Genomic DNA, 115,343 nt, shown 5'->3' on the forward strand with positions numbered 1-115,343 from the left:
GGTATGCAAAAGGAAAATTATGCGGATACACTGATTTCGCGATTGCATAAGGAATTGGATCAGGTTATGGTGTTGCCGGGAGCAGCCAAACAGATGCTGGATATTGAGCCCGTATTTTGGGCTGACGTATTTGAGGATCGGGAAGAGGCGCTGTTTCAGCAGCTTGTCAGCTCTCAGGGATTGAACTATCAAGTGTTGCGTCGATTTGTTATACATTATCTGGCTGATGCCGTCGCGTATCAACCTGTGGAAAATCAAGGGCATAACTATGATGCGGTACATTATACGCTGAATCGGGCGATGCACGCACTTGCACAACGAAATGGGCCAGAAGCTCCACTCTGTATCATTGCACATAGTTTGGGAGCTGTGATTGCAAGTAATTTCTTCTATGATCTGCAATATCCGTCTAGTCGCACGCCCTCCATCGTGGATGTTACTTCCGCATTGGAACGGGGAGATACCTTAACGAGCTTTTATTCCTTTGGAACGACATTGCCATTATGGAGCTTACGGTATCATGATTTTAGCCGGCCGATTCAGGTACCTTCACCGTTGGCAGGGCAGTACTTTCCTGGGCTTGAAGGGGAATGGATTAACTTTTATGATCGGGATGATATTCTGGGTTACCCACTGCGACCTATTGATCCGGCCTATGAGGCAGCGGTCAACGAAGACGTGGAAATTAACTCTGGCGGTGTAATTGGGAGCTGGAATCCGTTGAGTCATGGTGGATATTTCTCGAATGGAACCATGAATCGGAGAATTGCACAGGGTTTGGCTCGAACCTGGACGTGGGTGAATCGTGGATCACGTTAAATGTCAGATATGGAGGGAGGATAATAATTATGGAATGCAGGACAGGCTGTGCCGCATGCTGTATCGCGATTTCTATCTCATCGCCGATACCCGGGATGGCTGACGGCAAGCCCGCAGGTGTGCGCTGTGTACAACTGACGAAGGACAATCGCTGCGGAATCTTTGGTCAGAAAGAGCGCCCCGATGTATGCAGAGGATTACAGGCTTCGGAAGAGATGTGTGGCAGCACAGATCAGGAGGCGTTTGAACGATTGAGCTGGCTGGAACAGGAAACTGCCCCGAGTTCAGCGTGACAGAGTTGTTTTGAGGGAAAAGGATAATTATACTTAATATGGAAGGGGTTTGAGAAAAGAAAGGGGTATGGGATGAATGGGACTTGCCAAACGGTTTGTAATGGTCGTTGTGAATATGATTGGAGAACTGTGGATGGGATTCTACAGGCGAAACTCAGACTTCTATGACAAGCAGACTTCAGAGTCAAAAAGCAAACTTGGCTATTATGCATTTATTATTGGGGCGGCCGCTGTAACTGTGGGCATTGTGAGTTGGATGTATAGTCGGGTTTATTCATAAAATGAGCAAACAAATAAAAGAGAGTATCCGCAGTCTGGAAATCAGTCGGATACTCTCTTTGGTGTGTCCACTTCCTATTTACTTGACCGAAGAATGGTGCTCGCCCCTTTTTTCCTCAACATATGCATGAGAATCATCTTAAGGAGCGAAGAGACGATAAAGAATATAAATAAGATGCGAAACAACTGATATCCGGACACCACCGATAGGTTGGCATTGACTTCATGGGCCATGATGCTCATCTGATCCATTCCGCCAGGTACCATGCTCAACAATGATGTAGCGGCCGAGAGAGAGAACATCCTCATTAATATATAGCTCAAGCCAAGCCAACCTGCAATGAGGAGAACACTGCTTGATCCTTGGACGGGGATTGGCTCATTACGAAGCAGGACAGGGAGCTGATTCATCCACTGTCCTATTGAATGGTTATCATTTATCTGTTCGCGGCAAGAACACGGGCAGATGGCTTCGGTTCTTTGAACATCATATAGTACATCAGCGATGAAATCACGTATAAACTGCCTGTAATGCTGAACGTGATCGCGTAACCCCAGTACGTGCCATAAGTGGTTACCAGGTAGGATTGAACGGGTCCCATCGTAGCCCATCCGATCATAAAGGCAGTCTGCATCAGTGAATTGGCGATTCCACGGCGTTTGTCCGATACTCTGTCCACCAGAATGGCGGATTGAATCGGATTAGCTGCATTCATCAGCGCTTGTCTAAATAAGAAACTCACTGATGCGATGAGCAGCAGATTCGTAAAGCCAGTCAGCAGCAGGAAGGGCAGTGACATGATCTGGAAGATGACGACAGCTCGAACACTTCCCACCTTGGCCGCAAGTGTAGGTCCAATCAGCATCGATACAATGGTCATGATCTGACCCAATGAAATGAGCAGACTCATGGCACTTAAGGATACCGAAAAACGGTTGGTGAAATACAGATTCAAATAAGGCACAACCAGTCCTGAACCAAAACCGATTAATAATTGGGTTATGACAAATTGACCGATCAAACGGGAATCTTTCTTTTGGCTAAGGGTATCGTTCTTGCTGCTTTGTTCTGCGGAATGAGCGACATCCTGTTTGCCATCCGTTGCAGATGTTGCAGATTCAGTGACAGGTTGCGCCGGAGTATCCGCTTGTGGTGCCTTCTTATCCTCGGATACAAACAACATCGGAATAAACGCAACCAGTGTAGCTGCCCCACCTACGAACAATACCGTTTGCAAACCAGTGACTTTGGCAAGGCCAGCCGTATGAAGCAGGTCTGCAAATATGCCACCACCCAAGCTGCCAAGTACCTGAGAAGCTAGTACGAGGCAGGAGTAATAGCTGAACATCTTCAGTCGTTGACTTTTCTTCACATTCTCAGCGAGGAAGGGAATGGCCAGTACCTGAAATACGCCAGCGAAAAGTCCTGAAAATACAGCAAACCAGATCAGTCCGCTGGCAGAATAATCGAAGGAACGGCCAATCAGAAATATTCCGCTGAACAAGGCGCCGGTAATCAGCAGCCGCTTACGGCTGAAGAAATCGCCGCATAGTCCGATGGGAACAAACATAATCGCTGTCGCAAGTGATTGAATACTTACAATCTGGCCGTTCATTGTATCATTGTAGCCGAGACCCTGAATGTACAGATTGTACAAGACAGAGAACATGCCATTTCCGATCTGATACAAGATGCTTGCCAGAAAAAACAATTGAATATTGCGGGACCAGCCCCGAATTTCAGCATGAATCTGTTGTAGAAGTCTCAAGTGGTTTCCCCCAGTCTGCCTGTGCAGTGATTTTAGTTTAACAGGAATGGGGGATTTGCGGAAGAATTGACCACTGTTTATTTTGCAGTAGGGGATTCCAGCACTCGGGCAATCACGAATCCATCGTAGCCTTTAGTGCCTACAGTTTGCAGTGCGGTAGCTTCAAGACGTGGATTATCTGCAATTAATTTCAGGAATGACTGAACGCCCTGAACTCTGTTGTCCGTACTGTTTGCATTGATAACTTCACCGTCCCTGACGATGTTGTCACCAATAATCAGACTTCCCGGACGAGCCAGACGCAGCGCCCATCGCAAATAGTCGGGATTACTCGGTTTGTCAGCATCGATGAAGATGAAATCAAAGGGTTCTCTGTACTCTTCCTGAACGTCGGGAAGAGTAGTCAGGGCAGGACCTACTCGAAGATCAACCTTGTGCATAAGTCCTGCACGCGTGATGTTGGTTCGTGCCATCTCTGCATGGCGTGGATCTGCTTCCAGTGTGACGATACGTCCGTTTTCGGGAAGGGCTCTAGCCATCCAGATCGTACTGTATCCGCCAAGCGTCCCGATTTCCAGCACACGAGTTGCGCCTTGTATTTGAAGCAGGAGTTGAAGTAATTTCCCTTGATTAGGTGCTACATCATGAGCGGGCAAGCCGGCTTCCGCATTGGTAAGTAGTGCCTGCTCCAGCAGGAGATCCGAGGGGATTAATAAGGTGTTCAAATAGTTGTCGACTTGACTCCAGGTTTGCTGTTGAGTAGAACCATTCACATTGTTCATCGTTACATGTTCCTTTCCGATTGCATGTATTGGATTTCATACTTCAACTATAAAGGGAAGAAATGCATAAATAAAATATATATTATGTATGTTAATATAACTTTAGATTATATACTTCAAGTGAAGAAGGTGTTGCGGTTGAATTTGCACGGATTACGATTGTTTCATGCCATCGTGAGATATGGAGGAGTCACGCGTGCGGCGGAAGAACTCAACATTAGCCAGCCAGCGGTATCCTCTCAGGTGAAGAAGTTTGAGCGGGAATTGGGCATTCAACTATTTGCTTCGGAGGGGAGAAGACTGGTTCTTACCGATGCGGGAATGCAATTAACAGGCTACGCGGAACGTCTGTTCATGCTGGAGCAGGATGTAGAGAACTTTGTGCAGGATTTTCGTGCAGGCAAGAAAGGGCTGATTCGCCTTACCGCAACCTATTTGCCCTCGAATTTTCTGCTGCCGGGCTGGATTGCCCGTTTCAAGCAAATGCACGAGGATGTGGAGCTGGTTGTGAGCACAACCAATACTCGGATGGCTTTTGACCAACTGCTGCGTTATGAGGCCGAGATTGCGGTTTATGGTGGAAGTGGCATTACACATTCAGGTGTTCATTGGGACGAATTGTTTGAAGATGAAATGTGGTTTGTGGTACATCCCGATCATCCCTATGCGGGAAAGGAAATTGAGCTTCGGGAGATGGTGGCAGAGCCTTTCATTATGCGTGAAGAAGGCAGCGCTACACGGGAGCGTCTGGTCTCTCTCTGCACAACAAATAACCTGGCCGCTCCCCGCATTGCGCTTCAGTTCAATGGGTTGAACGAAACGATTAGTGCGGTGAAGGCAGGTTATGGAGCCAACTTTATTTCTTCTCTGGTCGTAAAGGAAGATGTACAACAGGGCAGGTTGGCACGTGTATTCGTTCGAGGTGTACAGTTGAAAAACACCGTAGCCGTCTGTACACGAGCAGGGGAAGTGTTATCTCCTGCTGCACAGCATCTGGTTGAACTCATCAGACAAGAAGCATCATTAATGAAATGAATAGTTCAATAATGGCATGAGAGCTAACGTTAAATGTCATCCGTCGACGTTGCTTTGGTCGTTCCTCTGGAGTATAACCGTGCGTACAGGGTGACTCCTCCAACGATCAGAACAGGTATCCAGAATGCCATCATGGGTACGTGGTGGAACAACATCGCAGCTAGAATAACGCCGCCCAAATAGATCACAACGGCACCTGCGCGAAGGTATGCATCTGCTGATAGCGCTTTGACCAGCGAGCGGATATTGGCGTGTCGCAGTCGCTGAAGGATGCTTACCGCATCCTCAACCACGGCGGCCAGATTATTGGTAAGCACGGTCGTTGAGATACCGGCAATCCCAATGCGGCGTGCCGCAGTCGTTTGCATCCCCATGGCGGTGGCCAGCATAGCAATCAGCAAATAGGATACTTGTTCCGAATAAGGACTGATCATAGCGATGGCAAAGAGCAGAAGCAATATACTTTCTACAGTGAACACAGCTGTGACCCTGGAAGACCAGCCATTTTTCGTCTGCACATGTCCGATCATGTATGCCGCAATGGCATTACCAGCAATAAAACCAATGAGGGCAAGGAGTGCACGCAGCACAACCAATTCCTGAGCACGGGCAATCGCGATCCCCAGCAGCACAATATTACCCGTCATATTGGCTGTAAGCACATGCCCTAGTCCCAGGTATCCGATCACATCAACCATTCCAGCAGACATGCATAACAGCAGCATTGCGTACTTTTGGAGGGTATTTTGATTCATAATCATCCGTCCTTTCAAAAAAACGTAACCCCTCCAGTATACATCCACAACGCATGATCCTTCAAAATGAAGTTTATGATGAAGCCCAATTTCCCATAGCAGCAAACTTGTTTAAATCATGCCTACTCTGCAGCTAAGGTGCTGCAAGCCAGTCAAACATATTGTTCACTGCCGCCTCATGCATCCTCTCCTGAAAACGATGATCCTGTCCCCCATAAGCGTGAAATGTAACGTTGGCACCTCTACGTTTCAGCCAATGATACATCCGGGTTCCATGACTGTAATTCACCTGCGTATCAGACGTGCCATGCATGATCAGCACAGGACAATGGAGTTTGTGTGCCTTCGACAAGGGAGAACGGGCGAGATAAGCTTCCGGAACTGAACGTGGCGAACCGCCAAGCACCCTTTTCAAAGTACGTCTCAAGTCGGTTCGTTCATGATAGGTACGTTCCACATCGGCGACACCGCTCCAAAGCACCAGTTTATGTACCTGCTGAGGTCCTTCATTGTAGGTTGTTGCTGTATGTACGGCATTAATGGCTCCACGCGAAAATCCCATCATTGAAATTCGTTTCGTATCGGCAAAGGGCCACTCTTGCACAAGTCGGTAAGCGGCGTGTACATCTTCGACATCTCGTCCGCCATACTCGTCACGTCCTTCGCCACCTTCGTTACCACGATATGATGGAGCGAACACGATATAACCTTTATGGACAAATTGCTCCAGCCAAGCGGTATTTACCCCACCATAGTTGCCCAACCCACCGCGGCAATAGATCAGAACCGGCCAACGTGCATCAATACCGTCCATGGTGTGTTGTTCTACAGGAGGGTAGCGGCTTGCGAGCTGTTGCATTTGCATGGATTCTTGCGTTACGGTGAAGCCTTGGAAGGCAGGGCTGCTATGAGTGTTTTCTAACGGCGAGAAGGCGGGTAAGAAGCAGCCGTCAGGCAGGCATAAATAGCCTTTTACCCGAAGGGCATCGGACGAATACGTCACATGATAGAGCAGGGGGATCGACCTCTTTCTTCGGAAATGGCGTGCCAATTGACCATGATTCTTCTTTAGGATGCGCCTAAACGAGGTTCCCATACCTTTCCTCCAGCAACAGCCGTTTGGTGCGAGAAATTCGTTTATTGGCTCCATATGATTTATAATGGTTCAGGAGACATGTGAATTGACCTCTGTCCTCGTATTTATAAAACTAACTTTAGTGTGCACGAAGAAAGGAAGAAAACCATGATGAACGCTCCACATCCGATTGATCAATTCAAGAAATTTAAATATGAAATTACGAGATTTATGATGATTTATAAATTTGCTTTGGATCAAATGGAGACCAAAATCGAGGTGCTGAAGGAAGAATTTCAGTCCCTGCATGATTACAGCCCGATCGAACATACGAAATCCAGATTAAAGTCACCTGAGAGCATCATGAACAAGATGTTCCGCAAAAATCACGAGTTAACCTTTGAAAGCATCAAGGAAAATATTAAGGATATCGCGGGTGTGCGAATTACCTGCTCCTTTATCTCCGATATCTACCGGATAAAGGATATGCTGTGCAATCAAAGTGACCTGCGTGTGCTGGAAGTGAAAGATTATATCCAGAATCCGAAGCCAAACGGTTACCAGAGCCTTCATCTACTGGTTGAGGTGCCTGTTTACATGTCTAATGGACAAGAGCGGGCGTGTGTGGAAATCCAGATTCGTACGATTGCGATGGATTTCTGGGCGAGCCTGGAGCATAAAATCTTTTATAAATACAATAAAGATGTTCCCGAGCGTTTAACGAAAGAACTCAAAAGTGCAGCAGACTCTGCCAACGCACTGGATCAACAAATGGAGAGACTGCACCGGGAGATTCAGGAGATCAAGGACGCCGAGAATGAGCGGGATGAAGAAGAACTACGCCGTATTATCATTAACAATCAACAGTTCACGCTACCTTCCAACCTGCTCAAGCTGTTAGGAAACGGGGAACAATAAGGAAACGTGAACTACCGCAGGGAAAGGAATATGTTATTCATATGAAAAGTACACCAGCTTCATTAAGCACCAATTCTACATCCCGTGTACGTATGGCATTGATTCTGGGGACACTGTCGGCCTTTGGGCCGCTGTCCCTGGATATGTATTTGCCAGCACTGCCTACACTGGCCGATGAATTCCAGTCATCCACTTCTTATGCCCAGCTCAGTCTAACGGCATGTATGGTCGGACTGGCCGCAGGGCAGCTGCTGGCTGGACCTCTAAGTGATGTACGTGGTCGTCGTGCGCCGCTTATTGCAGGTCTTATTCTCTATACGATCGCCTCCATACTCTGTCTGGTCAGCCCAACGATGGGCTCTTTTGTTGTGCTGCGTTTCATTCAGGGTGCAGCGGGAGCTGCGGGAATTGTCATCTCGCGTGCAGTGGTGAGGGATGTGTATTCCGGGCCGGAGCTAACACGTTTCTTCTCACTCTTAATGCTGATTAATGGGGTCGCACCCATTGCTGCACCAATTATCGGCGGGCAATTGCTTGCGTATACGTCGTGGCGTGGCGTATTTATTTTGCTGAGTATCATCGGGATTTTGACTTTAGTTGCTGTTGTGGATGGTCTTGGAGAGACACTGCCTGCAGAGCGACGATCTAGCGGAGGACTGAAGCAGACGCTGATTACATTCCGCAAAATTGCAGGGGATCGCCTGTTCATGGGATATGCTTTAACCCAAGGGTTTGTATCTGCTGGTATGTTTGCCTACATATCGGGTTCGCCGTTCGTGCTTCAAAAAATATATGGCATTTCCCCGCAAATGTTCAGTATCTGCTTCGCCATTAACGGTCTGGGCATCATATTGGCAAGTCAGATTGCCGGAAGACTTGCGGGTAAAGTATCTGAAACTCGTCTGTTAATCGCAGGACTGATAACTGCTGCTCTGGGAGGAACATCGCTGCTCATCGCCATTCTAGCAGGAGGTAATCTGATTTCGGTCCTGATCCCGTTATTTCTCGTGGTATCCAGTGTGGGGCTGGTTAATACGGCTTCCTTCTCACTGGCGATGGCTAATCAAGAGAAATCAGCAGGCAGTGCATCAGCACTTATTGGGGTTATGACGTTCCTATTTGGTGGTATTGTCGCTCCGCTTGTAGGTCTTGGAGGAGAAGGCACAGCTGTGCCAATGGGCATTGTAATCGCTTGTGCGGATCTTGGTGCATTGCTGATTTACGTTGTTATGGTAGGCAAGAACGGTAAACGTCAGGGTGAAAAACGCCTGGCGTGAAATGTATTGCATTGTTGCTGTGATTAGATAAATGCTTGCTGATAATAAGAAATAATGTAGCCATAAAAAAGCGCTCCAATTGGAAGGTTCTGTCCTCCAACTGGGGCGCTTGTTCTATGTGTGAACGTGATCTAGCAGAGAGCAAACAAAATCTGTGTATTGAGCAGGATACCTGGAGTCAGGAACGGATAGAAGTAACCAATGACAAAACCGAACAGATTGGTGGATGGCCACATTAAGTAAACGTCATTGTATGTGAATACGAGAGACCAGCGGTTATAACAGAAATTTTGCAGTACACGTTGCTCAGGATCACGAGGCGTAGCTACTCCTGATTGAGCAAATTGCACAGCCTGGGTCAGATTCTGTGGTTGTTGCTGGATAAATAGCGGTAGAAGACCAGGGCTGCTTTTGATCAGGTTATACAGAAAAACCATCTCAGCCGGGGGCTGACCTACTGGGCGTGGATAAGCGCTTAGAAGGGTAGGCAGATTACCTTGTGATAGCTGAGCGGGCACACCCGGTGCCGCACCAGGTACGCCTCCAGGAAAGTAAGGAGGTTGACCGCCACTACCTCCGCCGGGAATGAATGGGGGATAGGAACCTGGTGATCCCGGAAAACCTGGCACAGGCTGACCTCCTGGAGCTCCTCCTGGGAATAGCGGGGGCAATTGAAACGAACGATCCTCATCATATCCTGAATAGGTGTTATAAACGTAATCCATGTAAGAACATCCTTCCTGTCATCGTATTCTTGAATTAGCTTATGGCGGCATCCGCCTAAATGTGAATTGTTCGAATGAAGGGCTTTCGATCTTAAAAGGCAAAAGCTGCATTGACAACTTCGTTGATAACAATTATCATTGTCAATGGAATTGGACAAAAGTACATACCAGTATTATATGCATGAATAATGTATAAACGTCTAAGTCTGTCATAACAACTCATTCCATTGAGGTGTTCATATTGAAAGGGGATAGTCACTTGTTTAAGAAAAATAAAAAAATGGTCATGCTTCTGATCACTGTAATGGTCATGTCCATCTGGCTGGCAGCATGCGGATCGAAGCCAGCAGACAACGGTACAGCAGCAGGAGAGAACAATACAGCAACGGAGACAGAGACACAGACAGAAGCTCCGACAGAACGTACATTGACAGATGCAATGGGTCACGAAGTGAAAATCCCTGCAAATCCGGAGCGTATCATCGCTTCGTATCTGGAAGATAATCTGGTTACACTTGGCGTTAAGCCAGTTGCCCAATGGTCCGTAGCCAACGGAATCCAGGAGTATCTGCAAAAAGATCTGGACGGCATTCCAACGATTGCCTTCGATCTTCCTTTCGAAGCGGTAACAAGCTTCAACCCGGATCTGATTATCATCGGTTCCGAAAGTGTGGTTGAAGGCGAGAAATACGCACAATACAGCAAGATCGCGCCTACTTATGTACTTGGCGACGAGGTCAACAGCGACTGGCGCAAAGCGCTGCTGAAAATCGGCGAAATTCTGAATAAAGGCGATGAAGCACAAAAAGCGCTGGATGATTACGAAGTGAAAGCCACAGAAATCAAGGAAAAAATCAATACCGTTACAGGTGGAACGAAATCGGCAGCGGCCATTTGGTTGGTTAGCGGCAAATTCTTCATCGTAAGTGACAATGTATCCAGTGGTGAAGTGATGTACAAGGAACTGGGTCTTGCTGAGCCTGAAGTTGTGAAAGAAATCTCTGCTAATGCGACAGGTAACTGGTCTTCCATCTCGCTGGAAAAATTGGCGGAAATGGATGTAGACTATTTGTTCTTTGTGAATAGTGATGAAGGTACCGGTTCAGAAGCACTGAAAGATGCGGTATGGCAAAGCATCCCGGCAGTGAAAAATGGTAACTTATTCGAATTTACCCGTTCGAGCAGCTGGTTGTATAGTGGAGTTCAAGCGAACCTTCAAATTATGGAAGACATTCAGAACAGTATTGTAAAATAATAGATATCAAATACGAATCCGAATGTGTATACTCCTTGGTGCGATGAGCACCAGGGAGTTTTTTGTGATTTCAACATTTTACGATATATAATTACTAATGAAGTGAAGCTCGTCAGTATCGTTTTACAATTACGGAAGGGGATAGCTAATGATGCATACTTTGGATCCGCGAGAATTGACGGGAAGAGATAACTATAAACTGATGAGTGGTTCGGTGGTACCGCGCCCAATCGCATTTGTGACAACACTTTCTCATGATGGTAGCGTCATTAATGCAGCGCCCTTTAGTTTTTTTAATATAGTCAGCTCTGACCCGCCGATATTATCCATATCCATCGGTCGCAAGGATGGCGTTATGAAAGATACGGCTCGCAATGTGCTTTCCTTGCAAGAACTGGTAGTACATATCTGTGATGAATCGATTGCTCTTGACATGAACGAGACTGCTGCCATGCTGGAGCCCCACGAAAGTGAGCTGGAACGGACAAATCTAACGACTGTACCAAGTACGGTGGTCTCCGTACCAGCAATACAGGAAGCACTCATTCGGATGGAGTGTAAGTTGTATCAGCATATACTGATATCGAACGATGAGGGAAAACCTGTGAGTGATTTGCTTCTGGTTCGCATTGTACAATACCATTTCAGTGAGAACGTGTATGATCCTGCCACCAAATATATATTGATGGATCAGCTGAAACCGATTAGCAGACTGGCTGGAAATGACTATGCCAAACTTGGCGATAGATTTACGGTGGTAAGGCCGGAGTAGCAGCGGAGCAGGCTGAACGATCTATTGAAGAATGGGTCCGGATAAGATAATAATAATCGTCGTTTAATAAGGCGGACAACATGTGCGGAATTCGCATATGTTGTCCGCCTTTGCTTGTTTCGTGAACATAAAGGGGGCAAGCCCTGAATAGACTTGTACTATATCCTGCACATGTGACAAGAACCCATTTATATATAAGGAGGTTGGAGCCGATGAACCAACTTGATGGAACCGTAGCCGCAAGTATCATAGGAATTGGAACGGCATTGCCTATTCACCGCATTGAGCAAAAGGATGTGTCTGCTCGGCTCGCACAAGCGCTGGAGCATGAACCGGATTCCAGACGATGGGCCAAGCGAATATTCAACCAGTGCGGTGTCGAGACGCGTTATTCATGTGAGCCGAACCTGCTGGAGCCAGTAGAGTCTTGCCGTTATCTGCCCTTTACCCAGGCGGAGAACGTTCCGACCACAGCCGAACGTATGGCCAAATATAAGGAAGCAGCCGTTCCGCTTGGAATCCAGGCAGCGCGTCAGGCACTCGAGGATGCCATCGTTTCGACTTCAGAGATTACACATCTCATTACCGTCAGTTGCACAGGGCAATTCCTGCCCGGTCTCGATGTTCGGCTGATTCAGCAGCTTGAACTATCGCCGCGTATTAACCGGATTCCGCTTGTGTTCCAGGGATGCGCCGCTGGTCTGAAAGCTGTACAGTTGGCAAATTCAATTGTGACGAGTGAGAAAGACGCTACAGTTCTTATCGTATGTGTGGAGCTGTGCACCCTTCATTTTCAGCCTTCCGCTAAGCGGGATGACCTGTTCGCAGCGTCCTTCTTCGGTGATGGCGCATCTGCCTGTGTTGTGGGCCTGTCCGGAACAGGACGCAAAGAACTGTTCAGATTGGGTAGCGGGCATTCCGTGTTGCTGCCAGACTGTTCGGAAGAGATGATCTGGGAAGTGGGCAATACCGGCTTCGATCTGTATCTCTCGCCACAGATTCCGAAGCTGCTGGGTTTACATCTTGGTCCAGAGGTTGAACGATTACTGAACGGCAGCGATCTACCAGAAATCTGGGCGATCCACCCCGGAGGCAGAGGTATTGTGGATGCGGTGCAGAAGCTGTACCAGCTGTCAGATGAACAGGTCGCTTACAGCCGAAACATTTTACGGGATTATGGAAATCTATCCTCTGTGACGATTTTGTTTGTTTTACAAGCCATCCGCGATGATTATCGTAAAAATGAAGAAGCTTCCAGCGGAATAGCACTTGCATTTGGACCGGGTTTAACAGCCGAATTGCTTCCTTTTACTTATGTTCCTGCATCCGTTGAAGAAAGAGAAACAGTGAATCAAGGCGCAATTTAAAAGAATCGGAATTACCAATCTGATAGCAGAGGAGCTTGGGTATGGGTTATCGCAGCCTTGCTGTCCTCATTAGCCGATATCCGCGGTTCATCATTCTCTGCTGGGTGTTTGTCATCGGGATGTCAGCCATCTGGGCATGGAAATTGCCTGGTATTGTTCAGGATCATGGATTGAACTTGAACCAGGGAGATGCTCATGCTGTAGAGCTTATTCTGGAGAAAGAGTTCCATGTTCCTGCTGATCCGGTTATTCTTCTATTTGAAAAAAAGACAGGCACTACCCCCGTCGAATTCCGGGGCTGGATTAAAAATCGTCTGCAACAGGTGAGTACACTGTCAAGTGTAACGTCCATAATCTCTCCGCTTGAATCACGTGGAAGCCGGATGCTGCGGGGGGATGTGGCCTATGCTTTGCTGGCGTTTGATGTACCGCCTCACAAGATGGGTCCGCCGCTTGAACAGCTGCGTTCCGTGCTTACAACAGACGGTACGGGAACGATCCAAATAACAGGGAAATCCGTTGTACAGCAGGATGTAAATCGTCTCAGTTTTCGCGATTTGGAACGGGCAGAGATTGTGGGATTGCCGCTTGCCTTCGTCATTTTGTGTTTTGCATTCAGAGGTCTTTATGCAGCGCTAATTGCAGTCATTATGGGAGTGTCCGGCGTCATAACGGCAATGGGAGTTACATCCCTAATGGGTTACCATCTGGCGCTCTCCAACTTTGTGATCAATGTTATTCCGATGGTGGGAATGGCGCTCAGCATAGACTTTGCTCTGATAATTCTCAGCAGATACCGTGAGGAACTCCAGCGAGGTCAGAATAGCGAAGAAACAGGTTCGAGGGCCGAGGAAGTTCTCCAGAGAATGCTGCGAACAGCAGGCAGAGCCGTATTCTTTTCTGCTGCTTGTGTGCTGTTAGGGCTGCTCGGTCTGCTCTGGATTAGACTGCCGATGTTTCTGAGTGTATCCCTGGGAGCCATTGTCGTGCTCGTCATATCGGTCCTGCTGAATATAACACTGCTGCCAGCCATTCTATCCCTCTATTCTGTGCGAATCTTTAGACAACATTCCGGGCATTCCATCTCTTCAAAGCAGGGCCAGCATCAACAATCATTGCCTTCACGTTCGATCTGGTCATTCTGGTCAGGCATCATTATGAAACGGCCGGTTCGGATGGCCTTGCTTGGAACGGGTGCGCTGCTTCTCTTTGTTCTACCGGTTGCCCGGTTAGAGATCGCCATTCCGGATGCTTCTTCCTTGCCTGGCAGAATGGAGTCTCGTCAAGCGACTGAGCAGATCCAGAGTATTTTTGGACAAAAGAATGTATCTGCTGTAGAGATTGTAATTGGTGGAACGGGAGAGCCGTTGACCACATTTCATTGGCGAATGGCGTTGAGTAAAATGCAAGAGCTTCAGCAGGATTCGAATGTGGTGGCTGTTGAGTCCGCGTGGGGGATCATGCTGCCGGACAAGCTCTCAGGCCAATCTCAATCTTATATTCAATCTCAAATGAACATTTTATCATCATCTTTGCGTGAGGCACTGAAAGAAACCACATCTCAGCCGCCTGCATGGCTGCGTTCATATGTGTCCGACTACTCTATTCGTATTGTGGCTACCATTCACGGAGCACCGGGTTCCGATGAGGCTGCATCCTGGCTCGAACAGATGAGGGCCAAGGACAGCGCTAACTCCATTCCCTTCATACCTCTGCGTTATGGGGGAGAAGCAGTCATGCAACATGAAATCATGCAAGAAGTTTCAGGTCAACTGCCCAAAGTGCTGGTGTTTGTTGTGGTATCGAATTATCTCGTATTACTCGCAGCATTCCGGTCACTGCTCATTCCAATCAAAGCCATTCTGATGAATCTGCTCAGCTTGGCTGCTTCATTCGGCGTGCTCGTACTGGTCTTTAATCAGGGCCATTTTGGCATGGAGCCATCTGCCATTGCCATTATGATTCCCGTGTTCATTGCTGGGCTTGTCTTTGGTATTTCGATGGACTATGGCGTATTCATGCTGACCCGCATCCAGGAGGTATACAGACGAACAGGGGATAGTGATCTGGCCGTACAGCAAGGACTGGCTTCAACCGGACGTCTGATTACATCGGCGGCGGCGATTCTACTGGCAGTGACTGTGCCTTTTGCGTTTGCTGACGTGGCGGGTGTCAAACAGCTGGGAATCGGAATTACAGCGGCGGTGTTCATTGATGTAACCATTATCCGCCTGGTGCTGGTACCTGCACTTATGAAACTGATGGGCAGATGGAACTGGTGGCTACCAGGGCACAGGGAATAAAAGGCCGGATTAAGAAGGATGTTCTCGGAGCCTGAAGATCAGGTATGCGAGGATATCCTTTTTTTCATCAAAATAGTGTGAATTCAGCCCAAAACAGGCAATAATGTTCAATTCACCGACTGTACCGTGATTTATAATAGACTGGACAAGTCCAACATATATTTTCTTACATACGTCTATCATTTGAATCCACAGGAGGGATGAACGGTAATGTCGGATATTGAATCTTATCTGCAAAAACAAACAAGCCCGCGTGGACGCTCCGCGTACCAGACGGGTCAATCTCTTGAGCAATGGCGCAGCCAGTTGCGAGCACGGATTATAGATCGGCTGGGCGGCTTCCCATCCGTGGTGGCGGAGCTGAATCCCGTATTGCTCGAACGCACCTCATGTGATGGCTACATTCGTGAGCGGGTTGAGATTACGACCTACGCAGGGTTGCGCATGCCTATCTATATGCTGATACCGAATTTAGTAAGCGTTACCAAAGAATCACGCCCCGCCATTATAGCCTGCCATGGACACGGGTATGGTAGCCGGGAGATCTCCGGCTTGGAACCCGACGGTTCACCGCGTAAAGGAGAGCCTGGCTTGCATAAAGACTTCGCCGTCGCCCTTGTACAGCGTGGATATGTGGTTGCCGCTCCTGAATTGCTTGGATTTGGTGACCGAAGGCTGGAGGAGGATCGGGATGCACCACCCGGCGCTAGCTCCTGTACCAAAATTGCCGCCCATCTGCTCATGACTGGGCAGACCCTGGCCGGGCACCGAATCTATGAAACGATGCGTGTGATGGATTACGTAACCACCCGCCCTGAAGCTGATCCAGTGCGGATCGGCAGCATGGGCATCTCGGGTGGTGGACTCGTGACAGCATTCACTGCTGCATTGGATGAACGGTGCCGTGCGGCTGTGGTGAGCGGTTACGCTAGTACTTTCCAGGGCAGCATATTGGACAGAAATCATTGCCTCGACAATTATATTCCAGGAATTCTGCGGGAAGCAGAGCTGCCGGATATCATAGGTCTGATCGCACCCAGGCCGCTATTTATTGAAGCTGGAAGTGAAGATCAGGTATTTCCGCTGCCAACAGCAAAAGAAGCCTATGCACGTTTGACAGAGATCTATGAACAGGCGGGAGCACAGAAATGGCTCGATGCAGACTTTTTTACAGGAGGCCATGAGATCAGCGGAGCGAAAGCCTATGACTGGCTTGATAACGTTCTGTAAGGCAATCATACAAATGAACCTTTGAGAGGAGAGTTTAGTTATGAAATGGTCAAAATCCGTGCAGTATTTGCTCTGTCTTACCCTGTTTACTAGTCTGATTGGAGGTGCTCTGGCAGCTAATGGCGGACAGATCGCCCAAGCTGCGGCGAATGAGTACAAATTTGATTTTGGTGCTGGTGCAGTTGAGAATGGTTACACTGGTGTATCAGCAACGGAGGCCTACAATTCAGCAAAAGGTTATGGATTCAATACACCTGCTAATATGCGTAATGTATCTGCATCTGGAACGGGCGTTGCAAGTGATGCCGTTCAGTTTGTCACCTTTGGCACGAAGAGTACGAATACGTTTAATGTGGATCTGTCCAATGGTCTCTATGAGGTCAAAGTGGTCCTGGGTAATACTGCAAGATCGAGTGTGGCGGCAGAAGGTGTATACCAGATCATTAATATGACGGGGAATGGGGCGACCGATCAATTTCAAATTCCGGTGACGGATGGACAGTTAAATCTACTGGTAACAGAAGGGAAGGAAGGCACGGCATTTACACTCAGCGCACTTGAAATCCGGAAAATATCGAATCAGACGGTGACGAACCGTACGATCTATATTGGTGGCGATTCGACGGTCTGCAATTACTATCCACTCAGCAGCAGTGTACAGGGTGGCTGGGGGCAGCTTTTTCCTTCCTACGTGAATACCAGTACATTTCAAGTTCGCAATATGGCCTCTAGTGGTCAATTTGCAAGAGGTTTCCGCGATGATGGACAGATGGAAGCAATTTTGAAGTATATTAAGCCAGGAGACTACTTTATTTTGCAATTAGGGATTAACGATACCAATGCCAAGAACAATACAACCGAAGCAGAGTTCAAGGAGATCATGCGTGACATGGTCCGTCAGGTCAAAAATAAAGGAGCCACCGTCATTCTATCGACACCTCAGGGTCGGGCAACTGATTTCAATTCAGCCAATGTGCATACTGCGGAGAATCGCTGGTACAATGCATCTACACGTGCACTGGCTCAGGAAGAGGGCGTGACGCTTGTAGAACTGAACAAACTCAGTTCGGCTTATTTCACTTCCATTGGACCGGCTGCAACACTGGCCTTGTATATGACAGGAGACACGCTGCATCCGAATCGTGATGGTGCTGCTCAGCTTGCACGAATCGTTGCTGCTGATCTGAGAAGACAGGGATTGAATGGATTTTGATCCGGTTAAAATATAGCTTCGTCCCGCTGCTCCTCGAACATAGATTGGACTTAACTGAATCGTATAGCCAAAAATCCCCCCGGGACAGCCAAGTAATATACGGCATGTCCCGGGGGGATTTGATTGTAAACCAAGTTACTATTCCATCATATCCTTGGCCTCGTGGTTGACCTTTTTACCTTTTAAAAGTGGCTCAAGTTCATCCTGTACACTCTGTTCCCATAGGGGTACGTCTGTGCGATAGGCAGCCCGTCCGTTCAGATGTCCGGCTACCGGTGCTGTGATAAATACAAACACAATGCCAAGCAATACCCGAGCACTGATATAGTTATCGAAATACCAGAAGAAGAGAAACGTTCCGCTCAGTACACAAAGTACACCGAGTGTAGTACTTTTGGTGGCGGCATGTGCCCGTAAATAGACATCTGGCAGTCGGATCAGTCCGAATGCACTAAATGCGCTCAGTAATGCTCCCAGCAAGACAATGAGCCCAATGACAATTCCGGCGGTTCCATCAACGATCTCCTTCATTTTTGAATACCGCCCCCCGTTCAATATATCGTGCAAATGCAACTGTGCTTAGAAAAGCGAGTATGCCAATCAACAGAATAATATCCAGATAAGCTTGGGTATGCAGCATCATGGATAGAACAGCCACGATGGCAATGACGTTAATACCGATCGTATCCAGTGCCGTAATCCGGTCGGCCATGGATGGTCCCCGTAGCACCCGGTACAGACAACCCAGGATTGCGAGGGAGAGAATAAGCAAGGATATGAACAACATTGAGGATAACATTATCGTGTCACCTCCATAATGGCTTTTTCGAACGTATTTTTGATATCATCACTCATTTTCTGTTCGTCTTTGATATCCAGCGCGTGTATAAATAATTTGCGTTGATTCCCTGAAATTTCAAGTGGGAGGGAGCCTGGCGTCAGTGAGATGAGCAGACACAGGAGTGTAACTTCCCAGTCAGAGGACAGCTGTGTCTGATAGGTAAATATGCCGGGCCGAATATCAAGCTTCGGCTTCACGATCTGGCGAATAACTTCAATACTGGCCCGTACCAGTTCCTTGAACAGCAGGGCAATCAGCTTGATGATCGCCCAGACACGAACAATATAGAAGCGTTGCGGAAAGAAACGTCGCATACTCCCAATCAGCAGTAGACCCAGCAGGTAACCCGTGAGAAAGCCAACCCCATTCCACGCATTATTCAGAAACATCCATACAAAGCCAATGATCAAATTAAGTACAATCTGAAAGGCCATACGCATCTACTCCTTCAAGACTGCATCAATATAAACATTGGGATGCAGCAGAATGTCGCCTGCGCGGGAGGTCAGTTGGAACATGCCCTCAGCCCCCACACCCATTGCGATTATGAACACAAACAAAATTCCGGCAGGGATGAGCAGGCCGTTCACGGCGTAAGGTCTTCTCACTGCGCCTGCCGGCGGTTCACCCCAGAACGCCTGGATGAAGATGCGAAGAACCGAATACAACATCAGCAGGCTGGAAAGGACGGCAATGCCTGTCAGTCCGTAGAGACCTGCCTGCAACCCGCCTTCAAATAACAACAATTTCCCAGGAAATCCACTGAACGGAGGAATACCTGCCAGCGCAAGTGCACTGATGAAGAACATCCAACCAAGCAGTGGGTAGCGGTGGATCAGCCCGCCCATATTGTCGAGTTTGGAGGTGCCTGCGACCGCGATCAGAGCGCCTCCGAGCAGGAATAGCAGTGTTTTGATGAGCATATCATGCAGCATGTAGAAGAGTAGACCTTCCAGTGCAGGACGGCTGGCAGCAGCCATCCCGAAGGCTACAAATCCCACCCCTGCGATCACGTTGTAGATCAGTATTTTATTGACGTCACGATAGGAAATCGCCCCGATTACTCCGAGTACCATGGTCGCTCCAGCCATCCAGCCGATAAGGGCATGGAAGAAATCCGGATCATGATAGAAAATCAGTGTGAATGTTCGCACAATGGCGTACAGGCCAACTTTGGTCAGCAAACCGGCGAATAGGGCGGTGACCACTGCCGGAGGGGCTGCGTAAGAGCCGGATAACCAGAAGAACAGGAACAGTCCAGCCTTGATACTGAATACGATCAGGAACAGGACAGCGATCAGGGTAATGACTCCACTCTGTCCAACTTCGGCGATCCGATTGGACAAGTCGGCCATGTTTAATGTGCCTGTAATAGAGTAAAGAAAACCAATAGAGGCAACAAATAGTGCAGAAGAGACAATGTTAATCAAGACATACTTGATCGTTTCTCGTAGTTGTCTTTCCGTACCTCCCAATACGATTAGTGCATAAGAAGAGATGAGCATCAGTTCAAAGCAGACAAACAGGTTAAACAGGTCTCCGGTAAGAAAGGAACCGTTCACGCCTGCAATCAGGAAATGAAAGAACGGGTAAAAATGATGTTCTTCCCGTTCCTTATTCACACTGCGGAAGGCATAGAGCAGACACGCCAGTGCAATAATCGAAGCGGCCACGACAAGCAAGGCCGATACCATATCTGCAACAAGTACAATACCGTAGGGTGGTTCCCAGCCTCCCATATTGAGCGTCTGTATGCCGGACTGTGTCACTTGGGTAATCAGGACAGTTGAAGCGGCTGCGGTCAGCAAAAGGCCAATAACACTCACAAACCGCTGGATGTTTACCCGCCGGAAGAATAGAAGGGCTATAACCCCTGTAATCAGTGGCAGTAGAATGGGCAGAACAACGAGATTATTCATAAGGACGCCCCCTTACTTCTTCCATATCGTCTGTTTTCAGCTTCAGATAGGAACGATAGGAAAGTACAAAGAAAAAGGCGGTAAGTCCGAAATTAATAACAATGGATGTCAATATCAGCGCTTGGGGAAGTGGATCAACGTAGCGTTCAGCCTGCTCCCCAAGCAGCGGTGGTGCTCCAGTTTTGAGGCGGGACATCGTAATCAGCAGTAGATGCACCCCGTGAGTGAGTATGGACATGCCAAGCACGATCCGGAGCAGGCTCCGCGATAAGATTAAAAAGACGGCGACTGCAAACAAAATGCCAACGGCCACACACATCAATATTTCCATATCAGCGATCCTCCCCGATCTGTAGAATGATATTCATGGTGACTCCCAGGACGGCGAGATATACGCCGAGGTCAAACAGCATCGCGGTTGCAAGTTCTGTTTCTCCGAGTATTGGAAGATCGAAATAACCAAAGGTCTGACTCAGGAAGGGTACGCCGAACAAAAACGAGCCTGCTCCAGTCAATAAGGCAATGCCCAGCCCGATGGCTGTCAAGGTGCGAAAATCGATAGGTAACGCTTTACGTACAGTATCTGTACTGAACGCCAGCGCAATTAACACGAGACCAGCGGCGGTCACCAGACCGCCAATGAACCCGCCACCCGGGTTATGATGTCCTGCGAAGAACAGATGCAGCGCGAAGGTCAGAATGATAAAGACAACAACCTTGGTCGTTGTTTGCAACAACACATCGTTGCTTTGCAGTGGTACGGTATCCCAGGTTGATGAGCTACGTTCACGGTTGCCATACTTTTTCGTATTGTCCGCTTTGTCATCCGTATCTTCATCGGTTTCTTCAGTCTGTTCTTTCTTGCGGAATTTCAGTCTTGCGCCAAGGTCCCTCGCTTCAAGATTCAGATTAATCATGGAGTAGATGGACAACGAAGCTACCCCAAGTACCATAATCTCCAGTAAGGTATCAAAACCACGGAAGTCCACCAGCAACACGTTGACGACATTTTTGCCGCCAGCCAGATTGTAACTTTCCTGAATGAAAAAGTCCGAAATGCTCTCGAGTGACGCGGTTCCGCTCGCAGCTAATGCAACAAAGGTCATGACCACGCCTACGGCAATGGCAACAATCATATTTACACTAAGATAGCTGCGGCTTGATTTGCCTCGTTGCAGTTCAGGCAGATGATAGAAGCAGAGCAGAAACAGTGCAACGGATACCGTTTCGACAATCATCTGGGTCAATGCCAGATCCGGCGCTCGGAACAGCACGAACAGTAATGTGACGAGGTAACCCACTGCGCCTGTCATAATGACTGCGGATAGTCTGTTCTTGGCAAAAGGGATCGAAACCGCTGATGCAATCAGTGCGACGAGCAGTACTGCTTCATAGAAAGAAAAAGGGGCGTTGCCCTTGAAATTCCAGGTGATATTTTCCCCTGAGCGGAAAAAGGCATAAACCAGCAATGCAACGGTGAACGAGAAAATGTATACCAGGTAATTACGAACCGAGCCATTCATGTAGGCTTCGGTCCATTTGCGTGCATAATGCTGAAGATGATCGAGTACGACATGGTACATATTGTTTATCGTTAACCCTTGCGGATAGTGCTCATAAATCGTTCTCCAGCGCGGCAGCAGTTTATACAATGTAATACCGACGGCGATTACACCGATGGTCATGATTAATTCCGGTGTGATGCCATGCCATAGGGAGAAGTGAACATCAAAGTGTTCATTTCCGTTCAACAGTGATGGAAGTAAAGCAGCCATCGCCGGTTCAATCAAAGATCCAGCCAGCAGATTCGGGAATAGACCGAATATGATCACGAGTATCCCGAGAATAACCGGAGGAATTAACATGCCAACGGGAGCTTCATGCAGCTTCTCGGCAGGAATCTCGCTGCGGGTGCGACCAAGGAACGTTTTGAACACAATAATAAGCGCATAGATCAGAGTGAACACACTTGCGAGCCAGGCGAACACAGGCAAGAGTATGCTCCATGATCCGAGTCCAAAGATGCGGAGGTGTGTTACTTCCACCATAGCCTGGAAGAACAGCTCCTTGCTCAGAAATCCGTTAAACGGCGGAATTCCGGCCATGGCGAGTGCTCCGACGAGCGCTACCGTAAAGGTCACAGGCATAAATGAAGCAAGTCCGCCGAGTTTCCTTATATCCCGCGTGCCTGTCTCATGATCCACAATGCCTACGACCATGAACAGTGCCGCCTTGAAGGTAGCGTGATTGAACAGATGAAGCAGTGCTGCCGTAATGGCAACCGTGTACATCGCGGAGGATTCGCCATATCCGAAATAGATGGCCGCCGAGCCAACGCCGAGCAGGGACATGATTAAACCAAGCTGTGAGATGGTAGAGTAGGCCAGGATCGCCTTAAGGTCATTTTTTTTCACGGCAAGGAATGATCCATAACACAGGGTGAGCAGTCCAACCCCGGTGACAAGCCAGAACCATAATCCCTGTCCACCAAAGATGGGTGTAAACCGGGCGACGACATACAGTCCCGCCTTGACCATGGTTGCCGAATGCAGATAGGCGCTAACCGGTGTTGGAGCTTCCATGGCGTCAGGCAGCCATATGTGGAACGGGAACTGCGCCGATTTCGTAAAAGCACCGATCAGAATCAGCACAAGAGCGGGCAAGAATAGTGCACTGTCCTGAATCTGTCCCCATTCCGTAATGGTTGCACGAATGCTGAACGTGCCTGTCATGAGATACATCAGCATGAATCCGGCAAGCATGGCGAATCCGCCAAATACAGTAATGAGGAACGATTTCTGTGCGCCTGAGGTGGATTCTTTACGTTTGTAGTGAAAAGCGATCAGGAGAAAGGACGTAATACTGGTCAACTCCCAGAATCCATACAACACAATCATATTGTCTGACAGCACCACGCCAAGCATGGCTCCCATAAACATCAGTAGATACAAATAAAAGCGGTTTAAGGCTTCTTTGGTATCCATGTAGAAAATGGAGTAGAGCACCACCAGTGTTCCTACACCGGTGATTAACAATGTCAGCAGCAAACTTAGACCATCCAGATATAGATTAAATCCAATGTCCAGTGACGGAATCCAGGGGATATACCCAGATACCGTATTGCGCTGAGACACGGCGGGTACGAGGCTCGCAAAATAAACAAATAATAGGGCCGGGACAAGTAAAACCAGCCATCCCATATGTATTTTACGGAAGAAACGATGCAGCATGGCAAGTACAATACCAGCGGCAAAAGGCAGAATCACAGCAACATGAAGCAGGCTCAACATTACACCCCCAATGACTGAATTTCTAATGCTCTTTGTTGTGGCAAACCGTGCTCATATGGCTCTGTGAGCATGCTTGCTCTCTATATTCATAACCCAAGTATGTATATACAGAATCGTGACTATTCTTTGAATGGAAGAAACACGATGCGAATAGCGTTCCCATATTGTATGGAAATGTATAATGAAAAAAGACATTATTTCCGATAAAGATGAAAACGAATAGGTGACATCCCGTAGTTCTTAACAGCATGAATGATGTTGAAAAAAGCAAGCTGGTTTCACCGTTTATTGGAGGAAGTTATGTCATTCAAGCTTAAAACTGTTCTCACCATGACCTTCGCTGTGTTATCCCTGTTGGTTACACTCACGATTGGTTATATTCTAAGTCAAAAATCATCCATAGCTGTCGAAACGGAGATTGGTCATGCCCTCATCAGCACGGCTTCTCAGACTTCAGACAAGCTGGATCGCTTCATGTGGTCGCGTTCAGGAGAATTGGATCTTCTGGGCCGAATGATTGCTCTAGAGGACCGCTTCGAGCCTGCCGAAATGCAGATGCTGCTGAATCAGCTTCAAGATAGCTTTCCCACATTCTCATGGGTTGGATTCATGAATCCCGAAGGAAAAGTGCTGGCTTCCACAGAAGGCATATTGCGTGGTGAAAATTTATCGGAACGACCTGCGTATCAGGAGGGAATCAAGGGTAAATTTATCGGAGATGTCCATGATGCAGTCCTTCTGGCGAAGCTGCTTCCGAACCCAACCGGCGAACCACTGCAATTTGTTGATATCAGCTTTCCGGTGAAATACAAGAACGGAGAGATTGCTGGCGTGCTTGCCGCACATTTGAGCTGGGCCTGGGCGAAGGAAATGGAGGAAAGTGTCCTGGAGCCGCTGAAACATGAGGAAAAGGACATCGAGATGTTTATTGTCAGTCAAAAGGAAAATACGGTGCTGCTTGGTCCAAAAGAATGGATTGGTCGTCCTTTAAAGCTATCGGGCATTGAAGGGGCAAGACTGAACAAAAGCAGCTGGTCCATAGAAGAATGGCCGGATGGAAAAGAATATGTAACAGGATTTGCTACTAGCCAAGGGCATTTGGACTACCCGGGTCTGGGGTGGACGGTGGTTATTCGTCAGCTCAAGTCAGCGGCGTTTGCTTCCGTGACCGACATGCTTTGGTTCAATGTGTGGGCAGGGCTCTCGGTTACGGTGCTATTTGCACTGATTGGCTGGCTGATCTCCCGCCAGATCTCGGCCCCGATTGCACGGCTAACTCAAGTGGCGAATCGGCTTGGTGCTGGAGAGCAAGTACAGATTCCAGAAAATCGAGGCTTTAGGGAAATCGAAGTACTGTCACGTTCACTGGGAGATATGTTGACTTCGCTAACGAATAAAGATTCGGAACTGATTGTTATGCAGAATCTGGCCCATTACGACCAATTGACCGGACTGCCAAACCGAACAGCACTCGAATTCTATCTGGAAGAATCCTTGGAGATGGAAAGTGAGAATCACACGTTAACGTTCCTTTACCTTGATCTGGATGGATTCAAAAGTGTGAATGATACGCTTGGGCATCAGACCGGAGATATTCTGCTGAAGAAAGTGGCTCAGCGTTTGACCAGTCTCAGTCATGAAAAGGGCATCACGGTAAGGCTTGGTGGAGATGAGTTCCTCATTGTGCTCCGCTCTGTGGGAAGCAATCCAAGAGAAGAAGCTCGTACCTATGCAGAAGATATCATCCAGAGCCTGAATAAGCCGTTTATTATTGAATATGAGCGAATTCATATTGGCTGCAGCATTGGAGGAGCTGAGTATCCTACGAACAGTGGCAATCCGAGTGAAATTATCCGCATGGCAGATGAGGCGCTGTATGAATCGAAACGTGCAGGCAAAAATAGAATGACATTCTATCCAGAATTGAAGAACACAGTTAGAGAATAATATAATATAAAGTAAGAGTTAACTGATCCGCATACAGGCAAGGAGCGATGAGATGTCTGGAAAATATACCAATGTACCCTATGGTTATGAACCGCCCCCGGCTACCCGGAAAGGCACGCTGATTTTCTATGATTCTTTTGAACACGTAACGGATCAACAGCTTGAACGCGCCGCTGCTATTGCGGACACACGTTCTTTTGTGCAACTTGTGCTCTATCCGCTGCATGAGAATACAGTGAAGAGAATGAGCAAGGATGGTGTGCAGCCTTTTTACAAAAGGGAAGACCGTCTTCATGACTGGAGAAGGGAGTATGCATCCTCCCGCATACGGGTGGAAGGCTGGGAAGGCAAGAGAAAGAAGTATACGCCGATCGAAGCAGCCCTGCGTCATATAGCAGAAGAGTATCCCGCTCCCCATTTCCTGTACCTCACTGTAGAGATGGCGAATCAGTTCGCATCATTTGATTCGTTCAAAGATTGGATTAAGGAAGTACGTCTGATTATTGATGGAGATGCCGTTAAGCTCCACCCGAAGCTGGAGCAAGATGCACATCGCTGGGAATGGGCAGAGTGAACCAATATATTCTGAGTGACGATTAGCGTTAAAAAAAGTAGTGCTGTACAGCCGGATTCCCGGTGAACAGCACTACTTTTTTGCGTTTTTTTGGAGGATTAAACCAGATCAAGGGACGTCATCGTTTTATTTTTCCCCGTTCGTTTGGCGGCATAGAGACATGCATCCACTTCCTCAAACAGCTTGTCCTTGGACAGATGAGCGCTGTAGCTTTTAAGTCCGACACTTACCGTAATATATTGCCCTTCAAGCTCCAGATGAACGAGACGAGCAATTTTCTTGCGGATCTGCTCCACCAAGGCATAAGCCTGCTCGAAGGGTTGCTCAAACATTAACAGTGCAAATTCTTCTCCACCATAACGCGCCGCGATATCGCTTGATGTGATGTTCTCCTGAATGATCAGAGAGACTCTCTCCAGAATGGTGTCTCCCACCCGATGCCCATATGTATCATTAATTGACTTGAAGTTGTCAATATCAATCAGAGCTAAATGTAGACTCATGCCATTATTGGCATACTCAAACGCTTTTTCATAGTAGTCCTTAAAGGAGCTTTGATTATACAGATTGGTTAACCCGTCTGTCTTGGACTGCTTGCTCATAATTGCGTTTCGCACAATCAGATCCTGCTTGGCAAGCATACTGGCCTGAAGATCATCCAGTACCTCGACGCCGCTCGTAACAATCAATTGTGCAACATATGTACCTACAATGAGAAAAGCCGGAATGGAAACCATATCAAACGAAGATAAGTACAGCCGATAGGCTGGGTCGCAGAGTACGATGACATAGCCAATCATCTGCATGAGGCATACCGTCCATACCCGTTTCTTGTTGAAAAACAGTACCGAAGCAAAGATCGGCAACAGACATATGGCCAGTATAATGCGAATGTCGTAATTGACACGTATGATGGTCCAGGCAATCACTGTGCTGGCCACGGACATGGAATAGAAGGAGAACGAACTGAAACGGCGTTCCACCCAACTGGCGATCAGAATGGCGAAAGCGCTGGCTAACGTAGGCCAAAATAAAACGTAGATCATGAAATCTTCTGGAGTGCGATCATAATCGAGAAACAGAAAGCAGCCTATTTGAATGACAACATGCGTTAATACGACGACCCAGTAAGCGCGAAGCATTTTTTTGATCCATTTGGAATGCTTGAATTCGTACTCGGTTGGGATATGGTTGCTATGTAAGTTGGGACTCTTCAATATATCACCGCTGACTGCATCATAATAATACGACAGGCATTGCTCTCGTATGTTTTAATTATAAAACACATTGCACGAAACGCAAATCATTTAATTTTAATATGGAAACAAAGCTTACATAAAAGCGCATAAAGTTCTTATAGAGGACAAACAAAAATCTGAAATAGGCTCATAGACTGTGTAAGAAGGCTCCAATTCATATGATTCCAATTAAGATGAAGGGGAGGTGAGATCAATTCCTCTTGTCGTTCGTTCAACCGTTAATGCTACGGGAGCAATTACATTTACAGGTAACACGCTTGGACTGAGTCGTTCGGACACAGCCGGAGTACCCGGAACACAGGACAGTATTGGAGCTTTTACGACAACCAACGCTTCCGTCCAGTACGGAACCTATCCGCTAGGAACCACGAGCCTGTATCAGAGCAACAGTTCAGCGGCAATACTCGTTCTTCCTGCTGGCAGCACTGTCTTGTATGCAGAATTGATCTGGGGTGGAAGTTACATCAATGGGACAGTCAATCTGAGTGCTGCAATCAATAATCCGGTTACGTTTACTACACCAGCAGGTACATCCAGTGTTACTCCTGATCCAGCTACTTATAATCAATTTGATCTGGGGAACGGCGCTGCCGGCTATGTGCGTTCAGCCAATGTTACTTCGCTTGTACAAAATGGGGGAGCGGGTACATATACCACCGGAGCAGTTGTAGGAACGATTGTCATCACTAATGATGCTACAGCCAATCATGCAGGCTGGACACTTGGAGTCATTTATCAGAACCCCAGCCTGCCCTTTCGCAACATGTCCTTACGTGCAGGTGGAGTACTCGTCCAGTCTACATCGGCGCCAGTTGTTACCACACTGACTGGATTTGCTACTCCGCTTTCGGGTGCATTGGGAGGCAGAGCCCTGTTCAGTGCACAGGAAGGGGACGCGAACCGGACCGGGGATCAGGCATTATTCGGGCCAACCTCGGCAACTTCGGTTGCCTTGTCCGGACCAAACAATCTGGCTGCAAACTTTTTTGCTTCTCAAATCAACGGCGATACAGGAACCCTTAATACAACAGGGACTTTCGGAACGCGGAACCAGACGAACGGGGCTCCGGGCACCAATATTATCGGCGGACGTCAAGGCTGGGATATTACTAATGTGGATGTGTCATCGAGACTAATCAATAACCAGTCTTCTGCGGTGTTGACGTTAACGACCTCCGGGGATGCATACATTGTCAATGCCAATGCGATTCAGGTTGATATCAATGCACCCAAAATTACAGTGGCCAAAGCATCCGTTGCCTCTGGTGCGGTAGCGGGGGATAGCATTCTTTATACCGTTACTGTCAGCAATGCAGGTACAGCCAGTGCGGCCAGCGTTGTTCTATCCGATTCATTGCCTGTAGGGCTCACCTTCATTCCAGGGAGTGTAACGGTCGCTGGTGTGTCCCGCCCAACACTCGATGTGACCGCCGGCATTCCACTTGGTTCATTAAATCTATCCAACAGTATCGTTGTAACCTATCGTGCGCTCATTGGCCAGGATGCAAGCATACTGCAATTGGTGAATTCAGCGAATGCCGCCTTTACGTTCCAAAGTGTGGCAGGGGGCTCAGTGATTACGGGAGTCATTCCGTCCAATAACTCTACACTTCCTGTCTATTCACCAAACCTGTCCATTGTGAAGTCGGCGAGCACAACCAACGCCACAGTAGGTGACCAGGTCACGTATACGCTTCAGGTGAACAATGGGGGGAATGTTTCTGCCAACGTTACATTAACGGATAACATCCCGAGCGGCAGCTCGTACGTAGCGGGCAGCTTCCGACTAAATGGAAATGTGATTGCTGGTGCTAATCCTGCGACTGGCGTTAATCTGGGGAGCCTCGCGGCAGGAAGTACAAATACCGTAACCTTCCAGGTACTCGTAACAAGCTTGCCTACGCCTCCAACCCTTGTGGATCAAGCCACGGCCACCTATTCCTTTAACTCTCCTGATGGTCGGACTATTAACGGCACAGTAGCTTCGAACACCTTGACGATTCCCGTTACATTGCCCAATGTAACCACGGTAAAATCGGCATCGGTCACGGATGTTGCAGTTGGGGAGACGTTTACGTACACCATCGTTACTACCAACAGTGGTATCCAAGTGATTAACAATGTGGTGCTCACGGATGCTATCCCTGTTGGAACCACATTTGTAGCGGGCAGTGTGATCGTCAGAGGAACTGTCGTACCATCAGCCAATCCGAGCAGTGGAATTTCGCTAGGAACGTTGGCAGCAGGAAGTTCCGCGTCGGTGACGTTTCAGGTTAATGTGCAGTCCCTGCCTGTTTCAAGTTCGTTAGTTAACCGTGCCGTAGTGTCTTATAGCTCGGGTTCGTTCACGGGGATTTCCAACTCCAATTCCATTACAACCCCTGTATACCAGGCGGCAATCGGCATTAACAAGTTGGCGAGCGAAACCAATGCGACACTAGGGGATCAGATTTCATACACACTTGTGGTAACGAACAACGGAACCATAGCGACTCAAGTAAATGTAACCGATACGATACCATCAGGCCTGACATTTAACCCGGATTCGGTAACCGTGAATGGTACTGCGCGTCCTGGGGCCAATCCATTAACCGGAATAACGTTGGGGGGTCTGCTGCCAGGAGCAACATCAACGATTGTGTTCCGAACTTCACTCACTACACTCCCATCACCGCCAACACTAGAGAATCAGGGGGCCGCTAGTTACACGTACCAGCTTCCGAGTGGACGAAATCTTTCAGGAAGCAGTTTGTCCAATGTCGTTCGTATACCTGCATCAAGCCCCAATATATTGATTAGCAAAACAGTAAGTACGCCGGACGCTACCGTAGGGGATGTACTTACCTATACGGTTGTTGCAACAAATGCTGGGAGCAGTGCGGTACAAAATCTGGTGATCTCGGATACGCCAACCGGTTCGGAATTCGTCTCCGGCAGTGTCACTATTAATTCAGCTGCTTCAAGGAATGCAAGTCCGCTTTCGGGCATTGCTGTCGGTGCATTGAACAGTTCAAGTAGCGTTACGGTGACCTATCAAACAAGAGTGACATCCGTTCCGTCCACAGGTTCAGTCAGCAACCGGGCAAGTGCAGCATTTACGTCAGGCAGTTTTAATGGCGTTTCTTCGTCTGTCACGGTGAATACACCCATATATCAACCAGTCATCCAAGTAGCTAAAACAGCTAGCACCTCGAATTTGACAGTAGGGGATTCCTTTAATTACTCCATTCAGGTCAACAATTCAGGCAATATTGCCGCAACGGTTACCTTGACGGATCCGATTCCTGCTGGAGCTGTATTCAGTACGAATAGTGTCATTATTAATGGCGTACCAACACCAGGTGTTAGCCCGGTAACAGGAATTAATTTGGGGCCGATCGCTGCAGGCTCGAACGTAACGGTCACTTTTGTTGCCATGGTCACAAGTTTGCCTGATTCAAGGCAGTTGACTAACCAAGCAGTTGCATCATTTGCCTACACTCTTCCAAGTGGGAGAACAGTTGCCGGTTCTTCGTTATCGAACACCATTAACATTCCCGTATCCTTGCCCAATGTAACGATAGTAAACAGTGACAATGTAGAGTATGGCGTGGTCGGGGATGTCATTCGATACACATCTGTTATTCGTAACAACGGAACAGTAGCCGTTAACAATGTGGTATATGTCAACCCTCTTCCTTCGAATACCCCATTTGTACCCGGAAGCGTCATTGTGAACGGGACTTCATTCCCGCTCTCCAATCCGACCGCCGGCATTCCAATCGGTACGTTGGCTCCAGGAGCCGAGGTTACCGTAACTTTTGAGGTGACGATTACTATGCCGATCCCTTCACAGATTAACAATCAGTCGACGGTCAGCTTCACATCCGGTTCATTTTCGGGGTCATCATCATCCAATACAACACAGACTCCGGTCATACAACCGCAAATTTCACTCATCAAAACAGCAAATACAGTTAATGCGACCGTAGGCGACACGGTTATATATACAGTAACTGTCAGTAACACAGGCAATCTGGAGGCAAACGTTACAGTGACAGATACGATTCCTACTGTCACAACTTTTGTACCCAATAGCCTCGTGGTATCTGGTGTACCACAGCCTGGAGCAACACCAGGAACGGGTATTCCTGTAGGCATTGTGGCAGCGGGAGCGACAGCTGTTGTTACATTTGCCGTTGTTGTGGATTCACTTCCATCTCCGCAGCAACTTAGCAATTTTGCGACGTCATCTTTTACTTTCACACCTCCTGACGGGCGAACGTTAACAGGGACAGCCACCTCAAATACACTGACGTTTCCAGTCTCGTCGCCAAACGTTGCCGTAGTTAAAAGTACAGTTTCTACTGCGGCTGCCGTAGGGGATACTGTTACTTACTCCATTTTGGTAACGAACAGCGGAATAGCACCGGTAAATAATATTCAGTTTTCGGATCCAATTCCTACGGGGGCCTCTTTTGTTGCAGGAAGTGTCACTATAAATGGGGTAGTGCAGACCGCTTCCAATCCGGCAGGGGGGATATCACTAGGTACGCTCGCTCCCGGAACGTCTGCAACTGTGACTTTCAGTATCAATGTCAATGCGATCCCACCAAGTGGACAATTAAGCAATCGATCCACAGTGAGTTTTACCTCGGGGACATTCTCAAGCACAACGTTCTCCAATACTGTGGTTACACCGGTATTTCAGCCCATTCTTTCAGCACAAAAAACGGCGAGTACACGAAATGCTACCGTTGGGGATACCGTCAGTTACACGATTACCGTCAACAATCAGGGTAACTATGGTGCCCAGATTAACCTAACGGACAATATTCCTACAGGAACCATACTTGTTCCGAACAGTGTGATTGTAAATGGTCAGCCATTACCTGCAGCCAATCCTGCAACAGGCATTCCGGCAGGCACTGTTGCTGCTGGGGCAACAACAACGGTTACCTTTTCCGTAGTTATTGATACTTTGCCGACCCCGCAACAGCTGGTGAATCAGGCTTCGGTTGCTCTTTCCTTTACGCTGCCTGACGGACGCAACATCACGGGTTCTGTTTTGTCTAATATACTTACCATTTCAGTGTCGGCTCCCGATGTCGATGTGGTGAAATCTACGACATCTACGTCTGTATCTGTGGGTGATGTCGTGACGTACAGCATTGCAGTAACTAATAACGGAATAGCGACTGTCAGCAATGTGGTCTTTACGGATGCATTGCCGGCAAGTACTGTTCTTACAGCAAACAGCGTGTTTATTGATGGAGTTCCTCGACCGGGTGTCAATCCTTCAACCGGAATAACGCTTGGTTCCATCGCGCCTGGAGTTACCGTGACCGTTGTGTTTAGTGTGCAGGTTACAGCACTCCCATCCAGTGCAGTATTAAACAATCAGTCTACAGTGAGCTTTACATCAGGTGTTTTTTCAGCTACCACATTTTCTAATACGGTCACTACCCCGGTATACCAACCGATTCTGTCGGCAGTCAAAACGGGAGACCAGGCTATAGCAACGGTAGGGGATACGGTCGTTTACAGCATCGCGATTACCAATGCAGGGAACTTTGGGGCATCTGTCACGTTAACGGATACCATTCCGGCAGGAACAGAACTTGTGCCAAATAGCGTCATTATTAATGGAGCTTCAGCACCAGGAGCCGATCCGGCTTCAGGGATTCCACTGGGTGTAGTCTCCACAACAACTGTAATCATGTTCTCGGTCGTGATCATCACCCTACCTTTAAGCCAGGCCATAACCAATCAGGCCTCAGCAACCTATTCCTACACGCTGCCGGATGGAAGAACACTGGGAGGCAGCCTTTCGTCCAATTCTCTCAATATTCAGGTGTCTGCTCCGAATGTCAGTGTCGTCAAGACGACACCAGTAATTGATGCTGTAGTGGGTGATACGATTGTATATGAGATGGTCGTAACCAATAATGGGATTGATCCTGTCAACAATGTCGTGTTAACCGATCCAATCAGTTCGGCTGTTACTTTTGTCACGGGCAGTGTCCTGGTTGACGGCGTTCCACGTCTCTCGGCTAACCCGACACTGGGTATAGCGCTTGGTTCTTTGGCACCTGGAGCATCTGTATCCGTTTCGTATGCGGTTCGGGTCAACACGCTGCCTGCACCACCGCAAGTGAGTAGTCAGTCATCGGTAAGTTTCACATCGGGTGTATTCTCGGGAGCGGCCTATTCAAATACCGTGGTAACACCAATTTATCAGCCGATTATTGCTGTAACCAAAACGGCGAGTACGTCCAATGCCACCATCGGAGACATCATTACCTATTCTTTTACCATTTCCAACAGTGGGAATTTAGCAGCCAATTTGACACTTACGGATAACATTCCGAATGGAGCAGTACTGCTTCCCAACAGCGTCCTGATTGATGGTGTTCCACAGCCAGGTGCAAATCCGGAATCAGGGATTGTTGTTGGGACGATACCTCCAGGAGGGTCCGTTAATGTAACGGTCACTCTGGAAGTTACCGTGGATTCATTGCCGCAGAATCAGCAGCTGGTCAATCAGGCGGTAGCCAATTATACATTTAGTCCGCCGGATGGACGTCAGTTGACGGGTACAGTATCCTCCAACGTTCTGGTGATTCCTGTATCTGCACCAAATGTCGTTGTGATCAAAAGCACAAGTGCAGTTGATGCTGTTGTCGGCGATGTGATCACCTATACAGTTGTGGTAACCAATAGTGGCATCGAGGTAGTCAATAGCGTGGTTATGGTAGACCCTGTACCAACAGGCACCGTATTTGTAGCGGGAAGTGTTACGGTGGATGGCGTGGCAAGGCCTACGGGGAATCCGAATACAGGGATAACACTCGGTTCAATTGCCGCCGGTGCTTCAGTTACCGTTACATTCAGAGTGGAGGTTGTGGTGATATGAGCCAATCTTCCGGTCCGTTGTCCCACACGCTACAGAATCAGTCACTGGTTCGATTCAGCTCGGGTACGACTGAACTGGAACAGGTGGCCTATTCTAATACGGTAGTTACACCATGGATCGGCCCCAGGCTGGAGGTTCACAAGTTTTGCAACGTTGCTGAGGCTGCTCTGGGGCAGACACTGACCTATCTGATTGAAATTGTGAATTCGGGTAATTGTGCTGCCATGGTCCATGTATTGGATTCGCTCTCGTCAGAAACTTCACTTCTCCCCAATAGTGTACTCATGGATGGAACTCCGCTGCCAGGAGTATCACCGGAGAGAGGGATTCCTGCGCAGGAAATCGTACCTGGAGCGACGTTGCGTATTCATTTTCAGGTGATCATCGTCGGTCTTCCTCAGGACTTGAAACTGGTGAATCAAGCGAAGATACGTTATACATTTGTGACGCCGGAAGGACGAATGGTTGAGGGAGAAGAGCAATCCAACGTGGTAGAAGTAAATCTGGTCTCGTCAAGTCTGTCGTTGGTTTTGAATGCAGATCGTGTGCAAACCTTTGTCGGAGATATCGTCACTTACAACCTTTTGGTGAGTAACCCGGGTTTTATAATAGGAAACGATGCCAGGGTAACGATCCCATTACCCAAAGGGATTGAATTTCTTCCGGGAAGTGTCATTGTGAATGAGATTTTTGTTCCCGAGACGACGCCTGACTCCGGGATTATGATAGGCGAGGTACTACCCGAAGAATCTGTTCCAATTCAATTTCGAGTACAGGTCACGGGAGGAAGCATAGCTGAGAATTTAACAATTCAGGCAGTACTAGAGTACGTTTCAGGTGACACATTGGAGAATGTATACTCGAACGTAGCAACTTTAAAAATCATTCAACCTCGGATTTCGATTGCGAAAAGTGTGAATCCACCCATCGCTACTCCTGGGGATACCGTTCAATACCAAATAACGGTACACAATGAAGGTTCTTTTGCAGTAGATGCTATCGTGACGGATTTTCTTCCGCCAGGTATGCGCTATGTTGAGGGGAGCCTGGGGTGGAACGGTGTGAAACGGCTTGGAACAAATCCAGTCAAAGGCATCAATCTGGGAACGTTGACTGCACGTTCCGTGGTTAATATCCAATTTGAAGTGCATCTCACAGAGCAGGAGCGGGGTGTACCTGCAGTCTTCGAACTGATGAATCAGGCTCGCCTGATCTATACATTTCGCTTGCCAGATTCGCGTTCTGTGCAACGAATAATTTCCTCCAATACGGCTGTCATTCAGTTGAAGTTTCCTATCATCTCGGTTCATGTGGAAGTGAAGCCAGACTTGATCGAAAGGGGAGGAAATGTAACCTTTCATGTACATGTGACCAACACAGGGGCCTGGCCCGCGCGGGTGCAGTTGGCTGATGTGCTCCCTCCAGGTGCCAAATGGATTGGGGAAGCAGAAGTACGGGATCGAGCGATCATTTCAGAGTATTCATCACCAAGATTTTTACATTTGGGTGAGATGGAACCTGGAGCGGAGAAATGGGTCACTTACATTGCACAAATATCCTCCGCTGAACAACTGGGAATCCAGCAGGGTACCGTAACTGCAATGTATACCTACGAGTGGAACGGTCAGAGGCATTCAGGACTGTCCATTTCGAATGTATACACCATTATTGTTGAAGATGGCGATGAATGAAGGGGGATACTAGCTTTTTCCTGTAAATGTAAGGGATTTTTTGCTTCTTTATGGAGTCATGACATTACACGAAGGTGAATGAATGGTATACTAATTAAATATGACCTCGGCAAATAACCCGTGGATTCGGGTGTCGGATTAGCTATAGAGGAGGCCGCTACATTGGCAAAAGCAAAAGTTGCAAAAAGACCTACCCGGGATGAGTTTGAACTGGAAGAGCTGGGGAACCAACTGGTTGAGGCGTATCAAGAACGTTCGGAAGTGTTGCTGACCGTATGGGGCAAGGAAGATCAGGTTCATGGGGTGATTGTGAAGTTGGACTCACGTACCCGGCTAGTGCATGTGGAGTATACAGAGGAAGAATTTACGGCCAAAGTGCCGTTCCTGGATATTATGCGCATTGATTCTCCACGGTTTTGAAAAAGATGATAAACAGGATCTGAATCAGGGCATCCGCCCTGTCAAATCCATTCTCCCTGCATAAGATAACCCATACCTGTTGCAGAGGAGGTACGGTCAATGAGCGAAGTATTAGGTGGAGAAGCAAGAGGAGGCTACGGATACGGAGGTTTTACTTCTGTAGGTGCCATTCTGGTTTTGTTTATCCTGTTGGTTATCATCTCCAAAGCATTCCTGGTATAATTATTATTCCAGATGAATAAAGGAAGCTCTGCCATCGCGGCAGAGCTTTTTTTGTTTATATATTGTGTTGTCGTTTGCGGCTGAGTAGTCCGTACAGAACGACGATCACCACAGGGTAGAGAACGGCCCACCCGGCAAAAGGGAACACAATGGCTGTCGCCACAAAGGAAATCCAACTGATGGTTACCCCAGTACGACTTCCCTTGAGTAAGCGTATTCCGGCTGCGCATCCACCAAGATAGGTGAGAATGAACGTTGCATTAGGCAACTGAATAAGTGTGGTGAGTGACACCAGACCTGATCCGTATATGCCTAACACGAGAGTGAAGCAGATGGCCAGGAAGCCGATTGCAGCAATTGGTGTATGGTACCGACTGGATAAGCGGGACATCCATTGCGGGGCGGATCCTTGTCTTGCCAGTGCATAGGCGACACGGGATGCGGCACCAGCATACGCAATGACCGTAGCGGTGCAAATGAATATGCCAGTTAGCCCAGCAAGTAATCCACCCCAGGAACCGAGAGCCTGACTAATGATCCATACGAGAGAGACATCAGCTCCGCCATGAAGATAGCTTTGGGTTCCGACTGTCGCCAGTGCAGTCAGGAAATAGAGCACACCTACAATGATGGCAGCAATGGTTACGCCTTTGATAGCTGCCTTGCGTGGATCAGTAAATTCTTCAGACAGGTGAGATACAGCTTCCCAACCGATAAAACACCAGAACAGAATGGCCCCAGCCTGACCCACGCTGACCCAACCACTTGGCATAAATGGTGTGAAATGTATGGATTGCATATTCGGAATAGCAAATACAAATGCCATGACTAGCACGATAATAATCGCTAGCACAACGCCAATCTGTACCTTTCCGGCAACCTGCATGTCCACGATGTTAATGATCAGTCCAGCCGCCAGCATGAGGGCGGCAATCGCTGTTCTATATCCTTCCCCGAGTCCCAGCGCAGCCGTCATGTAGCCTGCACCTGTAAGGGCAGCCACGGGAGCACCGATGGGAACGGACATTAGAAAGAACCAGCCAACCACGGCTCCTGCCCGTTGTCCGAAAGCGAGGGTGACGAAATGGGATACACCGCCTGCGTCCGGGTATCGGGCTGAGAGTAATCCCATGGATAGGGCGAGTGGGAGAATCAGCAGCACCATGCCTCCCCAGGCGAGAAGTGAAGCTGGTCCTGCCAGTTCGGCAGCAAGTCCGGGTACAATCAGGACACCTGAACCGAGAACTGCACTTATATAAAGCGCAACAGCTTGCGGCATACCTATCGTTTTTTTGAGCTGCGAAGAAGATGTGTTCATGAAATAAAATGGCCTGCCTTCCAGAAAGAAATGATTTTAGAGCGAGAACTATGTAATTATATAGGAAGAGAGGCAATCAGTCATTGGCGAATTTTGTAGAAATTTCGATATCGGTCGTGCGGACGTTATGATAAAATAAAACTATCCCTAGAGAAAGATTGAGGTGTATCCCTAATGAGTAAAGAGTTGACAGAAGCTTTGAACGAACAGATGAACTTCGAATTTTATTCGGCTCACGTATATCAGGCGATGGCCGCATACTGTTCCGGCGAAAGCCTGGACGGATTTGCCAACTTCTTCATCGTACAAGCAGAGGAAGAGCGGTTCCACGCCATGAAAATATACAAATTCCTGAATGACCGCGGACAACGCGCAACCCTTGCTGCATTGCCAGAGCCGAAGAATGAATATTCTTCAATGCTGGATGTGTTTGAACACGGATATGCACACGAGCAGCAAAACACGAAGAAATTCTACAATCTGGCTGACATTGCCCTGAATGAGCGTGAACATGCCACGATGTATTTCTTGAAGTGGTTCATCGATGAGCAAGTCGAAGAGGAAGCTCTGTTTGATAATATCATCCAGAAGTTGCGCCGTATCGAAAAAGATAGCAATGCTTTCTACATGCTGGACGCCGAATTTGGTAAACGTTCATTCACAGCTCCTGCGGAGTAAGAGGGGACTAAGCAAAGCAACAGGATTGATCCGAACGACAAGTAAATCGATCTACATATGAAAAGTCTGCTCTCGGGCAGGCTTTTTTGTTATACCATTTTAAGCTTCTTTGCTCTCTTCATATAAATTCCAGAAATGAATCTATCAGAAACCACAATTTGGGTTAATAGAATATATGTCAACATTGATCTATCCCGACGGATGTTCTTTTTCGAGCAAATCTATCAAATTCGTTTTATTTTTTTGGGTAATCTGACAAAAGTGTAACTCGAACGTAGCATTTGAAGCGAGAATGGGACGCACTCTTTTTGATAGTATTAGGATTATCGCCAAGGGCTGCACTGAGAGAAACATAGACACCCGGGGAAATACAAGACATAAGGGAGACTTTTATTATGCTACATATTCGTAAAACATTCATCACCGCACTTGCTATTCTATTGATCATTCCATTGCTATTGCCGCAGTCGGCTTCAGCTACATCATCCGCATCCAAGAATGCTGGAAATAAAGCGAGCTCCAAAATCATATATCTAACTTTCGATGATGGGCCGACCGCCCATACGGGACAATTACTGGATATTCTGGATCAGTACAATGCCAAGGCGACATTCTTCATGCTTGGACCGCAGATGGAGAAGTTTCAGAAGGCCACCAAGCGTATTGTTGCAGATGGACATGGACTGGGCTTGCATGGCGTAACGCATGTTCCCAGTAAATTTTATAAATCCGCATACAGCGGCTTGAAAGAAATGCAGCAGGCCAATGAAAGCTTGAATAAAGTGGCAGGTGTCAAAACCAGTCTCGTTCGTACTCCATACGGCAGCAAACCGTATCTCAAACCGGCATATCGCAATGTTCTACTAGGTCAGGGTGGATTCCATCTGTGGGATTGGAATGTCGACTCCGAAGATTGGAAATACAAGAAGGATCATCAGAAAGTTTACAACAGCGTGATGAAGCAGATCCATAATGTTCAAAAGAGCGGAACCACCCCTGTGGTCCTGATGCATGACCAGGAAGCGACATTGAAAGTACTTCCGCAAGTGTTAAAAACACTGAAAGCAGAAGGCTACCAGTTTGAAGTGCTGACCAAGAAAGTGCAGCCCGTGAATTTCTGGAATGACAAACGTTAAAATTCAGGCGAGACAACAATGTAAGCTGATTCCAATAACGGCTTCAAGGAGGACAACAACATGAGCAAACCTAAATTATGGATGACGATTCCTGTGACAACAGCAGTGCTGCTTGCTCTTGCGGGGTGTGGTGGTCAGGATACCAAACCATCATCAGTGGACAACACGTCCCCCGCGGCTGGTGAACAGGCTCAGTCAGGCAGTGGAGGAGCCGATTTCTCCAATGGAACGAAAGATAGCGGAACAGATACAACGGAAACAACGGGGACGGAAGGTTCTGCGGGAAGCGGGACATCAAATTCGGAAACGGGCAGTAACGATCAAACCCAGAAAAGTGCGAACGATGTCATTAAGGACATTCGCAGTCAGCTGAAGATGAAGAACGCTTCGTTACCTACTTCATTTCCCTTGGAAAAGGGAAAACATCTGACTGCGGCGATCACATCGAATACTTCAGATGCGTTCCACATTAACTTTTATTCCACTGACCAGTCTGTTGCGGTTAACGATGCTTCGTTGACGGCCTCTGGCAGCAAGGTACCTGTTCTGGCATCCTATGAAGTGAAGACGTATAAAGACCCGAACAGTACGGATATTTTCCCTGAGACAGATTTGAAAGACATTCCTGAGGACATGACTGTGGATCTGGGACATGACATCAAGGGTGTGGCTGAAGGCGCGGCGGGCAGTCAGTATCTGACATGGACAGAAGGTAGATGGACGCTTCAAATTCGATCCGTCTCCCAAGATAACATGAATAATCCGGGGATTGCGAAGAGAATGGTGGAATACTTGGAATCCCATACACTGCCTGCACCAAAGGATAAAGGATTCGTGAACGTGCAGTACCCAAGCGGTGGTAAAAGCGTTAATGTAACGATCTCCTGGCAAGATGGCAAGCAGATTCATCAGCTCCAGACCGAGCAGGTGCCACTGGAAGCTTTGGGCATGGTTGTTTCTGTAAAAATAGTATAGTATGGAACTAAAATAGGTTCCAAAAGGAAATAGGCTGGACCGGAGTGAGTACTCCAGGCCAGCCTATCCTTGTATAAGCAAGGTACACCGATGGGAAGGTGTGCCTTGCTTATTTATGTTTCATTGGGTTAAAGCGGTACTTTCATTTAAACCACCCTTTTTCTTTGGAACGAGTGATGGCTTCAATGCGGTTACTTGCATTTAACTTGTTGAGGATAATAGAGATGTAATTTCGCACCGTACCGGTTGTAATAAATAAATGTCCGGCTATTTCCTTTGTATTTTTACCGTCTGCCATCAGGCCAAGAACAGCATTTTCACGTTCGGTCAGTGGATTCTCCTGAACATAAGCCTCGTCCACCAGGTCAGGTGCAAAAATACGTCTTCCATTCATGACCTGACGGATTGATTCGGCCAGTTCCTCGATCGGGCTATCCTTTAACAGATAACCGCGTACACCGCCTTTCAAAGCACGTTCAAAATATCCGGTCCGGGCAAAGGTTGTCAAAATAATGACTTTACAGCTCATGCCCTTAAGTTCCTCAGCGGCCTCCAGGCCACTTTTGACTGGCATTTCAATGTCCATCAGACAGATGTCTGGTGTATGCTCCCTGACGAGAGCAAGAGCCTCCTGTCCATTGCTTGCGCGTCCTACCACTTCCATATCCTCTTCCAGATTAAGTAGGGAAGACAAGGCCCCCAGCATCATACGCTGGTCTTCGGCGATTACGATCCTGATCATTGTTCAACCTCCTTTATCGGTTTGCGGACCAGCTTGGGAACATGGATGACAATGCCTGTACCTTCCATGTTTGCTCCGGAACGAATATCCAGACAACCGTTCACAAATTCAAGTCGTTCTTTCATTCCCAAGATTCCGGTACCGCGCCGTTCTTGCTTGCGGGTACGTTCGATTCCAACTCCGTTATCCTGAACCGTTACTATATTATCGGACAGTGTTTCCTCGATACGGATGGTGCATACCACTGCCTGACTGTGTTTTACGACATTTGTAACGGCTTCTTTCAGACACATGCCGAGTACATTTTCATTTAGTTGTGACGTATCCTGCAACTTCGGATTGCCTTCCAGTACAAATTCAATGGAAGCGGCTTTCAAAATCTGTTCGGCACGGAACAGTTCATCCACTAACTGTGTGCCACGCATGTTTGTTACCATTTCCCGGACTTCCTTCAGGGCCGTACTTGCCGTCTGTCTCAGATCGTTCAGTTCAATCTCGGCCTGATCAGGATTCATGCGAAGCAGACGCTTCGCCAGATCGGTTTTCAGACCGATGAGAGAGAGTTTTTGTCCAAGTGTATCGTGCAGATCGCGTGCAATACGTTGCCGTTCTTCCATTTTCACCAGATCATCCAGCCGTTTGTTGGCATTCTCCAGCTGGCCTTCCAACTGTTCACGCTTATTTTTGTTATACGTACTGATCGGAAGCAGAATGGATGCCATGAGACTAATGAATACAAACGGAAACTGACTGAGCAGTAGGGTGCTCTGCTTGATGAAGCTATAATTAATGGTTAGAAAACTGGCTGCCAGGTTCACCGAATAGAGGGTGAAAAAGCCGGCTTTATTTTTAATATTCCCAATAAAAAAAGCAAGAAACAATGAGAAATAGGCATAATCATAAGCGATGGTCATCGTAATTGATATGGCGATCAGCAGCCCAATCCACATATACACCTGCCAGCCCCTCGTGATGAAGGCAAGCAGATAACAAACAAAGAAGAACAGAATGATGAAAATGCCCGCCACCATGGGCCACAATTTGGAATATTGTGAAATATAATAGAAGGGCAGGATGAAAAAGACGAGCCATACATATGGATTTAAACCTGTATTTTTATAAAAGAGCTGCATCCACTTTTGAATGAAAATTCTCCTCCTCGGACTTGCATTGTACTCAAACTTAGCCTGACTGTAGCATGACTTTAGCCTGAATACAAGAAAACGAATCCGACAGAGTTAAGGCTTCTCTGTCAGACCCGCTTGGTTGTTTACTCGAATAGGCGGTTGAACGTAAGGCTTGCGGGATAACGTTTTGATCTCGCCGAAGCTAATAAAACGCTTGGATTCTTCGTCCCATAGACGGAAGCGCAGGGCAGCCAGACTGGAACGTAGCGTAATCGTTGTTGCATTCTGCAAAGGTGGTGTTGCATTATGTGCTTCTTCCAAGTAATAGTTAGGTACACGTGGGCTCAAGTGATGCACATGGTGGAACCCGATATTGCCGCTGATCCATTGCAGCAGTTTAGGCAATTTGTAATATGAACTACCTTCTACAGCAGCCTTCACATAACTCCATTCATCTTCATTCTCAAAGTACGTATCTTCAAATTGATGCTGTACGTAGAACAGCCAGATGCCGAAGAAGCCGGAGAAGAAAAAGACGGGTGCCTGCACCAGAACAAAAGCCTGCCAGCCGACCAGCCAGCACATAAAAGCGTACAGGATAACGATCAAAACTGTTGATAGATGCGTATTGATGCGCTCTTTACGTCTTGCGCCTTTACGGTTAAAGCGGTAGGCGAACAGGAATACATAAATGGGCCCAATACCGAACATGACAAACGGATTACGATAAATCCGGTAGAATAGACGACCCCAAGGGGAAGCGGCTTTATATTCCTCAACCGTCATCACCCAGATATCGCCAACTCCACGTTTGTCCAGATTGCCGCTGGTGGCGTGGTGAATGGAATGCTCATTTTTCCATTGCAGGTAAGGCGTCAGGGTTAATACACCTGTAATCGTACCGAGAATGTCGTTGGCACGTTTGCTTTTGAAGAATGAACCATGACAGCAGTCGTGGAAGATGATAAACGTTCTAAGTACAAACCCCGAGGCTACGAGGGCAATCGGAAATGTCAGCCAGTAGGACACGGACAGGCTATAGTACGCTGCGGCCCATAATAATAATAGTGGTAGTATGGAATTCACTAATTGTTGGATACTCAGGCGAAGATTATTTTTCTCATAAGGGGTCACTTCTTTTTTAAGGGCCATTTCTTTGGTTCTGCTCATAGACTTACGTCCTCCTTCAATGGTCAATAACTGTAATCAGTTCTAACCTAACGCTTCCTGGGAAGATGTCTCCAAGTGAGGCGTTTTTATCATTGTATAAGAATGCGTCCAGTGCAGTAAGTCATAAACGTCAGTACACTGTAATGATGAATATCAATGATGACCCATGACATTTGTCATGGGTAGATGAAGCAAACCTGCTTTGTAGAGCCTGAAAAACAGTATTTTTAGATTCCTTTGTACAATTTGCGCAACAATTTGTATTATGTATACAAATTTTGTGCCGGGCATGGTAGAATCTATCATTGAGTGGTTATGACAACTTATGAAATTGGTTGATAGGTTGATTTTCTGATGGATTGGATGGAGTGCATGATGAAGAAAAGAATAACGGATATTCTATTTATTATGGCGGGTGCATTTCTGTTTGCACTTGCAGTAAACCTGTTCGTCATCCCGAATGATCTGGCTGAAGGCGGCGTTACAGGGATTACAATTATTTTGTATTACCTCTTTGAATGGTCTCCTGGACTGATGAACTTGCTCCTGAATGGTATTTTGCTACTTGTGGGGTACAAATTTCTGGACAGAACGACAACGGTGTATACCATTATTGCGGTGGTATTTAACTCGCTGTTCCTGCACCTAACCGAGAGCTGGACGATCGCATCGGACGAGCTCTGGATCAATACTATTTTTGGTGGATTATTTGCCGGTCTGGGTATAGGCATGATTGTTAGAGTAGGCGGCACAACGGCGGGCACCGTTATTCTGGCCCGGCTTGCCAATAAATATCTGGATTGGAACATCAGTTATGGACTGTTATTCTTCGATCTGATCGTGGCGTTCTCGTCTTTCTTCATTATAGGGCCGCAAGGTTTGATGTGTACGATTGTCATGTTGTTCGTCGGAACCAAAACGATGGAGTTTATTATTGAAGGGCTCAATCCGAAAAAAGCAGTTACGATTATATCTACCAAACAGGATGCCATTGCTCAACAGGTCATTGAGAAGATGGATCGGGGAGTTACCGTCTTGTCTGGTCATGGCTACTATACGAAGAACCCGAAAGAGATCTTATATATTGTCATTAGCAAACAAGAAGTTCCGATGCTGAAGAAGATTGTGCGAGCGGAGGACGAAATTGCTTTCATAACGATCCATGATGTGCGTGACGTATTTGGTGAAGGATTCATTGAATTGTCCAAATCGTAATGAAACGTATATATAAGGAAGTAAGGAGCTGCGGTGTTTATCACTGCGGCTTTTTTGATTTACATAATGTAAAGTCGAAATTGAATGATTACGATGAGATCAGGCCTTGATTTTGAAATCATATCATCCGATACAGACAAAAAGCTGTACACGTTTTAAAGCCGATGATATATTAAATTTAATTCGTTAAGAAACTTAACTAACTATAAAAGGAGGCGATAAAATGGCTGGCACACCGCAGTATATCCGCAATCTGAACGAGAATTTGATTATGGATGCGCTGATCGCAACTGGTGCGATGTCCAGGGCAGATATCAGTCGTCAGACCGGACTCAGCAAACCTACGGTGTCGTCGGCGATTGAACATCTGATTGAACGAAATCTGGTGCTGGAAACCGGCAGAGCCGACAATGCCCAGGGTCGCAAAGCAACACTCATTCGATTCAATGAAACAGCTTATTATGTCTGTGGCATTGATATTGGGGCAACCCGAATTCGGATTGCACTCTCTGATCTGAATGGTGAGATTATGGATTACAGAACGTATCCAACATTATCGGTCCAAAGCGGTGATCGAGCAAGGTCGGCAATCCTTGATGTGCTTCGAAGCCATATGGATGAATTACTGACGGAAAATCAATTGAATTGGGATCAGATCCAATGTATTGGTTTTGGCATTCCAGGTGTTGTACTGCCGGACTCTGGTGATATTGATCGAATCGTTACCCCGTTAGAGGGATTGGAAAAGTTGCTCTCGCTTGAATCATTGTCGGGAGCCTTCCCGTGTGAAGTGATCCTGGAGAACGATGTGAACCTGGCTGCACTGGGGGAGTACAGGGGTGGAGCAGCAGCGGATTCCAATCTATTTGTGTTTTTCTCCATTGGTACTGGAACGGGTGCAGGCATCATGGTGAACGGGCAATTGCTACGAGGCATGGGCGGTTTGACAGGCGAGCTCGCGGAGATGTTGTTGGAAGAGGGGCGTCGATTGGAGGATGTTTTGTCAGCGGAAGGTCTGATGGAACTGGCCAAGCGTCAGTTGGATGCCAGTCTTCTTGAGGGTCCTGATTCTGGTATAGAATACCTTCGTGAACACCTGACTCCTGAGAAACTGTTTGAAGCTACCCGAGGTGGAGAATCGCAGGCTGTGAAGATTCTGAAACAATACAGCCAAATGATTGCTTCGGCTCTGCGGAATATCTGTGTCGTGCTTGCTCCCCATCTCATTGTACTTGGCGGAGGTATCGGGGGAAATGGGGATGTGTTATTGCCGTTTCTCAGACAGATCGTATCTGATCAATTCCCGGCGAAGCCTGAACTGATCTGTTCAGAGCTGGGCGAGCGGGCTGTAGTGACTGGAGCAGTGCAGGTAGCCTTGCAACAGACGATGTTGAATCTTCAGCATGAGGCATTGGAATAAAAGCGTCAAAATGAGATTTGAATTAAACATCAGCTAGGCTGATTTAAAAATAGAGAAGATTCATCAGACATTGAACGGGTTGAACATCGCATATTAGGAGGACAAAGCTATGTTTACCGATAAAAAGGAATATTCATTTTCAACTTGCTGGAACATCAAACGTCATACTACGGGTGAGGGCATGATCGAGGAGATCAAATCCCTAGGGTTCAGACAAGTGGAGCTGAATTATAACGTGACGGACGAATTGCTGCAAACGATTGAACCGATGATTGAACGGGGAGAAATCGGCATATCCAGTGTGCACAATACGTTTCCGCATGTAGCTGATCCCGATTATGGAACCGATTCGGTTCTGCTCGGTTTCGACGATGAGCCTCGTCGTAAGCGGGCCATTGAACTGCTGCTCGGTTCAGCTGAATATGCACATCGGTATGGTGCGAAGGCAGTTGTCGTGCATCCAGGCGAGGTGCCGTTTGAATATAATATTGATGAAGCATTGAAAAAGATATATCACGATCAAGGGCCGGACTCCACGGACTATCAATCGTTATGGCAAGAGATGATTGAGAAGCGCGAGGCGGGGAGTGCACATTACCTGAAGCGAATTCAGGAGAGTCTGGAAGAAGTGTGCGAGTTGTCGGAACAGCGCGGGTATGGGGTGAATTTTGGCATTGAAACCCGATCTCGCTGTTACCAAATGCCGACGCTGCAGGAGGCGGGCGCACTTATCCGCAGCATGAAAGGGGCACCACTCGGATTGTGGTACGATATTGGTCACGGTATGATGATGGATCGAATGGGGCTCTATGACAATGTACGTGAAGCAAATGAATTGATCGACCATGTCGTCGGGGTACATATTCATGAGACGGTAGGCTTGTCGGATCATTGGTGTCCTTATATCCATAGTAAGGACATGGCATTTTTTGATTCATTTCTGGACATCATTGATCGTTCTCCGGTCAAAGTATATGAGTTGAAAGCAGCCTGCACACCGGAAGAGATTGATGAGAGTCACCAGTTAATTACAGCTCGTATCGCCGGACGTCAAGCGGCACGGCAGCACGGATAATCTGGCAAGAGAACAGCGGTGAAAATAAACATAAAGAGAGCGGTCAGAATAATCTTACCTTTTGGGTTAAGTGGTATTCTGCCGCTCTCTTTCCGATGTGATATTTTCTAATCTGTAATTATAAGATATAATATGCATTAATCAGGCTATGGTATCCCTTCCTTCTGAACTCTTACAATGGTATTAGGGGTGCCGCTTCCCTGATTTTTTTAGTTTTTTGGACTGTGTTATACATATGAAGAACCGCCACGAGCTAGGCCAAGTATACCAATGCTGAATATATTATCGTCATGTGGGAGAGTACAAGTGATGGACTTATTCTCAATCTATTTCAGCAGGAATTTGAAAGTGATCATTGCAGAGCGCAAGGGCAAGCTGCCTGTGCGTATATTGGCGACTGCACTGAGAAATTTGGAATCGCTGGGATATACGTTTTCGACGAAACTGATAGATGTGCTGAATACCTGGGAACGTGACAGATTCGTTTTCTGGTTTGAGCAATTGATAGATGAGCTTCGAAAGATGAAAGGAATCAATTTAAAGGAAATCCTCGTGTATCCGAAATTTCCTAAGCGGAAAATGAATATTCAGGAAAGTAAATTTTATTTAAATGCTTTGATGCATTCCTGGAGACAGCAGCTTCTTGAAAAGGAGCAAGAACAGGAGCAGCGCATATTACTGCTGAACAAGCTGCGACTGCGTGTGATTCATCTCGGCAGTGAAGCAGATTTTTACCAAGTAGGAATGGACCTGCTTACAGCAAAATCTTCGTTAATGCCAGTTGCAAGAGAGCAGTTGACCTGGTTTGCAACAAAGTACGAAGGCTGGGCCACATTTGAACCAGAGGCAGGGCAAATACCTGTGAGGGAAAATGCAGCCGTTTATTGCGCGGCTTTATTAAAGGCGGGGCGTGCTTCGGTGAAGCAACTCCAGCGACATTTGCGCACGGCAACAGATATATTGCGGCTGGCGGTAGCGTGTTCCGATGGAGATGTCAGTCTGAAGGAGAACACCCGCTTCCGTTCATTTACTCGATCTGAACGTCGGGTAATACTTGCTTTATTGGAGGGTGCTTCGAACCCGCTGGAAGATTTGTTTCGATATAAAGGTCGCTGGCAGAGATTGGCCGAGCGACTGCATCCAGGTGAATATCGTCACCGTTATCCAGGGGCAATAGTGGCGCTGGACCAGTTGCGACGTGGGGAACGACCGCTTACCTTTCATGGCAGAGTGGAGCGGGCATTTGAACAGAAGGATAACAAGCTTATTGTGGAGACGCTTGCGGAACGTCCGGGAGAGATGATGGGTCAGCTGGACCGAATGATACGTTCCGGTGTTCCGGTACAGCAAGTGATCAGCAAAATGGAAACTGTGGAAGAGAAGGTATCGACAAGGGCGCTGCTTCGAGTGTTGGCCCACTTCAGCACACGGACGGAGTTTCAGGTCAGGAGGAGCTTTTTCCGCCAAGGCAACACGGCAAATCTGTATGTCTCCACTCAATCGCTACCGTCCCTCAACGTTGAGGATGTTCATGCGGTGATATCGGCGGTAGAGCATACACTGTTGAAACGGTTTGCCGTGCTTCCACCACTCGGTAATGTCTACATTGATGAAAGACTTCAAGAGTTTTCAGTTCCATGGGGAAAACGCCGGGCAAGCGAATCTCTTCGAGCTCTATCGCGTGCGTCATGGATATCGTTACCCACAGGAGATACCGTTCGTTTTTTTCTGTGGTGGAGAGAAGGCCTGAGCGGTGATGAGCGAATCGAACGTGTGGATACCGATCTGTCGGGTGTACTGTATGATGAGGATTGGCGTTATATGGACCAAACATCCCGGACCCCTCTGCAATCGAATGAATATATAGCTGCAAATAGTGGGTTTATGGTGACTGCACCGGATGGAGCGGCGAAGTATATGGATCTGCATTTGCCGTCCGTTTCTAGGTTAGGGGCACGTTATATTGTAATCATGGTTAACGCATTCAGGGATAATGCTATCAAGGATTTGCCGGAGTGTTATGCTGGCTGGATGATGCGTCAGGTTCCACAGTCGGATGAAATGTTCGAACCTTCAACGGTGCAGGAGCGAATCGATCTGACGGCAGATTCCCGTAATTGTATTCCAGCCATTATTGATGTACAGGAGCGGTGCATTTTGTGGTGCGATCTTGGCTTAAAGAGACAGCCTAAAGCGCATCATCCGATGGGAGACAACAAAGCCGAATTGGCTTTGATCGCCCGGGCAATGACGGAGTTGAAACGACCAGATTTATATACCTTATTCATGCTTCACGCTAAAGCGCGGGGAACATTGGTTGAGACATTAGGGATGGCCAATCTCGTATTTACAGCGGAACTGGAATCCAATCGTGTGGCTGAAGTGGCAGAGTATCTGACAGAAGGCCCACCCGTGGAGCGCACTGTGATTACACCTCTGGAGCAGGAGTATATTATGAAGCAGTTTTTGTAACGATGTAGGTTCGGATGTTTAGTCATAGATTATTGTAAAAGGGGTATTTGTCACGTTGGACCTGCGCGGGTAACCATGACAAATACCCCTTTTGGGTGTGGATTATATTATTGAGCATATGAGTAGCATGAAAGAGAATGGAGAAGTTAAAGGGCATTCCATTCCATTTCATATTTTATTCGTACATTCGTTGTTCAACTTCAGCAAAAGCGATATCAGGGCTCTCATTTGAATTATCGATATAAGCCACGGCTGAGGCAGGCAACGGCCAAGCTACTTGTTTACGGGCAAGTGAAGCTGTGAAGGCATCCCAGTTCTTCAGCTTCCACTCATCCAGCGGGGATTGTCTGGCTGTAATCCGCTCGCGATACAACGTTTCATTCGCAAGATAAATATAAGCCACGCGTACATCCGTATTATCGAGGGAGCGTCCAATCTGTGCGAGTTCCTGCTCAATCCAGTCTGGAGTTCCGATTTCTTTGGTAAAGGGCCCCACAACCACGGTATCGATACCCAATTGCACGTTGTCCAGTGCAGCATCCATCGTAATTCGGTATCCCAAGTCACGACACAGCCGTTTGTATTCCGGTGAATCCCGATCGGATGGATCGAGTCCCTGCAGGGTCATTATTGCTTCAGCAGCTGGACGTAGCAGGATATCCATATCCAAAAAAGCAGCTTTATGTTTACGCGAGAGGGCTTTGGCAAGGGTTGTTTTGCCGCTCCCGGCCCCGCCAAGAAAAAAAATCAGTTTGCTCATGGTTTGAATTGCCTCCTCATAATCGATAGAAAGAATATGTAATGTCTAAGTAAGAATAAGAGATTCATGATGACACCTCAGGTGTGAAATGACTTGTTTATTTTATCACAAACGTCTTCAATTGATAGCTAGACAGAAAAGGAAGAATCAGGTAATATTATACCTAGTTTTACTATGCATAGATTTCCGATGTATATAGCCAAGTGGTTTTATTAGGTTCATTTGAAGTTTTAAGAAGTGTGGTAAAAGTAGCTATTGTTAATGGACGTGGAAGCATGAACAAAAGGGAGTGACAGCTTTGCAGGTAAACAAACAAATGATTAAAGGCAGCACGGAGACATTGATTCTTACGCTACTGAAGGAACAGCCGCTTTACGGTTATGAATTGATCAAGGAACTCCATCGTCAATCCGAGGGTGTGTTTAATTTAAAGGAAGGTACGTTATATCCCATTCTGCACGCGATGGAGCTTGAGGGATGGGTGGAGTCTTACTGGATGGAGGTTGAAGGTAGGAAACGTAAATATTATTCCATCTGTGACAAGGGTGTGGAGGCGTTACAGCATAAAAAAGCCGAGTGGCTTTTATTCCGCGGTGCCGTGGATCGGGTGCTTGGGGAAGGAGGCTTAACATGACGGATCGACATGAGAAGATTAAACATTATCTTGATCAACTGTGTAGTCAGGTTAAGGCACGTGAAGTACATACTGATCTGCGTGATGAGCTTGGCAACCACATGGAAGAAATGATGTTGGACAAGGAGCAAGAGGGACTGAGCCAGGAAGAGGCAGCTGCATACGCCATTGATCAGATGGGTGATCCCGCAGTGGTGGGCAAAAGTATGCACAGATTGCATCGTCATCGTATGCATTGGGGGCTGTTAGTTGGATTAATTGGTTTGTCTATAACTAGCCTGTTACTGATATGGATTTTTACGACGAATGTCGCAGATGAAAAGTATCAGTCCTTATATCTGGGGCATGTGGTGTATACCGTTATAGGTGTAATGATGATGTTGTTCTTTATTTACTTTGATTATCGTAAGTTGAAAAGAGCTGCCTGGTGGATCTATATTCTACTTAATGTCATGTTGTGGATCAGTCCAATGATAACAACGGATATTCATGGTAATAGCAGGTACTGGGGCTTATTTGGATTAACGATAGACCTTACCACAGCTTCAGTGTGGATTTTGCCACTTGCTATAGGTGCCATTATGTTGGACAAGCTTCGTTCCAATTGTAATATGCAATCCATCTTGACCTACATTGCAATGATAATGTTCCCCGCAGTACTATTGTTTCAAACGTTGGACTGGGTTCGGTTGTTTCTGTTTGGCATAATGAGCATTATTATATTTGGCTGGCTCACGAAAAAATGGCTTTATACAGTCATAGGTGCTGTTATAACAGGAAGTATTTTTGTACTGCTATTGTTTTTTGCAGATCAATACGGACGCCTGGAGAGGCTCTCTGTCGTTTTGAATCTTCAGGATGACCCTTACGGGAGTGGCTATAGCAACAATTCCATTATTGAAGTTATTCAATCATCCGGCTGGTGGGGGAATGGGATTGATACAACGTTCGATAAGTTTAAAACGAGTTATTATAATTACCCAGGTGTTCTGCTCATTGATGTGTTTGGTTGGTCAGCCGGGATCCTGTTATTGGTGGGGATCATCTGGTTTGTTATCAGTATGATGAAGATGCTTCCTCGCATCCGGGATGATTTTGGTCGTATGATTATTGTCAGTATCACCGCCGTTTTTGCATTGCAAATCATCTATTCGTTGGCGATGACCACTGGGAAGGCTCCGATTCTTAGTATTTCTTTTCCTTTTATTGGATACGGTAATCATCTGATGTTTGATTATGCCATGCTCGGTTTACTCCTCGGTGTGTACCGTCGGAAGGATACCATTTCGAAGAGAAATGAAAAAATACGGCACAAGGTGGATGCCGAACCAATGACCAGTTTATAAGCAAGCAACATCATTACCGCATCTAGAAACGAATGGATTGTTATGCTCATTTAACGAGCATTCATGGGAACCAGATATGTCTGAGGTTTACCCATCCCTGGCTGTTGAAGGAGAGGCCACGAACGGAAGGCAGGTAGGCAGTCTCCACAGGTTTTTCAGTTAAATGGAATAATAAACTCTGCTGCACCAGAAATTGTTCGATCCGATCCAGTTCGGCAGTTCTGTCTGCTACTATTTGCGAAGCAACAACAGTTTGCAGCATCTCTTGAACACTCTTCTTGGAAGATTCCTCCAGATGTTCGGATAAAGTGAGATAGAGATCGTACCTGCGTAATTCTTCGTCCCGGTCCCGAATCAGGGAGAAGAGAATCAGATCGGATTCCAGTCTCAGGTTCCCTTTGAATTGCTCCATCGTGCCTATGCGGACAGTACATGTGAAGCCGTACATTTCCAATGACGATGCCAAACGTCTAGCATCCATCCGATACTGAGGAATGGTTGTGATGTGTAAGGGGATAGGTAGATCAAAAGTAGAGTGCTGAGACAAATAAGTCAATTCTTCTGCATTCATCAACACTTTATCAGCATCTCCTGGATCATCTTCATTACTTTCATTCATGCCATTCCCATACAATTTAGTAACACACGCCTGAACATGTGCTCTTACATCCGGATCGCTTAGCGGTCCGGTTTTTTGTGTATTACAAGTGAGTAATTTGCGTACCATCACGCCTGCACTAATCTGTGTCCAGTCTCTACCCTCAGACGAGGATGGATTATGAACAAGGTGGAAGAAAGGAGATTCGATATCTTGTTTTTCATCCAAATGTGCAGGAGCACTCCACGGGATTTGTAGAATATCTACACGGTCCAGATGGGCTCTGCCTTGAAAATACATCGGAAAAGCTTCAAGTCTGCACAAGTGATCATCCCAGGTTGTAACCTTGAAAGGCCCGGTTCCTATAGGCTTTTGCATGGTATTCGATACATCTGGTTCCTTGTCTCCATCTTTATGTTGCCCGTAAGTGGCTTGTGAAACAATCGCTGCACGGCTCGTAGAAAGAAAGGGCAAAAACAATTCGTGAGAGGCTTTGAGCTTGAAACAAACGGTCAAGGGATCTGTTGCTTCAAGCGATAGAATTTGTTTGCTCACATCGCGGTATAATGTCCGCCGTTCTGTGGATTGCAGTCGTTCAAATGTATACACCACATCCGCGGCTGTCAGCAGGTGTCCATTGTGAAAAGTAATCCCTTTACGCAAATAAAAAAACCATGTTTTCCGATCTGAACTGACATCCCAGGTATGAGACAGACAGGGAATAATCTCTCCGTGTTCATTACGTTGAACCAGCCCGTCGAACACATGACTAGTGACAAAAGATTCTGCCAGCAAATTGATAAAAAGGGGATCAAGGGCGTGCAGTTGTTGGCGGATCGGTAACCTGAGCGTATCAATTCGCTCATTATGGCTACCAGCTTCCGTATGGTGTCCAGAATAACCAAGTAGCCACTGGTTTAGGTGATCCTGCATTGTCGTAGAACTAGAGAAAGCACCAACCTGTTCGGCGGCTTGCTGCAACTCGCGGCGATTCATGGCCTGCATCATGTATTCTGCTGCAATTTGATCAGCCGGAACAAGTAGGGTCAGCGTAGAACGCCGTCCACGTCCGCGCTGGGACACCCACCGAATCCAGTCTTGGGCAACCATTTTTTTGACGATTGTTAATGTGTTACGGTGTGTACACTCGAGCAGTTCCGCAAGGTCAGAGAGCGTTACTTCATGTTCTAATAGTTGACCAAACCGGCTATGAAGCAGCAAATATTGCTGATGTAATTTCAAGGTTTTGATTCCTCCTGGAGGTTGTAGCTGATGCAATATAATAAAATAAGAAGTTTTATCGTTTTTAATTTCTATTTATATTCTTATTTTATCATCTAGAATGAAACCTAGAAAGTTTAATGGAGGTTTTTCCCATGATTGATAAAATAATGGCTTCACCCAACCGCGCTTTAATTACGCTACTATCCGCATTAATGTTAGCTATCATTCATCAGTATTTGTTCTATGGCAAGGATATTGGTGTTTCTTATCCCATCTTTGTTATCCTCTTTTATGGCTTTATGTTCTTGTTTGCCAGGGACCGCATGCGGCGATTGACCATGATTGATGCTTTTATGGCTGGGGTGGTGCTGATGCTGGCGCTAACGTTTCTGTTATACGACAATGAACCGCTGCGTATCCTTAATTTCCTGATCGTACCGGGGCTTATTATCTTACATATGACTTATCTGGTCGGCAGAAAACAGAGACAATGGTGGGACATTGGATTGATCGGTACCGCGATGGACCATTTGCTGCCACAATCCATCCGTCATTGGGGAACGGTCGCAAGCATTGTTGTGAAAACAGGAGGACGTGGGCTAGGTAAAACGCAGAAAACGGCTGCTTTCAAAGTATTCATTGGCCTTATAGCTTCCGTTCCCATCCTCATCGTGGTTGTAGCACTGCTGACCTCAGCAGATGGGATTTTTAATGAGTATTTGTCCGGTTTTCCCCAATGGCTGAACCAGATGACACTGACACCAGGATTTCCGAGAGTGATCTGGATTCTCATCGCGAGCGTTTTATTGTTCAGTTACGTATGGGGTTTCGTTCAGCCAATGCAATATGAAGCAGATAAGAGAGAAAATGCACATTGGAAAAATGGAAAAGCAATTACGGTTACTTCAGAAATCGAAAAGCGAGAAGATGTTTCCGTGAATTCCATACAGGAGAGTCCTTCCTTGAACTCAATCATAGAGGATCAGCCAGCAAATAAGCCCGCACCTGAGGCAATTTCTACTCAAGCTCATCGTGAACCTTTAAGATTGGACCCCATCATTGTGGGCACGATGCTGTTGGTCATCAACTGTGTGTATGTTCTGTTTGTGCTTGTACAATTTTCTTATCTTTTTGGGGCGGGTGAGGGACATCTTCCGTCAGAATTGTCCTACGCAGAGTATGCAAGAAGTGGATTTGTGGAGCTGATACTGGTAACAGGCATTAATTTTTTCATTCTGATCATCGCCCTTCAGTTCACGCGTTCAAGCGGCAAAATAGGTTCTGTTGTGCATCAGGTGCTGCTCTTTGTCCTGGTGGGTTGTTCCGCAATCATGCTGTACTCGGCGTTTATACGCCTCAACCTGTATGAACAGGCTTATGGATATACCTACATTCGATTTCTCGTACATGCATTCATGATTTTTCTGGCGCTACTGCTGCTTATTGCAGCTCTTCGAATCCGTTATACCTCCATACCGTTGATCCGCTGGTATATTGTATTGTCCCTAGCAGCCTATGTGGCAGTCAACTATGTGGGCATGGATAATCGGATTGCAGAGCTTAATATTACACGATATCATCAGACAGGCATTATTGATGCATCCTACTTGACGAGTTTATCTGCAGATGCCGTTCCGATACTGCGAGAGTTTGCCCAGAGGGAGTACCCGGATTTGAAAGGGGAAATGCTGGAGCATCAAGCTAACTTTGACCTGGAAGAAACAGACAGTTCCTGGGCTTCTTTTAATATGGCAAGACATAGAGCTAAGCTAGAATTGTCCAAATTGAGAATGAAATGAATTCATCTACCTGTTTTCCAGCAATGAATTTATGCAAAATCCATATGTAAGTGTTATACTATAAAAACTAACCTATAAAGGGGGTGAATCCCTTGTTTGAACTTCAGGAATTGATACCGTATATATTTTCACTCGGACTCATTTTCACAGTCAGTTACGCTTATATTGCCCATCTGCATTGCGGCATTACAGAGTACTGGATGGAAGGTGGGGCCGGAGGTGGTCTGGAACCTGGATTGCCAACCTTGTCCTTGGACGGACAACACAGACCTGAAGCTTTAAGTCGAATCGTCAGACGAAGAGAATCCCCGGATGAAGATGAACCAGATTGCCATTCCTCGTTGTATGTACTTTCTACAAAACAACGAGGAGGATATATATGGAACATAAGACAAGCAAGGGGTTCACTTTTACATCTGGCAAGGGACGGATCTATGGCCTGATTGCAATTCTTTTTGCAGTGATGCTACTGGCTGGATGCAGTAACAACGTCTCAGAGATTAATTCATCAACACCGGGGTTCTTTAACCATTATGTTGTATTTCCACTGTCGTATCTCATTCAGCACATCGCAACGATATTTAATGGAAGTTATGGGGTAGCCATTATTGTGATCACCCTCGTTATCCGTCTTGCGTTGTTACCATTGATGATGCGACAAGCAAAATCTCAGCAAGGTACCCGAGTGATCATGAATGCTATGAAGCCGGAGATGGATGCGCTCAAGAAAAAGTATGAGGGCAAAAACGACCCAGCCGATAAGCAGAAGCTTTCGCAGGAAACGATGGAGCTGTACAAGAAGCACAAGTTCAATCCGCTGAATATTGGATGCTTGCCACTGCTGATTCAGTTGCCTATTCTGTCAGGTATCTACACGGCTATTCGGCTTACGCCAGAGTTGTCATCTCACTCCTTTCTGTGGTTCAAATTAGGAGCGCCTGACTATGTGCTTGCAGTCGTGGTAGCTATTATTTATCTGATCCAAGCCAAGGTTTCGCAAGCCAATATGGCGCCGGAACAACGAAAACAATTCGCAATCATGGGATATATCTCTCCTTTGATGATGGCCTTTTTCTCGCTTTCGGCACCTGCAGCGATGCCGCTGTATTGGACGATCGGCGGTTCATTCCTGGTCTTGCAGACGTTATTGTTCCGCAAATTGTATCCGGTTGAACACCCGCAAGAGCCCGTGGCTGTGCAGGTAAAGAACAAAAACATCAAACCTGCGAAGCCCGCTAAGTCCTAAGTTTTCACTCATGAGAATGGTGCAGTAGAATTGAATGAATTAAACGTATGTGTTGATATAACTGATGTTCTTCACCATAATGTAGCGCAAAGATGCCTTGTCCCATGGGACAAGGCATCTTTTTTTGTATGTCCAGTTATAACATTCAAATAGCTGGTTCATCAGACAACTGGAAACGGGATACGAAATACCAGATTAACTCACGGCGGGAGGATACGTCTGTTTTGGCAAAAATGGATTTTAAATGATCCTGTACCGTGTAAGCTGATATATGCATTGCTTCGGCAATTTCTTTGGAAGAATAGCTGCGCAGCACGTAACCCAATAGTTCTCGTTCCCGAATGGACAACCCATGACTCTCTGCGAGTAATGGCAGTAAGTCCTGCGGCATAGCCTGTTCAAGCCTGATCGCAATCTGATCCAGACCTGAAAACTGTTGCATGCGGCTGGCATGAAGCACAAGGTAACGGCCATCCAGGAGTTGAATGCAAACTTTGGAAGGCGAATGAAGGATAGGTTCTTGCGCAACGATCAGGTCGGAATCTGTACGAATCTGACGCTGTAAATGCGAACTGACTGCACGGACTGGGCGCGGCAATACATCTGGTCCCACCTGCTCCAGTAAACGTAATTGTGATAGCCAATATTGAGCGGGAGCGTTCACGGATAACAGCTCGAAAGCGTCCGATGTGATCATAATACCAGGGTCCGAGGGACTTCCGCTCTTAATCTCGTCCATAAGAGTCAGACTTGTGGATCGTAACATCAAAGCAATAGAAGGTGTCCAGGCCTGAATGCTTAGTCGCTCCTCTTCCGTGAATACGGGTTGTTCCGTCTTGCGATATAGGGTTAGATACCCCCAACAGGCTCCGCCACTGACCAGTACAGCCCGAAGTTCATTACCGAAACCTGCGGGTTGAAGGATGTTATGATACCGAGCGCTTACAATAGGGTTTTCGCTTATCGATGCATGAAGGATCGCTGTATAGTCGCCGCTGTGAATCAAATCAGCATACTTATGTATATCTTCTTCCATGTATTCATTAACGAACAGCCGGTCATGAATGGCTTCAATGCCGTCTTCCGTCACGGCACCTGTTGAGAGAAGAGTCTGTGGATCAACTGTTGTGAAGCAATACGCGTCATAGGGAACGATGTTCTGAATTTGTTTCAGGACAGCTTCCCGGTATGTGCGCGAGGTCCAGGTTCCTTTTTCGAGAGAAGTAATGAGTCGCTGGTTCGGTTCCATGCGTGATGTCATAAAGCTTTCTCCTCTCCACATGCAGATATCCCATTGTTCTGGGATTGTACGCTCTGCGTATCATTCTATAATGAAATTAGACGAACGAAGAGTCAAGTCTAACTTGAATCCATGAGGAGTGTAGTATCGATGGACCACAATCAACCATCTTTGAACTGGGATACGGCGGATGAAAACCGTTACGAACAATCGATAGCCCTGAAAATTCCGGGTTATTCTCATATGCATGATCTGATGGAGCAACTGCTTGCCGCTTCTATCACGGATAACAACGAAGCTGAGATACTAATTGTCGGAGCAGGTGGAGGTAAAGAATTAGCTCTGCTTGGTTCTCGCCATGCGGGATGGACGTTTACTGGAGTAGATCCTTCCCAGCGGATGCTTCAGTTAGCAGAGAGAAGAGTCCGGGAGGCGGGGATCGAAGCCAGAGTGCAACTTAAATCCATGACGCTTGAAGCGTTACCGGAAGGTGAGGTCTACGACGGGGCAACAAGTATGCTAATGCTGCATTTTATTCAGGGGATCGAGTCCAAAAGACGGTTTCTGTCCAATCTAGCGGCCAGACTCAAGCCTGGGGCGCCACTCATTATTGCAGCAGTGAATGCCGATCTTCATTCGCCTGTATATCCAACCATGATGCAAGCCTGGCAGGATCACATGTTAAGTAATCGTATTCAGCTTGAAGAATGGGAGCGGTTTGCAGCTTCCCTTGGCCGAGAATCGGATCCCATCTCATCTGAACAAATGATAGAGCTGATGAGAGAATGTGGATTCTCGCACATTACACGTTATTTCGGAGCATTTTGGGTGGAGGGATATTATGCGAAACGAGACTAAAACAGATTCTGTGAAAGACCAGATTTGGGTTGTTGGCGGATACGGTCAGGTGGGGCAAATGATATGTACGCAACTGGGACGATTGTTTCCCGGCAAGGTATGGGCGGCAGGTACGCGGATGAATCGGGCTGAGAAATTCAGCCGATCTACGGGTGGTATAGTCCAGCCGCTTCAATTGGATGTACGAAAAGCGATTGACCCTGTTGTGCTTCAATCGGTCAAGTTGGTGATCATGTGTGTGGACCAAACGGATACCCGATTTGTCGAGGCTTGTGCGAAAGCAGAGACAGATTATATTGATATTTCAGCCAATTATGACTTTCTGGGTCAGGTCGAACAGCTGCATTCCAAAATGCAGCGTTCCAAAGCAACAGCCATGCTTAGTGTGGGACTGTCGCCTGGGGTGACCAATCTGCTTGTGCGTGAAGCAGGTGCCCATATGGAGCAAGTAGACGAAGCGGACATTACTGTCATGCTGGGGCTGGGTGAAAAACACGGAAAAGCCGCGGTGGAGTGGACTGTGGATCAGATGAATGCTACCTATCAGGTCATGAAAAAAGGTAAGCCAGCGGAAGTGCAAAGTTTTCACGATGGTAAATGGATTGATTTTGGCGCAGACTTGGGCCTCAGGAAAGCATATCGGTTTAACTTTTCGGATCAACACGTCGTTGCTCGTACACTTGATATTCCAACGGTTTCCACTCGGTTATGTCTCGATTCCCGTTGGATGACTAGATCCATGGCAATTTCGAAACGTATGGGGCTGTTCACGCTACTGCGTATTCCCTCCCTTCGTAATGGTACGGTCAAGGCTTTTGGGGTTATTCCCGGAGGGGAGCCGATGTTTGCAGTTAAGGTAGATGCAGTGGGATGGAAAAAGGGCAAACAAGTCCATTTCGAGCAGCTGCTGGTTGGCGAGCGTGAAGCAGATGCAACAGCAGCAGTTGCGGCGGCGGTAGCGGAGAGAATGTATCGGACGGAACTACCGCATGGCGTTTTTCACATTGAACAATGCCTTTCCTTGCAGCATATTCAGGAAGCACTTCGTTTTCCATTGAAAGTAACAACGAAGATTACGTAAATCATATATGTTGTTGGATCATTTTTTTGCTCAGGCTCTCCGATCTGCTATGATGGAACAAATAATCATGGTAGAACGGAGGGAGATCATGAACTGCATTGCTGTATTGCCTTATTACAAAGTACAGAGAGAAGTGACGGGTCTCGCACAGGAAGTACTGCATAGCGATCGGTCCATGATCCTGTACTCGGACAAGATTGTAACGAAATACCGCGAGTTTAATATTACGGAAGTGTTCGACATGTCCTTTCGGAGAATGGGGAATGAAGGTGGTTTTTTCTATCTACATACCAGCACCGGAGTCTATCCTTATATGGTCAACATAGATCCCAAACCTTTTATCCAAACTTTCAGAACGATGACGACTCAAAAATTAACTTAGTCTTGACCTTGCCGTTACGTGAAGGCTTATCCTCGGATTTGGAAGTAAGGCAATCCAAACCTAGAGGAGTTGTGAAACGAATGAGTATTTTAATCCAGCAAGCCACAATCTTAACGATGAAAGACACCGATTCCCCCTTCAAGGGGGATATTCGCATTGTTGGCGACCGTATCGTAGAGATTGCTCCCCACATTCAGGCTCAACCGGGTGATGACATTATGGATGGTCAACATAAAGTGGCCATGCCGGGCCTGATCAATGCTCACCAGCATACACCGATGAGTCTGTTACGAGCATTCTCGGATGATCTGAAGCTGATGGACTGGCTTGACCGTAAGATGCTGCCTGCAGAAGCCCGGATGACACCCGAAGATATATACTGGGGAGCACAATTATCCATCGCCGAGATGATCCGTTCAGGAACTACAGCTTACGCTGATATGTACATTCACATGAATGAAATTGCAGAAGCGGTAACGATAACCGGTATTCGGGCATCGCTCACACGCGGCATGGTATTCGTGGAGGATGACGGGGGGCGCAGATTACAGGAAGCTGTCGATTTGGTGCAGCGTTGGTCGGGTAAGGCAGAGGGGCGAATTACGACGATGTATGGCCCGCATTCTCCCTATACTTGCCCAGTAGAACCTTTGCGGGAAGTCATCGCGATGGCGGAACGGGAGAACGTACCTATCCACATTCATCTGGCTGAGACGAAAGAGGAAGTTGTGAAAATTCGTGAACGCTATGGCATGACGCCAACGGAGTACTTGGAAGAGGCAGGTATGTTCGAAAAGGCACATGTACTGCTTGCCCATGGTGTACACCTGAATCGCAGAGATATTGGCAGATTGAAAGGCATGCGTGGTGGAGTAGCGCATAATCCGGTCAGCAATCTGAAGCTTGGCTGCGGAATTGCCCCAATTACCGAGATGATTGCACAGGGAATTAACGTGGGTCTTGGAACTGACGGGGCAGGCAGTGCGACAACCATCGATATGTTTGAAGAGATCAAGGCTGCGACCTGGCTGCAAAAGCTGGATTATGCTGACCCTACCCGGTTGTCGGCAAGAGAGGTACTACACATGTCTACACGGGGAAGTGCAGGTCTGTTGAACCTTCAGGATGAAGTAGGTGTGCTGGAAGTTGGGCGCAAGGCCGACCTGATTCTGATTGATCTGAAGAAACCGCATTTGCAGCCGGTTCATGAGCTGGAATCATTGCTTGCATACAGCGTGAATGGCGCCGATGTAGATACCACCATTGTGAATGGTCGTGTGTTGATGAGAGGCAGGCAGCTGCTAACGATAGATGAGGAAGAACTTTTCCGTCAGGTAGAGGTTCGTTCGAAGCGTATTGTGGAAGGGATTTAATGTGCCAAGCGGAACTAAGCAAACGGAGTCCTAATGAATGTAGGGCTCCGTTTGCTTTTCCTTACATATTGATTTTTGACAGCTACAATTCTTTTGCCAGGCAGACGCGAATTGTCCAGTTCATTATCAGTTCACACAAATTTGTTAGAATGTGAAATGGCCAATATAGATAGGGTGTATGACTTGGAGAGGAAGAGATCAAGATGACTATTTTAGAAGTAAAACATGTGAAGAAATCATACACGCTGTATGGTAAGGAAAAGGTTCCTGTGCTCCATGATGTGAATTTGAGCTATGAGACAGGAGAATTCGTCTCGATCCTTGGTGAATCGGGTTGCGGAAAGTCAACCCTTATGAATATTATTGGTGGAATGGACTCCGATTTTGAAGGGGAGATCCTTGTTCATGGAAAGAACTTAAGTGCTATGACTGAAAAGGAAATGGATGATTATCGGAAGAATAATATCGGCTTTGTGTTTCAAAATTTCAATCTGATCCCGCATCTGTCTGTGCTGGAGAACGTTACGATTGCCATGCAAATGACGGACACAAGTGAAAAGGAACGCAATAAGCGCGCTATAGATATTTTGACCGAGGTCGGGCTGAAGAGTCATCTGAACAAACGGCCTAACCAGCTGTCGGGTGGGCAGAAGCAAAGGGTTTCCATTGCTCGTGCACTATCGAACAATCCAGACATTATTTTGGCGGATGAACCAACAGGTGCTTTGGATAAGGAAAACGGGGATCAAATCTTGGCTCTGCTGGACAGTATTGCGCAAAAAGGGATGCTGGTCATTGCGGTAACTCACTCGCAGAAAGTAGCTGATTCCGGTACGCGTATTGTGAAGGTTGAGGAGGGACGGATTAAGGATGATATCCATCTAAAAGATCGTTCCTTGACCACTTATGAAGGCAGTCGTGGTGCTTCCAGAAACTTGGGCTTACTGGCTTCTTTCAAAATGGCTCTCAAAAATATGAAACTCAACGGCAAGCGTAATGTACTGGTTGCATTGGGTGGGTCGATCGGGATTTTAAGCGTACTCCTGATGCTCTCCTTGGGTAATGGAATAACGACATATATGAACGACGAAATCAATTCAAGTATGGACCCTTTGCTTGTGGATATAACGAAGCCCAGTGCAGATGCCAAAGATATGCAAGGCCCGCAAGCCTTGATGGCAGCAGGCGAACCTTTTACAACAGCCGACATTGAGACTATTCGCAAATTCCCTAATGTGGATCATGTAGAGACCATCACTACCATTACAGGCAAATCGACTATGGTTCATGCAAAGCAAAGTGTGGCACTTACGCAGTTAACGACGTTAACGGATGCTTTTGATCCAGCAACGCTAACAACGGGTAAGCTTCCGGTAGAAAATGAGATGTTGTTACCCCTCGATACGGCGAATAAATTAAGTGGAAATGACCAAGCTGAATCCATGATCGGCAAGTCTGTGTTTCTATATATCAATGAGATGGATGGCAATAATAAACCCGTAACTTTGGAGAAAGAAATAACCATATCTGGTATTTATGAAGCGTCAGATCAAAGATCACCAATGCAGCAATCACCGGGTTACATTTCATCACAGACGTTGGAGCAAATGTATGCGGACAAAGGAATAACGATTGGGCCAATTCAGGTTAACGCTTATGCAACCGATATGAAATATGTCAATGATATTAATGCAGCAGCTGTTGATGCGGGCTTCTCAGGCTCCCAGACGGCAAAAATCATGGAAAATATCACGACATACGTGAACATGGCCACGATCGTTCTGTCTGGTATTGCAGGCATTTCGTTAATCGTATCCGGTATTATGATATTGGTTGTGCTTTACATTAGTGTCGTGGAACGAACGAAGGAAATCGGAATCCTTCGTGCGATTGGAGCAAGAAAGAAGGACATCAAGCGAATTTTCTTTTCTGAATCTGCTCTATTGGGGGTATTCAGTGGAATCATTGCGGTAGTATTTGCGATAATTATTAGTTATGTGTTGAATATTCTCTTGGACAACGCTTTTGGAGCTAAGCTAATAAATCTATCGGGATACTACATTGTGTTCGGAATCGTTGTAAGTACAGTGATTAGTATCATCGCTGGTTTGATGCCATCATCGAAGGCTGCCAAGCTGGACCCGATGGAATCCTTACGATACGAATAAATTTAAGTTGTGAATAATGAAAATTGCGGAAAGGATAATGGATACATGAACACGATTCTTGTGGTGGATGATGATTTCCATATCCGCAAATTAATCCGAATTTATCTCGAAAAAAATCAGTTTTCCGTCGTGGAAGCGCCGGATGGCCAAGAAGCACTGAACATTTTGTCTCATACCAAAATTGATTTAGCGATTGTAGATGTGATGATGCCAAGAGTAGATGGTATTGAACTGACCGAAGACATTCGATCTTATATGGATATTCCGATTCTGATGGTGACTGCCAAGGGAGAATCCAAGGATAAAGTCAGAGGATTCAATGCAGGGTCAGACGATTATTTAGTAAAACCTTTTGATCCTGTGGAGTTAATTTTGCGTGTAAAATCTTTAATGAAGAGATACAACAAGATTTCATCGAATGTTATTCATATAGGCGGTGCAACGATTGATCTGAGCAATTTGACAGTGGAGGCAGGAGCTCAAACGGTTGAATTGAAAAAGAAGGAATGTGAATTGTTGTTTGCTCTGGCGAGTTTGCCAGGGCAAATATTCACACGTACACAGCTTATAGAAGATATATGGGGAATCGATTATGAAGGTGATGAGCGTACCGTTGATGTGCATATCAAAAGGTTACGAGAACGGCTTGAACCGATCCCTAAGTTGATCATTTCGACGATAAGAGGACTTGGATATCGTTTGGAGAGTGTATGAAAATCGTGAGGAAAAGCCTGCGTCTACGAATCGTAGTTACCTTTTTTGGTATTGTGATCGTCAGTTTAATTCTCTCCTTTATATTAAATATGCGATCTCAGGAAAACACACCAAATCATTCTATGGTTACGATTGCCGAAGACATAGCTACGATGATAAATCTGATTGATGATCCGGAAAAAGTGAAAACAAGCTTGGATATCTTTGCACGATACGGCTTGGACATAAACTCCGTGAATGAACAAAGTGAAGTGCTTGCTTCACTACCAGATGATAAAGTTCATGAATTATTCGATGAAAATACCACGGAAGCGTTTATTCTATCCAATAAAGATGAGACAGCGATTGTTGGTGTTCCCAGGATGAATGAAGAAAAAGATGCGCTCCTGATCAAAATTAATTTTTCATCGATTTTTCATAATGTGAAACGTACACTATTTATATCGCTATTAACTGTCTTAGTCATAGGAAGCTTATTAATCATGTTCATGTCTGGGTACATTGTGAAACCGATCAAAAGGCTAACTGCTGCAGCTAAGAAAATGGCTTCAGGCGATCTGTCTGTCCGGTTGAAACATAATAATCCAGATGAGTTTGGTGAGCTGATGGAGAGCTTTAATCATATGGCCCGTGAGTTGCAAAAAATAGACTCGGTGCGTGATGATTTTGTCAGTAATGTCTCTCATGAAATGCAGTCCCCACTAACATCAATTAGAGGATTCACAAGAGCGCTGCAAGATGGTGTCATCCCTTTGGAAGAGCAGAAAGAGCATCTGGATATCATATACGAGGAAACATTACGCCTTTCCAGGCTTAGTGATAATTTACTTCGGTTAGCCTCGCTGGACTCGGAGCACCATCCGTTTAATCTCAGTACGTTCCAATTAGATGAGCAATTAAGAAGAACGATCGTATTAGCAGAACCCCAGTGGGCGCACAAAAATATCAGGATTGAATTGGATTTATTGCCTTGCGAGATCACGGTCGATAAAGATTTGTTTGAGCAGGTCTGGCAGAATTTAATCAACAATGCGATAAAATATACGGGTACCGATGGGTCCATTCACATCGAAATCGAGATGTCCACGTCATTCGTGAAGGTATCGATTAGAGACTCAGGACAAGGAATACCCGAGGAGGCCCTTCCGTATATTTTCGATCGATTTTATATGGTGGACAAAGCACGGAGCAGTGCTCTTAGAGGCAATGGATTAGGGCTTTCCATCGTGATTAAAATTTTGAAATTGCATGATTGTACAATTGATGTGGAGAGCAGGGTTGGAGAAGGAACGCAGTTTACGGTTACGATCCCCAGACCTTCGACTACATCTTAAGTAAGCTCAATTAGCAATATTGAAGCAATCTTGGTCCTTAGAATACAAGACCCTGTTGCTTAAATATTGCTTTTTGGTGAGCACTGCGTGAAAGATCTGATATATTGTTTTGTTTAGTGGCAGATGATTTGATAAGATAGAAGAGATGTGAGTATCAATCCATTTATATGGTGACGAGAGTAAATTAGATTCAACGTTTTATTCTATCCGCTACCCCTGCACATCTATGTGAATATATGAACATAACAATTTATTATATACAGAATGGAGCCATCCAATGAAATATCGCAATATGGAAGATTGCATTAATGATCTGGAGCAGCATGGACATTTGATTCGAGTGAAGGAAGAAGTGGACCCTCATTTGGAGATGGCAGCGATACATATGAAAGTGCATGAGGCGAAAGGCCCAGCTCTGCTTTTCGAAAATGTGAAAGGCTCCAAGTTCCAGGCTGTTTCGAACCTGTTCGGTACACTGGAACGAAGCAAATTCATGTTCCGTGGAACGCTTGAAGGTGTACAACGTGTCATGGCTGTCCGGGATGATCCAATGAAGGCACTCAAGACGCCTTTTCAGCATATCAGCACCGGTCTTGCCGCGTGGCAGGCTCTACCTAAGCAGAAGTCCATCAGTTTGCCTGTAACCGCGCAAGAGATTCAAATCTCGGATCTGCCGTTGATCAAGCATTGGCCTATGGATGGTGGAGCATTCGTTACGCTGCCTCAAGTCTATTCGGAAGACCCAGACAAGCCAGGCATCATGAACTCCAATCTGGGCATGTATCGGGTACAGCTAAGTGGTAATGATTATGAACTGAATAAGGAAATTGGACTTCATTATCAGATCCATCGCGGAATTGGTATTCATCAGGCCAAAGCAGTCAAAAAGGGAGAACCCCTGAAAGTGAGTATATTCATTGGGGGTCCGCCGGCACATACACTTTCTGCAGTGATGCCTTTGCCTGAAGGACTCAGTGAGATGACTTTCGCGGGGCTACTTGCCGGCCGGCGTTTCCGTTACAGCTATAAGGATGGGTATTGCATCAGCAATGACGCCGATTTTGTCATCACGGGTGATATTTACCCGGACGAGACGAAGCCTGAAGGACCGTTTGGTGATCATCTTGGATATTACAGTCTGACCCATCCGTTCCCACTAATGAGAGTGCATAAAGTGTACGCCAAGCCGAATGCGATCTGGCCATTTACCGTGGTGGGTCGTCCTCCGCAAGAGGATACTGCATTTGGGGATCTGATTCACGAAATTACGGGTGATGCCATTAAACAGGAAGTTCCCGGTGTGAAAGAAGTCCATGCTGTCGATGCAGCAGGAGTGCATCCGCTTCTGTTCGCGATCGGAAGTGAGCGGTATACGCCCTATCAGACGGTAAAACAGCCAACAGAGCTGCTGACGATTGCGAGTCGTATTCTGGGTACAGGCCAGCTCAGTCTGGCGAAGTATTTGTTTATCACAGCAGAAGATCAGCAACCGCTGGATACGCACCGAGAAGTGGAGTTCCTGACGTATATCCTGGAACGAATGGATCTGCAACGGGACATTCATTTCCATACCAACACAACGATCGATACGCTGGATTACTCGGGAACCGGGTTGAACAGCGGCAGTAAGGTTGTATTTGCAGCCTATGGGGACAAGAAACGGGAATTGTGCCGTGAAGTACCGGAGACATTGAAGGATATCCGAGGTTATAGTAATCCGCAGCTGGTGATGCCAGGAATTGTAGCTATTCAGGGTGCGCCATTCAATAGTTATGCGGATACAGAACAAGAAATGAAGGCATTTACGGACATGCTGAAGGAAAAAGGAGACCTGTCTTCTTGTCCAATGATTGTATTATGTGACGATAGTTCTTTCCTGAGTGCGAATCTCAGCAACTTCTTGTGGGCGACATTTACCCGCAGTAATCCGTCCCATGATATGTACGGTGTGAACAGCAGTTACAACTATAAACATTGGGGCTGTGACCAGATCATTATCGATGCCAGAGTGAAGCCGCATCAGGCACCACCATTAATTCCAGACCCATCTGTTGAGAAAGGGATTGAACGCTTTTTCGTACAGGGAGCGAGCCTGAGTTCAATCAAAATTTAGTTGAATTCAATAAAAGCCCAAAGATTTTTTTGGGCTTTTTGGTTATATATGTGTAAAGCGATATGCCAGATATCTAAATACAAATTCAAACCGGGACTTTTTTGAAAATGGGACTGAGAATAAAGTCTTATACGTTCGTATTTCCTTTTGCGATTAAGGTCGTTTGGACTATGGAGAAAAAGAATGTATTTATCGATATAAAGTAGTATAGGGATTTTTGGGACCCGATCTAACGGGTACTGTTGACTATAAATGATTGTTCAGGGGGAATACCGATTTGAGAATCCATATTATGAACCTGCAAGATGGAGACCGTCTAACTGCGGATACATTCAGCGAAGCGGGATTACACGTTCTGGGTCAGGGTACTGTGATCAAAAGTGAAGATATCACCTTGCTGATGCAGCACCGCGTAGACTATGTGGATATTGAACCACGCGAGGAAGAGATCACGGAAGCGGAATTCTTTGCTGCTGCAGCAAAATTTGCATCTGGAGCAAGCACAAGCACAAGCACAAGCACCAAGGAAGAACCGCCTGAAGAAGAAATGAAATCCCAATTTATACAAACTGTACATAATTATCAATCCGCGTTTCTCGAAGCGCTGACTGTGGGCAAGTTCAACGCAACAATGGTGGACGATGCGCTTCAACCGATGGTGGAGGGATTGGACGAGCAAAAGGATGTCGTGCATCTCCTGATGATGCTGGAACGGGATGATGTCAATAACTACACACATTCCATTCAGGTTGGACTGTTGTCATTTTACCTAGCTAACTGGCTTGGTTATTCCCAAAAAGAAAGTTATCAGATCAGTCGTGGTGGCTATCTTCACGATATTGGCAAATGCAAGGTATCTCATCGGATACGCAACAAGGTGGAACCGTTAACCGCAGATGAACAGCTCGAATTGCAGCGTCACACGATCTATGGACATGATATTATCAAAAGTTCCATGACCGATGAGGCTACAGCGCTGGTAGCTCTTCAGCATCATGAACTGGAGGATGGTACCGGATATCCGATGCAACTGAAGAAAGACGAAATTCATCCATATACACAGATCGTATCAGTCGCTGACATATACATCGGGATGAGATCCGGCAGTCACGGAAGCAGCAATCCGAACCTGATCAATAACTTGCGCGATATTTATGCGATGGGATTCGGCAAACTGAATGAGAAGCCGGTTCAAGCCTTGATGCAGCATCTGCTTCCTAATTTTATTGGTAAACAAGTACTGCTGAGCAACGGCGAGCGGGGTGTTATTGTCATGAACAATACATCCGATATTTTTAAACCACTGATCAAGGTGGAATCGGAACAATATCGTGATCTGTCCAAAGAACGCACTCTTGCCATTAATGAATTAATTATCTAAGTTTGAATAACAAATGAATTCATACAGAAAACGGGCCTCCTATAAGATAACAGGGGACCCGTTTTTAATTTAGATCATGCACTGAATTGTTCTTCATGGTGACCAGGAGTATACTTTGCAAAGACCTTAATCTTCCTTTTTAGGCAAGAGTATGTTAAACTTTGTTGTTGATATTTGAAAAATACGAACAAGTGTTCTTTAATAAGGGCAATATAACTGTTCGGAGATGATTTGCCCATGGATTTAAACGAACTGAAAAAGCTTGCTGATACGTTGGACGATAATGGTAAGCGAGAACTTATCTACTTTTTGCAGTCCCGAACCAGCAGCTACCACAGCCGCTTGAAGGAATGGATGGATCGCATCAATGGTGTTGCAACAAAGTATTTGCAGAATTACTTGGCGTGGTTTCGTTACTTAGACAGCAAGTATGAGAATACCGCGTCGAATAAGAAAAATATGTTGGTCAAATTGTGTCTGTTTACTGTGACCGACTCGGCTTTCTACTTATTCTTGTTAAGCTAACGGGCAGTTATGCGTAAATTCCAGGGAATGTAAACATCTAAATAACGTAAGGAACGAGGAGGCAGACAATTCATGGGAGGAACGAATGTATGGGATGCGGAGTGGGAGGTTAACGAAGAGCAGGCGCGGACGCTGATCGGCAGACAATTCCCTCAGCTGTCATCGAAGCAAGTAAAGCGATTGGGCTGGGGCTGGGACAATACGGTTTTTCTCATCGGTGACGAGTATGTGTTCCGGTTTCCAAGAAGAAAGATTGCAGTTGGCTCTATTCGTATGGAAGGGAAGCTGCTGCCGAAGCTGGAGGCATATATGACCATCCCCTATCCGAAACCGTTGTTTTATGGCGAAGCAAGTGGCGAATACCCGGCACCATTTCTTGGCTATGCCTACGTGTCAGGAGATTTCCCAATCGGTTTGACGGAAGAACGCCGGGCTTTATCGGCAGAGACGTTGGCGAAATTTTTGCGGAAATTGCATGAGTTTCCGGTGCAGGCGGCGCTGAAGTGCGGAGTTCAGCAAGATCATCGAAACTTGACGGACATAGCATCGCGCAAAGTGAAATTGGAGGGCTTTCTATCGAAGGTGGTTGAACACTTGTCGCCGGAGGAGTCCGGTGTGATCGAAGCGTATATTAGCAGGTTGCAAAAGGACCGTGTCGAGGCGGTGAATGCACTGCTACATGGCGATCTTCATTTCAAAAATATGCTTGTAAATGAGAACGGGATCGTTTCCGGCATCATTGATTGGGGCGATCTGAGCGTAGGCCATCCGGCTTGCGATTTGAGCGTTGCTTATAGCTTTTTACCACCTTACGCTCGCGGCGTGTTTTTTGAAACGTACGGAGGAGCGGACGAGGAAACGAAGCTGCTGGCACGGCTGATCGCGGTATACATCCCCATACTGGTCTTAATGCAAGCGGTCGATGATGGGAATGAAGCGATTGCGGTAGAGGCGAAATCCAACATCATGCGGGCACTGTCGGATTAGACTCATTATTTCGTTTCGGCTGTGGGGCTAGGCTATCGGCACCATTTTGTCGTTTAAAGGCCGCGATAAGGTACGATCCGCCTTCTCTGATGCCGCTTTATGTTGAGGAACACGAAATTCAACAGAGTAAGTCCTTGCGCTAACGGGACACGATAGCAATAAACCGCCTTTTCAACGAATGCGGTTTTCTTATGGTCAAATATCAACATTAGAATTTAACATAGCCTTAGGCAAAGGAAACAGAAAGGGAGTGATCGTCCTTGATTGAAGTGGTAACCGAGATTACAATACATGCGCCCATTGAGCGATGCTTTGACTATGCGCGGGACATTGATATTCATACCCGGACCGTCTGGAAACATACCCGTGAGCAGGCTGTAGCGGGTGTTACAACGGGCAGAATTGGTGAAGGCGATACGGTAACTTTCGAAGCGAGCCATTTCGGGATAAGGCAAAAGCTGACTTCCCGGATCGCCGCGTACAATCGGCCGTATCTCTTTGTGGATCAGATGGAGAAAGGTGCTTTCAAGAGCATGAGACATGAACACAGTTTTAGCAAGCTTGGAGAGCAGACCACTTGTATGAGGGACACACTGAGATTCGAAGCTCCCCTTGGCGTTCTGGGTTGGGTTGCAGAGCGGATTGTACTCAAGAGGTATATGCAGGCTTTCCTGGAGAGCCGTAATTTGAAGCTAAAGGCGTTACTAGAGAATAGATAGAGCCGATCTGTAAGGAGGAAATGATAGTTGATGGAAAACGAATATTTTGTAGGTTGGGGCACACTTGCCCTTATTAATGCCGGACTTGCTCAGGGAAAAAACAGAAGTGGTCGTAACTGGTTTCTGATTTCCCTGTTATTTGGTCCGTTAGCCACGCTGTTTATTGTGGTATGGAATAAGCTGGATTAAGTTCTTTTATTGATCCGAATTCCGATGGATATATCGATCAATGGTCCAGAACAGAAGCGCAGCGGCACTCACGCCTGCACCCAGCCAGCAAACGCCAGTCCAACCTGCCCATGCGTATACTTGAGTAGACGCAATGGAGCCGGTAGCACTTCCTATTGAATAAAAGATCATGTAGGCGCCCGTCAAACGGCTCTGCGCCTCAGGTCGAACTTCATAGATCAGACTCTGGTTGGTGACATGTACGGCCTGAACGGCAAGGTCCAGCATAATTACCCCAGCTACAAGCAGCCATAAAGAGTGGTGAACATAGCCAATGGGCAGCCAGGATAGAAGCAATATGACCAGAGCGACGCCCGTCGTCTTTTGTCCCAATCCCCGATCAGCCAGTTTTCCAGCACGTGCAGCAGCCAAGGCACCAGCAGCTCCCGCGAGACCAAAGGCTCCAATAGCAGTATGTGACAGGGAAAGTGGTGGAGCGCTAAGTGGCAACACCATGGAAGTCCATAACGTGCTAAAGGCTGTGAAAATTAACATGGCGAGAACGCCGCGTGTTCGCAGAATAGGCAACTCACGGTACAGTTGCATGACTGAAACAATTAATTGGGTGTAGCTGAGTTTCTCTCGCTTGGGTTCGTGTTTTGGGAGTACAAGAAACAGTGCGATAATCCCGAGTAATGTCAGACTGGCAGAGAAGAGATAGACTGATCTCCAGCCGATCCAATCGTTTAAGGTGCCTGCTATGGTTCGCGCCAGTAATATGCCTATGACGATTCCGCTTGTGACCAGACCGACGATACGCCCTCGTTCTGAAGGTACAGCCAGGGAGGCGGCAAAGGCAACGAGTGTTTGTGTAATCACGGCAAGCAGCCCGATGGCGGCCATTCCAATGAATAGAACCTGGCTGGATGATGAGGTACCGACAGTAACCAGGGCGATTACGGATAAAAGCATCTGGATCATGATCAGCTTGCGCCGGTTCAATAGATCACCAAGTGGGACCAGTAATAACAATCCGAGGGCGTAACAAATCTGGGTTACGGTAATAACGATTCCAATAGAGGAATGAGAGATTCTAAACTCGTCAGCAATGGAGTCGAGCAAAGGCTGGGCATAATAAATGTTGGCTACCGCCAGTCCGCTGCACAGGGCAAATAACAGCGCGACAAGTCGGGACATGCCTGGACGTCCTTCGCTGAAGGGATGTGCTTGATGAGATGGATTTTGCATGGATGATTCACCTTTCTGTATTCGAATGTGGTAAGTTAGGGGGAGCGGTAAGAACACGGTTGAATTTAAATATACCGATCAGTATATTATGATTCCGAATAAACATACTTCACGCTTTGACACGATGTCAAGAAATAAAATGGAATGGTTGATTTTTCTTTTATAAATAAAGATAGGTTTGACATGGAAATTGGATATAGATTAAAATAGATGTATACTGATCGATACATAAAGAGGGTGAATACATGGTTAGACAACGGGAATTTGATACGGATCAGGCACTGGAAGCAGCGATGCAGATTTTTTGGGATAAGGGATTTGAGGCGACGTCCCTAAGTGATCTGACAACAGCCATGGGAATTCAACGTCCCAGTCTTTATGCGGCTTTTGGTGACAAAAAGGAATTGTTTGAAACGGCACTTCGCAGATATACAACTTTGCATGCCGGGCAGGTCAGATCTAGGCTTCAACATACATCCTCTGTAAAAGAAGCCTTCCGTACCTTATTTGAACATATCGGAGCAGAAGGGGATGTGACAGATACTCGTCACGGCTGTTTTTGCATCAATACGATGGTTGAACTGGCTCCACATGACCCCAAATTCGCTGTTCTGACACGCGAGCACCAGATGTATCTCGGGGCGATTTTCAAGGAGACGATTGAACGGGGGCAGGAAAACGGGGAACTGTCTAATGATTTCGACGCAAGTGCGTTGTCCAAGTCTCTGGTTGTATCGATGATTGGATTGACCGTGATGATGAAATCGGAGCCGGATCGCTCATTTGTGCAGCAGAGTATTAAGGTTACGTTATCGTTGCTTGAGGAATGAGGGAAGGATTCCATTTTTAGAAAGGGTGTTCATATGGAGCGTTATTTTCATAGGATCTACCTAGTCGTTTTATACATTATAGGTGTGCTGCTGACGACATACGGCGGGATGGGGATCATCGAGTTCAGTTTGATTGTGATTGGCATGCTTGCTTTTATTGCTATTGTGGGTTCGCTAACAGAGAATGATCAATCGAAATTAGATACGATTTTTTGGAAAATACGGTCCTTGCTTCAAGTGGCGATGGCCATACTGATGACGGCGCTGCTTTTCAAGCTGTTCTGAAGTGAGAGCGAGAAGCGGGAATCTGTTCCTGCTCTTTTTGTGTCTGAGGACATTGGGCAGATGAGGGCTTGAGTTGATACAATACAGATAGGGTATAGATTAAATTAGGGTGTATACTATGATTTACATATTCGGGTAACATTGTTCAAAGAATGTTTGATGATGCACATATATGAGGAGGAGATTCAACCATGCAGACGAAGTTGCGTTGTGCCATATTGGATGATTATCAGAATGTAGCCCTTTCTTCAGCGGATTGGACTCCTATCCTGGATCGAGTTGAGGTTCAGACGTTCAATAACTATTTGGGATCAGAAGAGAAGGTCGTTCAGGAACTGCAGGATTTTGAAATTATTGTCTTGATGCGTGAGCGTACACCATTTCCTGAATCCGTGATTACACAATTGCCCAAACTCAAGCTTCTGATTACAAGCGGCATGCGCAATGCCTCCATTGATCTCCGTGCCGCGGAAGAAAGTGGAGTAATCGTCTGTGGCACGGAAGGCAGCTCGAACCCGCCGACGGAACTGACATGGGCGCTGATACTGGGTCTGTCCAGACAGCTGGTAACTGAAAATAACGCACTGCGTTCCAATCGGAATTGGCAGAGTACAGTGGGCATGGATTTGTACGGAAAGACACTGGGATTGCTCGGTTTAGGCAAGATTGGCAGCCGGATGGCAGAGATTGCACAAGCCTTTGGCATGAACGTGATCGCCTGGAGTAAGAATTTGACACAGACAAGAGCAGAGGAGCAGGGAGTCCAGTGGGCAGAGACGAAGGAACAGCTGCTGGAACAAAGCGATATTGTTTCCATTCATCTGGTGCTCAGTGATCGCACTCGTAATCTGATCGGACGAGCCGAGCTGCAACGGATGAAAAATACTGCTTTATTGATCAATACGTCCCGTGCAGGCATTGTGGATCAAGAGGCGATGGTCGAAGCTTTACAGAATGAGTGGATTGCCGGGGCCGGTCTAGACGTATATGAACAGGAACCTCTTCCTGTGAATCATATGTTGCGTACTCTGCCCAATCTGCTGGCAACACCGCATCTGGGTTATGTGACTCAAGGCAACTATGCCATTTATTTTAACCATACCGTAGAGGATATTGAGATGTTTATGAAAGGAACACCGATTAGACAATTGCTTACGAAGAAGTAATTGCTCGGAGGTGGGTTTGAGATAAAAGGGTGTGAATGAAGATAAAAAAAGGTGTTTCTCAGGACGAAATTCATTCCTGGTGAACACCTTTTTGTGTTTATCGAAGGTTTGGACAGTCCATTAAATCCGGTGTCTTCGCAATCATTCTTATGCGCGTGGTCCTTGTGAAGATGAGCGGATCATGGCAACGCTGGACTCGCGCACAATTAACCGTGGCTCAAATTGAATATGCTCGTAATCCGTGGTGCTCATCTCTCGAATCCGTTTTAACAGCAATTCCGTAGCAAGTCGGGCCACTTCTTCGCCCATAATCGAGACTGAACTGATCTGCGGAGACGTAACGGTAGTCCATTGGTTATTATCAACGCCCACAACTGCGATATCTTCAGGGACACGAACGCCGAGTTCTTTAAACCGATTTACCAGTCCGATGGCGACCATATCGTTAATCGCGTATACGGCATCTGGCATGTGAGTCAGTCCATAGAAATAATCCGCTGCATTAGCTCCCGTATTCAATGAAAAATCTTCTCCGAAGTAAACAAGCGAGATATCTACATGTCCGAGTGCTTGCTCATAAGCCCGATAACGCTCTTCAATAATGTCTTTGGGAGCACCGGCGTATGCAATGCGGGTCCGTCCAATCTTAATCAGATGTTCCATTACCAATTTCCCTTCAGGCTGTGAAAGAGAAACGACATCAGCTTTCATACCAGGGTCCAGCTTTTTACCGTAATTGATCATGGAAATGGGAAGGGGAGCTTTATCAATTAAACCAGGCAATGTTTTGGGATATGCCAAAGGCATGAAAATAAGCCCGTCCACATGCAATTTTTTGATCGTACGAATGGTTTCCAGTTCCGTTCGTGCATTACCCGCCGTATTGATTTGAACCACATGATACCCATGCTGCTTCGCCGTTTGTTCAACAGACCAAGAGATCTCGGGAATGATAGCATTGCGTATGTCGGGAACAACCAGTGCGATCTGATGTGTCTGCCGTATTTTCAAACTCTGGGCAGAGGTATTGGGGACAAATCCAAGCTCCTCAATGGCCTGCAAGACTTTATCCCGTGTTTTGTTGCTGATGCCATCGGAATTGTTAATGGCTCGGGAGACGGTAGCGATACCTACACCTGCAAGTTCTGCAACGTCCTTGATCGTAATCTTCTGATCTTTACTCACGTTTAGTTAACCTCACTTCATCGGAAACGATTCCGAATTTTGAAAATATGTACGAATGCAAAGACAATCCTATACCTTGATTATAACATTTGAGCCAATAACTATCCCGTGAATACGATTGAAAGGACAGAGATGTCTGTTGGTTTTCCAAAAGAACCAAATGGATAAATAGAGAAAAATCGCGCATTCTATATCCATTGAATTAAACATATACACGAGAACGGACAGAAAGCCACAGAGTAAAAAATGATTGATATATTGAAAACGCTGTTATTACACCAGAATTATCGACGTAAAATTCATAAGATAGACATATGTGTGACAAATTATGTTTGACAGCCTATTTAAAATGTGACATATTTAACTTACGGAAACGTTTCCGATTATATCAAAACTTATGATCTGGGAGATGAAACAAATGAAAGCATTGCGTTGGCATGGAGTAAAAGATTTGCGTCTCGAAAATATTGATGAACCCCGCCCTGAACAGGGAAAGGTTAAAATAAAAGTGGAGTGGTGTGGTATCTGTGGCAGTGACTTGCACGAGTACACTGCTGGCCCGATCTTCATTCCGGCTCAAGCACCGCATCCGCTAACAGGGGAACAAGCACCTGTTGTGATGGGGCATGAATTTTCAGGACAAGTCGTTGAAGTAGGAGAAGGCGTGACACGTTATAAGGCAGGTGACCGCGTTGTGGTGGAACCGATCTATGCATGTGGTCATTGTGAAGCCTGTAAACAAGGGAAATATAATTTGTGCGATCAGATGGGTTTCTTGGGTCTGGCTGGGGGAGGCGGAGGTTTCTCGGAGTATGTAACGGCTGAGGAATATATGGTTCATGCCATTCCTGATTCCATCTCGTACGAGCAAGGAGCGTTGGTGGAGCCTTCCGCAGTAGCTCTTCATGCTGTTCGTCAAAGCAAACTGAAAGTTGGCGACACTGCGGCTGTTTTTGGTGCAGGTCCAATCGGGTTGCTGGTTATTGAAGCGTTGAAAGCTTCTGGTGCATCGGATATTTATGTTGTGGAATTATCCGAAGAACGTAAAGCCAAAGCGGAAGAACTTGGCGCTATTGTTATTGATCCTACACAATACAAAGTAGTGGAAGAAATTCATGCACGCACCCAAGGTGGCGTGAATGTAGCTTATGAAGTAACCGGTGTTCCACGGGTGCTGCAACAAGCGATTGATTCAACACGTATTGGCGGTGAATTGATGATCGTCAGCATTTTTGAACAGGAAGCACCGATCCTGCCAAACTCCATTGTCATGAAGGAGCGTACGGTCAATGGCATTATCGGTTACCGTGACGTATTCCCGGCTGTGATTAGCTTGATGGCTAAAGGTTTCTTCCCGGCAGACAAGCTGGTAACCAAACGAATCAGCCTGGATGAAGTGGTAGAGCATGGATTTGAAGCACTGCTGAAAGAGAAAAACCAGGTTAAAATTCTGGTGAAAGCTGAGTAAATTTACCAAGCGAATCACAAGCCAAGTAATAGAGTGGAAGTCAGCGGATGGCAACACGTGCCCGGTTGGAACTCAACTGGAACTGATGTGCAAGCGGTAGGCAACCACAATGAATGAATGACAAATAGACAACGCATCTTCGGATGCGATTGTCTATTTTTTTTGCACAGAACGGGCGGAATTTGTTGCAAGTACGTTTCGTTTTACATAATATGAAATGATACAATTTGTATCATTTTGATGTAAAGGTGTTATTTCATAAAAATGAAGGAGGAAGCGGACATGCAGAGCAATACAAAATGGGCAGCCGTGATTTTGACGATTGTTGCAGGCATGGGCTGGCTGCTTATGGGTAATTCGAAACCCAAAAACAATGTTTCAACCGATCATCAGCCGACTGCCGAACGGGCACTTGCCAAGGTGTCCAGTGCACCTATCACATCCGCTGATGTGACGTCCAAGATTGAGTTGCTTGGAAAACCTTTTAAGAAAGCACCGTATGCCAATAATGTTTGGGACTTGCAGCTGTACAGAGGGAAAATATATATGGGTCATGGGAACAGCAGTAATTTAGGTGTTTCACCTAATGCGGGTCCTATTCCAGTCATTTATTACGATACAGCCAATCCCAAATTTATAACTCAGTCCGTCACCAATAGCAATCCGAGCATCGTTCCTTCGACCAAATTATTTGTAGATGAGGAACAGATTGATATTTATAAAGTGCTGAACGACAAATTGTATATTCCCGGAAATGATTCGGATGGTGAACAGTGGGATATGGGAAACTTCTACCGGTTAGATGGAGATGTATGGACAAAGTATCGCAATCTGCCGCTAGGTGTACACGTATACGATTTGGCGTCCTATCAGGGCAAACTGTTTGCAGCGCTGGGTACCGAGCAGAAACCTACCGTATTAATCTCTCATGATCAAGGCGAAAGTTGGCAAAAATTCGCCACTATCAATACGTTTGGCTTCAGGGCATATACGTTATTTGAGATCAAGGGCAAATTATATGCATCAGGCATGATGTATCCTGCCAATAAAATTTGGGGCGATAAAACCAATGTATTAGAGATTAATGAGAAGCTTGAAAAGAAAGACGTGGTCATTTATGGTAGCAAAATGCTCCCAGGATTATCCTATCAAACGGGCACAGTTCCGTATAATAAAATAGGGAAAAATATTAATTTTAACAATAAGCTGCTTTATATTGCCGGAGGGGTATTCAATGATGGGCAACTGTTACCCAAATCCTTGAATGTGATGACCGACATTAATCAGGCAGCGCGCGTCATTTTGCCAGATACTCAAGCGCTTCCTACGGATCTACTGCTTCGAGAAGGGAAAGTCTATGTGCTTACCTACACTCGCAAAAGTGCAAATCTCTATATAAACCGGGTGTATCAATCGACAGATCTGAACACATGGAATGAAATCCTCCGTTTTAACCAGGACACGTACGCCAAGTCTTTTGAAGAACACGAAGGTGATTTCTACTTTGGGCTGGGCACAGACCCCGACGTTCTATCGACTTCATCAGGCAAATTACTCAGAGTTAATCGCAATGATATCCCTGTTAATTCTAATTAAATGTAAGGAAGATTATGGATTATATACTATGCTTCATCCACATTTTTGGTTACAGAGAGAGCCGTTTAGGTTAATTGTACAGAGCAGGCCAAGATCGTAGAACTTCTTAGATGAAGCTACATCGAGCTTGCTCTATTTTTATGTTCAAGAGATTAATAATCCTTTTAAATCGAAAATTTGAAAATAAAAATCAGAAACTATAAAATAGAAAGGTGATATATCTTAACCAACTCACTGATTAACTTCTGTTGTAGTTATACAAGAGCATGTGCAAGAAAGTGTACATCTTTTCTTCCAATCTAATCGTAAAGGAGCATTACACAATGAATGTACCGTCAGCTTTGTTTAAACCATTTACCTCGGACAAGCTTACCCTGTCCAACCGGATCGTCATGGCACCCATGACTCGTGGATTTTCACCCGAAGGAGTACCCGGACCAGAGGTCGTGGAATATTATCGTCGCAGAGCAGCCGGAGGTGTAGGGCTGATTGTTACGGAAGGAACGGGGATTAACCACCCTTCATCCATTAGTGGCGCGAGCATTCCGCTGTTCCATGGCGAAGAATCATTGCAGGGTTGGGCGAATGTAGTCAAAGCAGTCCATGAGGCAGGTGGCAAAATCATGCCGCAATTGTGGCATGTGGGTACAGCCCGCCGTTCAGGGGACCTGCCTAATGCAGAAGCTGAGCCGGTAGGCCCATCGGGAATAAGCATGGCAGGTGAACCTGAGAGAGAACCATTGTCAGAGGACGAGATCAAGGGTCTTATCCAGGCGTTTGCCCAAGCAGCAGCAGATGCGCAGCGCATCGGTTTTGATGGTATTGAGCTTCACGGGGCTCATGGCTACCTGATTGATCAATTCTTCTGGGAGCACACCAATCGTCGTACGGATAAATATGGAGGCAATCTGACACAGCGCACGCGTTTTGCTGTTGAGGTTATTGAAGCATGTCGCGCTGCAGTAGGTCCTGACTTCCCGATCGTACTTCGTTTCTCCCAATGGAAAATGGGGAACTACGACGCACGGCTGGTGGAAACACCAGAACAACTGGAGCAATTCCTTGCACCCCTCACGGCTGCAGGTGTAGATATTTTCCACTGCTCTACCCGTCGATTCTGGCTGCCGGAATTTGATGGCTCAGAGCTGAATCTTGCAGGCGGACACAGAAAATAAGTGGCAAGCCGGCGATCTCCGTTGGATCGGTAGGTCTCGAAGCGGAATTCGTGGACAGAGCGAACGAAAACCAGGGAACAGGTGACGCTCATCTGGATCAGTTGAACGAGAAAATGGAAAATAATGAATTTGACTTGATCGCGTTGGGGCGTGTACTGCTGAGTGATCCGGAATGGCCAAACAAAGTTCGCGAAGGGCGCCTGTTCGAAATTGTTCCTTTTACAGCAGAAGCATTGAAAACACTCTAAACTGAAAACAAACCTGATGCCGCCGAAAGGCGGCTTTTTCACCTCCCTATAATAATAATTTCAACATATGAAAAATTCACAATAGAAAACCCTTTTTCCCACCGCTGACACCTTTGCTCATCCCCTCCAATCACACACGCCCTAAGGAACAACACCATGAAGTACCACACTTTAAGCCCAAAAAGGGAAATTTTTTTGCGTTTTTAGGCTGCATCATAAGAATATATACTGGAGCCGTCTAATTTTGAAAATGAACCACCTTATGATAAGGTTATGCCTGAACCGCATTCAGCCTGAATGACAACAACGTTTAAGGAGGATGACCATCCTTGCATATCCATAGTCGCAAGTTAAAAAACAAACACATAAACACGCTTCAAATGTTGTGCCTGCTATTCGGAATAATGCTGCTCTTATCCGCATGTGGGCAGTCACAGAAGCCTTCCTCGTCAGAGCAAAATAACAATAATGCCGGAACGGAGACCAATGCGAATTCAAACACAGGTGCAAACAATCAGAATGATCAGGATGATCAACAGAATACAGTGCCTCCACAGGAAGAGAAGGATCCGGTAGAAGAGCAGCTCGACCAATTGTCTTTGGATGAGAAGATCGGACAAATGATTCTGGCGGGTGTTCAGGGAACCACTTTGGATGCTCAAGCGAAACAGATGATCACGAATCAGAAGGTGGGAGGGATTATTTTCTATGCAAATAATGTCTCGACCGTGCCAGGAACAGCAAAGTTCGTACAATCCATTAAGGATGCCAATCGTTCCAATCCGGTTCCTATCTTCATGAGTGTGGATCAGGAGGGTGGCAAAGTTAGTCGAATGCCAGAAACGGTAGAGTCTATACCTTCCAATGGGAAAGTGGGCAAGACGAAGGATGCTGATTTGGCTCAAACGATGGGCAAATTGTTAGCAAGACAAATTCAGCTGTTAGGTTTTAACGTCGATTTTGCTCCAGTACTGGATGTAAACAGTAATCCGAATAACCCGGTAATTGGGGATCGTTCATTTGGGAGTTCAGCCAGTCTGGTCTCCCAAATGGGTATAGCCGAGATGAAGGGATTGCGCAACGAAGGGATTATTCCGGTGGTGAAGCATTTTCCCGGTCATGGAGACACGTCAGTGGACTCCCACTTGGATCTGCCTGTCGTGAACAAAACAGAAAAGCAACTTGCCCAGCTGGAGTGGATTCCGTTTGAGGCAGCGGTGAAGGAACAAGTGGAAGCGGTTATGGTAGCCCATATTTTGTTTCCAAAGCTTGATCCCGACCATCCCGCCTCCTTGTCGGACGTCATTATTGGTCAGCAGTTGCGTGGCAAATTCAAGTATGACGGTGTGGTCATCACAGATGATCTGAGCATGGGCGCGATCGCGAAAAATTATAAGTTGAACGATGCCGCCGTAGCGACGGTTCAGGCAGGAAGTGATATTCTGCTAGTAGCTCACAGTTATGAGAGTGCCAAGACTATTTTTGATACGCTGAAGAGTGCGGTAAAGTCAGGGAAGATTTCAGAATCCCGAATTAATGAAAGTGTATATCGAATTCTGGCTTTGAAACAGAAGTATAACTTGTCCGATGAGGAGCAGCCGTCAGGAGATTTGAAGCAGCTGAACGCTGACATTGTGGATTGGCGCAAGCAGGTCGATGCCCGATAGTACCAACCTGTGTTATGATTTTGGAAAGAGAATTGCATATTCCATTACGACAGGTTAGAGGTGAGACCTTTTTATGTATACGATAATGATTATTGAAGATGATCCGAAGATTGCGGGTCTTCTTCAATCCCATATCGAGCGATATGGTGATAGGGCCGTTGCGGTTGAGGATTTTGAGCAAGTCGTTCAGCAGTTTGAACAAATTAAGCCGCATGTCGTGCTGCTGGATATCAACTTGCCGAGTTACGATGGGTTCTATTGGTGTCGCCAAATTCGTTCCATTTCCACATGTCCGATTATTTTCATCTCGGCCCGAAGTGGCAAGATGGATCAGGTCATGGCGCTTGAGAACGGTGCGGACGATTATATTACGAAGCCGTTTGAGCATGAGATTGTCATGGCCAAAATTCGAAGTCAGCTGCGCCGGGTGTATGGCGATTACGCTACGCGTCATGAAGAGCGCAAGGTGGAACTGGATGGACTAACTGTTTATCTGGAAAGATTGGAGATGGAGCTCGGTGACCGCAAGATACAACTGACCAAGAAAGAAACCATTTTGCTGGAGACGTTGCTGCGTCGCAGTCCCAAACTGGTTAGTCGTGAAACCATCTTGGAAAAGCTGTGGGATGATTCCTTTGTGGATGATAATACACTTAGCGTGAATGTGACCCGCGTTCGTAAACGATTGACTGAGCTGGGAATTACAGATGCGCTGGAGACGGTAAGAGGTTCAGGTTATCGACTCAACAGTAATTGGAAGGCATCGTCGCCTTCATGAAGTTGTTTATCAAAGAACATATTGTACTGACTTGTTGGGTAATCGTTGTGCTGCTCACCGTGGTTGCGGTCTTCTGGTACGACGGCTATGACCACTGGTTAACGGCCACGTATGCGGTATCTCTGGGGTTAGTCCTATACGCAGCCTATCTCATTTATCGGTATCTGTCCCATCGCATGTTTTATTCCCGGATGTCCCATCGAATGAATGATCTAAAAGAATTTGTTCCATTGAATGAGCCTGCTCCCTTGCCACAGGCATTGTCAGAACTGCTGGACTCACAGTACGGTCATTATTATGCGCATCTGCATCGTCTGGAACAGCGTCAACAGGAATATCTAACTTTTATGAATCAATGGGTTCATCAGATGAAAACACCTTTGTCCGTCATTGAACTGACGGTTGAGGATCAGGAGGATGAGGACCCCCGTTTCATCAGCATTCGAGAGGAAGCAGACCAGATGAGACGAGGACTGGAAACGGTGTTGTACATGGCGCGGCTGGAGACATTTGAACAGGATTTCAGTGTGGAGCCCGTATCCCTCAAGACGGCCGGAGAAGAAGCCATCCATGAACTGAAACGATTCTTCATTCGCAATCACGTATATCCCGAGATGAAAATTGATTCTGCGTTAGTGGTTCAGTCGGATGCAAAGTGGATTCGGTTTGTCCTCGTACAGCTGTTATCCAATGCCATCAAGTACTCTTCCGGGGGGAACGGGCAAAAGGTAACCATCCAGGCTTATGAATCCACACGATCCATTATTCTTGAAGTGAAGGATCAGGGAGTAGGTATTCCCAAGTCGGATCTCAACCGAGTGTACCAGCCTTTTTTCACCGGAGAGAATGGGCGTCACTTTAAAGAATCTACGGGGATGGGACTGTATATTGTTAAGGATGTCCTGACACGAATGAACCATCGGATTGATCTTACATCCATTCAGGGAGAAGGGACAACGGTAACCATTACATTTGAAATCTAAATATAAAGTGCATAATGTGGAACGAATTGAGAAGACGTCTGGTGCCCTGATAGGGGATCGGCGTCTTTCTCATTTTCTACATAGAAGAAACACGCCAAAGGGCGACGAGACATGTAACCTTACAATAATGTCATGAAGATGAAAGGTTAATCCATAGGAGAATGGTCGAAACTTCGATAGACTGAAATCAGAAAGTAGAGAACGACCTCGAATTGCGATGAAGTTCAGTTCAACTTGGTTTAATTCATATCCGAAATCTAAAAGGAGCCATTAACCTATGGAGATATGTTCAGTGAAACAGATTAGCAAAATTTATAAAGGGATCGTGTCATACGAAGCCTTGTCAGGTATTGATCTCAGTATTCAGGAGGGTGAATTCGTTGGCATCATGGGTCCATCAGGCAGCGGCAAAACAACGTTGCTAAACATGATTTCAACCATTGACCACCCTACTTCAGGGGAACTGAAGATTGCAGGTAAGAACCCGTTTGAACTGAATCACGATGAACTGGCTTTGTTCAGACGCCGAGAGCTGGGGTTCGTATTTCAGTCGTTTAACCTGCTCAACACACTCACGGTAAAAGAAAATATTGTCCTGCCGCTTACGCTGGACGGAGTACCGGTTGAGGAGATGAATGAACGTGTTGATCGACTCGCAGAGAAGCTCGGCATCGCATCTCTTCTGAACAAACGCACGTATGAAATTTCCGGAGGTCAAGCCCAGCGGACAGCAATCGCACGAGCCCTGATTCATTCTCCCAAGCTGGTGCTGGCCGATGAGCCTACAGGAAATCTCGATTCGAAGGCAGCGCGTGATGTAATGGAGATGCTGGAACGTCGCAACCAGGAAGATCGAGCCACCATGTTGCTGGTCACGCATGACGCTGTTGCGGCAAGTTATTGCAGCCGGGTTGTATTTATTAAGGATGGACGTCTTTACAACGAGATTCATTACGGAGATAACCGATCGACGTTCTATCAACGAATTATCAACGTATTATCCCTGATGGGAGGCTCAGGACATGAATTTTCGCCAGTTCGCCATTAATAATGTTGTTCGGAACAAACGAATTTACCTGGCCCATTTTCTGAGCAGTACGTTTTCCGTCATGATCTTTTTTACGTATGCACTTCTTTTGTTTCACCCGGATCTGAAGGATGGACTGAAGGGTTCAAGTGGGACAGTGACCATGCTTGCGAATCAGGGGTTTTTAATTGCTGAGATCATTATTTTCATCTTTTCGTTTCTGTTTCTGCTCTATTCCGTAGGTTCATTTCTAAAGACGCGTAAAAAAGAATTCGGCATATTTCAAATCATTGGCATGACACGTAAACAGATGAACCGACTGTTATTTATGGAAAACTTGTGCATTGGACTCGCCGCCATTGTGGCAGGCGTTGGATTAGGAATGATCTTTGCCAAGCTGATCCTGTTGATCTGCGGTTCGATGCTGGCGGTGGAAGAAAGTCTCCGATTCTATTTTCCATTAAAAGCAATCGCACTTACTGTCGGAGCATTTCTGCTGCTGTTTGTTGTGATTGCGCTGAGCTCATCGCTGCTGATGCGAAAAGGGTCATTGATTGACCTTGTAAAATCAGAGGAAAAACCAAAACCCGAGCCAAAGGCTTCTCGTCTTTTAGCACTTCTCTCCGTCATACTCATTGGGGGTGGATATGTGGGTGTATTTGCCTTTGTATGGATCACATACTCTTTCCCTTTGCTGCTTGGTAGTGTTGTTTTGGTTATTGCAGGCACGTATTTGTTATTCACCCAACTTAGTGTGTATGCCATTCGGGCGCTCAAAGGCAATAAGCGTTTGTTTTTCCGCAAAACGAATTTGCTATTTCTGTCCGAACTTACCTATCGAATGAAAGATAATGCGGTCATGTTTTTTATGGTAAGTGTGATTTCGGCTTCCGCCTTTACAGGCATTGGCACGATGCTGGCGATCGCTGATCCGGGATTGTCATCGATGTCAAATCCATATGCGTTTACCTACCAAAATTCATGGGATACACCTGGCGCAGAACGGCACATCAGGAAGATTGAAGAGACACTGATTGATAATGAGGTTCCGTACCAGAAAGGAAGTTATATTCCGCTGTTTGATGACGAAGGGGACTATATCATCAAACTAAGTGAATATAATCATCTTGCCAAGGCGCTCGGTTACCAAGAGCGAACTCTCGAGAATGTTAACGATTCCTTTATGACTCCGGGCAATCTTACGAGTCGTAAGACATTACGAGCAGAAGCTGGGCAGGGTTCAACTCAGAAAAATATCAGTATGTGGGAAGTTCAGGAAAAGGTCAGATTAACAACACCTGCAACCGATATCGTCATCCCTGTTGAATTCAAAAGGGAAGTTTATGTGGTATCTAATGAGCTGTACGACAAGATGAATAAGGAATTTAATATTCAAATCGAGGCTGATGAAAATTATTATCCCGATAAAAAAACTCAATTTGTTGTGACAGATTGGATGGGAACGCGGAAGTTTGCTCCTGATCTGGTCGAATCCATTCAAAATGACTCAGATGGTCAGGGGTACTTCGAGATCAGCGCTCTCGTGCTGGATTGGCTTAATTCCAAACAAACTAATGGTATTATCCTTATTCTGAGCGGATTGATTGGCATTGTCTTTTTCACCTTTGCTGCAAGCTTTACCTACTTCCGGTTATATGCAGATCTGGAACGGGATGAAGAACAGTACCGCATGATTGGTAAGATGGGACTGAGTCGCCCGGAGCTTCGCAACATCGTAACCAGACAACTGGTATTGATGTTTTTCCTGCCAATAGCCTTGGCCATTATCCACAGCTCTGTTGCATTTGTTGCATTACAGCAGTTGGTTGATTTCTCTGTTATGGGTTATACTTTGCGCATTTTCCTCGTATTTGCATCCATGCAGATTCTGTTCTTCCTTCTGGTACGCTGGCGCTATCTGCGTCATATGTATGCCAAATTGATCTAATATAAATCGAATAGAACAGACACCGGACCTTAGGTTTGGTGTCTGTTGACTTTTTCCTCCAAAGCAAAGTACTATTTCAATAGATACAATATGTATCATTTTAGTTAACTTGAGTCTCGAAATGATTAAAAACATTATCACCATTGAGTTTCCTAGCCTTTCTAACTGAGAAGGAGGATTACATTGAGCATAACAATGTCCCGTGGACAAGCTTATCTGCAACGGTTGAACGATGAACGGAATGTATGGCTGGATGGAGAACGTATTCGCGTAACAGAGCATTCTGCCTTCCGGGGAACCTTACAAACGATTGAAAGTCTGTTCAATCTGGTGGATGATGCGGACACGAGAGAAACAGTGGCTTATTGGGATGAGCAGACGAACGGATATGTACACCAGGCTTTTCGAGTACCCCGCAATGCTCAGGAGATCAGCGGCAGGGCGGCAGCCTTTCGATTGTGGTCTGATCGCACCTACGGGGTAATGAGCCGTCTCTCGGATTACGCCCGATCCCGCCTGACCGGATGGTACGCCACACGGGATGCGATGGCTGCATATGACCCAGCATATGGAGGTAAAATCGCTGCCTATTATGATGAGGCAAAACGGAAGGATGCCTTCCTGACCATTGTGCAGCGTGACCCGCAGATTAATCGTGCTCTGCCTGTAGGGGAAGATGAAGATGCAATGCTTCGAATCATTCGTACCAATACAGAGGGCGTTGTCCTCCGTGGGGCGAAGATGGTGGCGACTGCTGCTCCATATGCGGACGATATCATTGCATATCCGATTCAGCGCATTCCTGGACATCGCCCGGAATTGGCGCATATGGTTATAGTGGCAGCAGGAAGTCCAGGATTACATATGGTATGCAGAGAATCTTTTGCAACATTAGATTCAGATACTGCTCATCCGCTCAGTAGTCAGTATGATGAGATGGATGCTGTATTATTTTTTGACGACGTATTTGTACCTTGGGAGCGTGTACTCCTGCACAACAATCCGGAAGCGGTATGGCAGATTCGCTGCAACGTGGCATCCTCCAGTCTGGCTTATCATCAGAGCATTATTCGGCTGCATTCGAAGCTGGAATTCATTACAGCCATCACGTCTTCCATCGCCAAGGAGATTGGAGTGGATGCCTTCCTGAATGTACAGGAACAGCTTGGGGAGATGATCAGCCAGATGCATACGATTGAAGGACTCATCATCGCATCTGAGGCACAAGCTGCCCCGGATGTTCATGGGAACTGGCTACCATCATTCAAATATATCGAAACAGCCCGTAATCTGGGGAACCATTATTACCCGCGCGCTGTTGAGATTTTGAAGACTATAGCCGCAGGTGGCCTTATTCAGATCCCTTCCGGGAAGCTGGAGCTGGAAGGAAGTATCAGCCCTATGATGAACAAGTATCTTGGAGGCGTAACGATGCAGGCACCAGAGAAGATTCGGTTATTCCAGCTCGCCTGGGAGCTGACAGGAAGTCCGCTGGGAGCCAGACATGATCTGTATGAACGTTTCTATGCCGGTGACCCGGTACGCAATCGGGCGAGTCAGTATGTGCAATATGATAAGGACCGATTATATGCCCGGGTGGAACCCTGGTTACGTAGCAAGTGATGAATGGTACTGAAACTTTACTTATTTTAGCTTTATATTTGAAGCTCTGGCCTGATGCCTGGGCTTTTTATTTAGGTTATCTTTAGAAATGGTTTAGATTGATTTAAGAGACGTAGTATATAGTAGTAACGTATAGACATATGAACAATAACAAATGGAATGTACGGATACGAATTCGAATGAAAACTGAATTTATTGAAATAGGAATGAGAGGATTCGCATGAGATACACACTATTAATTGCAGATGACGAACCCGAAATTGTGGAACTGCTTCAGCTGTACCTCGAGAAGGACTACAACATTGTGACAGCCGTTAATGGAGTAGAGGCGCTAGAGTGTATCCGTTCAACTCAGATTGATCTGGTCATACTGGATATTATGATGCCTGTAATGGATGGACTCCAGCTGATAAAACAAATCAGGTCCACACATCATATGCCTGTTCTGTTCCTGTCGGCCAAAAGCCAGGACCATGACAAAATCCTTGGACTCGGATTGGGTGCTGACGACTACATCTCCAAACCTTTCAATCCTTTGGAAATTGTCGCCAGAGTGGAAGCTTTGCTCAGAAGAGTCAATCAATTTGATGCACCTGACGTGCCTGCTGCTAAGGAGTTAAATCTTGAGCTGGGTGAGCTTAGGCTTGATCGATCCCAATGTATCCTTTTTCGCTCGGGTAAACCTGTGACATTGACCTCTACAGAGTACAAAATCGTGGAGCTTCTGCTGGAGCAGCCAGGCCGTGTTTTCACCCGTAAAAAAATATACGAAGCCGTCTGGGGAGATTATTACGCGCATGAGGACAGTACGATAATGGTACATATCAGTAACATTCGGGAGAAGATCGAGCGCGACTCCAGACAACCGGAATATTTAAAAACGATAAGGGGACTGGGATACAAAATTGAAGCGCCCATGGAAAGCTAGAGAAAAGAGACTATTGCAAACGTCCCTGACACTTGACTTTTTGCTGTTCAACTTCTTTTTGTTGTTACTGGTAGCCATCGTGTACATTATCATTAATCTGGATGTGGTTGATTTCCGCATTTCGGATCAGGTGGTGGATCCTGATCTGAATGTGGAGGCACATGTGTACGTGACAGAACTGGAGAACGAATGGTTGTCCGGTAGTTCCGATGAGACCAATAATACCGAAATTCAGCGTCTGAAGGACAGTGGGGGATGGATTGAAGTGCTGGATGCGGATCGCAGGGTCATTCGTTATATCGGGGACAAGCAGGATACGTTCACTCAGTACAGTGAAGCTGAGCTATATGCAGGACTCGAAAACCGAAATGAACAGCCGTACTATTACTCCATTAGTCCGCTTTCAACAGAGGGAGCTGCAAAGTACGTTTTGCTGAAGATTCCGCGTGACTTGGTCAGTGTACGAATTAATGATAATCAACTGATTACCAATTTGAAGCATCCGTTATCGTTCTACATTATGATCGGGATCGGATTGGTCTTGCTGCTGATATTTGTATACAGCTACTGGGTCGCCCGTCGAATCAAAAAACCGCTGAGTATTCTCTCTCTAGGACTTACCCAGATGATCCAGGGAAATTATAGTACGCGCATGTCCATCTCGGCAGAGAGGGAATTTGTCCAGATTGGAGAAACCTTCAATTATATGGCGGACGTCATTGAGAATACATCTGCGGAGAAACGTTATGCCGAAGAGAGCAAACAGCGATTAATTGTGGATCTGTCACATGATCTCAAGACTCCAATCACCAGTATTCAAGGATACGCTCAGGCTTTGGTGGAAGGGCGGGGGGAAGATAAGGACAGGCAGCAGCGATATCTGGGATATATATACAACAAGTCCGTTCAGGTCGCGCGCATGATTCAGAATATGCTGGAATTGCTCAAAGTGGATTCACCAGATTTCCGTATGCATATTCAACAGCGGGAAATCGGCGAATTTGTACGTGAGATTATGGCTGATACGTATGGTGAGATTGAGCAGAACCATTTTGGCCTGCATGTGCTCGTTCCTGATGAAGAGATCTATGCAAGGTATGATCCGGAACTGTTGTCCAGAGTGATTCAGAACCTGATTACAAACGCCTTGTCCTACAACCCGCGGGGGACGGAGCTGCGTGTGGAGTTAATCCCACTGGACAACCATGTGGTTATCGAGGTTGCTGATACCGGTGTGGGTATCCCTCAAGAGTTGTGGGCAACCATCTTTGATCCATTTGTGCGAGGGGATGAGGCTCGTACGGGAACCGGGGGTACCGGGCTTGGACTAGCAATTGCGCGGCGGAACACCGAGAAAATGGGGGGACGATTAACACTTTCCCAGCGTGGACGAGAGACGACGGTGTTCACTATACAGATTCCGAAATAAAGAACCGACATAAAGGATAAGGTTGACATAAACATTTTGTCATTCTGATCACCATTTGCAAAATGCTCATATAGAAAAGGTTAAGTGGAGGGGAAACTTTTTGTTCAAAGTAAATTCGTTTGTACGTTTCAGTATTGCACTGGCACTGATACTGATCAATATCTATCTGTTATCACGTGTCAGCTTTATTTTCCAACCGCTTGTTACCATGATTACGGTGATTACCGTGCCGATGATGTTGTCCGTATTCTTTTATTATCTGCTGCGGCCGCTCGTCAATTACATGGAAAAAAAGAAGCTGAATCGCACACTTAGCATTTTGTTGATCTATCTGGTGTTTGGTATACTGTTCGCCCTGTTTATTATAGGGTTATGGCCTTCACTACGCGAGCAGTTGATCAACCTGGTAGAAAACGCACCAAATTTAATCAATTCACTGAGTTTGCAGCTTAAAGAGCTCGAGCAGAACGGTGCCATTACGGCTTTGTTCCCGGAAGGGTCGACCCCGTTTTCGCAGATTACGGATTACATTAACAAAGGCTTCACCTTTGTAACGAACTATGTGAGTGGATTCTTCTCACTCATCTCAAGCTTTGCGATTGTTCTGTTCACCTTCCCGATCATTTTGTTCTACATGTTGAAGCAGGGAGAGAAATTCGGTCGTAAGCTGGTGCACATTGCACCAAAACGTTTCCAAAAAGACAGTCGTGATGTGGTACTTGAGATCGATCAGGCGTTAAGCGGCTTTATCGTGGGACGAGTTCTCGTGAATCTGGCTTTGGGCGTTCTGATGTATATCGGTTTCCTGATCATCGGTCTCCCGTATGCACTGCTGTTAACCGTGATTGCGGTCATTATGAACTTTGTTCCGTTTATCGGGGCGATTCTGTCTTCCGTTCCTATTGTTATTATGGGACTGGTGGTATCCCCTTCGGTTGCGATCTGGTCACTCATTATTATTCTGGTAGCGCAGCAAATTCAGGATAATCTGGTTGCACCGTATGTATTCGGCAAAAAACTAGATATTCACCCGCTTACCACCATTATATTGGTGCTGGGTGCAGGGGATCTGGGCGGCATTATTGCCATTCTGATTATCATCCCTGTCTACATGATCGTTAAGATTATTTTGGTTCGAATCTATCAGCTATTCTTCAAGGACAAATGGCAGAATGCTTAAACATTTATAAATGATATAGAAGGAGTGGAAATCATGTCTGAAATCATCCCACAACCATACACTGAACCTGAGTATATTGAGCCACAATCTGTTCAAATGGGCGCCATTCATATTTCCAACGATGTAGTATCCAAAATTGTTGGCATGGCCGCTCAAACTACAGAGGGAATATCCTCCATGTCTGTTGGTCTTACCGAAGGAATCGCCAAGAGTATCAGCGGAAAGAGCTTGCAGAAAGGGATTGACGTTGCGATCAAAGATGACCAGGCATCTATCCAACTGCGAATCAATGTTCAGTTTGGCAAAAAGATGCATGAAGTCTGTCAGGAACTTCAACATAATGTGCAGCAAGCTGTCGAGCAATTAACAGGCATTATGGTGAATGAAATTAAAGTACAAGTGGTAGGCGTGACCATGCAGGAGCAAGTTTAAAGTAGAACGAATAGAACGAACGAATGGAATTCAGTCATAAGCAGGTAGTGATATCCTGTGTAAAAATACAAAAACAGCACTTTCCCATTAGCTGCATAAATGGGAAGGGGCTGTTTTGTGTTTGCGATAATACGTAGGGGCTTCGCCCATAACTTTTTTGAACATTTTCGAGAAAAGCAGCTGGTCGGCATATCCAACGGAACGGGAGATATCCCCAATGGTCAAAGCCGGATCCAGCGTCAGCTCAGCCGCCCTGCGCATGCGGTAATTGACCAGATAAGACTGAATGCTGGTGCCCATCTTGTCTTTGAAGAGAGAACACAAGTAACTGCGCTGTAAGCCAACATGAGACGCAATGGACTGTACGGTTATGGTATTAGCATAATTAATCTCAATGAAATCCATCACCTGAGTGACATAAGTTTCTTTCGTATAGTCCTGGAGCGGAATAGGTCTGTCCTCACAGGCTCGATCAATCAAAATGGAGAAAAACTGAAAGAGCAATCCCGTCATGCTGATCTCCCATCCCTTATGGGTGTTGCGAGAGCTAATCATGCGGTGCAGACAGGAGCGCATCTCGTCATCGTCATTACCCATCTCAAAGATCGGATGGTGCTCAGACAGGCAGGCCTGCTGTAATAACGAAGGGCAGGTGCTTCCTTGGAAAGCAACCCAACTATACTCCCACGGATCATCCTGATCTGCTTCATAATGAACGACAGAATGGGGGACGATGAGGAACCCCTGACCTTTGCGCAGCGTAACCTTTTTGCCTCCAACTTCGAAGGTACCTTTGCCGTCCAATATGTAATGGATTTTGTAATAATCCCGCATGGCCGGGCCGAAGTGGTGACCGGGTGCGCAAGCTTCTGTGCCGTAATGAAGGAGCTGCAGCTCCTGAAAGTGATTGTTTTTGCACATATACGTAATCAAGGCTATTCACTCCTGTTATGAGGTCGTTATACCTTGCATTTTAACATATAAAAGGTGAAAAGGAATCGTTTTATAAATATCATTTGATGAAGATACCAATCATTTTTCCATATCGTTGTAGTGAAATGCCATATCGTTTTACATGGAAAGTGTCTAAGATGAAAGGGTATTCAATAACTTTTACAGGAAAAGAGAGATTAACGATGCCTTATACTGCGAGTGAACAACGATACAGTGAAATGAAGTATGCCCGCTCTGGCAAAACCGGAATTAAGCTGCCGCAAATAGCACTAGGCTTATGGCAGAACTTTGGTGGAAACCGCACCCTGGATATTCAGGAAGAGATGATCCTGCGCGCATTCGATCTGGGGATTAACCATTTCGACTTGGCCAACAATTATGGGCCACCTCCAGGATCAGCCGAAGAGAATTTTGGTGTCATTCTCAAAAAACATCTGCGTCCTTACCGCGACGAACTGCTCATCTCAACCAAGGCAGGTTATCATATGTGGAACGGTCCATACGGCGAATGGGGTTCTCGCAAAAACCTGATTGCCAGTCTGGACCAAAGTCTGAGCCGGATGGGACTGGATTACGTAGATATTTTCTATCATCACCGTCCAGATCCGGAGACACCGCTCGAAGAAACGATGACTGCACTGGATCATATCGTTAGACAGGGTAAAGCCCTGTATGTAGGCTTGTCCAACTATGATGCCGAACAGACGAAAGAAGCAGTTACTATTTTGCGTCGTCTCGGAACACCTTGTCTGGTTCACCAGCCAAACTATTCGATGCTGAATCGCTGGATTGAGGATGGATTGCAGGATGTGCTGGATGAGCACGGCGTAGGATCGATCGCATTCTGTCCGCTTGGCCGGGGACAGTTGACGAATAAATATGTGGACAAAATCAAGGAAGAGCGCGCTAATCCAACAGGAAATCTGAGGAAAGAAGCCTATACAGACGAACGGATCGCCAAGTTCGAAGCACTTCAGGCGGTTGCTGAACGTAGAGGTCAAACGATCTCCCAGTTGGCGCTGAATTGGATTTTGCGTGGTAACCGAGTTACTTCTGCTCTGATCGGCGCAAGCCGTGTGTCCCAGATTGAAGAAAACGTAGCGGCCCTTCAGGCACCAGACCTGACGACAGAAGAGCTGAATGAAATCGAAAGCATCTTGGATGGCATTGGAAACTACGCTTGGTAAACTTGTAACGGAGAGATACGACTTTGGAGATTCAGAGTCATGTCTACAATGATTAATTTGATCCCCATGATATAGATATGTTGGGATAACTAAGGTGTCTTCCTGTAGTCGGGAGGACACTTTTTTTGTCTTACTTATCGTTCTTTATATGTAGAGATAGACCTTTTAGAGCTTCGGCTTAATTGACCTATGTTTATTTTTTTCTTAAACTATTTCATATCATAGCACCAGGTCCTAGGATTTAGGGTATAATATATAGATGCTATACATTTGAAATATGAAGGAGAGGCTCCATTTGAATTTTCAACAGTGGATTTCGCCTGAAACCTATAACCTGACATCCGAGATGGAGAATCACCCGTCGGATCGGGTTGCACTTAGATGGCTGAGCGATCATAAAGAATTGGAAGAGATCACTTATGGTGAGTTATTGAAGCAGGCAAATCGTCTTGCTGGAGGCTTGCGTGATCTTGGTTTGGAGAAGGGCGACCGGGTGCTGGTCATGGTACCACGCCGAATTATTGCCTATGTTATATACATTGCCTGCCTGAAACTGGGGATTGCTGTTATTCCTTCTTCCGAGATGCTGCGTGCGAAAGATCTGGAGTATCGTCTTCGGCATTCCGAGGCCCGGGCTGTCATTGTCTGGTCCGAGACGACTGCTGAAGTTGAAAAAATACATGCAGATCTGCCGGCATTGGCACACCGCATCGTTGCATCACCAAATGGTGATGATAGCGTACCTGGAGAAGGCTGGGTCAATGTACACCAGTTAATGCAAGGCCAATCCGATACGATGGCTGCGGTGGAAACACATCGTGACGATATGGCTATTCTCGCTTATACCTCCGGTACGACTGGTAATCCAAAAGGCGTAGTACATAGTCATGGTTGGGGGTATGCCCATTTACGGATCGCTTCATCGTTATGGCTGGATATTCAGCCTTCGGATACGGTATGGGCAACGGCAGCACCGGGATGGCAAAAATGGATCTGGAGTCCGTTCCTGTCTGTACTCGGAAGAGGGGCTACCGGACTGGTCTACAATGGATCATTCCAACCCAAACGTTATCTGGAACTGTTGCAGGAGCATCAGATCAACGTCTTGTGCTGTACGCCGACGGAATATCGGTTAATGGCCAAAGCAGACGATCTGGGTCACCATGATCTGTCCGCACTGCGCAGCGCCGTGTCTGCTGGTGAGCCGTTGAATCAGGAAGTAATTGAAATTTTCCAGCGTCACTTTGACCTGACGATCCGGGACGGATATGGACAAACCGAGAGCACGCTGCTGATCGGCAGCTTAAAAGATGCTCCCGTACGAATTGGTTCTATGGGGCAGTCCATTACACCAGGCCTTATTGAGATCGTCAATGAAGAGGGACAACTTGTACCTGCTGGTGAAGTAGGAGATATCGCAGTGCATAAGGATATGCCAGCCTTGTTCCGTGCCTATTACCAGGATGAGGGACGGAAGGAAGCGAATCAGCGTGGGGATTATTTTGTAACAGGTGACCGCGCACGCAAAGACGAAGAAGGCTACTTCTGGTTTGAAGGTCGAAGTGATGATATCATTATCAGTTCGGGATACACGATTGGACCGTTCGAGGTGGAAGAAGCGTTGATGAAACACGCCAGCGTGAAGGAATGTGCGGTCGTAGCGAGTCCTGATGAGATCCGTGGTAACGTAGTGAAAGCATTTGTAGTGCTGAGAGACGAGTCTCTCGCATCACCAGAACTGGCGCGTGAACTGCAAAACCATGTGAAGGAATGGACAGCACCCTACAAATATCCACGTAAAATTGAGTTTGTAGCCGATCTGCCGAAAACAAACTCAGGAAAAATCCGCCGGATCGAGCTGCGTGAGCAGGAGAAACGCAAGGCTTAAATGATTGTGCAGCAGCAATAGTATTCAAATATGAAACAGGAGTGAACACAACCATGAGTAATTTTGAACAAACCTTTGAAAAATCGTTGGAACAATACGCAGAGCTGGTTGTCAAAGTCGGCGTAAATATTCAGAAAGGACAGGATCTGCTCGTAACGGCACCCATCGAAACATTGGAATTCACCCGTCTGATCGTGCAAAAAGCGTATGCGGCTGGCGCCAAGTATGTACAGGTTGATTTTGATGATGACGATATTACACGCAGCCGTTTTGAACATGGCTCTGATGACAGTTTTGATTATTACCCGGCCTGGAAGGCGGAAATGATGGAGAAGTTTGCAGAAGCAGGCGGCGCTACGCTCACGATCAAAGTACCTGACCCTGAATTATACAAAGGCATCAATTCCGACAATGTTTCGCGTGCAACCAAAGCGGCGGCTCATGCACGTCGCGGATTTTCGAAATATACACGTAACCACGAAATTAGCTGGTGTCTGATCAAAGCGCCAACCAAGGCGTGGGCGAACAAAGTATTTGCCGACATTCCAGAGGAAGATCGCATTAACGTGATGTGGGAAACCATCTTCAAAATGAACCGTGTCGATGGCGGAGACGCTATTCAGAACTGGAAAAAACATCTGGACACCCTGAATGCCATGAGTGATTTGCTGAACAAGAAAAATTATAAAAGCTTGCACTACCGCGCACCCGGAACGGATTTGAAAATCGAACTGGTAAACAACCATATCTGGGGTGGCGGCGGTAGCGAAAACAAGCAAGGTGTGTATACCGTTGCGAACATGCCGACAGAAGAAGTATTTACAATGCCGAAGCGCAGTGGAGTCAACGGATTTGTCAGCAGCACGATGCCGCTGAACCTGAATGGTCAACTAGTGGACCAGATGAGAATTACGTTTAAGGATGGACAGGTCGTTGCTTTTACAGCAGCTTCGGGTGAAGAGCATCTTAAAAACCTGTTTGCCACCGATGAAGGTGCACGTTATCTTGGCGAAGTTGCCCTCGTGCCGCATGATTCGCCAATCTCCAACTTGAATCGTATTTTCTATAATACCGGTATTGACGAGAATGCATCCTGCCATCTGGCCGTAGGAAGTGCATACCCGTTCAACATGAAGGATGGTACGACGATGTCTAACGAGGAATTGCTGAAACATGAATGCAACGTTAGTCTGACCCATGTGGACTTTATGATCGGCTCCGCAGAGCTCGACATTGATGGTGAGTTGCAGGATGGAACGGTGGAACCTGTATTCCGCAAAGGGAACTGGGCATTTTAATTGGTGAAAACAAGGCAATAAGTTAGAAACAAAGGCGACTTCAACGTTGAAGTCGCTTTTGTTGTTTTTGGCATCCACAACTTTAAATGATTTATAGCGGCTTAACGGGTACACATATTTCGCAAAAATCCAGAAGAAGCAGATCACCGGCATACCTTTCCAAAATGGGTTTGTTGTCCATAATACAACCATTGCTCTGCAAATACGGGAAAATCTCGGTCCAGGCTTGCTGCACATCTTCTGCTGTGTGTTTGACTTTGCAAACCAGATATTGCCCGCCAGGAAGTTCAGTTTCTTCAAGTTGGGGAGTCGACTCATCCAGGCAGTAATCCTCTGATATGACAATACATGCATCATACCTGCATTGAGAGGGGAGGGTGGTTTCCGGGTTATCCTGCGGAATGCCGAACAAGATGGTCGAGCTTGTAAGCAGGCCTTGGGATCTTGCCCAGGTCTTTAATGTTTCCATCGCGTGACTGTTAGCAGGACCATACGGACCCACTTGTCGTACATAAGCAATTCGGGAGGTTGGCAGGTTTTCGATGTGGAATTCCATTGGTGTTCATTCCTTTCGTTACGATTATGGGTTACATCTCGAATGCTATCATGGTATAAAAAAATATTCATATGTATTTTTGGAAAAAGAAAGATTGGTTTGACGTGCGATTTGTTTATTCTAGGGAAATAGGAAAGAGGCCGATGATCTGATCATCGACCTCTCTTTTGTAATGGAATCAGTGAAAAGTTACGGATGTCACATTCCCAATTTATTCGGCATGCATTTTGTTGAAGCTTACATATTCGTTAATCGGTTTGCGGTATCCGCGCGGACGTTGTTTGGCTTCGGACTTTTTGCCGATTGTAATTAGCATGGCAGGTACATAATGGTCGGGAATATCCAGACTGCGTTGCAACTCTTCCGCGTCGAAGCCAATCATGGGGCAGGTGTCCCAACCACGATCCTGAGCGATAAGCATCAATTGCATCGCTGACAGGCTGGCATTACGAATTGCATCTTCTCTCTGGAAGAACCTTCCCCGCGTTTCGTAAAATTCGATGACACTCTGTGATTCTTGCTCGTATTGAAACGGAGTCATCGCACCAAGGTTCAGCAGGCCCTCATTGATTGTGCGGATGTGATGGTGTGCGTTGACATCGCCGAGGACAACAATGACCGCAGAGGCCGTTTTTACTTTATATTGCTGGGAAGCTTCATAGACTTTTTCTTTCTGAGCCGGGTCCGTCAGCACAAGATAGTGCGTATGCTGGAGGTTAAAGGCGGAAGGTGCGAATTTGTTCAAGGCAAACATCTCTTGCAATTCTGACTCTGGAATCTCAATTCCTTCTTCAAAAATAACGGCCGATCTACGGTTTTTGACCAGATTCTCCAATTCACTCATGGTAGTTTCCCTCGCTTATGTATGGTTTATAAACTGACTATAACACACTAAGTTACTTTATGTAAGTATTATTTTTGAATAAGACAAGATCTGCCTGCCATACGATAAAATAAAACAGAAGAGGTGATTCATGAAAACATTCATCACTAGGTACAGAGCTGGAAAGTCACGAAATGAATTTCAGGTATACGTCATCGAATCTTCCACGCTGAAACGTTTTTTGGTGGTGGAGATGGTACTGGGAACCATTGCCTACAATGTTGCGCTTTTTTGGTTTCATAATGCACTTCTTGCTGGCGTTGGTTCCTGGGCCGGAACGGAAAGTGTGAAGAGGCTGCCAGTCGTTTTCAGAAAAATAGCAGGTCGGCAGGAAGGTTCAGGGAGCATGAGCATGTTCTTTACTTAAGGAATAGACGGCTTATGGGCCTCTGGCTCTCTTTTTCAATCGTAAGGGACTCCGGACACGTTATTTCCTAAAATGCTCCGAAAGACGTTACATATGGCCTAAACCTCGTTATAACGTGTCTGAGGTTCCTTAGCATTTTGCAGGCGCTTCTTCAACCTCTCATACACGACTCATCTTTTTTTACACTCCATGTCTTCTGCTCCAACCTCGAACGAGGAGAGAGGAACGCCATTTTTATATAAGTCTGGCGGCCAGTCATCTCACCATTGTACCCCGCAAAAAAATTCCAACAATCTCCTTACCTAAATTTAAAGTGGAATCATGTTCTTTTAATGTATCTACCTTATTGCCGATGACCATCATTGTTGAGAAAGTTTGCGCGAGAAGCATGGAATTGTTGCTTCGAAGAAGGTTATTATCCATCGCATCTTTAAAATAATCAGCCAGCTCTACGTAAATTTTATTTTCCGCTGCTCTGATTTCCTCAATCTGTTTCTCACTCAAATATCTCTCCGCATCTTTGAGCAGAGTCTCAATCTCCGCATGAGGATTAGCTAACCTTGCTTCTGCCAAATGGAGCAGTCCTGTTTCCAGATTGTCTGCTTCTCTTAATAATCGTGACGTAGCTTGGTGCACATGTTTAAACATGGTCGTAACTGCGATCTTAAAAAGTTCCGGTTTACTGGTGAAGTGATAATAAATGGATGGTTTAGACACATTGCAAGCTTTAGCGATCTGTTGGAGTGAGACAGGTTCATACCCATGCTCCATAAAGAGTTTGGCGGCCGTTTGAAGAATTATTTCTTGTACGGGTAAATCCTCTCCTGCTTGTTTGGGTCTTCCTGGTGAGCGATGTGAATCTGTATTCATTTTCATCATTACCTCCGTGAATATTTAATGACAACTTATCCATTGAATAAGATTAGACTTGTAATTTTACTTACCGGTAAATATAATTTACTAGAACTGAAGCTACAATTCAATGATAACCTAATCCAAAATAATATTGAAAGAGGTTTTAACTTTGGCAAAAACAGAGAAAAAAAACAAATGGACTAAAATATTGATATGGGGAGTTTCCCTCATTGTAATTGTAATCATTGGCTTATTGGTATACCTCAATTCGATAACCTACAGTCCTTCCAATCAAGCAGAACTCGCATTTCAGAATGATAATCAGGTCATAGTAACAGAGATCAAAGACGGTTATAAATTTGAGCCACAAACCGGGAAAGTAATTGAACCGAATATTATTTTTTATCCTGGAGGTTTAGTAGAACCGGAAAGCTACTCACCATTTGCCAGAGAACTGGCTCAACGGGGACATCGCGTATATATTGCGGAAATGCCACTGAATCTAGCCATTTTCGGTCAAAATAAAGCGGACTCCTTTCTTGAAGAACACCCAGACGAATCATTTGTTATTGGGGGTCACTCTTTAGGAGGTTCATTTGCAGCGAGATATGCTTCGGAACACAGTGAGAAGCTTAAGGGTGTATTTTTCTTGGCTTCTTATGCGGATGAGGGCGGATCCATAAAAGACACTGATTTATCTGTTTTGCAAATTACAGGTACAGCAGATGGAGTTCTCAATAAAGAAGCTTGGGAAAGTGCCAAAACCAATCTACCTGCTGACACTTTGTATGTCGGTGTAGAAGGAGGGAACCATGGCCAATTTGGCTCTTATGGGAAGCAAAAAGGGGACAATGATCCAGCGATTGAGGAAGAGCAGCAATTAAAACAGGTCGTTGATGCTGTAGAGGAATGGAGCACAGAACTGAATAGTAAACCTTAAATCTGCTATGAATCGAACTTAACCTTTACATCAATGTGGTTGAGCTGATCCTTATCTTTTCGATTTGGAGAACGATTAAAATGTTGTAGATATAATGCAACAGGACGGCGCCCGAAATCGGGCCCCGTCCTGTTAGTTGTATCTGTAATTTACATACGATAGTCATATGAGAGTGGAATGAATACCTTTTGTCATCAGATTTCTACTGTTTTATTTGGCGCGCTCCAGGTACTGTTCAAGTGTAAGGTTCTGACTCGTAATTTCACCCGCAATATACACGCCAACATAACGCACATGCCATGGCTCATAAGAATAGCCTGTCAGTTTCTCCTGATCTTTGCCATAACGAATGATAAATCCGTATTTATGTGCATTGGCTTTCAGCCATTTGCCTTCCTTGGTGTTTCCAAAGCTTTGTTGCAAATCATATCCCGCTGATGCACTGGAGATATCCATCGCAAGACCCGTCTGATGTTCACTTTGTCCAGGACGAGCACTGGTTTTATTCGCAACGGCTTCGCCTTTGATACTTGCATTACGGTCAAAAATGGATTTTTGGGTAGCATAAGAGCGATAACCGGACACGGCTTTGATATCAATGCCGTCTTTTTTTGCTGCTGCGAACAAGTTCTCAATTGCTGTGGCAGCTACTTTACGCATTTGCTTTTTCGGACTGGAGCCGGAGAAGCTAAATGGGATGTTAGGAACAACCAGATCCTGAGGGGCATAGGTTGAAGGCAGGTTTCTCTTTTTATTCACTAGCACAACCGTGCTTGATAGATTTGTTACCGTTGCCAGGCCACTGCTGCTCGTTTTGATTGTGCGTCCAGGTGCATTATCGTGCAGGAATTGAGTGAAGCTGGAGCTGGCAGCAGATGCGACCGGATTCAGTTCCTTAGTGAAGGGCAGCGTTGTGAATGCTGAGCCTGCTACGACAGAACCTATAAGTATCGTGGATACGATGGATTTACGTGTAAAAGATTTCATGATGTGTGTTCCTCCTCGGGTTATATCAATCTCGTTCTTTGGTATATACCGAGTATACTAGAGGATTATATCCATAGGTTCTCCAATTGTTTCCGAGTTGTAAACAAAGTTTGCGAGATTCATAGCTTTTAATTGTCTGACGAGAAAAAGAGCACAAAAAAAGACTCTGCACCTTTTGTGCAAAGTCTTTCTGTATACATAGATAGGCGAATCAAATGCTCATTATTTCAGCCACAAACTTTTGAATTACAGCTCGCATGAAACAGAATTGCCGGAGCTTCCAGCAGCCACAGCGCGAGCATCCCGAACACGGACATTGCTGCTGAGTACACCGGAATCACTGCTTAGTTTGAAGGAAGGATAGTTAAGTTCCGTGTCCAGCTTCATGTGCTGCTCCAGGTTTAACTGTTGTTTCGGATCGACATAGAATGGCACCAGATTGGTTTCAATTTGTACATCTAGAGCTTCGGGTTCATCCACGATAAGTATGGCGATAATTCCGTTACAGCCACAACCTTCCATGTCATAGATCACTTTGAAATAACCGGGCTGATCATTCAGGCTTTCAGTTAATCGCGCAGCAGCCAAATCTGTAATTTGAATATGCATATCGCTACACTCCTTTATATGTTGGCACGATTGTAATGGTAAATGGATTAATTCAACTTCTACTGTCATTATACCACTTTGGCAAAAATCAAAGCATTTATTTTCTTGACTGATCAGTCTGGAAGCCATAATGATTCCGTTCATCAAGGAAGCGTTATGGAGCGGCGTTAAACGATTCGTCTTGCTTGGCAGTGCTTCCGTTGATGAAGACGGACCTATATTTGGCAAAGTACATCAAAGCTTGAAGGAGCTTGCTCCTGAGTGGACTGTACTACAGCCTTCCTATTTTATGGAGAACTTTACAGAGGGACCGCATCGGGAGACGATGAAGCAGTTGGGTAAAATCTACAGTGCTGCTGGTGATGGTAAAATTGGTTTTGTCAGCGCAGATGATATCGCAGCAGTTGCCTTCTTTGCTCTGACAGATGTTGTCCCCCATAATACAGCTCATATCATTACGGGGCCAGAGACATTGTCTTATGGGCAAGTTGCGGACATCCTTAGTCGTTTATTGGATCAGCGTATTCAGCATGAATCATTGTCGGATGCAGAACTGAGAAATAGCCTGATTCAGGCGGGAATGTCAGAAGATTACGCCACGGCTCTGGCAGGGCTGGATGTATTCATCCGTGAGGAAGGAAGAGAAGATCAAACGACGGAGACGGTATTGAAAGTCACAGGGCAAAGCCCGGTTTCTCTGGAGCAATTTATTAGGCAGCATATGCATTAAGGGAAATGATATAAGAATTATTATAAAAATATTGGAAGCAAATTCTGCTGAATAACAAGAAGACGGTGCCGGAACGCCCGTCTTTTTTGCTGATTGTTCAACCTTTAACAATACCCCAATCCAGCACGGTGATTATATGTGTACGCTTTTGGGGAAATAGATGAGAATGAATGTTTGATAAAAGGAGAGAAGAGAACGGATGATTCAGTTCGAAAATGTATCCAAGCAATACCCTGATGGAACCCATGCTCTGCGTCAGGTTAATCTCAACATTAACAAGGGAGAGCTGTTCGTCATGATTGGTCCGAGCGGTTGCGGCAAAACCACAATGCTCAAAATGATCAATCGTCTGATCGAGCGGACAGATGGGACCGTACGAATTAATGAACGACCTATCGATGAATATAACATTCATGAATTGCGGTGGAATATCGGATATGTGCTGCAACAGATTGCGTTGTTCCCACATATGACGATTGCCGAAAATATTGCGGTTGTTCCTGAACTCCGAAAGTGGAAGTCAGAGCAAATCAAGGATCGCGTACATACTTTGCTGGACATGGTCGGACTGAAAGGTACCACATACAGTGATCGCAAGCCTGCTGAGCTATCTGGTGGACAACAACAGAGAATCGGTGTATTGCGCGCACTCGCTGCCGATCCCGAAATTGTACTGATGGATGAACCGTTCAGTGCACTTGACCCGATGAGCCGCGAGAAATTGCAAGACGATATTCTGGATATTCAGCGTCAGATGAAGAAGACGATTGTATTTGTTACCCATGATATTCAGGAAGCGATGAAGCTGGGTGATCGTATCTGTATCATGAAGGATGGGCAAGTGTTACAGGTAGGCACCCCGGAAGAACTAATCCAGCAGCCAGCGAATGAATTTGTACGTGACTTTGTTGGCGGTTCTGGTTCGGATAGGAGTTCACAGCCTGTATCTGATGGGGACGACCCAATGTATGAATTAAGAGCGGGCTCCGGCGAACAAGAACGACTGACTTCAATATTTGATCTTGAATCGATCATGTCCCCGCTCTCACCCGGGCATGTGCCGAAGTCAGCCAAAACGGCTGTTCCCGTATCGATTACGCTGCCGGATTTTGTGGAAATCATGGCTTCTCATGATCATTTACTGGTCGAGAAAGACCACCAGATTATAGGACAGGTGAGTCGAGCCGATCTGATCCGGTACTGGTCCGGACAGTTGCAGGAACGGGGTGAAGCACATGAGTAGATTTACGGAAGTGTTCAGCGAGCGGAAAGGACAGTTGTTGTCTGCCCTCCTTGAGCATATTCAGATCTCATTTATCGCATTGTTCTTTGCCGTTCTGATCGCTATCCCGCTTGGCATTTATCTGACACGCAAGCCAAGAGTGGCTGAGCCGATTATTGGGGTAACAGCCGTACTGCAAACGATCCCGTCTCTGGCCCTACTGGGATTGCTCATTCCTTTATTCGGCATCGGTACATTTCCTGCGATTGTTGCGCTTGTAGTGTATGCCCTGCTTCCGGTACTCCGCAACACGTATACGGGCATATCGGAAGTCGATCCTTCCATGGTCGAGGCAGCGAATGCGATGGGCATGAACAGTCGTCAACGTCTCACCAAAGTAGAGCTACCACTCGCGATGCCTGTCATTATGGCAGGCATTCGTACCGCAATGGTTCTGATTGTAGGTACAGCAACGCTTGCAGCCCTGATTGGCGCAGGAGGTCTGGGTGAACTCATTTTGCTAGGTATTGATCGAAATGATACGGCATTGATTATTCTGGGAGCCATCCCAGCCGCATTGCTTGCCATTTTGTTTGATGTGCTGCTCCGCCAGTTCCAACGTTTATCATTCAAGAAAACGCTGGTCACTCTCGGAACACTCGCTCTGGTGGCCGTTCTGGTAATCACGATTCCTTGGCTCTCCCGTGGAGGGCAAAAAGATCTGGTTATTGCTGGAAAGCTGGGTGCCGAACCAGAGATTCTGATTAATATGTACAAATTGCTCATTGAAAAAGATACCGATCTGAAGGTTGAATTGAAACCAGGATTGGGGAAAACCACATTTCTATTCAATGCACTGAAATCAGGTGATATTGATATTTATCCGGAATTTACGGGTACCGCCATATCGGAATTTATGAAGGAAACCGCCGTCAGCACAGATCGCACAGAAGTGTATGAACAGGCAAGGGACGGGATGTTAAGCCAGTTCAATATGGTTCTTCTGAACCCGATGGATTACAACAATACGTATACGTTGGCCGTGCCTCAGAAGGTTGCCGATCAGTATAATCTGAAGACGATATCAGATCTCAAGTCAGTACAGCAGCAGATCAAGGCAGGATTCACACTGGAATTCTCTGATCGGGAAGACGGTTATGTTGGAATTCAGAAGAAGTATGGCATCAAATTCCCGAACGTAGCCACAATGGAACCGAAACTGCGTTATGCAGCCGTGCAGCGCGGAGATATCAATTTGCTGGATGCTTACTCCACAGACAGTGAACTGAGACAGTATAAACTCGTTGTGCTGGAGGATGATCAGGAATTGTTCCCGCCATATCAGGGGGCGCCGATGCTCCGCAAAGAAACGGCAGACCAATATCCGCAGCTTGTGGAGGTACTGAATCAACTTGCAGGCCGGATCACAGACGATGAGATGCGTCAAATGAATTACGAAGTGAACGTTAATGGAGCGAGTCCAGAACAAGTGGCAACGGATTATCTGCAAAATGCAGGGTTATTATAGCTTGATATTTACGGTTATTCATGAAGAGGAGGAACTAACATGACACAAACTTATGATCTGATCGCGATTGGAACCGGGAGCGCTGCAAGCTCTGTTATATCCCGCTGCGCCGAAGCCGGATGGAAAATTGCCGTGATTGATGAACGAGAGTTTGGCGGAACCTGTGCGTTACGGGGCTGTGATCCCAAGAAAGTACTTGCAGGAGCGGCTGAACTGATCGACTGGAATGAACGAATGAAGGGCAAAGGAGTGGAAGGTAACGCCTCTATTCAGTGGTCGGAACTTATGGCGTTCAAGCGAACATTTACGGAGAGTATTCCGAGAGCAAGCGAGGATAAGTTCAAGCAGGCCGGGATGCATACGTTCCATGGCAAGGCTTCTTTTGTTGACGAAGATCATATTCGTGTAGGGGACGAAGTTCTACACGGGAAACATATTCTCATCGCAACAGGAGCGCGTCCAGCACCACTTTCTATTGATGGTGTAGAGCATCTGAAATACAGCGATGATTTTCTTGATCTGGAACAGCTGCCAGATAAATTGGTTCTGGTAGGTGGAGGTTACATTGCTTTTGAATTTGCACATATTGCGGCCAGAGCTGGTACGGAAGTCCATATTATTCATCGAGGTGAACAGCCGCTGGAACAGTTTGATTCGGAACTGGTGGACATGCTGCTGCAAAAATCCGAAGAAGTAGGCATTCATGTACACTTGAATGCGGAAGTGAAGGCAATTCGTCAGCAGGGAAACACATATGTGGTCAGTGGAACCCGCAATGGGGCTGATCATCAATGGCAATGTGGACTTGTCGTTCACGGAGCAGGGCGTATTCCGAATGTAGAGGGGCTTGAACTGGAGAAGGGAAATGTCAGCTATACGAAAAAAGGCATCTCCGTTAATGAGTACTTGCAGAGCGAAAGCAATCCAAGAGTCTACGCGGCAGGCGATGTTACCGCAACGGAAGGACTTCCGTTGACTCCGCTCGCAGGCCAGGAATCACGCGCAGTATCCTTGAATCTGCTTGAAGGCAATCATAACAAACCTAATTATAAAGTAATGCCCTCCATTGTATTTACCGTGCCATCCCTGGGTTCTGTTGGCCTTGATGTGGAGCAGGCCAAGAAAGAGGGCTATGAGGTGAAGGTAAATGACATGTCGAAATGGTATACTTATAAACGTACGAATGAAAAATATGCCATGGCCAAAGTTGTAATCGACAAGTCAACAGGACGTATCTTGGGTGCCCATGTATTGGGTGGCAAAACAGAAGAACTGATTAACCTGTTCGCCATGGCAATTCAGTTCGATTTGACGACCGATCAGCTAAACACCATGAATTTTGCATATCCTACAGCCGCATCGGATATAGGCTCTTTATTTTAATGTGATGGTGTGGAAGGAAGGGAAGAATTATGTCAGTTCATTTTCATCGGATTCATGAAGCCGAGTGGACAACCGAACCGGTTCAGGCGCGAACGGAAGGTGACCGTCTAATTGTGGAGGCACAGGAGGGCAGTGACTTTTGGGAGAAGACCTTCTATGGTTTCTGCCATCAGAATGGACATGCCATGCTTGCTCCATGGGATGGAACCAAGGCAATCGAAGTATCATTTGATCTGAGTTCATTCACGGAATTATATGATCAGGCAGGGTTAATGCTCTGGCATGGACAGGATCAATGGATCAAGGCGGGGGTTGAAGTAAATGACGGCGTGGCTCATGTAGGGGCGGTCGTAACGGATCGGTTTTCCGATTGGTCGCTTTCACCTGTACCGGAGTGGGGTGGACGCATCGTTACCATTCGGGCTTCATACCACGACGAAGCCGTAGTTATTCGGGCCCGCACAGACGAGCATCCCTGGCGTACCATTCGGGTCGCGAGGTTTGCTTATCCGACGAACAAGCAAGCAGGACCGTTTCTCTGTTCTCCGAAGCGTGCCGGGTTCGAGGTTGCGTTTACCAAATGGAAATTGACTGAACCGGATCAGGATCTGCACACAGACCCTCCCATTGCCGATTAAGATTGTGTGGTTGGGAAATGTGACTTTATCGCAACAAACGAAAACAAGCAAGTCTTCCTTGGTGGAGGACTTGCTTGTTTTCGTTTGAATTAGGCAGCACCATGAGGTTAATTTATCAAGCCTTCAACGATTATGGTGAGGCTTATTTGAATTTTTTTCACATGAAGTTGCAATACTGTTGTCGTTTATCCTCAAGGTCTTATTTGCTTGAGTCCGTATCCTTGGAGTCAGATTCGATGCCATCAGCATCCTCTGCACCATCACTTACTTCGTTCAACTCACGCATACGTTCTTCGTAATCATCCAGAAACCATAATGGGTCCATGTTATCTTCCTCGCCATTATAATTAATCAATACTTCTTCGCCGGCTTTGATATCTGTATAAGCATAGAAGTCAAAAGTGTGGTTTTCAAAGTTGATATCATAGGTGGCGTTAGGCTCGTAGGAATGGTTGATCAAACTGCCATAGCCCAGCAGGATAGCCGTATGATTGGCTCCGTATTCGAATACGTAATCTTCGAGAATTGTTTTCTCAACATGTTCGTGGTCTTCATTGGGATAAGGGACAACTGGAGCCTGATGGATCAGCTGGCCTTTTGGAATGTCTACGGTTGCAAATACGCCGCGGTTAAATTCGCCATTACCCAATTTGGATTGTTTCACTTCAATCATGATTTTCACCTGATGCTCTCCAAGAGAGCTCCATTCTTATAGTAGTAAGTCGTTTAAGGAAAAATTTTAACTCATCCATACCTATAAGGCAAATGTCATTGATATCAGTTTGAGTGGATCAGGGGTCAAAACGAAGGACATTTCATCGAAAAATGGTGCTAAATTTACAATAGGGCGTTGAGTTGTGCATGATATAACGCTTATAATATACAAAGAATTAAGTCTATATAGAAAAGGTGTCATGAATGAGCATATTAAATGTCGAAAAATTAAGTCACGGTTTTGGTGACCGTGCTATCTTTAACAACGTTTCTTTCCGCCTCCTGAAAGGCGAACATATTGGTCTGATCGGGGCCAATGGTGAGGGGAAATCTACCTTCATGAACATTATTACAGGTAAACTCCAGCCGGATGAAGGCAAAGTGGAGTGGTCCAAACGTATGCGTGTCGGATATTTGGATCAGCACGCTGTGCTCAGCAAGGGACAATCCATTCGTGATGTCCTTCGTGGAGCATTCCAGTATTTGTTTGACATGGAACAAGAAATGAATGATATGTATGGCAAGATGGGCGATGTAACTCCGGAGGAATTAGAACAGCTGCTGGAGGATGTAGGTACGATTCAGGATACGCTGACTAACCAGGATTTCTACATGATCGATGCCAAAGTCGACGAGACAGCACGCGGTCTGGGTCTAACCGATATCGGTCTGGATAAGGACGTTAACGACCTTAGTGGTGGACAACGTACGAAGGTATTGCTCGCCAAGCTGCTGCTTGAAAAACCGGATATTCTGCTCCTGGATGAGCCTACGAACTATCTGGATGAATTGCATATCGAATGGCTGAAACGCTATTTGCAGGAATATGAGAATGCTTTTATTCTGATCTCGCATGATATCCCGTTCCTGAACAGTGTAATTAACTTGATCTATCACATGGAAAATCAGGATCTCACCCGTTATGTGGGCGATTATAGTCATTTCCAGGAAGTCCATGAGATGAAAAAACAGCAACTGGAGTCGGCGTATAAGCGTCAACAACAGGAAATTGCTGATCTCAAGGATTTTGTGGCCCGTAATAAGGCAAGTGTGGCTACACGCAACATGGCGATGTCCAGACAGAAGAAATTGGACAAGATGGATGTCATCGAAATCGCCAAGGAAAAACCGAAACCACAGTTTAACTTCCGTGATGCAAGAACGTCCGGTAAGCTCATTTTCGAAACAAAAGGCCTTGTCATTGGATACAATGAGCCGTTGTCGAGACCACTGGACCTGCGTATGGAGCGTGGTCAGAAGATCGCTCTCGTTGGTGCGAATGGTATCGGTAAAACAACCCTGATGCGCAGCATTCTGGGTGAGATTCCAGCTTTGGAAGGAACCGTTCAGCGCGGTGAACATCTGGAGATTGGATATTTCCAACAAGAGATGAAGGATGCCAACTACAATACCTGTATCGAAGAGATCTGGCAGGAGTTCCCTTCCTATACCCAATTTGAAGTGCGTGCTGCACTCGCAAAATGCGGACTGACTACCAAGCATATTGAGAGCAAGGTTGCGGTACTGAGCGGTGGCGAGAAAGCCAAAGTTCGTCTCTGCAAACTGATCAATAACGAAACAAACCTGCTCGTACTCGATGAGCCGACGAACCATTTGGACGTTGATGCGAAGGAAGAGTTGAAACGCGCACTCAAAGCATACAAAGGCAGCATTCTGCTGATCTCTCACGAACCTGAATTCTATCGTGATGTGGTTACGGAGACATGGAATTGTGAGTCGTGGACAACGAAGGTATTTTAATTTTAGTGCCTGCACTAGAAGAAACATGAACAAGCATACAGAAGACAGCGCCAAGGTTAAATGGACGCTGTCTTTTTGCGTTGCAGAGGTTACTTGTAATGTCTGCCAATTTGATACGCTTGCTCCAGCAAGCCTTCAATATACGTTTTGGATTCGGATATGGTTTCATAGAGAAACTCGACTCGGGATTCCTCCAATCCTGCATAACCAGCGATCCCATTATTCAGATAATTCGAAATCATGTTGTAATAATCGTACTTATGGAATGAAGCCTCCGTTCCTCCAGCTAGTGCAATCCAGAGTGCCTTTTTGGAGTTTGCTTTGTTCAGCAGCCCCATGTTCCATACCTTGTCCAGATAAGCTTTGAGCATGGAAGGAACGTTGTACCACCATACCGGGAAAATAAAGACAATGGCATCAGCCGCGAGCACGCGATCCAGCTCTTTGCGAATTACAGGGGCATGCTGCTTATCGGGATTTTGCCAATCTCGCTCATCTTCTACGCTATATAACGGATCGAATCCATCATGGTACAGATCAAGGATATCAATTTCATGGTGATTCTCCTTCAGACCTTCTATAAAACGATTCATCACGGCAAATGTTAGAGAATCCTGTCTTGGGTGAGTAACGACCAGTTTAATTTTCATGTATGAGTGACCATCCTTTTTCCTTCATTTTTTGGTTTAACGTTCTGACCAATGTTATTATAAGTTTCATGACATCTTATTGAGAAGTACGCACCTTCGAGTGCTGTAGATACCTTGAGGTTCTTCGGTTACTTTTAATAATGGATATACATTTATGTGATTTAAGGGGGATTACCAGTGGAACAGGAACTGAAAAGATATGAGAGTGGTGTGCAGGCGATGCTGGAACTGGTCGGAGGAAAATGGAGGATTCTTATTCTGCATCAACTGATAACAGGTAAAAAACGAACAAGTGAACTTCGCAGAGCCATCCCTGGCATTACTCAGAAGGTCCTTACCCAGAAGCTGCGTGATCTTGAAAAGAATGAAATCATCCATCGAATTATTCATCCCCAGATTCCACCTAAAGTAGAGTATGAGCTGACCGAGTATGGCTTGACACTGCAGGCAATCATCGACCGCATCTGTATGTGGGGAGAGAATCATCTGGACAGAGTATATGGTGATAAAAACAAAGTGCTGGAGAATCATTTTAGCGAATATATTCCGCTTTCGACTTTGAACTAAACTGCTCCCAAATCAAAAAACGACAAAAACCTTCCTGAATCGAGGAGGAGGGTATTTGTTGTTTTTTTGTCCTTTATCAGTGAAACTGATAAATACCATAAAATCATCGAAATTGACCCCTACCATTGGGTATGGTAGGTTCAAGAGAGTAGAAATTAATATGATCATTTTAGTAGGAATTAAAATTGACGTAATGCGCGAGGTGGCAAATGGTGGAACTTCAAGTGACAAACAGCCCTTTTAATCAGGAACAGGTTGAGCTGCTCAATCGCCTTATTCCTACATTGAACGATGGACAGAAAACGTGGCTTAGCGGATATCTGACAGCCATTCAGGGATTTGCGGCTGTAGCTGCACCTGCTGGTGTGGAACAACAGCCTGCATCTTCAGCAGGTATTACTCCTGAAAGTGCACCTGTTGTGGTGTCCAGGGAAGTTACGGTACTCTTTGGATCACAAACCGGGAACTCCAGCGGACTATCCAAGAAACTGGCGAAAAAGCTGGAAGAGCAGGGTCTTCAGGTGACCCTGTCGTCAATGGGAGATTTCAAACCGAACGGACTGAAAAAAGTAGAGAATCTTCTCATTATTGTCAGCACACATGGAGAAGGCGAACCGCCGGATAATGCGATTCCGTTGCATGAATTCCTGCATAGCAAACGGGCTCCGAAGCTTGATGGATTGCGGTACTCCGTATTGGCTTTGGGAGATACTTCGTATGAGTACTTTTGTAAGACAGGAAAGGATTTTGACATTCGTTTGCAGGAGCTTGGCGGAACAGCGCTTGTACCACGTGTGGACTGTGATGTTGATTTTGATGAATCGGCTGCAGAGTGGATGAATGATGTGCTTGCTTCACTTAGCAGTACACCGGCTGCTGCGGGAGTGGTAACCAGTGAAGCGGTTGGAGCCGCAGTAAGTAGCGGTGAATCTGAATTCAACCGGACGAATCCATACAAGGCGGAAGTGCTGGAAAATCTTAACCTGAACGGCAGAGGATCGGACCGTGAGACACGTCATATTGAATTGTCTCTGGAAGGTTCCAATCTGGACTACGAACCGGGTGACAGCCTGGGTGTGTTCCCTGAGAATCATCCACGCCTGGTCGATGAGCTGATTGCAGCCATGGAATGGAATGCAGATGAGCGCGTTACGGTTAATAAAAGTGGAGACCAGGTTTCTGTACGTGAAGCGTTATTGCGTTACTTCGAAATTACTGCTGTCACAAGACCCGTTGTGGAGCAGCTGGCAAAGCTGAGCCCGGGTAGCGGGTTGCCCGCTCTGCTCGCAGATGATTCGGAATTCCGGAAAGCCATGAACAGTTGTGATTTGCTGGATCTGGTACAGGATTATGGGCTTAAAGGTATTCCGGCTGCATCGTTCGTAGCTGTGCTTCGTAAAATCCCAGCACGTTTATATTCGATCGCAAGCAGTTCGAAGTCTTTCCCGGATGAAGTTCATCTTACCGTTCGTACAGTACGTTATGAGTCACGGGGCAGAGAGCGCTATGGTGTGTGCTCTGTTCATC

100 protein-coding genes and 2 pseudogenes (2 of these 102 only partly in view) are annotated in these 115,343 nt (G+C 46.2%); 72 read left to right on the top strand and 30 right to left on the bottom strand.

The window, feature by feature from the left end; translation table 11 throughout:
- The 3 genes from AC4PM4_RS00845 to AC4PM4_RS00855 all read left to right on the top strand — a co-directional run.
- On the top strand, positions 1-819 hold the 3' portion of the coding sequence (locus AC4PM4_RS00845; RefSeq protein WP_072732562.1) for a chemotaxis protein. 36 nt of this gene lie to the left of the window's left edge; only the last 819 of its 855 coding nucleotides appear in the window; its start codon lies beyond the left edge, outside the window; the stop codon is at positions 817-819.
- Positions 820-848: 29 nt separating this feature from the next.
- Positions 849-1,112, top strand: a complete 264-nt coding sequence (locus tag AC4PM4_RS00850) for a YkgJ family cysteine cluster protein (protein ID WP_491612468.1) — start codon at positions 849-851, stop codon at positions 1,110-1,112.
- A 76-nt stretch (positions 1,113-1,188) separates the two neighbouring features.
- Positions 1,189-1,392: a hypothetical protein gene (locus tag AC4PM4_RS00855; RefSeq protein WP_064638863.1), complete on the top strand. Its 204-nt coding sequence runs from the start codon at positions 1,189-1,191 to the stop codon at positions 1,390-1,392.
- 74 nt (positions 1,393-1,466) lie between these two features.
- On the opposite strand, the gene AC4PM4_RS00860 is transcribed toward AC4PM4_RS00855, so the two are convergent.
- The 3 genes from AC4PM4_RS00860 to AC4PM4_RS00870 all read right to left on the bottom strand — a co-directional run bounded on the left by AC4PM4_RS00860 (position 1,467) and on the right by AC4PM4_RS00870 (position 3,942).
- The gene (locus tag AC4PM4_RS00860) at positions 1,467-1,802 is read right to left on the bottom strand and encodes an AbrB family transcriptional regulator (RefSeq protein WP_488730885.1); all 336 of its coding nucleotides are present in this window, start codon (positions 1,800-1,802) and stop codon (positions 1,467-1,469) included.
- A 26-nt stretch (positions 1,803-1,828) separates the two neighbouring features.
- On the bottom strand, positions 1,829-3,160 hold the full coding sequence (locus tag AC4PM4_RS00865; protein WP_465116225.1) for an MFS transporter: 1,332 nt from the start codon (positions 3,158-3,160) through the stop codon (positions 1,829-1,831).
- A gap of 77 nt (positions 3,161-3,237) precedes the next feature.
- Positions 3,238-3,942, bottom strand: a complete 705-nt coding sequence (locus AC4PM4_RS00870) for an O-methyltransferase (protein ID WP_465116226.1) — start codon at positions 3,940-3,942, stop codon at positions 3,238-3,240.
- A 138-nt stretch (positions 3,943-4,080) separates the two neighbouring features.
- On the opposite strand from AC4PM4_RS00870, the gene AC4PM4_RS00875 reads away from it, so the two are divergent.
- Positions 4,081-4,977: a LysR family transcriptional regulator gene (locus AC4PM4_RS00875; protein WP_090949453.1), complete on the top strand. Its 897-nt coding sequence runs from the start codon at positions 4,081-4,083 to the stop codon at positions 4,975-4,977.
- A 29-nt stretch (positions 4,978-5,006) separates the two neighbouring features.
- Here the strand turns inward: AC4PM4_RS00875 and AC4PM4_RS00880 are convergent, their stop codons facing one another.
- Together AC4PM4_RS00880 and AC4PM4_RS00885 are read right to left on the bottom strand one after the other, a co-directional pair.
- On the bottom strand, positions 5,007-5,732 hold the full coding sequence (locus AC4PM4_RS00880) for a YoaK family protein (RefSeq protein WP_491612469.1): 726 nt from the start codon (positions 5,730-5,732) through the stop codon (positions 5,007-5,009).
- A 133-nt stretch (positions 5,733-5,865) separates the two neighbouring features.
- Positions 5,866-6,735, bottom strand: a complete 870-nt coding sequence (locus tag AC4PM4_RS00885; protein ID WP_082935123.1) for an alpha/beta hydrolase family protein — start codon at positions 6,733-6,735, stop codon at positions 5,866-5,868.
- Between the two features lie 243 nt (positions 6,736-6,978).
- Between AC4PM4_RS00885 and AC4PM4_RS00890 the strand changes: the two genes are divergently transcribed.
- Positions 6,979-7,725: a GTP pyrophosphokinase gene (locus AC4PM4_RS00890; protein WP_063563616.1), complete on the top strand. Its 747-nt coding sequence runs from the start codon at positions 6,979-6,981 to the stop codon at positions 7,723-7,725.
- Positions 7,726-7,766: 41 nt separating this feature from the next.
- Complete coding sequence (locus tag AC4PM4_RS00895) at positions 7,767-9,002, top strand: multidrug effflux MFS transporter (protein ID WP_491612471.1); 1,236 nt, start codon at positions 7,767-7,769, stop codon at positions 9,000-9,002.
- Between the two features lie 131 nt (positions 9,003-9,133).
- Here the strand turns inward: AC4PM4_RS00895 and AC4PM4_RS00900 are convergent, their stop codons facing one another.
- Entirely contained in the window at positions 9,134-9,727 is a 594-nt protein-coding gene (locus AC4PM4_RS00900; protein ID WP_090805777.1) for a hypothetical protein, read from the bottom strand.
- Positions 9,728-9,986: 259 nt separating this feature from the next.
- Here AC4PM4_RS00900 and AC4PM4_RS00905 point away from each other — a divergent pair, with 259 nt between their 5' ends.
- The 6 genes from AC4PM4_RS00905 to AC4PM4_RS00930 all read left to right on the top strand — a co-directional run bounded on the left by AC4PM4_RS00905 (position 9,987) and on the right by AC4PM4_RS00930 (position 17,867).
- A complete protein-coding gene (locus AC4PM4_RS00905; RefSeq protein WP_491612472.1) occupies positions 9,987-10,982 on the top strand; it encodes an iron-hydroxamate ABC transporter substrate-binding protein in 996 nt (331 codons plus the stop codon).
- Positions 10,983-11,133: 151 nt separating this feature from the next.
- Positions 11,134-11,754 (top strand): flavin reductase family protein, encoded by a 621-nt coding sequence (locus AC4PM4_RS00910; protein ID WP_491613047.1) that lies wholly within the window; start codon positions 11,134-11,136, stop codon positions 11,752-11,754.
- 212 nt (positions 11,755-11,966) lie between these two features.
- Positions 11,967-13,121: a type III polyketide synthase gene (locus tag AC4PM4_RS00915; RefSeq protein ID WP_090805783.1), complete on the top strand. Its 1,155-nt coding sequence runs from the start codon at positions 11,967-11,969 to the stop codon at positions 13,119-13,121.
- 41 nt (positions 13,122-13,162) lie between these two features.
- Positions 13,163-15,424 (top strand): MMPL family transporter, encoded by a 2,262-nt coding sequence (locus AC4PM4_RS00920; protein ID WP_063563405.1) that lies wholly within the window; start codon positions 13,163-13,165, stop codon positions 15,422-15,424.
- 210 nt (positions 15,425-15,634) lie between these two features.
- Positions 15,635-16,654 carry an alpha/beta hydrolase family protein gene (locus AC4PM4_RS00925; RefSeq protein ID WP_072732568.1) on the top strand — a complete coding sequence of 340 codons (1,020 nt, stop codon included), beginning with the start codon at positions 15,635-15,637 and terminating at the stop codon, positions 16,652-16,654.
- A 40-nt stretch (positions 16,655-16,694) separates the two neighbouring features.
- A complete protein-coding gene (locus AC4PM4_RS00930; RefSeq protein ID WP_491612473.1) occupies positions 16,695-17,867 on the top strand; it encodes a rhamnogalacturonan acetylesterase in 1,173 nt (390 codons plus the stop codon).
- A gap of 138 nt (positions 17,868-18,005) precedes the next feature.
- On the opposite strand, the gene mnhG is transcribed toward AC4PM4_RS00930, so the two are convergent.
- The 6 genes from mnhG to AC4PM4_RS00960 are packed head-to-tail and all read right to left on the bottom strand — an operon-like array spanning position 18,006 to position 23,914.
- Entirely contained in the window at positions 18,006-18,398 is a 393-nt protein-coding gene (gene mnhG / locus AC4PM4_RS00935; RefSeq protein ID WP_062324636.1) for a monovalent cation/H(+) antiporter subunit G, read from the bottom strand.
- On the bottom strand, positions 18,382-18,666 hold the full coding sequence (locus AC4PM4_RS00940; RefSeq protein ID WP_063563408.1) for a Na(+)/H(+) antiporter subunit F1: 285 nt from the start codon (positions 18,664-18,666) through the stop codon (positions 18,382-18,384). The genes mnhG and AC4PM4_RS00940 overlap by 17 nt, the downstream gene beginning before the upstream one ends.
- Complete coding sequence (locus AC4PM4_RS00945; RefSeq protein WP_076291000.1) at positions 18,666-19,142, bottom strand: Na+/H+ antiporter subunit E; 477 nt, start codon at positions 19,140-19,142, stop codon at positions 18,666-18,668. Before AC4PM4_RS00945 ends, AC4PM4_RS00940 begins: the two co-directional genes overlap by 1 nt.
- Positions 19,143-19,148: 6 nt before the next feature.
- Entirely contained in the window at positions 19,149-20,627 is a 1,479-nt protein-coding gene (locus AC4PM4_RS00950) for a Na+/H+ antiporter subunit D (RefSeq protein ID WP_491612475.1), read from the bottom strand.
- Entirely contained in the window at positions 20,620-20,958 is a 339-nt protein-coding gene (locus AC4PM4_RS00955) for a Na(+)/H(+) antiporter subunit C (protein WP_024631879.1), read from the bottom strand. Before AC4PM4_RS00955 ends, AC4PM4_RS00950 begins: the two co-directional genes overlap by 8 nt.
- 1 nt (position 20,959) lies before the next feature.
- A complete protein-coding gene (locus AC4PM4_RS00960) occupies positions 20,960-23,914 on the bottom strand; it encodes a Na+/H+ antiporter subunit A (protein ID WP_491612476.1) in 2,955 nt (984 codons plus the stop codon).
- A 255-nt stretch (positions 23,915-24,169) separates the two neighbouring features.
- On the opposite strand from AC4PM4_RS00960, the gene AC4PM4_RS00965 reads away from it, so the two are divergent.
- Positions 24,170-25,864: a sensor domain-containing diguanylate cyclase gene (locus AC4PM4_RS00965; protein WP_491612477.1), complete on the top strand. Its 1,695-nt coding sequence runs from the start codon at positions 24,170-24,172 to the stop codon at positions 25,862-25,864.
- 52 nt (positions 25,865-25,916) lie between these two features.
- Positions 25,917-26,438, top strand: coding sequence for a hypothetical protein (locus AC4PM4_RS00970; protein ID WP_491612478.1), 522 nt, complete (start codon positions 25,917-25,919; stop codon positions 26,436-26,438).
- A 98-nt stretch (positions 26,439-26,536) separates the two neighbouring features.
- Here AC4PM4_RS00970 and AC4PM4_RS00975 read toward each other — a convergent pair whose 3' ends face one another.
- Entirely contained in the window at positions 26,537-27,655 is a 1,119-nt protein-coding gene (locus AC4PM4_RS00975; protein ID WP_072732573.1) for a GGDEF domain-containing protein, read from the bottom strand.
- A gap of 226 nt (positions 27,656-27,881) precedes the next feature.
- Here AC4PM4_RS00975 and AC4PM4_RS00980 point away from each other — a divergent pair, with 226 nt between their 5' ends.
- The 4 genes from AC4PM4_RS00980 (at position 27,882) to AC4PM4_RS00995 (ending at position 36,925) form a co-directional block, all read left to right on the top strand.
- Positions 27,882-34,592 (top strand): DUF7507 domain-containing protein, encoded by a 6,711-nt coding sequence (locus tag AC4PM4_RS00980; RefSeq protein WP_400344360.1) that lies wholly within the window; start codon positions 27,882-27,884, stop codon positions 34,590-34,592.
- A complete protein-coding gene (locus AC4PM4_RS00985) occupies positions 34,589-36,283 on the top strand; it encodes a hypothetical protein (protein WP_491612480.1) in 1,695 nt (564 codons plus the stop codon). Before AC4PM4_RS00980 ends, AC4PM4_RS00985 begins: the two co-directional genes overlap by 4 nt.
- Before the next feature lie 162 nt (positions 36,284-36,445).
- Positions 36,446-36,703 (top strand): YolD-like family protein, encoded by a 258-nt coding sequence (locus AC4PM4_RS00990; protein WP_063563416.1) that lies wholly within the window; start codon positions 36,446-36,448, stop codon positions 36,701-36,703.
- A gap of 99 nt (positions 36,704-36,802) precedes the next feature.
- Positions 36,803-36,925, top strand: a complete 123-nt coding sequence (locus AC4PM4_RS00995) for a dihydroorotate dehydrogenase (protein ID WP_090805800.1) — start codon at positions 36,803-36,805, stop codon at positions 36,923-36,925.
- A gap of 55 nt (positions 36,926-36,980) precedes the next feature.
- On the opposite strand, the gene AC4PM4_RS01000 is transcribed toward AC4PM4_RS00995, so the two are convergent.
- Complete coding sequence (locus AC4PM4_RS01000) at positions 36,981-38,243, bottom strand: amino acid permease (RefSeq protein WP_491612481.1); 1,263 nt, start codon at positions 38,241-38,243, stop codon at positions 36,981-36,983.
- A gap of 174 nt (positions 38,244-38,417) precedes the next feature.
- Between AC4PM4_RS01000 and AC4PM4_RS01005 the strand changes: the two genes are divergently transcribed.
- The 3 genes from AC4PM4_RS01005 (at position 38,418) to AC4PM4_RS01015 (ending at position 41,032) form a co-directional block, all read left to right on the top strand.
- Complete coding sequence (locus AC4PM4_RS01005; RefSeq protein ID WP_076291009.1) at positions 38,418-38,921, top strand: ferritin; 504 nt, start codon at positions 38,418-38,420, stop codon at positions 38,919-38,921.
- A 395-nt stretch (positions 38,922-39,316) separates the two neighbouring features.
- A complete protein-coding gene (locus AC4PM4_RS01010) occupies positions 39,317-40,057 on the top strand; it encodes a polysaccharide deacetylase family protein (RefSeq protein ID WP_072732576.1) in 741 nt (246 codons plus the stop codon).
- A gap of 60 nt (positions 40,058-40,117) precedes the next feature.
- Positions 40,118-41,032: a hypothetical protein gene (locus tag AC4PM4_RS01015; protein WP_274566586.1), complete on the top strand. Its 915-nt coding sequence runs from the start codon at positions 40,118-40,120 to the stop codon at positions 41,030-41,032.
- Positions 41,033-41,174: 142 nt separating this feature from the next.
- Here AC4PM4_RS01015 and AC4PM4_RS01020 read toward each other — a convergent pair whose 3' ends face one another.
- The 3 genes from AC4PM4_RS01020 to desA form a co-directional block, all read right to left on the bottom strand.
- Positions 41,175-41,774 (bottom strand): response regulator, encoded by a 600-nt coding sequence (locus AC4PM4_RS01020; RefSeq protein ID WP_465116239.1) that lies wholly within the window; start codon positions 41,772-41,774, stop codon positions 41,175-41,177.
- Positions 41,771-42,919, bottom strand: a complete 1,149-nt coding sequence (locus AC4PM4_RS01025; protein ID WP_491613048.1) for a sensor histidine kinase — start codon at positions 42,917-42,919, stop codon at positions 41,771-41,773. Before AC4PM4_RS01025 ends, AC4PM4_RS01020 begins: the two co-directional genes overlap by 4 nt.
- 93 nt (positions 42,920-43,012) lie before the next feature.
- Positions 43,013-44,071, bottom strand: coding sequence for a Delta(5) desaturase DesA (desA, locus tag AC4PM4_RS01030; protein WP_063563424.1), 1,059 nt, complete (start codon positions 44,069-44,071; stop codon positions 43,013-43,015).
- Between the two features lie 375 nt (positions 44,072-44,446).
- Between desA and AC4PM4_RS01035 the strand changes: the two genes are divergently transcribed.
- From AC4PM4_RS01035 to AC4PM4_RS01050, 4 genes are all read left to right on the top strand, one after another.
- A complete protein-coding gene (locus tag AC4PM4_RS01035) occupies positions 44,447-45,286 on the top strand; it encodes a YitT family protein (protein WP_064640909.1) in 840 nt (279 codons plus the stop codon).
- Between the two features lie 223 nt (positions 45,287-45,509).
- Complete coding sequence (locus tag AC4PM4_RS01040; protein WP_491612483.1) at positions 45,510-46,706, top strand: ROK family transcriptional regulator; 1,197 nt, start codon at positions 45,510-45,512, stop codon at positions 46,704-46,706.
- A gap of 109 nt (positions 46,707-46,815) precedes the next feature.
- Positions 46,816-47,781 carry a sugar phosphate isomerase/epimerase family protein gene (locus tag AC4PM4_RS01045; protein WP_063563426.1) on the top strand — a complete coding sequence of 322 codons (966 nt, stop codon included), beginning with the start codon at positions 46,816-46,818 and terminating at the stop codon, positions 47,779-47,781.
- Between the two features lie 342 nt (positions 47,782-48,123).
- On the top strand, positions 48,124-50,253 hold the full coding sequence (locus AC4PM4_RS01050; RefSeq protein WP_491612484.1) for a cytoplasmic protein: 2,130 nt from the start codon (positions 48,124-48,126) through the stop codon (positions 50,251-50,253).
- A 175-nt stretch (positions 50,254-50,428) separates the two neighbouring features.
- On the opposite strand, the gene AC4PM4_RS01055 is transcribed toward AC4PM4_RS01050, so the two are convergent.
- The gene (locus AC4PM4_RS01055; protein ID WP_491612486.1) at positions 50,429-51,013 is read right to left on the bottom strand and encodes a P-loop nucleotide/nucleoside kinase family protein; all 585 of its coding nucleotides are present in this window, start codon (positions 51,011-51,013) and stop codon (positions 50,429-50,431) included.
- Positions 51,014-51,311: 298 nt separating this feature from the next.
- Between AC4PM4_RS01055 and AC4PM4_RS01060 the strand changes: the two genes are divergently transcribed.
- Together AC4PM4_RS01060 and AC4PM4_RS01065 are read left to right on the top strand one after the other, a co-directional pair.
- On the top strand, positions 51,312-51,647 hold the full coding sequence (locus tag AC4PM4_RS01060) for a PadR family transcriptional regulator (RefSeq protein ID WP_024631897.1): 336 nt from the start codon (positions 51,312-51,314) through the stop codon (positions 51,645-51,647).
- Positions 51,644-52,993 (top strand): FtsW/RodA/SpoVE family cell cycle protein, encoded by a 1,350-nt coding sequence (locus tag AC4PM4_RS01065; protein WP_491612488.1) that lies wholly within the window; start codon positions 51,644-51,646, stop codon positions 52,991-52,993. The genes AC4PM4_RS01060 and AC4PM4_RS01065 overlap by 4 nt, the downstream gene beginning before the upstream one ends.
- Before the next feature lie 61 nt (positions 52,994-53,054).
- Here the strand turns inward: AC4PM4_RS01065 and AC4PM4_RS01070 are convergent, their stop codons facing one another.
- The gene (locus AC4PM4_RS01070) at positions 53,055-54,833 is read right to left on the bottom strand and encodes an ABC transporter substrate-binding protein (RefSeq protein ID WP_491612489.1); all 1,779 of its coding nucleotides are present in this window, start codon (positions 54,831-54,833) and stop codon (positions 53,055-53,057) included.
- Positions 54,834-54,967: 134 nt separating this feature from the next.
- Between AC4PM4_RS01070 and AC4PM4_RS01075 the strand changes: the two genes are divergently transcribed.
- The 3 genes from AC4PM4_RS01075 (at position 54,968) to yidC (ending at position 57,860) form a co-directional block, all read left to right on the top strand.
- The gene (locus AC4PM4_RS01075; protein ID WP_491612490.1) at positions 54,968-56,614 is read left to right on the top strand and encodes a DUF4153 domain-containing protein; all 1,647 of its coding nucleotides are present in this window, start codon (positions 54,968-54,970) and stop codon (positions 56,612-56,614) included.
- Between the two features lie 92 nt (positions 56,615-56,706).
- Positions 56,707-57,057 (top strand): hypothetical protein, encoded by a 351-nt coding sequence (locus AC4PM4_RS01080; protein WP_176854315.1) that lies wholly within the window; start codon positions 56,707-56,709, stop codon positions 57,055-57,057.
- The gene (gene yidC / locus AC4PM4_RS01085; protein ID WP_064638829.1) at positions 56,994-57,860 is read left to right on the top strand and encodes a membrane protein insertase YidC; all 867 of its coding nucleotides are present in this window, start codon (positions 56,994-56,996) and stop codon (positions 57,858-57,860) included. The genes AC4PM4_RS01080 and yidC overlap by 64 nt, the downstream gene beginning before the upstream one ends.
- Before the next feature lie 145 nt (positions 57,861-58,005).
- On the opposite strand, the gene AC4PM4_RS01090 is transcribed toward yidC, so the two are convergent.
- Positions 58,006-59,121: a helix-turn-helix transcriptional regulator gene (locus AC4PM4_RS01090; RefSeq protein WP_491612491.1), complete on the bottom strand. Its 1,116-nt coding sequence runs from the start codon at positions 59,119-59,121 to the stop codon at positions 58,006-58,008.
- Positions 59,122-59,250: 129 nt separating this feature from the next.
- On the opposite strand from AC4PM4_RS01090, the gene AC4PM4_RS01095 reads away from it, so the two are divergent.
- The 13 genes and pseudogenes from AC4PM4_RS01095 (at position 59,251) to AC4PM4_RS01155 (ending at position 72,924) form a co-directional block, all read left to right on the top strand.
- Positions 59,251-59,958, top strand: a complete 708-nt coding sequence (locus AC4PM4_RS01095; RefSeq protein WP_491612492.1) for a class I SAM-dependent methyltransferase — start codon at positions 59,251-59,253, stop codon at positions 59,956-59,958.
- Positions 59,942-61,039 (top strand): saccharopine dehydrogenase family protein, encoded by a 1,098-nt coding sequence (locus AC4PM4_RS01100; RefSeq protein WP_491612494.1) that lies wholly within the window; start codon positions 59,942-59,944, stop codon positions 61,037-61,039. The genes AC4PM4_RS01095 and AC4PM4_RS01100 overlap by 17 nt, the downstream gene beginning before the upstream one ends.
- Positions 61,040-61,127: 88 nt before the next feature.
- A complete protein-coding gene (locus AC4PM4_RS01105) occupies positions 61,128-61,421 on the top strand; it encodes a hypothetical protein (protein WP_064638826.1) in 294 nt (97 codons plus the stop codon).
- A gap of 80 nt (positions 61,422-61,501) precedes the next feature.
- Positions 61,502-62,794, top strand: a complete 1,293-nt coding sequence (locus tag AC4PM4_RS01110; protein ID WP_072732588.1) for an amidohydrolase — start codon at positions 61,502-61,504, stop codon at positions 62,792-62,794.
- A gap of 203 nt (positions 62,795-62,997) precedes the next feature.
- A complete protein-coding gene (locus AC4PM4_RS01115; RefSeq protein WP_491612496.1) occupies positions 62,998-64,962 on the top strand; it encodes an ABC transporter ATP-binding protein/permease in 1,965 nt (654 codons plus the stop codon).
- A gap of 45 nt (positions 64,963-65,007) precedes the next feature.
- Complete coding sequence (locus AC4PM4_RS01120) at positions 65,008-65,676, top strand: response regulator transcription factor (RefSeq protein WP_491612498.1); 669 nt, start codon at positions 65,008-65,010, stop codon at positions 65,674-65,676.
- The gene (locus tag AC4PM4_RS01125) at positions 65,673-67,010 is read left to right on the top strand and encodes a sensor histidine kinase (protein ID WP_491612499.1); all 1,338 of its coding nucleotides are present in this window, start codon (positions 65,673-65,675) and stop codon (positions 67,008-67,010) included. Before AC4PM4_RS01120 ends, AC4PM4_RS01125 begins: the two co-directional genes overlap by 4 nt.
- Positions 67,011-67,287: 277 nt before the next feature.
- Complete coding sequence (locus tag AC4PM4_RS01130; protein WP_063563440.1) at positions 67,288-69,123, top strand: UbiD family decarboxylase; 1,836 nt, start codon at positions 67,288-67,290, stop codon at positions 69,121-69,123.
- Positions 69,124-69,400: 277 nt separating this feature from the next.
- Positions 69,401-70,504 (top strand): HD-GYP domain-containing protein, encoded by a 1,104-nt coding sequence (locus AC4PM4_RS01135; RefSeq protein ID WP_079694462.1) that lies wholly within the window; start codon positions 69,401-69,403, stop codon positions 70,502-70,504.
- Positions 70,505-70,834: 330 nt separating this feature from the next.
- A pseudogene (locus AC4PM4_RS01140) lies at positions 70,835-70,994 on the top strand (IS1595 family transposase); the annotation flags it as partial.
- Between the two features lie 107 nt (positions 70,995-71,101).
- Positions 71,102-72,016, top strand: a complete 915-nt coding sequence (locus AC4PM4_RS01145) for a phosphotransferase (protein ID WP_072732593.1) — start codon at positions 71,102-71,104, stop codon at positions 72,014-72,016.
- Positions 72,017-72,285: 269 nt separating this feature from the next.
- On the top strand, positions 72,286-72,735 hold the full coding sequence (locus AC4PM4_RS01150) for an SRPBCC family protein (RefSeq protein ID WP_342671810.1): 450 nt from the start codon (positions 72,286-72,288) through the stop codon (positions 72,733-72,735).
- A 27-nt stretch (positions 72,736-72,762) separates the two neighbouring features.
- The gene (locus AC4PM4_RS01155) at positions 72,763-72,924 is read left to right on the top strand and encodes a hypothetical protein (RefSeq protein WP_157258459.1); all 162 of its coding nucleotides are present in this window, start codon (positions 72,763-72,765) and stop codon (positions 72,922-72,924) included.
- Between the two features lie 6 nt (positions 72,925-72,930).
- Here the strand turns inward: AC4PM4_RS01155 and AC4PM4_RS01160 are convergent, their stop codons facing one another.
- Positions 72,931-74,151, bottom strand: a complete 1,221-nt coding sequence (locus tag AC4PM4_RS01160; RefSeq protein ID WP_063563445.1) for an MFS transporter — start codon at positions 74,149-74,151, stop codon at positions 72,931-72,933.
- 245 nt (positions 74,152-74,396) lie between these two features.
- Here AC4PM4_RS01160 and AC4PM4_RS01165 point away from each other — a divergent pair, with 245 nt between their 5' ends.
- The 3 genes from AC4PM4_RS01165 (at position 74,397) to AC4PM4_RS01175 (ending at position 76,432) form a co-directional block, all read left to right on the top strand.
- Complete coding sequence (locus tag AC4PM4_RS01165; RefSeq protein WP_491612501.1) at positions 74,397-74,981, top strand: TetR/AcrR family transcriptional regulator; 585 nt, start codon at positions 74,397-74,399, stop codon at positions 74,979-74,981.
- A gap of 33 nt (positions 74,982-75,014) precedes the next feature.
- Positions 75,015-75,266, top strand: a complete 252-nt coding sequence (locus AC4PM4_RS01170) for a hypothetical protein (RefSeq protein ID WP_072732596.1) — start codon at positions 75,015-75,017, stop codon at positions 75,264-75,266.
- A 191-nt stretch (positions 75,267-75,457) separates the two neighbouring features.
- On the top strand, positions 75,458-76,432 hold the full coding sequence (locus AC4PM4_RS01175) for a D-2-hydroxyacid dehydrogenase family protein (protein ID WP_491612502.1): 975 nt from the start codon (positions 75,458-75,460) through the stop codon (positions 76,430-76,432).
- A 147-nt stretch (positions 76,433-76,579) separates the two neighbouring features.
- On the opposite strand, the gene AC4PM4_RS01180 is transcribed toward AC4PM4_RS01175, so the two are convergent.
- Positions 76,580-77,617: a LacI family DNA-binding transcriptional regulator gene (locus AC4PM4_RS01180; protein ID WP_063563449.1), complete on the bottom strand. Its 1,038-nt coding sequence runs from the start codon at positions 77,615-77,617 to the stop codon at positions 76,580-76,582.
- 418 nt (positions 77,618-78,035) lie between these two features.
- Between AC4PM4_RS01180 and AC4PM4_RS01185 the strand changes: the two genes are divergently transcribed.
- From AC4PM4_RS01185 to AC4PM4_RS01245, 13 genes and pseudogenes are all read left to right on the top strand, one after another.
- Complete coding sequence (locus tag AC4PM4_RS01185; RefSeq protein WP_063563450.1) at positions 78,036-79,085, top strand: 2,3-butanediol dehydrogenase; 1,050 nt, start codon at positions 78,036-78,038, stop codon at positions 79,083-79,085.
- A gap of 282 nt (positions 79,086-79,367) precedes the next feature.
- Entirely contained in the window at positions 79,368-80,681 is a 1,314-nt protein-coding gene (locus tag AC4PM4_RS01190; protein WP_491612503.1) for a hypothetical protein, read from the top strand.
- A 323-nt stretch (positions 80,682-81,004) separates the two neighbouring features.
- Positions 81,005-82,104, top strand: a pseudogene (locus tag AC4PM4_RS01195) (NADH:flavin oxidoreductase).
- A gap of 329 nt (positions 82,105-82,433) precedes the next feature.
- A complete protein-coding gene (nagZ, locus tag AC4PM4_RS01200; protein ID WP_244552062.1) occupies positions 82,434-83,771 on the top strand; it encodes a beta-N-acetylhexosaminidase in 1,338 nt (445 codons plus the stop codon).
- Positions 83,772-83,844: 73 nt separating this feature from the next.
- Positions 83,845-84,549 carry a response regulator transcription factor gene (locus AC4PM4_RS01205; protein ID WP_090805844.1) on the top strand — a complete coding sequence of 235 codons (705 nt, stop codon included), beginning with the start codon at positions 83,845-83,847 and terminating at the stop codon, positions 84,547-84,549.
- Complete coding sequence (locus AC4PM4_RS01210) at positions 84,546-85,532, top strand: sensor histidine kinase (RefSeq protein WP_491612504.1); 987 nt, start codon at positions 84,546-84,548, stop codon at positions 85,530-85,532. Before AC4PM4_RS01205 ends, AC4PM4_RS01210 begins: the two co-directional genes overlap by 4 nt.
- A gap of 277 nt (positions 85,533-85,809) precedes the next feature.
- Positions 85,810-86,580, top strand: a complete 771-nt coding sequence (locus tag AC4PM4_RS01215; RefSeq protein ID WP_072732602.1) for an ABC transporter ATP-binding protein — start codon at positions 85,810-85,812, stop codon at positions 86,578-86,580.
- Positions 86,555-88,507: an ABC transporter permease gene (locus AC4PM4_RS01220; protein ID WP_491612505.1), complete on the top strand. Its 1,953-nt coding sequence runs from the start codon at positions 86,555-86,557 to the stop codon at positions 88,505-88,507. Before AC4PM4_RS01215 ends, AC4PM4_RS01220 begins: the two co-directional genes overlap by 26 nt.
- Positions 88,508-88,702: 195 nt before the next feature.
- Entirely contained in the window at positions 88,703-90,130 is a 1,428-nt protein-coding gene (locus AC4PM4_RS01225) for a 4-hydroxyphenylacetate 3-hydroxylase family protein (protein ID WP_491613049.1), read from the top strand.
- 220 nt (positions 90,131-90,350) lie between these two features.
- Entirely contained in the window at positions 90,351-91,058 is a 708-nt protein-coding gene (locus AC4PM4_RS01230; RefSeq protein WP_064638805.1) for a response regulator transcription factor, read from the top strand.
- On the top strand, positions 91,036-92,487 hold the full coding sequence (locus AC4PM4_RS01235; RefSeq protein WP_072732604.1) for a sensor histidine kinase: 1,452 nt from the start codon (positions 91,036-91,038) through the stop codon (positions 92,485-92,487). The genes AC4PM4_RS01230 and AC4PM4_RS01235 overlap by 23 nt, the downstream gene beginning before the upstream one ends.
- A gap of 100 nt (positions 92,488-92,587) precedes the next feature.
- A complete protein-coding gene (locus AC4PM4_RS01240) occupies positions 92,588-93,667 on the top strand; it encodes an AI-2E family transporter (protein WP_063563459.1) in 1,080 nt (359 codons plus the stop codon).
- Between the two features lie 33 nt (positions 93,668-93,700).
- Complete coding sequence (locus AC4PM4_RS01245; protein WP_053782092.1) at positions 93,701-94,099, top strand: Asp23/Gls24 family envelope stress response protein; 399 nt, start codon at positions 93,701-93,703, stop codon at positions 94,097-94,099.
- A gap of 87 nt (positions 94,100-94,186) precedes the next feature.
- On the opposite strand, the gene AC4PM4_RS01250 is transcribed toward AC4PM4_RS01245, so the two are convergent.
- Complete coding sequence (locus tag AC4PM4_RS01250; RefSeq protein ID WP_491612506.1) at positions 94,187-95,032, bottom strand: AraC family transcriptional regulator; 846 nt, start codon at positions 95,030-95,032, stop codon at positions 94,187-94,189.
- A gap of 203 nt (positions 95,033-95,235) precedes the next feature.
- On the opposite strand from AC4PM4_RS01250, the gene AC4PM4_RS01255 reads away from it, so the two are divergent.
- From AC4PM4_RS01255 to AC4PM4_RS01265, 3 genes are all read left to right on the top strand, one after another.
- Positions 95,236-96,240: an aldo/keto reductase gene (locus AC4PM4_RS01255; protein ID WP_072732606.1), complete on the top strand. Its 1,005-nt coding sequence runs from the start codon at positions 95,236-95,238 to the stop codon at positions 96,238-96,240.
- A 346-nt stretch (positions 96,241-96,586) separates the two neighbouring features.
- Positions 96,587-98,128 (top strand): acetate--CoA ligase, encoded by a 1,542-nt coding sequence (locus AC4PM4_RS01260; protein WP_491613050.1) that lies wholly within the window; start codon positions 96,587-96,589, stop codon positions 98,126-98,128.
- A 53-nt stretch (positions 98,129-98,181) separates the two neighbouring features.
- Positions 98,182-99,426 carry an aminopeptidase gene (locus AC4PM4_RS01265; RefSeq protein ID WP_064638801.1) on the top strand — a complete coding sequence of 415 codons (1,245 nt, stop codon included), beginning with the start codon at positions 98,182-98,184 and terminating at the stop codon, positions 99,424-99,426.
- Between the two features lie 91 nt (positions 99,427-99,517).
- On the opposite strand, the gene AC4PM4_RS01270 is transcribed toward AC4PM4_RS01265, so the two are convergent.
- Together AC4PM4_RS01270 and AC4PM4_RS01275 are read right to left on the bottom strand one after the other, a co-directional pair.
- On the bottom strand, positions 99,518-99,982 hold the full coding sequence (locus tag AC4PM4_RS01270; protein WP_491612507.1) for an AraC family transcriptional regulator: 465 nt from the start codon (positions 99,980-99,982) through the stop codon (positions 99,518-99,520).
- A 211-nt stretch (positions 99,983-100,193) separates the two neighbouring features.
- Complete coding sequence (locus tag AC4PM4_RS01275) at positions 100,194-100,826, bottom strand: nitroreductase family protein (protein ID WP_063563466.1); 633 nt, start codon at positions 100,824-100,826, stop codon at positions 100,194-100,196.
- Between the two features lie 130 nt (positions 100,827-100,956).
- On the opposite strand from AC4PM4_RS01275, the gene AC4PM4_RS01280 reads away from it, so the two are divergent.
- A complete protein-coding gene (locus AC4PM4_RS01280) occupies positions 100,957-101,232 on the top strand; it encodes a hypothetical protein (RefSeq protein WP_064638798.1) in 276 nt (91 codons plus the stop codon).
- 255 nt (positions 101,233-101,487) lie between these two features.
- Here the strand turns inward: AC4PM4_RS01280 and AC4PM4_RS01285 are convergent, their stop codons facing one another.
- The gene (locus AC4PM4_RS01285) at positions 101,488-102,108 is read right to left on the bottom strand and encodes a TetR/AcrR family transcriptional regulator (RefSeq protein ID WP_491612509.1); all 621 of its coding nucleotides are present in this window, start codon (positions 102,106-102,108) and stop codon (positions 101,488-101,490) included.
- Between the two features lie 148 nt (positions 102,109-102,256).
- Here AC4PM4_RS01285 and AC4PM4_RS01290 point away from each other — a divergent pair, with 148 nt between their 5' ends.
- Positions 102,257-103,027 (top strand): alpha/beta fold hydrolase, encoded by a 771-nt coding sequence (locus AC4PM4_RS01290; RefSeq protein ID WP_491612510.1) that lies wholly within the window; start codon positions 102,257-102,259, stop codon positions 103,025-103,027.
- A 210-nt stretch (positions 103,028-103,237) separates the two neighbouring features.
- Here the strand turns inward: AC4PM4_RS01290 and AC4PM4_RS01295 are convergent, their stop codons facing one another.
- Both AC4PM4_RS01295 and AC4PM4_RS01300 read right to left on the bottom strand, forming a co-directional pair.
- Complete coding sequence (locus AC4PM4_RS01295) at positions 103,238-104,014, bottom strand: M15 family metallopeptidase (RefSeq protein ID WP_064638795.1); 777 nt, start codon at positions 104,012-104,014, stop codon at positions 103,238-103,240.
- 246 nt (positions 104,015-104,260) lie between these two features.
- A complete protein-coding gene (locus AC4PM4_RS01300) occupies positions 104,261-104,623 on the bottom strand; it encodes an iron-sulfur cluster biosynthesis family protein (RefSeq protein WP_072732612.1) in 363 nt (120 codons plus the stop codon).
- A 130-nt stretch (positions 104,624-104,753) separates the two neighbouring features.
- Here AC4PM4_RS01300 and AC4PM4_RS01305 point away from each other — a divergent pair, with 130 nt between their 5' ends.
- From AC4PM4_RS01305 to AC4PM4_RS01325, 5 genes are all read left to right on the top strand, one after another.
- Positions 104,754-105,353, top strand: coding sequence for a Rossmann-fold NAD(P)-binding domain-containing protein (locus AC4PM4_RS01305; RefSeq protein WP_491612512.1), 600 nt, complete (start codon positions 104,754-104,756; stop codon positions 105,351-105,353).
- Between the two features lie 199 nt (positions 105,354-105,552).
- Positions 105,553-106,596, top strand: coding sequence for an ABC transporter ATP-binding protein (locus tag AC4PM4_RS01310; RefSeq protein ID WP_063563472.1), 1,044 nt, complete (start codon positions 105,553-105,555; stop codon positions 106,594-106,596).
- Positions 106,589-108,103: an osmoprotectant update ABC transporter permease/substrate-binding subunit OpuFB gene (gene opuFB, locus AC4PM4_RS01315; protein ID WP_491612515.1), complete on the top strand. Its 1,515-nt coding sequence runs from the start codon at positions 106,589-106,591 to the stop codon at positions 108,101-108,103. The genes AC4PM4_RS01310 and opuFB overlap by 8 nt, the downstream gene beginning before the upstream one ends.
- A 39-nt stretch (positions 108,104-108,142) precedes the next feature.
- Positions 108,143-109,486: a dihydrolipoyl dehydrogenase family protein gene (locus tag AC4PM4_RS01320; RefSeq protein ID WP_400344421.1), complete on the top strand. Its 1,344-nt coding sequence runs from the start codon at positions 108,143-108,145 to the stop codon at positions 109,484-109,486.
- 29 nt (positions 109,487-109,515) lie between these two features.
- Positions 109,516-110,124: a DUF1349 domain-containing protein gene (locus AC4PM4_RS01325; RefSeq protein ID WP_064638788.1), complete on the top strand. Its 609-nt coding sequence runs from the start codon at positions 109,516-109,518 to the stop codon at positions 110,122-110,124.
- Positions 110,125-110,323: 199 nt separating this feature from the next.
- On the opposite strand, the gene AC4PM4_RS01330 is transcribed toward AC4PM4_RS01325, so the two are convergent.
- On the bottom strand, positions 110,324-110,797 hold the full coding sequence (locus AC4PM4_RS01330) for an SET domain-containing protein (protein ID WP_063563624.1): 474 nt from the start codon (positions 110,795-110,797) through the stop codon (positions 110,324-110,326).
- 245 nt (positions 110,798-111,042) lie between these two features.
- Between AC4PM4_RS01330 and AC4PM4_RS01335 the strand changes: the two genes are divergently transcribed.
- A complete protein-coding gene (locus AC4PM4_RS01335) occupies positions 111,043-112,599 on the top strand; it encodes an ABC-F family ATP-binding cassette domain-containing protein (RefSeq protein WP_063563476.1) in 1,557 nt (518 codons plus the stop codon).
- A gap of 89 nt (positions 112,600-112,688) precedes the next feature.
- On the opposite strand, the gene AC4PM4_RS01340 is transcribed toward AC4PM4_RS01335, so the two are convergent.
- On the bottom strand, positions 112,689-113,249 hold the full coding sequence (locus AC4PM4_RS01340) for an NAD(P)H oxidoreductase (protein WP_491612516.1): 561 nt from the start codon (positions 113,247-113,249) through the stop codon (positions 112,689-112,691).
- A gap of 177 nt (positions 113,250-113,426) precedes the next feature.
- Here AC4PM4_RS01340 and AC4PM4_RS01345 point away from each other — a divergent pair, with 177 nt between their 5' ends.
- Positions 113,427-113,816 (top strand): winged helix-turn-helix transcriptional regulator, encoded by a 390-nt coding sequence (locus tag AC4PM4_RS01345; RefSeq protein ID WP_491612517.1) that lies wholly within the window; start codon positions 113,427-113,429, stop codon positions 113,814-113,816.
- 212 nt (positions 113,817-114,028) lie between these two features.
- On the top strand, positions 114,029-115,343 hold the 5' portion of the coding sequence (locus tag AC4PM4_RS01350) for an assimilatory sulfite reductase (NADPH) flavoprotein subunit (RefSeq protein ID WP_491612518.1). The gene runs 527 nt beyond the window's last position; the window shows 1,315 of its 1,842 coding nt (coding positions 1-1,315); its start codon is at positions 114,029-114,031; its stop codon lies off the right edge, out of view.

The organism is Paenibacillus sp. MDV22-iso6 (assembly GCF_058408365.1).

Excerpts from the sequence above, each read along its gene's own strand:
- AC4PM4_RS01190 (WP_491612503.1), top strand. The coding sequence starts at position 79,368 with ATGCAGAGCAATACAAAATGGGCAGCCGTGATTTTGACGATTGTTGCA.
- mnhG (WP_062324636.1), bottom strand. The coding sequence starts at position 18,398 with ATGAAGGAGATCGTTGATGGAACCGCCGGAATTGTCATTGGGCTCATT.
- AC4PM4_RS00950 (WP_491612475.1), bottom strand. The coding sequence starts at position 20,627 with ATGAATAATCTCGTTGTTCTGCCCATTCTACTGCCACTGATTACAGGG.
- AC4PM4_RS01145 (WP_072732593.1), top strand. The coding sequence starts at position 71,102 with ATGGGAGGAACGAATGTATGGGATGCGGAGTGGGAGGTTAACGAAGAG.
- AC4PM4_RS01175 (WP_491612502.1), top strand. The coding sequence starts at position 75,458 with ATGCAGACGAAGTTGCGTTGTGCCATATTGGATGATTATCAGAATGTA.
- AC4PM4_RS01335 (WP_063563476.1), top strand. The coding sequence starts at position 111,043 with ATGAGCATATTAAATGTCGAAAAATTAAGTCACGGTTTTGGTGACCGT.
- AC4PM4_RS00955 (WP_024631879.1), bottom strand. The coding sequence starts at position 20,958 with ATGGAAATATTGATGTGTGTGGCCGTTGGCATTTTGTTTGCAGTCGCC.
- AC4PM4_RS01130 (WP_063563440.1), top strand. The coding sequence starts at position 67,288 with ATGAAATATCGCAATATGGAAGATTGCATTAATGATCTGGAGCAGCAT.
- AC4PM4_RS01330 (WP_063563624.1), bottom strand. The coding sequence starts at position 110,797 with ATGATTGAAGTGAAACAATCCAAATTGGGTAATGGCGAATTTAACCGC.
- AC4PM4_RS00965 (WP_491612477.1), top strand. The coding sequence starts at position 24,170 with ATGATGTTGAAAAAAGCAAGCTGGTTTCACCGTTTATTGGAGGAAGTT.
- AC4PM4_RS01120 (WP_491612498.1), top strand. The coding sequence starts at position 65,008 with ATGAACACGATTCTTGTGGTGGATGATGATTTCCATATCCGCAAATTA.
- AC4PM4_RS01015 (WP_274566586.1), top strand. The coding sequence starts at position 40,118 with ATGAGCAAACCTAAATTATGGATGACGATTCCTGTGACAACAGCAGTG.
- AC4PM4_RS01165 (WP_491612501.1), top strand. The coding sequence starts at position 74,397 with ATGGTTAGACAACGGGAATTTGATACGGATCAGGCACTGGAAGCAGCG.
- AC4PM4_RS00890 (WP_063563616.1), top strand. The coding sequence starts at position 6,979 with ATGAACGCTCCACATCCGATTGATCAATTCAAGAAATTTAAATATGAA.
- AC4PM4_RS01220 (WP_491612505.1), top strand. The coding sequence starts at position 86,555 with ATGAATTTTCGCCAGTTCGCCATTAATAATGTTGTTCGGAACAAACGA.
- AC4PM4_RS00920 (WP_063563405.1), top strand. The coding sequence starts at position 13,163 with ATGGGTTATCGCAGCCTTGCTGTCCTCATTAGCCGATATCCGCGGTTC.
- AC4PM4_RS00860 (WP_488730885.1), bottom strand. The coding sequence starts at position 1,802 with ATGAATCAGCTCCCTGTCCTGCTTCGTAATGAGCCAATCCCCGTCCAA.
- AC4PM4_RS01020 (WP_465116239.1), bottom strand. The coding sequence starts at position 41,774 with ATGATCAGGATCGTAATCGCCGAAGACCAGCGTATGATGCTGGGGGCC.
- AC4PM4_RS01090 (WP_491612491.1), bottom strand. The coding sequence starts at position 59,121 with ATGACATCACGCATGGAACCGAACCAGCGACTCATTACTTCTCTCGAA.
- AC4PM4_RS01230 (WP_064638805.1), top strand. The coding sequence starts at position 90,351 with ATGAGATACACACTATTAATTGCAGATGACGAACCCGAAATTGTGGAA.
- AC4PM4_RS01270 (WP_491612507.1), bottom strand. The coding sequence starts at position 99,982 with ATGGAATTCCACATCGAAAACCTGCCAACCTCCCGAATTGCTTATGTA.
- AC4PM4_RS00895 (WP_491612471.1), top strand. The coding sequence starts at position 7,767 with ATGAAAAGTACACCAGCTTCATTAAGCACCAATTCTACATCCCGTGTA.
- AC4PM4_RS01300 (WP_072732612.1), bottom strand. The coding sequence starts at position 104,623 with ATGCATATTCAAATTACAGATTTGGCTGCTGCGCGATTAACTGAAAGC.
- AC4PM4_RS01310 (WP_063563472.1), top strand. The coding sequence starts at position 105,553 with ATGATTCAGTTCGAAAATGTATCCAAGCAATACCCTGATGGAACCCAT.
- AC4PM4_RS01160 (WP_063563445.1), bottom strand. The coding sequence starts at position 74,151 with ATGCAAAATCCATCTCATCAAGCACATCCCTTCAGCGAAGGACGTCCA.
- AC4PM4_RS01305 (WP_491612512.1), top strand. The coding sequence starts at position 104,754 with ATGATTCCGTTCATCAAGGAAGCGTTATGGAGCGGCGTTAAACGATTC.
- AC4PM4_RS00870 (WP_465116226.1), bottom strand. The coding sequence starts at position 3,942 with ATGAACAATGTGAATGGTTCTACTCAACAGCAAACCTGGAGTCAAGTC.
- AC4PM4_RS00855 (WP_064638863.1), top strand. The coding sequence starts at position 1,189 with ATGGGACTTGCCAAACGGTTTGTAATGGTCGTTGTGAATATGATTGGA.
- AC4PM4_RS01110 (WP_072732588.1), top strand. The coding sequence starts at position 61,502 with ATGAGTATTTTAATCCAGCAAGCCACAATCTTAACGATGAAAGACACC.
- AC4PM4_RS01285 (WP_491612509.1), bottom strand. The coding sequence starts at position 102,108 with ATGAAAATGAATACAGATTCACATCGCTCACCAGGAAGACCCAAACAA.
- yidC (WP_064638829.1), top strand. The coding sequence starts at position 56,994 with ATGGAACATAAGACAAGCAAGGGGTTCACTTTTACATCTGGCAAGGGA.
- AC4PM4_RS00925 (WP_072732568.1), top strand. The coding sequence starts at position 15,635 with ATGTCGGATATTGAATCTTATCTGCAAAAACAAACAAGCCCGCGTGGA.
- AC4PM4_RS00915 (WP_090805783.1), top strand. The coding sequence starts at position 11,967 with ATGAACCAACTTGATGGAACCGTAGCCGCAAGTATCATAGGAATTGGA.
- desA (WP_063563424.1), bottom strand. The coding sequence starts at position 44,071 with ATGAGCAGAACCAAAGAAATGGCCCTTAAAAAAGAAGTGACCCCTTAT.
- AC4PM4_RS00880 (WP_491612469.1), bottom strand. The coding sequence starts at position 5,732 with ATGAATCAAAATACCCTCCAAAAGTACGCAATGCTGCTGTTATGCATG.
- AC4PM4_RS01185 (WP_063563450.1), top strand. The coding sequence starts at position 78,036 with ATGAAAGCATTGCGTTGGCATGGAGTAAAAGATTTGCGTCTCGAAAAT.
- AC4PM4_RS01000 (WP_491612481.1), bottom strand. The coding sequence starts at position 38,243 with ATGAACACATCTTCTTCGCAGCTCAAAAAAACGATAGGTATGCCGCAA.
- AC4PM4_RS00985 (WP_491612480.1), top strand. The coding sequence starts at position 34,589 with ATGAGCCAATCTTCCGGTCCGTTGTCCCACACGCTACAGAATCAGTCA.
- AC4PM4_RS01320 (WP_400344421.1), top strand. The coding sequence starts at position 108,143 with ATGACACAAACTTATGATCTGATCGCGATTGGAACCGGGAGCGCTGCA.
- AC4PM4_RS01170 (WP_072732596.1), top strand. The coding sequence starts at position 75,015 with ATGGAGCGTTATTTTCATAGGATCTACCTAGTCGTTTTATACATTATA.
- AC4PM4_RS01005 (WP_076291009.1), top strand. The coding sequence starts at position 38,418 with ATGAGTAAAGAGTTGACAGAAGCTTTGAACGAACAGATGAACTTCGAA.
- AC4PM4_RS00910 (WP_491613047.1), top strand. The coding sequence starts at position 11,134 with ATGCATACTTTGGATCCGCGAGAATTGACGGGAAGAGATAACTATAAA.
- AC4PM4_RS01275 (WP_063563466.1), bottom strand. The coding sequence starts at position 100,826 with ATGAGTGAATTGGAGAATCTGGTCAAAAACCGTAGATCGGCCGTTATT.
- AC4PM4_RS01210 (WP_491612504.1), top strand. The coding sequence starts at position 84,546 with ATGAAGTTGTTTATCAAAGAACATATTGTACTGACTTGTTGGGTAATC.
- AC4PM4_RS00850 (WP_491612468.1), top strand. The coding sequence starts at position 849 with ATGGAATGCAGGACAGGCTGTGCCGCATGCTGTATCGCGATTTCTATC.
- AC4PM4_RS01215 (WP_072732602.1), top strand. The coding sequence starts at position 85,810 with ATGGAGATATGTTCAGTGAAACAGATTAGCAAAATTTATAAAGGGATC.
- AC4PM4_RS01295 (WP_064638795.1), bottom strand. The coding sequence starts at position 104,014 with ATGAAATCTTTTACACGTAAATCCATCGTATCCACGATACTTATAGGT.
- AC4PM4_RS01095 (WP_491612492.1), top strand. The coding sequence starts at position 59,251 with ATGGACCACAATCAACCATCTTTGAACTGGGATACGGCGGATGAAAAC.
- AC4PM4_RS01045 (WP_063563426.1), top strand. The coding sequence starts at position 46,816 with ATGTTTACCGATAAAAAGGAATATTCATTTTCAACTTGCTGGAACATC.
- AC4PM4_RS00995 (WP_090805800.1), top strand. The coding sequence starts at position 36,803 with ATGAGCGAAGTATTAGGTGGAGAAGCAAGAGGAGGCTACGGATACGGA.
- AC4PM4_RS01265 (WP_064638801.1), top strand. The coding sequence starts at position 98,182 with ATGAGTAATTTTGAACAAACCTTTGAAAAATCGTTGGAACAATACGCA.
- AC4PM4_RS01115 (WP_491612496.1), top strand. The coding sequence starts at position 62,998 with ATGACTATTTTAGAAGTAAAACATGTGAAGAAATCATACACGCTGTAT.
- AC4PM4_RS01125 (WP_491612499.1), top strand. The coding sequence starts at position 65,673 with ATGAAAATCGTGAGGAAAAGCCTGCGTCTACGAATCGTAGTTACCTTT.
- AC4PM4_RS01260 (WP_491613050.1), top strand. The coding sequence starts at position 96,587 with ATGGAGAATCACCCGTCGGATCGGGTTGCACTTAGATGGCTGAGCGAT.
- AC4PM4_RS01225 (WP_491613049.1), top strand. The coding sequence starts at position 88,703 with ATGTCCCGTGGACAAGCTTATCTGCAACGGTTGAACGATGAACGGAAT.
- AC4PM4_RS01035 (WP_064640909.1), top strand. The coding sequence starts at position 44,447 with ATGAAGAAAAGAATAACGGATATTCTATTTATTATGGCGGGTGCATTT.
- AC4PM4_RS01245 (WP_053782092.1), top strand. The coding sequence starts at position 93,701 with ATGTCTGAAATCATCCCACAACCATACACTGAACCTGAGTATATTGAG.
- AC4PM4_RS01065 (WP_491612488.1), top strand. The coding sequence starts at position 51,644 with ATGACGGATCGACATGAGAAGATTAAACATTATCTTGATCAACTGTGT.
- opuFB (WP_491612515.1), top strand. The coding sequence starts at position 106,589 with ATGAGTAGATTTACGGAAGTGTTCAGCGAGCGGAAAGGACAGTTGTTG.
- AC4PM4_RS00970 (WP_491612478.1), top strand. The coding sequence starts at position 25,917 with ATGTCTGGAAAATATACCAATGTACCCTATGGTTATGAACCGCCCCCG.
- AC4PM4_RS01055 (WP_491612486.1), bottom strand. The coding sequence starts at position 51,013 with ATGAGCAAACTGATTTTTTTTCTTGGCGGGGCCGGGAGCGGCAAAACA.
- AC4PM4_RS01010 (WP_072732576.1), top strand. The coding sequence starts at position 39,317 with ATGCTACATATTCGTAAAACATTCATCACCGCACTTGCTATTCTATTG.
- AC4PM4_RS01280 (WP_064638798.1), top strand. The coding sequence starts at position 100,957 with ATGAAAACATTCATCACTAGGTACAGAGCTGGAAAGTCACGAAATGAA.
- AC4PM4_RS01105 (WP_064638826.1), top strand. The coding sequence starts at position 61,128 with ATGAACTGCATTGCTGTATTGCCTTATTACAAAGTACAGAGAGAAGTG.
- AC4PM4_RS01255 (WP_072732606.1), top strand. The coding sequence starts at position 95,236 with ATGCCTTATACTGCGAGTGAACAACGATACAGTGAAATGAAGTATGCC.
- AC4PM4_RS01040 (WP_491612483.1), top strand. The coding sequence starts at position 45,510 with ATGGCTGGCACACCGCAGTATATCCGCAATCTGAACGAGAATTTGATT.
- AC4PM4_RS01325 (WP_064638788.1), top strand. The coding sequence starts at position 109,516 with ATGTCAGTTCATTTTCATCGGATTCATGAAGCCGAGTGGACAACCGAA.
- AC4PM4_RS01340 (WP_491612516.1), bottom strand. The coding sequence starts at position 113,249 with ATGAAAATTAAACTGGTCGTTACTCACCCAAGACAGGATTCTCTAACA.
- AC4PM4_RS00900 (WP_090805777.1), bottom strand. The coding sequence starts at position 9,727 with ATGGATTACGTTTATAACACCTATTCAGGATATGATGAGGATCGTTCG.
- AC4PM4_RS00940 (WP_063563408.1), bottom strand. The coding sequence starts at position 18,666 with ATGTTATCCTCAATGTTGTTCATATCCTTGCTTATTCTCTCCCTCGCA.
- AC4PM4_RS01205 (WP_090805844.1), top strand. The coding sequence starts at position 83,845 with ATGTATACGATAATGATTATTGAAGATGATCCGAAGATTGCGGGTCTT.
- AC4PM4_RS00945 (WP_076291000.1), bottom strand. The coding sequence starts at position 19,142 with ATGGCCTTTCAGATTGTACTTAATTTGATCATTGGCTTTGTATGGATG.
- AC4PM4_RS01100 (WP_491612494.1), top strand. The coding sequence starts at position 59,942 with ATGCGAAACGAGACTAAAACAGATTCTGTGAAAGACCAGATTTGGGTT.
- AC4PM4_RS00930 (WP_491612473.1), top strand. The coding sequence starts at position 16,695 with ATGAAATGGTCAAAATCCGTGCAGTATTTGCTCTGTCTTACCCTGTTT.
- AC4PM4_RS01075 (WP_491612490.1), top strand. The coding sequence starts at position 54,968 with ATGATTGATAAAATAATGGCTTCACCCAACCGCGCTTTAATTACGCTA.